The sequence below is a fragment of the Fibrisoma limi BUZ 3 genome (genome assembly GCF_000296815.2).
GTDB classification, from domain to species: Bacteria; Bacteroidota; Bacteroidia; order Cytophagales; family Spirosomataceae; genus Fibrisoma; species Fibrisoma limi.
In genome coordinates, this window is record NZ_CAIT01000009.1 from 1,441,788 (window position 1) to 1,557,130 (window position 115,343).

Annotated in this window: 108 protein-coding genes, 3 tRNA genes and 1 pseudogene (2 of these 112 cut by a window edge); 47 read left to right on the forward strand and 65 right to left on the reverse strand. The window is 49.5% G+C overall.

Annotation, left to right across the window (positions count from 1 at the left end; all coding sequences use genetic code 11):
- The 4 genes from BN8_RS25670 to BN8_RS25685 all read left to right on the forward strand — a co-directional run.
- On the forward strand, positions 1-1,285 hold the 3' portion of the coding sequence (locus BN8_RS25670; RefSeq protein ID WP_009284866.1) for an ATP-dependent helicase. Its footprint begins 1,019 nt before the window's first position; the window shows 1,285 of its 2,304 coding nt (coding positions 1,020-2,304); its start codon lies off the left edge, out of view; it ends in the stop codon at positions 1,283-1,285.
- A gap of 131 nt (positions 1,286-1,416) precedes the next feature.
- On the forward strand, positions 1,417-3,054 hold the full coding sequence (locus BN8_RS25675) for a sodium/sugar symporter (RefSeq protein ID WP_009284867.1): 1,638 nt from the start codon (positions 1,417-1,419) through the stop codon (positions 3,052-3,054).
- Positions 3,055-3,142: 88 nt separating this feature from the next.
- Positions 3,143-4,009 carry an inositol oxygenase family protein gene (locus BN8_RS25680; protein ID WP_009284868.1) on the forward strand — a complete coding sequence of 289 codons (867 nt, stop codon included), beginning with the start codon at positions 3,143-3,145 and terminating at the stop codon, positions 4,007-4,009.
- A gap of 101 nt (positions 4,010-4,110) precedes the next feature.
- Complete coding sequence (locus BN8_RS25685; RefSeq protein WP_009284869.1) at positions 4,111-5,511, forward strand: high affinity choline transporter 1; 1,401 nt, start codon at positions 4,111-4,113, stop codon at positions 5,509-5,511.
- On the opposite strand, the gene BN8_RS25690 is transcribed toward BN8_RS25685, so the two are convergent.
- The 7 genes from BN8_RS25690 to ybeY all read right to left on the reverse strand — a co-directional run bounded on the left by BN8_RS25690 (position 5,462) and on the right by ybeY (position 11,250).
- A complete protein-coding gene (locus BN8_RS25690) occupies positions 5,462-5,914 on the reverse strand; it encodes an NUDIX hydrolase (protein ID WP_009284870.1) in 453 nt (150 codons plus the stop codon). The two genes, BN8_RS25685 and BN8_RS25690, sit on opposite strands and share 50 nt — an antisense overlap.
- Positions 5,915-5,995: 81 nt before the next feature.
- Entirely contained in the window at positions 5,996-6,502 is a 507-nt protein-coding gene (locus BN8_RS25695; protein ID WP_009284871.1) for a Dps family protein, read from the reverse strand.
- A gap of 153 nt (positions 6,503-6,655) precedes the next feature.
- Positions 6,656-7,852, reverse strand: a complete 1,197-nt coding sequence (lhgD, locus tag BN8_RS25700; RefSeq protein WP_009284872.1) for an L-2-hydroxyglutarate dehydrogenase — start codon at positions 7,850-7,852, stop codon at positions 6,656-6,658.
- Positions 7,853-7,939: 87 nt separating this feature from the next.
- Complete coding sequence (locus tag BN8_RS25705) at positions 7,940-9,211, reverse strand: hypothetical protein (RefSeq protein WP_009284873.1); 1,272 nt, start codon at positions 9,209-9,211, stop codon at positions 7,940-7,942.
- A 121-nt stretch (positions 9,212-9,332) separates the two neighbouring features.
- Positions 9,333-10,280 (reverse strand): CPBP family intramembrane glutamic endopeptidase, encoded by a 948-nt coding sequence (locus tag BN8_RS25710; protein ID WP_009284874.1) that lies wholly within the window; start codon positions 10,278-10,280, stop codon positions 9,333-9,335.
- Positions 10,281-10,452: 172 nt separating this feature from the next.
- Positions 10,453-10,782, reverse strand: a complete 330-nt coding sequence (locus BN8_RS25715) for a YegP family protein (RefSeq protein ID WP_009284875.1) — start codon at positions 10,780-10,782, stop codon at positions 10,453-10,455.
- Between the two features lie 54 nt (positions 10,783-10,836).
- Entirely contained in the window at positions 10,837-11,250 is a 414-nt protein-coding gene (ybeY, locus tag BN8_RS25720; RefSeq protein WP_009284876.1) for an rRNA maturation RNase YbeY, read from the reverse strand.
- A gap of 125 nt (positions 11,251-11,375) precedes the next feature.
- Here ybeY and BN8_RS25725 point away from each other — a divergent pair, with 125 nt between their 5' ends.
- The 4 genes from BN8_RS25725 (at position 11,376) to bioA (ending at position 15,703) form a co-directional block, all read left to right on the forward strand.
- Positions 11,376-12,401 carry a quinone oxidoreductase family protein gene (locus BN8_RS25725; RefSeq protein WP_009284877.1) on the forward strand — a complete coding sequence of 342 codons (1,026 nt, stop codon included), beginning with the start codon at positions 11,376-11,378 and terminating at the stop codon, positions 12,399-12,401.
- A gap of 181 nt (positions 12,402-12,582) precedes the next feature.
- Complete coding sequence (locus BN8_RS25730; RefSeq protein WP_040006528.1) at positions 12,583-13,719, forward strand: aminotransferase class I/II-fold pyridoxal phosphate-dependent enzyme; 1,137 nt, start codon at positions 12,583-12,585, stop codon at positions 13,717-13,719.
- 81 nt (positions 13,720-13,800) lie between these two features.
- A complete protein-coding gene (gene bioD, locus BN8_RS25735) occupies positions 13,801-14,442 on the forward strand; it encodes a dethiobiotin synthase (protein ID WP_009284879.1) in 642 nt (213 codons plus the stop codon).
- A complete protein-coding gene (bioA, locus tag BN8_RS25740; protein WP_009284880.1) occupies positions 14,381-15,703 on the forward strand; it encodes an adenosylmethionine--8-amino-7-oxononanoate transaminase in 1,323 nt (440 codons plus the stop codon). Before bioD ends, bioA begins: the two co-directional genes overlap by 62 nt.
- Positions 15,704-15,772: 69 nt before the next feature.
- Here the strand turns inward: bioA and BN8_RS25745 are convergent, their stop codons facing one another.
- Positions 15,773-16,423: an AlbA family DNA-binding domain-containing protein gene (locus BN8_RS25745; RefSeq protein WP_009284881.1), complete on the reverse strand. Its 651-nt coding sequence runs from the start codon at positions 16,421-16,423 to the stop codon at positions 15,773-15,775.
- Positions 16,424-16,612: 189 nt separating this feature from the next.
- On the opposite strand from BN8_RS25745, the gene BN8_RS25750 reads away from it, so the two are divergent.
- Complete coding sequence (locus BN8_RS25750) at positions 16,613-17,095, forward strand: sterol desaturase family protein (protein ID WP_040006529.1); 483 nt, start codon at positions 16,613-16,615, stop codon at positions 17,093-17,095.
- 83 nt (positions 17,096-17,178) lie between these two features.
- Here BN8_RS25750 and BN8_RS25755 read toward each other — a convergent pair whose 3' ends face one another.
- Positions 17,179-17,400: a DUF2795 domain-containing protein gene (locus BN8_RS25755; protein ID WP_009284883.1), complete on the reverse strand. Its 222-nt coding sequence runs from the start codon at positions 17,398-17,400 to the stop codon at positions 17,179-17,181.
- Between the two features lie 275 nt (positions 17,401-17,675).
- On the opposite strand from BN8_RS25755, the gene BN8_RS25760 reads away from it, so the two are divergent.
- Complete coding sequence (locus BN8_RS25760; protein ID WP_009284884.1) at positions 17,676-18,404, forward strand: copper homeostasis protein CutC; 729 nt, start codon at positions 17,676-17,678, stop codon at positions 18,402-18,404.
- Positions 18,405-18,461: 57 nt separating this feature from the next.
- Here BN8_RS25760 and BN8_RS25765 read toward each other — a convergent pair whose 3' ends face one another.
- On the reverse strand, positions 18,462-20,057 hold the full coding sequence (locus BN8_RS25765; RefSeq protein WP_009284885.1) for a sodium/sugar symporter: 1,596 nt from the start codon (positions 20,055-20,057) through the stop codon (positions 18,462-18,464).
- Between the two features lie 89 nt (positions 20,058-20,146).
- Entirely contained in the window at positions 20,147-21,001 is an 855-nt protein-coding gene (purU, locus tag BN8_RS25770; RefSeq protein ID WP_009284886.1) for a formyltetrahydrofolate deformylase, read from the reverse strand.
- Between the two features lie 79 nt (positions 21,002-21,080).
- Between purU and BN8_RS25775 the strand changes: the two genes are divergently transcribed.
- Genes BN8_RS25775 through mog form a run of 3 tightly spaced genes read left to right on the forward strand, consistent with a single transcriptional unit; the run spans position 21,081 to position 24,456 of the window.
- On the forward strand, positions 21,081-22,046 hold the full coding sequence (locus BN8_RS25775; protein WP_040006531.1) for an isoaspartyl peptidase/L-asparaginase family protein: 966 nt from the start codon (positions 21,081-21,083) through the stop codon (positions 22,044-22,046).
- Positions 22,047-22,105: 59 nt separating this feature from the next.
- Positions 22,106-23,923 carry a glycosyltransferase gene (locus tag BN8_RS25780; protein ID WP_009284888.1) on the forward strand — a complete coding sequence of 606 codons (1,818 nt, stop codon included), beginning with the start codon at positions 22,106-22,108 and terminating at the stop codon, positions 23,921-23,923.
- Positions 23,923-24,456, forward strand: coding sequence for a molybdopterin adenylyltransferase (gene mog, locus BN8_RS25785; protein WP_009284889.1), 534 nt, complete (start codon positions 23,923-23,925; stop codon positions 24,454-24,456). Before BN8_RS25780 ends, mog begins: the two co-directional genes overlap by 1 nt.
- Here mog and BN8_RS25790 read toward each other — a convergent pair.
- Positions 24,453-25,667, reverse strand: a complete 1,215-nt coding sequence (locus tag BN8_RS25790; protein WP_009284890.1) for an anhydro-N-acetylmuramic acid kinase — start codon at positions 25,665-25,667, stop codon at positions 24,453-24,455. The genes mog and BN8_RS25790 overlap by 4 nt on opposite strands.
- A 95-nt stretch (positions 25,668-25,762) precedes the next feature.
- Between BN8_RS25790 and BN8_RS25795 the strand changes: the two genes are divergently transcribed.
- From BN8_RS25795 to BN8_RS25805, 3 genes are all read left to right on the forward strand, one after another.
- Positions 25,763-26,647, forward strand: a complete 885-nt coding sequence (locus tag BN8_RS25795; protein ID WP_009284891.1) for a fructosamine kinase family protein — start codon at positions 25,763-25,765, stop codon at positions 26,645-26,647.
- Positions 26,648-26,687: 40 nt separating this feature from the next.
- Complete coding sequence (locus tag BN8_RS25800) at positions 26,688-28,115, forward strand: DEAD/DEAH box helicase (RefSeq protein ID WP_040006532.1); 1,428 nt, start codon at positions 26,688-26,690, stop codon at positions 28,113-28,115.
- 70 nt (positions 28,116-28,185) lie between these two features.
- A complete protein-coding gene (locus tag BN8_RS25805) occupies positions 28,186-28,995 on the forward strand; it encodes a tetratricopeptide repeat protein (protein ID WP_009284893.1) in 810 nt (269 codons plus the stop codon).
- A 3-nt stretch (positions 28,996-28,998) separates the two neighbouring features.
- Here the strand turns inward: BN8_RS25805 and BN8_RS25810 are convergent, their stop codons facing one another.
- Positions 28,999-29,814, reverse strand: coding sequence for a toxin-antitoxin system YwqK family antitoxin (locus BN8_RS25810; RefSeq protein WP_040006876.1), 816 nt, complete (start codon positions 29,812-29,814; stop codon positions 28,999-29,001).
- A 322-nt stretch (positions 29,815-30,136) separates the two neighbouring features.
- On the opposite strand from BN8_RS25810, the gene fcl reads away from it, so the two are divergent.
- On the forward strand, positions 30,137-31,078 hold the full coding sequence (gene fcl, locus BN8_RS25815) for a GDP-L-fucose synthase (RefSeq protein WP_040006533.1): 942 nt from the start codon (positions 30,137-30,139) through the stop codon (positions 31,076-31,078).
- Between the two features lie 62 nt (positions 31,079-31,140).
- On the opposite strand, the gene BN8_RS25820 is transcribed toward fcl, so the two are convergent.
- Complete coding sequence (locus tag BN8_RS25820; protein ID WP_009284897.1) at positions 31,141-31,773, reverse strand: acetyltransferase; 633 nt, start codon at positions 31,771-31,773, stop codon at positions 31,141-31,143.
- 112 nt (positions 31,774-31,885) lie between these two features.
- Between BN8_RS25820 and BN8_RS25825 the strand changes: the two genes are divergently transcribed.
- Positions 31,886-32,719, forward strand: coding sequence for a UDP-2,3-diacylglucosamine diphosphatase (locus tag BN8_RS25825; RefSeq protein WP_009284898.1), 834 nt, complete (start codon positions 31,886-31,888; stop codon positions 32,717-32,719).
- 12 nt (positions 32,720-32,731) lie between these two features.
- Positions 32,732-33,877 carry a glycosyltransferase family protein gene (locus tag BN8_RS25830; RefSeq protein WP_009284899.1) on the forward strand — a complete coding sequence of 382 codons (1,146 nt, stop codon included), beginning with the start codon at positions 32,732-32,734 and terminating at the stop codon, positions 33,875-33,877.
- On the opposite strand, the gene BN8_RS25835 is transcribed toward BN8_RS25830, so the two are convergent.
- The 28 genes and pseudogenes from BN8_RS25835 to BN8_RS25970 form a co-directional block, all read right to left on the reverse strand.
- Positions 33,866-34,696 (reverse strand): NAD(P)-binding domain-containing protein, encoded by an 831-nt coding sequence (locus BN8_RS25835; protein WP_009284900.1) that lies wholly within the window; start codon positions 34,694-34,696, stop codon positions 33,866-33,868. The genes BN8_RS25830 and BN8_RS25835 overlap by 12 nt on opposite strands.
- Before the next feature lie 5 nt (positions 34,697-34,701).
- Positions 34,702-35,718 carry an outer membrane beta-barrel protein gene (locus BN8_RS25840; RefSeq protein WP_009284901.1) on the reverse strand — a complete coding sequence of 339 codons (1,017 nt, stop codon included), beginning with the start codon at positions 35,716-35,718 and terminating at the stop codon, positions 34,702-34,704.
- Positions 35,718-36,512 (reverse strand): hypothetical protein, encoded by a 795-nt coding sequence (locus tag BN8_RS25845; RefSeq protein ID WP_144051808.1) that lies wholly within the window; start codon positions 36,510-36,512, stop codon positions 35,718-35,720. Before BN8_RS25845 ends, BN8_RS25840 begins: the two co-directional genes overlap by 1 nt.
- Positions 36,513-36,540: 28 nt before the next feature.
- The gene (locus BN8_RS25850) at positions 36,541-37,131 is read right to left on the reverse strand and encodes an RNA polymerase sigma factor (RefSeq protein ID WP_009284903.1); all 591 of its coding nucleotides are present in this window, start codon (positions 37,129-37,131) and stop codon (positions 36,541-36,543) included.
- Positions 37,132-37,261: 130 nt separating this feature from the next.
- Positions 37,262-37,639: a DUF983 domain-containing protein gene (locus BN8_RS25855; protein WP_040006534.1), complete on the reverse strand. Its 378-nt coding sequence runs from the start codon at positions 37,637-37,639 to the stop codon at positions 37,262-37,264.
- The gene (locus BN8_RS33980) at positions 37,584-37,865 is read right to left on the reverse strand and encodes a CAMCR motif-containing small membrane protein (protein WP_009284904.1); all 282 of its coding nucleotides are present in this window, start codon (positions 37,863-37,865) and stop codon (positions 37,584-37,586) included. The genes BN8_RS25855 and BN8_RS33980 overlap by 56 nt, the downstream gene beginning before the upstream one ends.
- 10 nt (positions 37,866-37,875) lie before the next feature.
- Positions 37,876-38,418, reverse strand: coding sequence for a DUF420 domain-containing protein (locus BN8_RS25865; protein ID WP_009284905.1), 543 nt, complete (start codon positions 38,416-38,418; stop codon positions 37,876-37,878).
- Positions 38,419-38,429: 11 nt separating this feature from the next.
- Positions 38,430-39,140, reverse strand: coding sequence for an SCO family protein (locus BN8_RS25870; RefSeq protein WP_009284906.1), 711 nt, complete (start codon positions 39,138-39,140; stop codon positions 38,430-38,432).
- Positions 39,141-39,143: 3 nt separating this feature from the next.
- A complete protein-coding gene (locus tag BN8_RS25875) occupies positions 39,144-39,479 on the reverse strand; it encodes a cytochrome C oxidase subunit IV family protein (protein WP_009284907.1) in 336 nt (111 codons plus the stop codon).
- Positions 39,480-39,496: 17 nt separating this feature from the next.
- Positions 39,497-40,294: a cytochrome c oxidase subunit 3 gene (locus tag BN8_RS25880; protein ID WP_009284908.1), complete on the reverse strand. Its 798-nt coding sequence runs from the start codon at positions 40,292-40,294 to the stop codon at positions 39,497-39,499.
- Between the two features lie 15 nt (positions 40,295-40,309).
- Positions 40,310-40,900 carry a cytochrome c oxidase subunit 3 gene (locus BN8_RS25885; protein WP_009284909.1) on the reverse strand — a complete coding sequence of 197 codons (591 nt, stop codon included), beginning with the start codon at positions 40,898-40,900 and terminating at the stop codon, positions 40,310-40,312.
- 6 nt (positions 40,901-40,906) lie between these two features.
- Positions 40,907-41,785 carry a heme o synthase gene (cyoE, locus tag BN8_RS25890; protein ID WP_009284910.1) on the reverse strand — a complete coding sequence of 293 codons (879 nt, stop codon included), beginning with the start codon at positions 41,783-41,785 and terminating at the stop codon, positions 40,907-40,909.
- A gap of 1 nt (position 41,786) precedes the next feature.
- Entirely contained in the window at positions 41,787-42,806 is a 1,020-nt protein-coding gene (locus BN8_RS25895) for a COX15/CtaA family protein (RefSeq protein WP_009284911.1), read from the reverse strand.
- Complete coding sequence (locus BN8_RS25900; RefSeq protein ID WP_009284912.1) at positions 42,781-44,664, reverse strand: cytochrome c oxidase subunit I; 1,884 nt, start codon at positions 44,662-44,664, stop codon at positions 42,781-42,783. Before BN8_RS25900 ends, BN8_RS25895 begins: the two co-directional genes overlap by 26 nt.
- 22 nt (positions 44,665-44,686) lie before the next feature.
- Positions 44,687-45,808 (reverse strand): cytochrome c oxidase subunit II, encoded by a 1,122-nt coding sequence (locus BN8_RS25905; RefSeq protein WP_009284913.1) that lies wholly within the window; start codon positions 45,806-45,808, stop codon positions 44,687-44,689.
- A gap of 17 nt (positions 45,809-45,825) precedes the next feature.
- Positions 45,826-47,136, reverse strand: coding sequence for a hypothetical protein (locus BN8_RS25910; protein WP_009284914.1), 1,311 nt, complete (start codon positions 47,134-47,136; stop codon positions 45,826-45,828).
- Between the two features lie 99 nt (positions 47,137-47,235).
- A complete protein-coding gene (locus tag BN8_RS25915; RefSeq protein WP_009284915.1) occupies positions 47,236-47,841 on the reverse strand; it encodes a c-type cytochrome in 606 nt (201 codons plus the stop codon).
- 12 nt (positions 47,842-47,853) lie between these two features.
- Complete coding sequence (locus BN8_RS25920) at positions 47,854-48,387, reverse strand: DUF3341 domain-containing protein (protein ID WP_009284916.1); 534 nt, start codon at positions 48,385-48,387, stop codon at positions 47,854-47,856.
- Between the two features lie 75 nt (positions 48,388-48,462).
- The gene (nrfD, locus tag BN8_RS25925) at positions 48,463-49,890 is read right to left on the reverse strand and encodes an NrfD/PsrC family molybdoenzyme membrane anchor subunit (RefSeq protein WP_009284917.1); all 1,428 of its coding nucleotides are present in this window, start codon (positions 49,888-49,890) and stop codon (positions 48,463-48,465) included.
- 36 nt (positions 49,891-49,926) lie between these two features.
- Positions 49,927-53,031 (reverse strand): TAT-variant-translocated molybdopterin oxidoreductase, encoded by a 3,105-nt coding sequence (locus BN8_RS25930; protein WP_009284918.1) that lies wholly within the window; start codon positions 53,029-53,031, stop codon positions 49,927-49,929.
- 44 nt (positions 53,032-53,075) lie between these two features.
- Positions 53,076-54,383 carry a c-type cytochrome gene (locus BN8_RS25935; protein WP_229368322.1) on the reverse strand — a complete coding sequence of 436 codons (1,308 nt, stop codon included), beginning with the start codon at positions 54,381-54,383 and terminating at the stop codon, positions 53,076-53,078.
- A gap of 306 nt (positions 54,384-54,689) precedes the next feature.
- A tRNA-Cys gene (locus tag BN8_RS25940) sits at positions 54,690-54,760 on the reverse strand.
- A 195-nt stretch (positions 54,761-54,955) separates the two neighbouring features.
- A pseudogene (gene rpsA / locus BN8_RS25945) lies at positions 54,956-56,738 on the reverse strand (30S ribosomal protein S1).
- 292 nt (positions 56,739-57,030) lie between these two features.
- The gene (locus BN8_RS25950) at positions 57,031-57,546 is read right to left on the reverse strand and encodes an HNH endonuclease (RefSeq protein ID WP_009284922.1); all 516 of its coding nucleotides are present in this window, start codon (positions 57,544-57,546) and stop codon (positions 57,031-57,033) included.
- A gap of 103 nt (positions 57,547-57,649) precedes the next feature.
- Positions 57,650-58,111 carry an SsrA-binding protein SmpB gene (gene smpB / locus BN8_RS25955; RefSeq protein ID WP_009284923.1) on the reverse strand — a complete coding sequence of 154 codons (462 nt, stop codon included), beginning with the start codon at positions 58,109-58,111 and terminating at the stop codon, positions 57,650-57,652.
- A gap of 195 nt (positions 58,112-58,306) precedes the next feature.
- Positions 58,307-58,903: an OmpH/Skp family outer membrane protein gene (locus BN8_RS25960; RefSeq protein WP_009284924.1), complete on the reverse strand. Its 597-nt coding sequence runs from the start codon at positions 58,901-58,903 to the stop codon at positions 58,307-58,309.
- Positions 58,904-58,954: 51 nt separating this feature from the next.
- Positions 58,955-59,320: a hypothetical protein gene (locus tag BN8_RS25965; protein WP_009284925.1), complete on the reverse strand. Its 366-nt coding sequence runs from the start codon at positions 59,318-59,320 to the stop codon at positions 58,955-58,957.
- Between the two features lie 15 nt (positions 59,321-59,335).
- Positions 59,336-61,777: a penicillin acylase family protein gene (locus tag BN8_RS25970; RefSeq protein WP_009284926.1), complete on the reverse strand. Its 2,442-nt coding sequence runs from the start codon at positions 61,775-61,777 to the stop codon at positions 59,336-59,338.
- A gap of 246 nt (positions 61,778-62,023) precedes the next feature.
- Here BN8_RS25970 and BN8_RS25975 point away from each other — a divergent pair, with 246 nt between their 5' ends.
- Entirely contained in the window at positions 62,024-62,854 is an 831-nt protein-coding gene (locus BN8_RS25975) for a glycerophosphodiester phosphodiesterase family protein (RefSeq protein ID WP_040006877.1), read from the forward strand.
- A gap of 71 nt (positions 62,855-62,925) precedes the next feature.
- Positions 62,926-64,449, forward strand: a complete 1,524-nt coding sequence (locus tag BN8_RS25980; protein WP_009284928.1) for a GH3 auxin-responsive promoter family protein — start codon at positions 62,926-62,928, stop codon at positions 64,447-64,449.
- On the opposite strand, the gene BN8_RS25985 is transcribed toward BN8_RS25980, so the two are convergent.
- Positions 64,450-64,923 (reverse strand): flavin reductase family protein, encoded by a 474-nt coding sequence (locus tag BN8_RS25985; protein WP_040006535.1) that lies wholly within the window; start codon positions 64,921-64,923, stop codon positions 64,450-64,452.
- Between the two features lie 119 nt (positions 64,924-65,042).
- Here BN8_RS25985 and BN8_RS25990 point away from each other — a divergent pair, with 119 nt between their 5' ends.
- Positions 65,043-66,272 (forward strand): 4-hydroxy-3-methylbut-2-enyl diphosphate reductase, encoded by a 1,230-nt coding sequence (locus BN8_RS25990; RefSeq protein ID WP_009284930.1) that lies wholly within the window; start codon positions 65,043-65,045, stop codon positions 66,270-66,272.
- A gap of 30 nt (positions 66,273-66,302) precedes the next feature.
- On the opposite strand, the gene BN8_RS25995 is transcribed toward BN8_RS25990, so the two are convergent.
- Together BN8_RS25995 and BN8_RS32615 are read right to left on the reverse strand one after the other, a co-directional pair.
- A complete protein-coding gene (locus tag BN8_RS25995; protein WP_009284931.1) occupies positions 66,303-68,009 on the reverse strand; it encodes a glycoside hydrolase family 10-like protein in 1,707 nt (568 codons plus the stop codon).
- Positions 68,010-68,053: 44 nt separating this feature from the next.
- Positions 68,054-68,221 (reverse strand): DUF2256 domain-containing protein, encoded by a 168-nt coding sequence (locus tag BN8_RS32615; RefSeq protein WP_083882533.1) that lies wholly within the window; start codon positions 68,219-68,221, stop codon positions 68,054-68,056.
- Positions 68,222-68,289: 68 nt separating this feature from the next.
- Between BN8_RS32615 and BN8_RS26000 the strand changes: the two genes are divergently transcribed.
- Together BN8_RS26000 and BN8_RS26005 are read left to right on the forward strand one after the other, a co-directional pair.
- Entirely contained in the window at positions 68,290-68,577 is a 288-nt protein-coding gene (locus BN8_RS26000) for a TIGR03643 family protein (RefSeq protein ID WP_009284932.1), read from the forward strand.
- A 173-nt stretch (positions 68,578-68,750) separates the two neighbouring features.
- The gene (locus BN8_RS26005) at positions 68,751-69,218 is read left to right on the forward strand and encodes an Lrp/AsnC family transcriptional regulator (RefSeq protein ID WP_009284933.1); all 468 of its coding nucleotides are present in this window, start codon (positions 68,751-68,753) and stop codon (positions 69,216-69,218) included.
- An 88-nt stretch (positions 69,219-69,306) separates the two neighbouring features.
- Here BN8_RS26005 and BN8_RS26010 read toward each other — a convergent pair whose 3' ends face one another.
- Positions 69,307-70,527, reverse strand: a complete 1,221-nt coding sequence (locus BN8_RS26010; RefSeq protein ID WP_009284934.1) for a tetratricopeptide repeat protein — start codon at positions 70,525-70,527, stop codon at positions 69,307-69,309.
- Between the two features lie 204 nt (positions 70,528-70,731).
- Here BN8_RS26010 and hpt point away from each other — a divergent pair, with 204 nt between their 5' ends.
- Positions 70,732-71,259: a hypoxanthine phosphoribosyltransferase gene (gene hpt, locus BN8_RS26015; RefSeq protein ID WP_009284935.1), complete on the forward strand. Its 528-nt coding sequence runs from the start codon at positions 70,732-70,734 to the stop codon at positions 71,257-71,259.
- Between the two features lie 13 nt (positions 71,260-71,272).
- Here the strand turns inward: hpt and BN8_RS26020 are convergent, their stop codons facing one another.
- Positions 71,273-72,499 (reverse strand): NADH-quinone oxidoreductase subunit D, encoded by a 1,227-nt coding sequence (locus BN8_RS26020; protein WP_009284936.1) that lies wholly within the window; start codon positions 72,497-72,499, stop codon positions 71,273-71,275.
- 158 nt (positions 72,500-72,657) lie between these two features.
- Between BN8_RS26020 and rpmG the strand changes: the two genes are divergently transcribed.
- From rpmG to BN8_RS26065, 10 genes are all read left to right on the forward strand, one after another.
- Positions 72,658-72,840, forward strand: a complete 183-nt coding sequence (gene rpmG, locus BN8_RS26025; protein ID WP_009284937.1) for a 50S ribosomal protein L33 — start codon at positions 72,658-72,660, stop codon at positions 72,838-72,840.
- Between the two features lie 5 nt (positions 72,841-72,845).
- Complete coding sequence (locus BN8_RS32620) at positions 72,846-73,001, forward strand: DUF4295 domain-containing protein (RefSeq protein ID WP_009284938.1); 156 nt, start codon at positions 72,846-72,848, stop codon at positions 72,999-73,001.
- A gap of 169 nt (positions 73,002-73,170) precedes the next feature.
- Positions 73,171-74,127 (forward strand): signal recognition particle-docking protein FtsY, encoded by a 957-nt coding sequence (ftsY, locus tag BN8_RS26030; RefSeq protein ID WP_009284939.1) that lies wholly within the window; start codon positions 73,171-73,173, stop codon positions 74,125-74,127.
- A 264-nt stretch (positions 74,128-74,391) separates the two neighbouring features.
- A complete protein-coding gene (locus tag BN8_RS26035) occupies positions 74,392-74,598 on the forward strand; it encodes a YlcI/YnfO family protein (protein ID WP_009284941.1) in 207 nt (68 codons plus the stop codon).
- Positions 74,595-75,110, forward strand: coding sequence for a hypothetical protein (locus tag BN8_RS26040; protein ID WP_229368325.1), 516 nt, complete (start codon positions 74,595-74,597; stop codon positions 75,108-75,110). The genes BN8_RS26035 and BN8_RS26040 overlap by 4 nt, the downstream gene beginning before the upstream one ends.
- A 207-nt stretch (positions 75,111-75,317) precedes the next feature.
- On the forward strand, positions 75,318-76,628 hold the full coding sequence (gene rimO, locus BN8_RS26045; RefSeq protein ID WP_009284942.1) for a 30S ribosomal protein S12 methylthiotransferase RimO: 1,311 nt from the start codon (positions 75,318-75,320) through the stop codon (positions 76,626-76,628).
- A gap of 69 nt (positions 76,629-76,697) precedes the next feature.
- Positions 76,698-78,248 carry a bacillithiol biosynthesis cysteine-adding enzyme BshC gene (gene bshC, locus BN8_RS26050; RefSeq protein WP_009284943.1) on the forward strand — a complete coding sequence of 517 codons (1,551 nt, stop codon included), beginning with the start codon at positions 76,698-76,700 and terminating at the stop codon, positions 78,246-78,248.
- On the forward strand, positions 78,245-78,832 hold the full coding sequence (locus tag BN8_RS26055) for a 5-formyltetrahydrofolate cyclo-ligase (protein ID WP_009284944.1): 588 nt from the start codon (positions 78,245-78,247) through the stop codon (positions 78,830-78,832). The genes bshC and BN8_RS26055 overlap by 4 nt, the downstream gene beginning before the upstream one ends.
- Positions 78,833-78,935: 103 nt before the next feature.
- Positions 78,936-79,952: an aspartate-semialdehyde dehydrogenase gene (locus tag BN8_RS26060; protein ID WP_009284945.1), complete on the forward strand. Its 1,017-nt coding sequence runs from the start codon at positions 78,936-78,938 to the stop codon at positions 79,950-79,952.
- Positions 79,953-80,089: 137 nt separating this feature from the next.
- Positions 80,090-81,109 (forward strand): hypothetical protein, encoded by a 1,020-nt coding sequence (locus tag BN8_RS26065; protein WP_009284946.1) that lies wholly within the window; start codon positions 80,090-80,092, stop codon positions 81,107-81,109.
- A 712-nt stretch (positions 81,110-81,821) separates the two neighbouring features.
- On the opposite strand, the gene BN8_RS26070 is transcribed toward BN8_RS26065, so the two are convergent.
- The 5 genes from BN8_RS26070 to BN8_RS26090 form a co-directional block, all read right to left on the reverse strand.
- A tRNA-Leu gene (locus BN8_RS26070) sits at positions 81,822-81,905 on the reverse strand.
- A gap of 81 nt (positions 81,906-81,986) precedes the next feature.
- Positions 81,987-83,324, reverse strand: coding sequence for a dihydroorotase (locus BN8_RS26075; protein ID WP_009284947.1), 1,338 nt, complete (start codon positions 83,322-83,324; stop codon positions 81,987-81,989).
- Positions 83,325-83,456: 132 nt separating this feature from the next.
- On the reverse strand, positions 83,457-84,464 hold the full coding sequence (hemB, locus tag BN8_RS26080) for a porphobilinogen synthase (RefSeq protein WP_009284948.1): 1,008 nt from the start codon (positions 84,462-84,464) through the stop codon (positions 83,457-83,459).
- 67 nt (positions 84,465-84,531) lie between these two features.
- Positions 84,532-85,212 (reverse strand): response regulator transcription factor, encoded by a 681-nt coding sequence (locus BN8_RS26085; protein WP_009284949.1) that lies wholly within the window; start codon positions 85,210-85,212, stop codon positions 84,532-84,534.
- Between the two features lie 32 nt (positions 85,213-85,244).
- Positions 85,245-87,140, reverse strand: coding sequence for a sensor histidine kinase (locus tag BN8_RS26090; RefSeq protein ID WP_009284950.1), 1,896 nt, complete (start codon positions 87,138-87,140; stop codon positions 85,245-85,247).
- A gap of 177 nt (positions 87,141-87,317) precedes the next feature.
- On the opposite strand from BN8_RS26090, the gene BN8_RS26095 reads away from it, so the two are divergent.
- Together BN8_RS26095 and BN8_RS26100 are read left to right on the forward strand one after the other, a co-directional pair.
- Entirely contained in the window at positions 87,318-88,145 is an 828-nt protein-coding gene (locus tag BN8_RS26095) for a T9SS type A sorting domain-containing protein (RefSeq protein ID WP_009284951.1), read from the forward strand.
- A gap of 148 nt (positions 88,146-88,293) precedes the next feature.
- Positions 88,294-88,557, forward strand: a complete 264-nt coding sequence (locus BN8_RS26100) for a hypothetical protein (protein WP_009284952.1) — start codon at positions 88,294-88,296, stop codon at positions 88,555-88,557.
- 60 nt (positions 88,558-88,617) lie between these two features.
- On the opposite strand, the gene BN8_RS26105 is transcribed toward BN8_RS26100, so the two are convergent.
- On the reverse strand, positions 88,618-89,118 hold the full coding sequence (locus BN8_RS26105) for a rhodanese-like domain-containing protein (RefSeq protein WP_009284953.1): 501 nt from the start codon (positions 89,116-89,118) through the stop codon (positions 88,618-88,620).
- Positions 89,119-89,378: 260 nt separating this feature from the next.
- Here BN8_RS26105 and BN8_RS26110 point away from each other — a divergent pair, with 260 nt between their 5' ends.
- From BN8_RS26110 to BN8_RS26140, 7 genes are all read left to right on the forward strand, one after another.
- Positions 89,379-92,444, forward strand: a complete 3,066-nt coding sequence (locus tag BN8_RS26110) for a serine hydrolase domain-containing protein (RefSeq protein ID WP_009284954.1) — start codon at positions 89,379-89,381, stop codon at positions 92,442-92,444.
- A gap of 357 nt (positions 92,445-92,801) precedes the next feature.
- On the forward strand, positions 92,802-96,542 hold the full coding sequence (locus BN8_RS26115; protein WP_229368329.1) for an Ig-like domain-containing protein: 3,741 nt from the start codon (positions 92,802-92,804) through the stop codon (positions 96,540-96,542).
- A complete protein-coding gene (locus BN8_RS26120; protein ID WP_009284956.1) occupies positions 96,542-96,979 on the forward strand; it encodes a nucleoside deaminase in 438 nt (145 codons plus the stop codon). The genes BN8_RS26115 and BN8_RS26120 overlap by 1 nt, the downstream gene beginning before the upstream one ends.
- Positions 96,980-97,037: 58 nt before the next feature.
- Complete coding sequence (locus tag BN8_RS26125) at positions 97,038-97,652, forward strand: superoxide dismutase (protein ID WP_009284957.1); 615 nt, start codon at positions 97,038-97,040, stop codon at positions 97,650-97,652.
- A gap of 106 nt (positions 97,653-97,758) precedes the next feature.
- A tRNA-His gene (locus tag BN8_RS26130) sits at positions 97,759-97,832 on the forward strand.
- Positions 97,833-97,912: 80 nt separating this feature from the next.
- Positions 97,913-98,575, forward strand: coding sequence for a carotenoid biosynthesis protein (locus BN8_RS26135; RefSeq protein ID WP_009284958.1), 663 nt, complete (start codon positions 97,913-97,915; stop codon positions 98,573-98,575).
- Between the two features lie 204 nt (positions 98,576-98,779).
- Entirely contained in the window at positions 98,780-99,658 is an 879-nt protein-coding gene (locus BN8_RS26140; protein WP_009284959.1) for a MerR family transcriptional regulator, read from the forward strand.
- Positions 99,659-99,672: 14 nt separating this feature from the next.
- On the opposite strand, the gene BN8_RS26145 is transcribed toward BN8_RS26140, so the two are convergent.
- Positions 99,673-100,626, reverse strand: a complete 954-nt coding sequence (locus tag BN8_RS26145; protein ID WP_009284960.1) for a D-2-hydroxyacid dehydrogenase — start codon at positions 100,624-100,626, stop codon at positions 99,673-99,675.
- Positions 100,627-100,680: 54 nt separating this feature from the next.
- Positions 100,681-101,652 carry a YheT family hydrolase gene (locus BN8_RS26150; protein ID WP_009284961.1) on the reverse strand — a complete coding sequence of 324 codons (972 nt, stop codon included), beginning with the start codon at positions 101,650-101,652 and terminating at the stop codon, positions 100,681-100,683.
- 111 nt (positions 101,653-101,763) lie between these two features.
- Between BN8_RS26150 and BN8_RS26155 the strand changes: the two genes are divergently transcribed.
- Positions 101,764-102,207 carry a hypothetical protein gene (locus tag BN8_RS26155; protein WP_009284962.1) on the forward strand — a complete coding sequence of 148 codons (444 nt, stop codon included), beginning with the start codon at positions 101,764-101,766 and terminating at the stop codon, positions 102,205-102,207.
- Positions 102,208-102,214: 7 nt separating this feature from the next.
- Here the strand turns inward: BN8_RS26155 and BN8_RS26160 are convergent, their stop codons facing one another.
- The 9 genes from BN8_RS26160 to BN8_RS26200 form a co-directional block, all read right to left on the reverse strand.
- Positions 102,215-102,985, reverse strand: a complete 771-nt coding sequence (locus BN8_RS26160) for a glycosyltransferase family 2 protein (RefSeq protein WP_009284963.1) — start codon at positions 102,983-102,985, stop codon at positions 102,215-102,217.
- Positions 102,986-103,057: 72 nt separating this feature from the next.
- Positions 103,058-104,017 carry a glycosyltransferase family 2 protein gene (locus BN8_RS26165; RefSeq protein WP_009284964.1) on the reverse strand — a complete coding sequence of 320 codons (960 nt, stop codon included), beginning with the start codon at positions 104,015-104,017 and terminating at the stop codon, positions 103,058-103,060.
- Positions 104,018-104,122: 105 nt separating this feature from the next.
- Entirely contained in the window at positions 104,123-104,947 is an 825-nt protein-coding gene (locus BN8_RS26170) for a hypothetical protein (RefSeq protein ID WP_009284965.1), read from the reverse strand.
- 142 nt (positions 104,948-105,089) lie between these two features.
- The gene (locus tag BN8_RS26175; protein ID WP_009284966.1) at positions 105,090-106,022 is read right to left on the reverse strand and encodes a glycoside hydrolase family protein; all 933 of its coding nucleotides are present in this window, start codon (positions 106,020-106,022) and stop codon (positions 105,090-105,092) included.
- Between the two features lie 80 nt (positions 106,023-106,102).
- Positions 106,103-106,774: a class I SAM-dependent methyltransferase gene (locus tag BN8_RS26180; protein ID WP_009284967.1), complete on the reverse strand. Its 672-nt coding sequence runs from the start codon at positions 106,772-106,774 to the stop codon at positions 106,103-106,105.
- 18 nt (positions 106,775-106,792) lie between these two features.
- Positions 106,793-108,475 (reverse strand): hypothetical protein, encoded by a 1,683-nt coding sequence (locus tag BN8_RS26185; protein WP_040006881.1) that lies wholly within the window; start codon positions 108,473-108,475, stop codon positions 106,793-106,795.
- A gap of 59 nt (positions 108,476-108,534) precedes the next feature.
- On the reverse strand, positions 108,535-109,608 hold the full coding sequence (locus BN8_RS26190; RefSeq protein WP_009284969.1) for an NAD-dependent epimerase/dehydratase family protein: 1,074 nt from the start codon (positions 109,606-109,608) through the stop codon (positions 108,535-108,537).
- Between the two features lie 208 nt (positions 109,609-109,816).
- Positions 109,817-110,068, reverse strand: a complete 252-nt coding sequence (locus BN8_RS26195) for a hypothetical protein (protein WP_009284971.1) — start codon at positions 110,066-110,068, stop codon at positions 109,817-109,819.
- A 99-nt stretch (positions 110,069-110,167) separates the two neighbouring features.
- Entirely contained in the window at positions 110,168-111,904 is a 1,737-nt protein-coding gene (locus tag BN8_RS26200; RefSeq protein WP_009284972.1) for a M3 family oligoendopeptidase, read from the reverse strand.
- A gap of 151 nt (positions 111,905-112,055) precedes the next feature.
- On the opposite strand from BN8_RS26200, the gene BN8_RS26205 reads away from it, so the two are divergent.
- Together BN8_RS26205 and BN8_RS26210 are read left to right on the forward strand one after the other, a co-directional pair.
- The gene (locus tag BN8_RS26205) at positions 112,056-112,439 is read left to right on the forward strand and encodes a BlaI/MecI/CopY family transcriptional regulator (RefSeq protein WP_009284973.1); all 384 of its coding nucleotides are present in this window, start codon (positions 112,056-112,058) and stop codon (positions 112,437-112,439) included.
- 37 nt (positions 112,440-112,476) lie between these two features.
- A complete protein-coding gene (locus BN8_RS26210; protein ID WP_009284974.1) occupies positions 112,477-114,948 on the forward strand; it encodes a M56 family metallopeptidase in 2,472 nt (823 codons plus the stop codon).
- A gap of 58 nt (positions 114,949-115,006) precedes the next feature.
- Here BN8_RS26210 and BN8_RS26215 read toward each other — a convergent pair whose 3' ends face one another.
- Positions 115,007-115,343: the 3' end of a ferredoxin--NADP reductase gene (locus BN8_RS26215; protein ID WP_040006537.1), read on the reverse strand. Its footprint extends 746 nt past the window's final position; 337 of the gene's 1,083 nt are visible here — the last part of the coding sequence; its start codon lies beyond the right edge, outside the window — the gene reads right to left on this strand; the stop codon is at positions 115,007-115,009.

Below are 115,343 nucleotides of genomic sequence, written 5' to 3' on the forward strand. Positions count from 1 at the left end.
TTCGTCCATCTTCGAGGCCAAGATGAACGACTCGCTCATTAACAATGACTTCGCGATCCTGTATCGGACCAACGCCCAGTCGCGGGCTTTCGAGGAGGCTCTGCGGAAGGTGAGCATCAAGTACCGTATCATCGGCGGCCTGTCGTTCTACCAGCGCAAAGAAATCAAGGATTTGATTGCGTACCTGCGCTTTACGGTCAACCAGAACGACGAGGAAGCCTTCAAGCGGATCATTAACCTGCCTAAGCGAGGTATCGGCGACACCACGGTAGCCAAGATTGCGGTTCTGGCGGCCGAAAAACAGGAATCGATCTGGGGAATTGTTAGTGAGATTACCAAACACGTAGCGGGCCGGGCCGGTATCGCGATCGAGGGCTTCGCCGATTTGATCAAGAGCTTTATGCTTCTTCTGGACAAAAAAGATGCCTTTGAGGTAGCCTCTCACATTGCGAAGGCGTCCGGTCTGCTGAAGGAGTTATACGAGGACAAAACCGTAGAAGGGCTGGCGCGTTATGAGAACGTTCAGGAATTGCTGAACGCCATCAAGGAGTTCGTCGACAATCCCGAAAACGACGACAAGAGCCTGGGGGCATTCCTGCAAACGGTTTCGCTGCTGACCACCGCCGATGAAAAAGAAGACGACGGTGACAATGACAAAGTGACGATGATGACCATCCACGCGGCTAAGGGGCTGGAGTTCAAGTACGTCTACATCGTTGGTCTGGAAGAAGATCTGTTCCCCAGCCAGATGATGCTCGAAAGCCGCAACGACCTCGAAGAAGAACGGCGACTGTTCTACGTAGCCATCACCCGCGCCGAGAAACGCCTGACGATGTCCTACGCCGAAACGCGATACAACTACGGCCGACTGAAGGTTTGCGAACCGAGCCGGTTCCTGATGGAAATGGACCAGCGCTACCTGAAGATGTCGCGGATGCGGTCGATTTCGCAGGAGTCTCATGGCTACGAGCGTCCCGAACGGGAAGTTCGAGATCGTACCGAAACACCATCGGGCGGCTCCATGAGCTTCGTGCGGTCACTGGCCCAACGTACGGCGCAACGCCAGGCCCCGCAGCCGACGTCAACGCATACCCCGTCTGCCGACTTTGCGCCCAGCGATACGTCGAAGCTGGCTCCGGGTATGAAAGTTGAACACCTGAAGTTTGGCTTCGGCATCGTGAAGAGCATGGATGTTAATGGCACCGAGCGCAAGGCAACCATCCAGTTTGATACAGCCGGTGAGCGTACGTTGTTGTTGAGCTTTGCGAAGCTGAGGATTGTATAAGTGTAGCCTGGACGGCTACGTCCGGGTTACGTTAAGCCCGGGCCAGTTATGGCTCGGGCTTTTTTATGAACAGACACGGTAGATTGCAATAGTATCTTCTTTTTGTTCTGAAGATAAGTCCTGCCGTATCTATGAACCACCTTGCCTTTGCCGATTACGTTGTTTTTTTCATCTACTTCATTGTTGTTGTCAGCTACGGCTACTGGGTATATCGACGCCGGAAAACGGCAGAAACAAACACTAAAGATTTTTTCCTGGCCGAGGGTTCACTAACATGGTGGGCCATAGGAGCCTCACTGATTGCCTCCAATATTTCGGCCGAGCACTTTATTGGTATGGCCGGTTCAGGGTTTGCGATGGGACTGGCCATATCGTCCTATGAATGGATTGCAGCCGCTACGCTGGTCATCGTAGCCGTGTTTTTCATCCCCATCTACCTGAAGAATCAAATCTATACCATGCCGCAATTCCTGGCGCAGCGGTACAATGATACGGTCAGTACCATTCTGGCCATTTTCTGGCTGATTGTCTACGTACTGGTCAACCTAACCTCCATTCTTTACCTAGGAGCCATTGCCATCGAATCGCTGGCGGGCATTTCGTTCAATACGTGTACCATCGCGCTGGCCGTTTTCGCCATTTTCATTACGTTGGGCGGCATGAAAGTGATCGGCTATACCGACGTTATTCAGGTCATCGTGCTGGTGTGCGGTGGTCTGGTCGTTACGTATCTGGCGTTGCAACTGGTAGCGGATAAAATTGGCGGCAGTAGCGTTTGGGATGGCTTGCAGGCTCTCCATCAGCAGGCCGACAGTCATTTTCATATGTATCTTGAGAAAGGCCATCCGTACTACGACGATCTGCCGGGTATGTCGTTGGTGCTGGGGGGTATGTGGATCAACAACCTGTCGTACTGGGGCTGTAATCAATACATTGTTCAGCGGGCATTAGGGGCGGATCTGAAGACGGCCCGCAGCGGTATATTGTTTGCTGCTTTCCTGAAGCTGATGATTCCGCTTATTGTGGTCATTCCGGGTATTGCCGCTTTCGTGCTGTTCCAGAATGGGACGTTCCAGCAGGCCATGACTGACGTCAACGGCACCGTTAAGCCCGATCAGGCGTATCCGGTGCTGATGAATTTACTTCCAACCGGTATGAAAGGTTTGGCATTTGCGGCTTTGACAGCGGCCGTTGTGGCGTCGCTGGCGGGTAAGTGCAATTCCATCTCGACCATTTTCACCCTCGACATTTATAAGAAGTTTTTCGATAAGAACGCATCCGAACAGAAGCTGGTCAATGTAGGCCGAATCGCCGTCGTGGTTGCGTTTGCGATTGCCATTGTGGTCGCTCCACTCCTCCGTTCGTTCGATCAGGTTTATCAGTACATTCAGGAATACACCAATTTCATTACGCCCGGCGTCTTTGCTATTTTCCTACTGGGTTTATTCTGGAAGCGCACAACGACAAAAGCAGCCTTGGCGGTCGCCATTTTGACGATTCCGTTCTCTACGATACTGAAATTCTGGCCGGAAATTATGGCTGCTGTGGGTGTAGAAGCCGACCCGATTCCTTTTCTGCACCGGACGATGTGGGTATTCTGCATCGACGTAGCGATGATGGTGCTCATTACGTTGACCGACTCAGCCGGTCGCCGAACTGCCAAGGGCTTAGCGGTCGACCAGCAGATGTTCCGCGTCACGCCCTCGTTCGTTGCCGGGTCAATAGCGATCCTGGGCATTCTAACGGTCCTTTATACAGTCTTTTGGTAAGCCTTTGCGCCCCCTGCGTAAGCTCTGTACCCTTTGCGTTTAAAAACCAATTGATAATTAGTAAGTTTACAAACAAAAATTGACCCTCATGACAGCACATACCCCAACCGAGCATAGCCCGCTAGCCAGCCTTGAGCAGTGGGAAGACGATCTGCTGACCCGCTATCCGGAACCAGAGCACAAGGCGAAGGAAGAGTACCGTAACTACGACAATCCTGGTCGCGATACGGTGCGCGAGTTCTACCGGCTTAACCACAAGTACCAGACGTACGACTTCGTCATGGAAAAGGAGCGCGAGTTCCTGAAATTTAATAAGAAGGAAATGCCGGTTTGGGGTGCTATGGAGTTCCTCAATACGCTGGTAGATGACTCCGACCCCGACATTGAACTTGACCAGTTGCAGCACCTGCTCCAAACTGCCGAAGCCATTCGCGCCGACGGTCATCCCGACTGGTTTGTCTTAACGGGCTTCCTGCACGACATGGGTAAAGTGCTGTGTCTGTTCGGCGAACCGCAGTGGGCGGTTGTGGGCGATACGTTCCCGGTTGGTTGCGCACACTCAGACAAGATTGTTTACCCGGAGTTCTTCGCCGACAACCCCGATACGTACGACGAGCGTTACAACACGAAGTACGGCGTTTACGAACCAAACTGCGGGTTGAAGAACGTACACATGTCGTGGGGCCACGATGAATACCTGTACCAGATTACAAAAGACTACCTGCCCGAGCCGGCGTTGTACATGATCCGCTATCACTCGTTCTACGCCCAGCACCGCGAGCACGCGTACGAACACCTGATGGACGATCATGACCGGGCGATGTTCGAGTGGGTGAAGAAGTTTAATCCGTACGATCTGTACTCAAAGAGCCCGAAGCCGCCGGTCGTTAGCGAACTTAAGCCGTACTACGAAGACTTGATCGCGAAGTACCTGCCTGCAACGGTTCGGTTATAATTTTCTCTAAACGCAGAGGAACGGAGCAGGCGCAGAGGCCACAGAGTTATTTCTCTGCGATCTTTGCGCCTGCTCCGTTCCTCTGCGTTTACACAGCTATCATGCTTCTTCTATTCATCACCCTCTACCTGCTTTCCAACATTGCCATCGGTGCGTGGGCGGCCCGGCGCGTAACGACCTCGCAGGATTTCGTGCTGGCCGGCCGACGGTTGCCATTAGTACTAGCGGCATCCGTTACGTTCGCGACCTGGTTCGGCTCCGAAACGATCATGGGCGCTCCGGCTATGTTCGTGGAGGGGGGTGTTCCAGCCGTTATTGAAGAACCGTTCGGGTCGGCGCTGTGTCTGTTTCTAGTTGGGGCGTTCTTTGCCCGGCCGTTGTATCGACTGAACATCACCACGTTTTCGGACTACTTCAACCGACGTTTCGGGCGGTCGGCGGAGTTGTTGTCGGCTATCATTGTCATTCCATCCTACTTCAGTTGGATAGCGGCCCAGTTGATTGCCATTGGCATTGTTCTGAACGTCGTGACTGGCATAGAGCGGGAGTACTGCATTTTGTTCAGCGCCCTGATCGTGATGATCTACACCCTGCTAGGCGGAATGTGGTCAATTTCGATAACTGATTTTTTCCATAACCTCATCATCGTTATTGCCCTGGTTGTGCTGGCCGTAATGCTCTGGCAGGACGTTGGCAGCTGGAAAACGATTGAGCAGCGCACACCGCCCGGCTTCTTCCGGTTCCTGCCTCACAATACGTTCAAAGACTGGATTGAATACCTTGCCGCCTGGTTTACCATCGGCCTGGGATCGATTCCGCAGCAGGATATTTTTCAACGCGTGATGGCGGCTAAATCAGAAGATACGTCGGTGCGGGCGTCGTATCTGGCATCGGGACTTTACCTGACAATTGCCATGTTGCCACTGTTCATTGCCTTAAGCGCCAAAATCCTCCATCCCGATTTACCTGCCGACAACCAACTGCTTATCCCGAATATGGTGCTACGCCATGGTAACTTATTGCTTCAAATTCTGTTTTTTGGCGCTGTTACGTCAGCCATTCTAAGCGTATCGAGCGGGGCGATTCTGGCTCCGGCAACCGTCTTTGGCGAAAACATCGTCAAGTTTTTCAAACCTAACTTAACCGATCAGGCTTTACTACGTACTATTCGCTGGGCCGTTGTGGTCATTACGGTCATCTGCGTCTGGATGAGTACCGCCCGCGACATGAACATTTTTGACCTAGTCGGTGAGTCGTCGGCGTTTAGTCTGGTATCACTGTTTGTACCGCTGCTGGCAGGCATTTATTGGAAGCGAGCCAACCTTATCGGGTGCCTGGCGTCTATCGGGCTGGGCTTTGGCGTCTGGCTTATCTGCATCTGGCTGAAGACCGAATACCCACCGATGATGTACGGGCTTCTGGCCAGCGCTGTTGGTATGGTTGGCGGCAGCCTTATTCAAAATAAGCCTGTTCAATCCGCCCAACATAGCCTAAGTCAATAGCACTATCGAACCACTCCTGGATATGTCGGCCGACATTCGGGTATAGGTGTAGGTTATCTACTTCGTCGAGCGGTTTCCAAACCACTTCGATAGCTGATGTTTCGGCAGGATTAAGCGCTGGCTCACCTTGCAGGTTACTGGTGGCAAAGACAATATGCAGTACATCGTCACTACGTTGTGATAACAGCATCTCGCCGGCCAGTACCATCGCTCCAATATCGGCAGTTACACCCAATTCCTCCTGCAACTCGCGTGCGACAGTCTGCGGCAACGTTTCGTTCCGATCAGGATTTCCGCCCGGCAAGGCAAACACATCATGACCACCGTAGCGATAATGCATCAGTAAAATTTCTGTAACTACTCCGTTGGAACGCCAGATCAGGGCGCTGGGACGAACTTTCATACGTAACAAACATACGAAGGGCGGGCTTCTCTTCAGCTGTCTGACCGAAAAGGAACCCGCCCTCCAAGCTCTTTTTTTAGTTTAGGCAACCTCACGCGAGGCTTCAAACAGGAACCATATCCGCTGCTCAGCTTCGTCGATAAAGTTTTCCAGTAAGCTGGCCGTCGCTACGTCCTTGGCATCATCGGCCGCTTCGTGCGCGTTACGCATGTTCTGCGCCAACTTCTTGTTTTCTTCGACCAGATCAGCCAGCATATCGCGGGGCGCTACAAAGTCCTCATCATTGTCCTTGACACGCTGCAATTGCGCTACGTGAGCCACTGAGCGGATCGTGTTGCCACCAATTTTCCGGACCCGTTCAGCCAGCGGGTCAATCGTTGCAATGATCTGGTCGGCCTGCTCGTCGAGCAGTAGGTGGTAATCTCGAAAATGACGCCCCGAAACGTGCCAGTGGTAGTTTTTCGTCTTGATATACAAGGCAAACAAATCGGCGACTAGCCGATTCAGCGATTCGACAACCTTCTCCCGGCCTGATTCCTCTAAATCGGAAGGCGTGTTCAGTACGTCAACTTGATTGATAGTGTTCATGGTGCGTTATGTGATTTTGGTTAAAACTTGGTCTTAAGCAGAACTTGATTTTCGGATCAATGTTTTGATGTTTTAAACGCAAAGAGCGCAAGGTTTACGCAAGGGGCGCAAAGAACGTAAAGTTTTTCTTTGCGCCCCTTGCTGTGAAAAAAATCAGAACCGCGCCAGCACCTTTTCTGAAACCGTTTGCCCGATGGATAGCGACGACGTAGCGGCCGGCGAAGGAGCGTTACAAACGTTAATGGCCCGTTCGCTTTCCAGAATAGCAAAGTCGTCCAGCAAACCACCGGTACGGTCACAGGCTTGCGCCCGAACACCCGCGCCCCCATTTTCCAGATCGGTTTCCCGAATTTCAGGAATCAATGCCTGCAAAGCCTTGGTAAATGCTGACTTTGAGAACGAACGGTACATTTCGCCCAGACCCGTTTCCCAGTATTTGGCCGCAACTTTCTGAAAACCTGGCCAGGTGAGCGTCTCAAATAATTCTTTTATATCAATGTCCGACTTATGATAACCTTCCCGCTGAAACGCCAAAACAGCGTTAGGGCCGGCCTCCACGCCCCCGTGGATCATCCGGGTGAAATGAACGCCCAGGAAGGGAAAGTTGGGGTCAGGAACCGGATAAATCAGGTTCCGAACAAGGTAGTGTTTTTCGGGCCTGATCTTGTAATACTCCCCCCGAAACGGCACAATCCGCAGATCAACGCCACCGGGCTGCGTAAGCTGCGCAATCTTGTCAGAATACAATCCGGCGCAGTTGACCACCAGTTTGGTTTCATACCGTCCTTTATTCGTCACGACGATGGACAGGCTAGTACCAGGGGTTACCTGCTCGACCCGTTCGTTAAGGCGCAGTTCACCGCCCAATGCCTGAAATCGTTCGGCGTATTTTTCGCTGACCTGCTTATAATCGATGATACCGGTCTGCGGCACAAACATGCCCGCTACGCCATTGACATGCGGTTCAATCTCCCGCATTTCGGCCAACGTCAGTTTGCGCAATCCACCTAAGCCATTCAGCTGTCCTCGTTCGTACAGCGTGTCGAGCTGGCTAATTTCCTCCTGCTTTGTGGCGACGACAATTTTACCGCAAAGCTCGTAGGGAATACCTTCCTGATCACAGAAATCGAGGAGCATTCGGTAACCACGAATGCAGTTGGTGGCTTTCAGGCTGCCGGGCTTATAATACAATCCAGAATGAATAACTCCGCTATTATGGCCGGTCTGATGGCGGGCTACGGCCGGTTCTTTTTCGATCAGAACGACGCTCAGGCCGGGTCGTTGCTGCTTCAGTTGCAAAGCGGTGGCCAAACCTACAATACCTCCGCCGATAATAATTACGTCTGTCATGCCAAAACGGCTAGTTGCCAACCACAAAGGTACGGGTTTGTCGCCAACGACGTAGCGACGGGAAGCGCCCTCCTGTAGTGATCCGTACTATTTTAACTGCCCCTCAATCCAATCGAGCCCACGACTATAGAGCGCTTTGGCAAAGCGAACCCTATTATCAAAATCGGCGTCGTCGCTGTGGCCAGTCCGTAAGAACTGGCGAACCAGCCGGGCATTGTCGGAAGCCTGCGGATGAGGGTGGTGCGTTTCGGATTCGGTACGAAACTGGGCAAAAGCAGGCAGGTCAGCATCGAAGTGCTGATAGAACAGATGCCCTTTTGGTGTCCGTACGGCACAGAGCACTCCACTCGCCCGGCTTGTCGATGGTGACAGTGAGCCTTCCAAACCACGTTTGAGCACAATGGCCGCATCAAATCCCGCAATCAGCGCTAGTTCAGCCATTTTGAGCTGGTAGGTAATATGGAATACCGACGTTACCAGGATCTGAGCGTGGCAGGGATTGAGTACCTTTTCCAACGTAGCCAGAAACGGTCGTTTGATGATTGTCCGTCGCCGATCCACCCAACGGTTGAGCGCGGGCGACAATGCTTTCTGATCGAGCACCCAGCCAAAGGGCTCGAGGGGCGTATCAAGTTCGTGGTTGCTTTGCAAAAACTGACACCCCAGATGCATATACAGATCATGGGCGTTGAGTGTGAATTTCGGGCCACCCGATCGTCCCACAAGCGACACAGCACCATATCCCCGCTGCTGAAAAAATTTAGCCAGAATGGGTGTAATGAGGTATCCATTCTCAACCCCATCGAAGGGCTCAGCCAACTGGACCAGCGGCCGGTCGGCGCAACTAATGGGGCCAAATCCCGGCGAAAAGGTTGATTCGGCCGCTTCCATCAGCCCCTGGTACTCGTCATTCGTTTCGTGCCGAACGCGCATAATGCTGGCCGCCATACCCCGGAAGCTCTCGCAATTGCCCTCCCCAAACAGATAATCACCCAGTTGACGGGCTTCACTAACCTGGAGCAAATGCCCACGTACCAGTTTGGTGGCAATCGGCAGTAAACCAACCGGTAGCTCAGGGCATACTTTGTTGATGAAAAACGTAGGATGCGAAAACGCTCCTTTCCCGATAACGTCCTCCAGTGTACGTTCGTCCGGCGTCGGCCCTTTAGCCAGCAAAGCGCCCAGGAAAGCCCCTCGCTGCAACGGGTGTGTTGATGGATCGGACAGCGCCGACCGACATTCGGCCAGTAGATCAGGCGGCAACGGCTTACTACCGTATTTGCCAATTCCAATGTGTTTGATACCCCGGCCAAGCGGAGTGTCGGCTGGCGCGTCCAGTACCAGATCAAAGGTGGACATAGCGGAAAGCACAAATTGAAATGAACTCTCAAGTTAGAAAAACAATCCGTTATTGCCCGAAATACGCTACTTATTTAACGGTGTTTTTATTTAATAGCCAACTATTTACAACGAACCATCCCTACAACGCTGTTTGTAGAAAAGCCGCCAGTTCCATGCCCCACGCAATACCAATATGAATAAGTAATCCACCCCAGATGCTACGTGTGTACAAAGCCAGTACCCCCAGCAGATAGCCTCCGAACAGCGACGAAATAGTTTCGCCCAGCGGTTTTCCGAAATGAATGCTTGCGTAGCAAACCACCATAGGCAAAATAGCCCCTGGACCCAGAAACCGACTCATGCCAATAACCAGAAAGCCCCGAAAGACTAGTTCCGTAGGAATGAAATCCCAACCATAACACAATTCATAAACCAGGGCCGGAATCCATTCCGGTATGCCGAAGAACTCGTCGGCGTCGGTTCCGCGGTAGGTTGGATAGGACTCCAGAAAGTCAGGCTGAAAGGAGGCAATGGTAATGAGCGGAACCATCAGCGCCAGGAGCATGCCGTAAATGGCTAAGCCTTTGCGCTTCGGTACCATCCCGTAAAATCCACTCGGTTGCCGGTCGACAAATCGATAGAATAAATACAGCGGCAAGGCCACCGTTACGACCGAATGCAGGTTGCTGAGACATTTGTAGGCAAAAACGTATAGCTGCCCATCGAATAAGCGCTCACTCCAGGCAGCGTACCCGTAAAAGCCAGCGTAATACGAGTAAATCAGCAAACCGGTCAGGCTAAACGTCCAGAATTTCGGGTTACGCCATACATCCGGACGGTGGTTGAAATGGGTCCAGAGCCAGACCGCACCGTAGTACGATGTCGTGTATAAACCTGCATACATGAGCGGTCGCCAGGGGTTGGTCAGATCGCCGTCGATGTAGCTATCTTCAAGATCAACAGCGTAGTTAATCGCAATAAGCAACGTGATGTATAGCGCGGTCGCTACGTACAGATTAACTTTAAAATCAGCCTGAAACTGGGTACGCAGATCGCCCCATAAAGTACGGATGGGATTAAGGTACATAAATCATCTTGTCAACATTGTCGTCAGGTGGTTCAAATGTATCAGCCGCGGAGACTCACAACCACCCTTTTGTGGGTGAGCTGTCAATAATACCCGACGAATCTCCCGTGACGAACGTAAAAGCGTCAGTGTACACCTCCGTACACTGACGCTTTTACTTTACTGTGCGTGATTAAGCTTCTGTCACTACCTCCGCATCAGGAGCGTTTTTCTTAACCGATTCGATGCCGTTGTCCCGGCCACTTTCACTTTCGTACGTTTCGCTGGTTCCGATTACCTGACCATTACCCGCTTTGAGATTAAAACGAAATTTGCCGGACTCGGTGGTTCGGCGCTCATACCGGTCATCGTTGGGTGCATTTTTTTTGACCGATTCGATGCCGTTTTCGCAGCTGCTCATCGATGTATAACCCTCGCTAACCAGAATAACCTGGCCGTTGCCGGCTTTTAACTGAAACTGATACTCCCCATTCTTTCGGGTACTAATGACGAATTTGCCCATTACGGTAGCGTTTTTGTAGGATGAGATGGTGTTAATCCATATATGAAGCACTGATTACCAATTTTCTAACCACTCATCTTCCTTAGTCCGCATTCGCTGCACTTCCTCGTCAGTTTTATCCCCGTATCCGCAGAGATGCAGAAGACCGTGGGCCAGGACCCGGCGCATTTCCTGCTCAACAGGCAGGTTTAATTGCTTTGCATTATCGATCACACGCTCAACGCTGATGAAGATATCCCCCTCGATCTTGCTTTCTTCCTCCCGTTGGTCGAAGGTGATGATATCGGTGTAATAATCGTGCTGTAAATAGTCTCGGTTGACCTGAAGCACGTATTCATCGGAGCAGAAGATATAGTTTAAATCACCCACGGCATACCCTTCGTGTTCGGCCTGCCGTTTAAGCCATTCACGGGTAATTTGTTTCTGAGGGAGTTTGTAATCAATATCTTCGTTGAAAAACCGAATCATAATTTATTGGACGTTGGATTACTGAAGGTTATCGTTGGACATAAGACCCGCGATGGCAAACCTGCTAACTGTTTACAACAGCAAGTCTAACGTCTTATATCCAATATCTAACGTTCAGCAACAAAATGAAAGCCATTCAACTACCTGCCATTCATCAGCCCGTTCAATTAATTGACATACCAATTCCAACACCACAGCCGGGCGAGGTCCTGGTTCAGCTTAAAGCTGCGGCCCTGAACCACCGCGATGTCTTTATTCAGCAAGGTTTATATCCAGGCATCAAACTACCCGTTATTCTGGGTTCCGATGGCGCGGGCGTCGTTGCAGAAGTTGGCCAGGGCGTTGATCCAGTCTGGAAAGGTCGGGAAGTAATGCTTAACTGTTCGCATAACTGGGGAAGTAATCCTAAATTCTACGGTCCTGACTTCAAAATATTTGGCATGCCTGACAACGGTACCTTTGCCGAGTATACAACCATCAACGCCCGCTACCTGCATCACAAACCCAATCACCTGTCGTTTGAACAGGCAGCAGCTTTACCGCTGGTTGGCGTAACAGCGTGGCGAGCCTTAATGACGCGGGCGGGACTGCACACAGACGAGCGGCACGAAAAAGTACTGATTACGGGTATTGGTGGCGGTGCCGCCCTCCTCGCCCTTCAATTTGCTGTTGCCGCCGGTGCCGAAGTGTGGGTTACGTCCGGCTCTGACGAAAAATTGGAGAAAGCCAAAGCACTGGGGGCTAAGGGGGGAGTCAACTACCTTCAGCCCGATTGGCTCAAAACATTGATGACCGAGACGGGCGGAGGCCGAGCTGGCTACTTTGACGTAGTAATCGACAGCGCGGGCGGGCCAGGTTTCGCTAAACTCGTTGATGCAGCCGCACCGGGTGGTCGAATTGCCATCTTCGGCGGCACAACCGGCAACATCACCGACGTAGTGGTACCTAAAGTGTTCTTTAAACAACTTAATATATTCGGTACTACCATGGGCACGGAACACGAATTCGCCGACATGGTATCGTTTGTTAAACAACACCAGCTTGTGCCCGTAATTGATGAAACGTTTCCTCTGGAAGAAACTGAACAGGCATTACGCCGAATGGACGAAGGGAAGCAGTTCGGGAAGATTGTATTGACGATAGCAGGGTAACAATATGCCGAACGTTTTGTTGCGGTCTAAGCCAGCCCGTTAAATCACTTTTTATTGGAAAATTAACACCTTACCATAGTTATCCACAGAAACTGTGTGGATAACTATGGGTTTATTCACATTTCTGGCTCTCCTTCTTCATATAATCCTCCTTCTTGCTAAGACGTCGTACCTTTGTTGTATGTTATCTTTTTCTACCTCGGTAACTACCCTACTGCGTCATCGCTTGGCAGACCGACAGCAGGCCGGGCTACTTCGGCAGCTCCGTACGTCGGATAGTCTTGTCGATTTTTGCTCGAACGACTACCTCGGCTTTGCGCGTTCAACGGCCTTGAAAGAGGCTATCCAACAGGCGGACCTTACGTCTGTGCACGACCGGACCGGGGCAACAGGATCGCGCTTATTGGCGGGTCATACCGTTCTTGCAGATGCCCTTGAGGCCGAATTAGCCAGTTTTTATCACACCGAAGCTGCTCTGGTTTTCAACTCCGGATACGATGCCAACGTTGGCCTGCTCTCGTGCTTGCCACAACGGGGGGATACGTTACTGACCGACGAACTCATTCATGCCAGTATGATCGATGGTGCCCGGCTTAGTTACGCCACGCGCCACCGATTCAGCCACAACGACATGAATGACCTGGAAAATAAACTTCGTCAGGCCACCGGTCAGGTGTTCGTTGCTGTTGAATCCGTTTATTCGATGGACGGTGATCAGGCTCCCTTACACGAACTGGTTGACCTGTGCGACCGCTACGGGGCCGCCCTGATTGTGGACGAAGCGCACGCAACGGGTGTTTATGGTCGTAACGGAGAAGGTCTGGTCGTTGCGTTTGGTTTGCAGGAACGAGTTTTTGCGCGCGTGCATACGTTCGGAAAAGGGCTGGGGGTTCATGGCGCGGCCGTTGTTGGACCAGCCGTACTACGTGACTACCTGATCAATTTTGCGCGATCGTTCGTCTACACAACGGCCTTACCTCCGCACAGCTTACTGGCTATCCGTTGCGCGCATCAACACATGCAGAACGAGTCAACGGCGCAGCAGGAGGTTCATAAACGGGTTCGTTATTTTAAACAAAAGGCTGACGAACGCCTACCCGGTACTACGTGGACGGACAGTGCATCGCCCATTCAGTGCCTTATCGTTCCCGGTAATGATAACGCCCGGCAAGTTGCAGCCAAGGCGCAGCAGGGCGGCTTCGACGTACGGGCTATTCTCAGCCCAACCGTGCCTGTTGGGCAGGAGCGACTACGGGTCTGCATTCACGCATTTAATACCGAGGAAGAAATTGACCGATTGTTGCACATTATACAATAAGTAGGCGACCGATGGCTCTAATGCACGTATTGATTTGCCCAAATCTGATACGTCCATACCATTCGTCTTCCAAACAGCTATATGTTAACAGCAAACAAATTCATCATTGCGGGAATTGGCACTGAGATCGGCAAAACAGTTACCTCGGCGGTGCTGGTCGAAGCGCTACAGGCCGATTACTGGAAGCCTGTTCAATCCGGCGCGCTGGAAGATTCCGATACCGAAACCGTGAAGCGGCTTATTAGTAACAGAACGTCACAGTTTCATCCGGAAGCGTACCGATTGCGCGAGCCGCTATCGCCCCACGCAGCGGCAGCCATTGACGGTGTTGTGATCGAAATGAAGAACATTACGCTTCCGCAAACCGACAATGCCCTGGTCGTTGAATTAGCCGGTGGCCTCATGGTACCACTCAATGACCGTGAGTTGAACATAGATCTTGTCCAACAGTTGGGTTTACCGGTTGTTCTGGTATCCCGCAATTACCTGGGCAGCATCAACCACACACTACTGTCGGTTGAAGCCTGCCGCAATCGAGGCATTACCATCATGGGCATTATCTTCAATGGGCCAACAGTGCCGGCTACCGAAACTTTTATTCTGAATTACACCAATCTGCCCTGTCTCGGCCGAATCGGGCAGGAATCAGCCATTACTACCGATGTTATCCAACAGTACGCTCAACAGTTCTCTGCCATCGTCAATCAGCCCCTCGCTCGCTGAACGGGATAAAGCTGTCATCTGGCATCCATTCACGCAGATGCAGACGGCTCCCTTGCCCATCCCCATCGTTCGCGCTGAAGGTTCCGTGCTTTATGGCGCTGACGGCCGGACGTATCTGGACATGATTTCGTCGTGGTGGGTCAATCTGCATGGTCATGCTCATCCCTACATTGCCGAGCGGGTATCCCAGCAGTTACGCACCCTCGAACATGTCATCTTTGCGGGCTTCACGCACGAACCCGCCGTTGACCTGGCCGAACGCTTACTGTCCATCCTGCCGGCCAATCAGGCTAAGGTGTTCTACTCTGATAATGGGTCCACAGCCGTTGAAGTCGCCCTCAAAATGGCATTTCAGTACTGGCATAATCTCGGTCAGCCACGCCGGAAAGTTGTGGCTCTGGACGGCGCTTACCACGGCGATACGTTTGGGGCTATGGCTGTCGGAGGACGTAGCGCCTTTTCGGCTCCATTTGCGCCGTTTCTGTTCGATGTCGACTACATTCCCGCTCCCGTTCCTGGTCAGGAAGAAACCGTACTTCAACTGGCCGAAACGCTGTTTACAGCAGACGTAGCCGCGTTCATTGCTGAGCCGTTGGTACAAGGGTCGGGTGGCATGGTCATGTACGAACCAGACGTATTAGATAAGCTGTTTCAACTGGCCAGACGTAGTGGTTCGCTGATCATCGCCGACGAAGTGATGACTGGCTTTGGCCGAACCGGTCGCTTATTTGCATCCGATTACCTACAGGAAAAAGCGGATTTGATGTGTCTATCGAAAGGCTTGACTGGGGGAACGATGGCTTTAGGCGTAACAACTTGCACACAGACTATATACGACGCCTTTCTTTCGGATGATAAACTCAAGACGCTGTTTCACGGGCATTCCTTCACCGCCAATCCGTTAGCCTGTACCGCTGCATTAGCCAGCCTGGATTTGACGTTGTCCGAAGAAACAAAGCTTAACCTTAAGCGTATCGGTGATCAGCACACCGCTTTCAGCCAAACACTGGCCCAGTCAAGCGTTGTGGCCAACGTACGACAGCGGGGCACCCTGCTCGCCTTCAATCTGGTAACAGAAGGCGCTACGTCGTATTTCAACAACATTCGCGATGTAGCCTACAACTTTCTTCTGGAAAGGGGCATTCTGATGCGGCCTCTTGGAAACGTTCTGTACTTGATGCCGCCCTACTGCACAAGCGACGAACAACTTCAGTATGCTTACGAACAGGTAGAGGAACTGCTGAAAGAACTCAGCCAGTGACAAATAACTCGCCACAGACTACGCTGATTTACACCGATTGGAGGTATTGATCTGTGTAATCTGTGGCGATTAAATAGCTCGGCTGGTGTACTTGTCAACTACGTCGCTGGGGTGTATTTCCAATACGTTCGCCAGCACCAAAAGCACGAGTGTTCGGGAAGCGATCTTGCGCGATACCCCGGCAATGGAAGCAAATAGATCGACTGTGATGCTGTTATGTTCGCCGAGGTGCTGCATGAGTTTACGCTCCTTATCCCCGTACGTGAACCGAATGTCGCGGGAGGCCCGCTCTCCTTTCATAATTTCACGCACCTCTTTACTGGCCTGAACCGACTTATCGGCCACGCGCACGTATGCCTTTTTATTCTCGGGGTCAGCCAGATCGGGAATAATGTAGTGTGGCCTGTTTGGGCTGGGCGGCACCCGGATCACCAAAACCTCCCGCTCGTCGTAGAGCGGCACCCGTTCAATGGTGTAGCTGATTTTGGGAAAACAGTATTTGTCAATAGCCCGGACGAGCAGGTACTCGTCTTCGTCGGCGTACTTGAGGCCTGGAATTGTGCGGTCGTCGCCCACGCCGATGAGCATTATGCCGCCGTTTGTGTTAGCGAAAGCGACGACGCCCCGAATAATTTTTTCGGGATGGTTCGTTTTCAGTTTGAACTCTAAATTGCTGCCCTCGCCCCGTCTGACCAGGTCTTTGAGCGCTCGATAGTCCATAACCGATGTGTTCGAGTGATTGAGCACTGAATCGTGTTAAAGTTACGGCTTTCTACCAAATTTGCAACTCTCTTTACTACATCTCTATTTTGCGCTAAATTGTTGTGAATAAACCGCCAACTTTTAAGTATCGCAAACCGTTATCCAAGTCGAGACGTAACAAGTTATTGCTACTTAACTAACACAGAAATGCTGGTAAACGTTGCCTTGGTTTTGGGAACTTTTGTATTTATGGAGGGTGTAGCGTGGTTTACGCACAAGTATGTGATGCACGGCTTCTTGTGGAGCTGGCACCTCGACCATCATAACCACCACAAAGGTTTTTTCGAATGGAATGACCTGTTTGCCCTGGTTTTTAGCACAGTAGCCATCACACTGATCATTAGTGGAGTCGAAATTCCTGAATGGCGCTTTTTAGCCTGGATCGGAGCTGGGGTGACGTTATATGGTATATTTTATTTTCTCTTCCACGACGTCATCGTTCACCGGCGGGTGAAGATCAAATTCAAAGCGAAGAATCCGTATTTACAGCGCATTATCCGGGCTCACTACGTTCACCACCAGGTTCATACCAAAGAAGGAGCCGAAGCTTTCGGTTTTCTGTACGCCCCAAAAAAATACGATGTGCTGCCTCGTCGGTCGGCCAATAAATCCAGCTCAGCAGCCCTGTAAGCTGGTTTCACGAATTTATATTGGAAGAGTTTACTAAAAGGCGTCGTTTTACACATGCGACGCCTTTTTAGATCATGCCCTGATCAATATTCATCTTCGTTAAAGAAGAAATCGTCTTTAGTCGGATAATCCGGCCAGATTTCTTCAATGCTTTCATACGGCTGGCCGTCGTCTTCGAGTTCCTGTAAATTTTCTACTACTTCTAATGGGGCACCGGAGCGGATAGAGTAGTCAATCAACTCATCCTTGGTAGCGGGCCATGGAGCATCTTCGAGATAAGACGCCAGTTCAAGTGTCCAATACATAGTCAGTTTTGTATTTATTATCTTTTTTTAACAAGGGTGCAAAAGTAAAAAAAACTTTATATCCAAGACCTTTTCCCGAAAAATGTTTATAAAAGGGCAATAAGCAGGATTTAGGCCAATAACTACCAGAAAGCGGCTTTGTTTTCAGCAGACGAATTAATGAACGATTGATGCTCTTTTTTTACCAATAATAGTTTTTTTACCTCATTCCACTATACGTTTTCTACAGCAACGAGCACAAATTTGTAGCTGAACAAAATTTTTCCCGTTTACATATGACTGTTGAAGTTTGTGCTTATTCACTGGCTTCGTGTCTGGCGGCTCAACGCGCCGGTGCAAACCGCATTGAATTGTGCGGAGGCATGAGCGAGGGCGGCATCACTCCAAGTGCGGGCCTGATCCGGCAGGTTCGGCAATCTGTATCACTACCCATTTACGTCATGATCCGGCCACGGGGAGGTGACTTTCTGTACACCGACACGGAACTGGCCGTTATGCGTTCCGACATCGAAGCAGCGCGGCAACTGGGTGCCGATGGTATCGTGCTGGGTGTACTGCTGGCCGATGGCACCGTTGATGAAGCAAAAACCCGCGAACTTATAGAACTGGCTCATCCACTGCCCGTTACATTCCACCGGGCATTCGATATGACCGTCGACCCTTTTGAAGCGCTCGAAGCCATTATCCGAACCGGTGCCGAACGCATCCTCACATCGGGCCAGCAGCCGAAAGCTGAAGCAGGTTTACCGCTGCTTCGGCAACTAGTTCGCCAGGCTGCCGGACGAATCGAGATCATGGCAGGAGCCGGTGTATCGGTACGTAACGCCGGGCTGTTCCACGAAGCCGGCCTGACGGCCGTTCACCTGAGTGGCAGCCGGTCTCAACCCAGTCCGATGACGTTCCGGCAGCCGGCCGTATCGATGGCTTCGTCAGCACCATCCGAGTATGAACGTATCGAAGCCGACGAAACCGTGATTCGGTCCGTTGTGCAGACTTTCGTTTAAAGCAACGGGGCCCGCCGATACGTATCGGCGGGCCCCGCTAGTTGATTGTCTGGTCTTTTACCAGAAATAAGCGTATAACAAGGTTAATACCGCTACGATGATTACCGCCCCGGTCATAAACGTACGCGATGTCCTGAACATGGATGAGTCAATTTCAAGTCCTTTCTCACTTGGCGAAATCAGGCTGATCACAACCATTACGGCCACGCAGATTAGGAACACAATGCCCATCCGATCAATAAACGGAATGTTAGGATACAACTCCTGCATACCGAACGCCAGCAGAAAGCCTCCTACGATAGCGAAGAGTGCAGCCGCTGAATTTGTCCGCTTCCAGAAAAAGCCAAGAGCAAAAGCCGCAAAGACACCCGGCGAAACCAGGCCCGTCATTTCCTGAATAAACTGAAACCCGCCTTTCTTATCAATGCCCATGTACGGCGAAATCACGATGGCAATGACCATCGACACAACGACGGCTACCCGGCCAATCAACACCTGATTGCGCTCATCGGCATTGGTATTAAAGAATTTCTTGTAGATGTCCAGCGTAAAGATGGTCGAGATACTGTTTGCCTTTCCCGCCAGCGATGCCACTACGGCGGCCGTCAGCGCAGCGAACGAAAGCCCTTTCAAGCCCGTCGGGAGCAGGTTCAGCAATACGGGGTAAGCGTTATCCTGATTGAGTTCACCGTTTTTCAACATCTCCTGCTGGAACAGTCCCTGCTGGTACAACGTATAGGCAGCAATACCCGGCAGGATAACGATAATCGGCATCAGCAACTTCAGAAATGCCGCAAACAGCAATCCTTCGCGAGCGGTTTTCAGGTCGGCTCCCAGCGCCCGCTGTGTGATGTATTGGTTACAGCCCCAATAGTTCAGGTTAATGATCCACATCCCGCCAATCAGTACCGATAAGCCAGGCAGCGACATGTAGTGCGGATGGCCCTTCGGAAAAATCATGTGGAAGTGATCCGGTACTTTTTCAAGCATTAACGACAGGCCAGTACCGACACCATCCTGCCCGAATTGATTGGAAACCAAATTAACAGCCAGATACGTAGTAGCCAGACCACCCAGGACCAGGAAAAACACCTGAATTACGTCCGTGTAGCCAATTACCTTCATCCCCCCAACGGTAATCACAATCGCGAAGACCGCCAGCCCGATCATGCAAAGCGTAAAATCCAGCCCGGAGATCGTACTTACTGCCAGCGCTCCCAGGTAGAGAATCGACGTCAGGTTAACAACAATGTAGAGCAACAGCCAGAAAACGGCCATGATCGTACTAACCGTGTTGTTATACCGTTTCGTCAGAAACTGCGGCATCGTGAAGATGTGGTTCTTCAGGTAGATCGGCATAAAAAAGACAGCGACCACGATCAACGTAGCGGCTGCCATCCATTCGTACGTAGCAATGGCGAGCCCCATCGAGAATCCATTACCCGACGCTCCAATAAACTGCTCGGCCGAAATATTAGAGGCAATCAACGAGGCCCCAATGGCCCACCAGGTCAACGAGCCCTCAGCGAGAAAGAAATCGGTAGAAGAAGCTTCTTTGGTTTGTTTCCGTTTGTAAATCCAGTAGCCGTATGCCGCTACGATAATAAAATAGATAAAAAAGACGACGTAGTCGAGCGTTTGGAGTTTTTGCATGACAAAGGCAATACAGAGGGCTTGCTATGGCACTATTTTGACCCGAAATATACTATAATCCTGCTACAAAAAAGGGCGAAAACTTCTAATTACAGTACAATCGCCCGGTTGCCCTGAATGAATACACGGTCGTTGAACACCAGCTTCAGCGCCTGCGACAAAACAATTTTTTCAACGTCTTTCCCTTCAGTAGCCATGTCGGCGGCTGTATGGCGATGATCCACTTCCTTGACGTTCTGGGCAATGATCGGCCCTTCGTCAAGGTCATTGTTGACAAAATGGGCGGTAGCGCCAATGATCTTAACGCCCCGTTCGTAGGCCTGGCGATACGGGTTTGCCCCAATGAAGGCTGGTAAAAAAGAATGGTGAATATTAATGATTCGGTTCGGGAAGTGGTTGACAAAGTCGGGAGTCAGCACCCGCATGTATTTGGCCAGCACCAGGTATTCTGGCTGATAAATGGCCAGCGTACGTAAAATAGCTTCTTCGTGTTCGTCGCGTGTTCGGTGTTCGTGCGAAATGTAGTGAAACGGAATACCAAACTTACTGACCAGCGGCTGGAGTATGTTATAGTTACTGACAACCGCCAGAATGTCGGCGTCAAGTTCATCAAACGCGTAGCGAATCAGCAGTTCCGCCAGGCAATGGTGCTCTTTGGTCACCATAACCACAATGTTCTTCTTCTTTTTGGGATTTAGTCGTAACCGGATTCCGGCAGGTAAAACCGACTGAAGTTCGCTCAGTAGCTCCGGGCCGTTGATCGGGTCATTGGCACTCCCGGCCTCAAACTCGGTTCGCATGAAAAACTGCCCCGAGGGACTAACGTATTCATCATTATGTATGACATTGAGGTTATGCCGGAAAAGAACACCTGTTACGTGGTAGATTAATCCCTTGTTGTCGGGACCGTCCATAAGCAGGATGTGTTTGTCAGAGTCTGCCATGAGCCATTCGCAATAATTCCGCTAAAAGTAGTAAATGAAAGACGTTTATTCTTTTATTTTGGGCCATAAGCCTTCCTGTATGTTAAACAGACGCCGTTTTCTCTCGCTAGGGCCACTGGCTGGCCTGCTCCCTTCGCTAACCTTCGGAGCATCGACATCATCGATTACTACACAATCCGCTTCTGGTCCTCTGGTGATTGCAACCTGGAAGCAAATTAAGGCCAATGAGGCTGCTATTGCCGTGCTGTCGAAAGGAGGACGCGCATTGGATGCCGTCGAAGCGGGAGTTCGTATTCCAGAAGCCGATCCGAATGATACCAGTGTTGGGTACGGTGGTCTGCCCGACCGCGATGGGCGTGTTACGCTCGACGCCTGCATTATGGATGAAAAAGGTAACGCCGGCTCCGTTACCTACCTGGAACACATTATGCACCCAATTTCTGTGGCCCGTGCTGTCATGGAGAAAACGCCCCACGTTATGCTCAGTGGCGAGGGTGCTTTGGCGTTTGCGTTGTCACAAGGTTTTAAGAAGGAAAACCTACTGACAAAAAAATCAGAACAAAGCTGGCGCGAATGGCTCAAAACAGCTCAGTATAAGCCTGTCATCAACATTGAGCGGCACGACACCATTGGTATGCTGGCCATCGACAGTAAGGGGGACATTTCCGGGGCTTGTACCACCAGCGGATTAGCCTACAAAATGAATGGTCGTGTCGGCGACTCCCCGATAATTGGTGCCGGCTTGTTTGTCGATAACGAAATCGGAGGAGCCTGCGCGACCGGTCTGGGGGAGTTGGTGATGCGCACCTGCGGTTCTTTTCTGGTCGTTGAACTGATGCGTCAGGGGCGAACTCCGCAACAGGCGTGTGAAGAAGCCGCCCGCCGAATTACCAGCAAGCAGGAATACAAAGACGTTCAGGTTGGTTTTCTGGCCGTTAACAAGCAAGGCCAGCATGGTGCCTACAGTATTCAGCCGGGGTTCAATTACACACTTTATCAGGCTCAAGATAATAGAGTTTTGGAAGCTGCTTCTTTTTTGAAATAATTTGCAACCTCTTTTTACCTAAATCGTTCTTGTAATATTTACAAAACTACCCACAGAACTTGGAATCGGTATTCTCAACGTCGAAGCGGAAGTTGCTACTAGAGGTCGCCTGGGAGGTTTGCAACCAGGTTGGTGGTATTTATACGGTCATTCGGTCAAAAGTACCGGCCATGGTAGAAAAATGGGACGATGACTACGTTGCCCTTGGTCCTTATTTCCCTCAAAAGGCAGCGGTCGAATTTGAGCCCATCACAGAACCAGATGAGACTGAGATTGGCCAGACCGTCCGCCGAATGCGACAACTGGGTTTTCATATCGAGTACGGCTACTGGCTCGTAACGGGCCGCCCACGGGTGGTTCTGTTTGATGTAAACAGCATTAGCGGTGATCGGCTGAATCAACTTAAAGGGCAACTCTGGGAGCGCTACGAATTATCGACGATCAACGTAGAAGACTTGGTCAATCAGGTGATTGCGTTTGGCGAACTGGTCCGCGTGTTCATTACGCTGCTAGCCGAAGAACACGCCCGGCGGGTTGATCTGGTCGCTCATTTTCACGAATGGATGGCCAGTACGGGTCTGCCCGATCTGCGTCGGGAGAACGTAAAGGTGGCAACGGTGTTTACCACCCACGCTACGATGCTTGGGCGGTATCTGGCTCAGAACGAACTGGGATTTTATGGCAAGCTGCCCTTCTTCGACTGGAAACGCGAAGCTCAACATTACAACATTGAAGCGCAGGCGACCATTGAGCGGCTATCGGCATTGCAGTCGCATGTTTTTACGACGGTCAGCGACGTTACGGCCCGCGAATGTGAAGTGTTTCTTGGTCGCAATCCCGATCTTATTCTGCCAAATGGTCTGAACATTCAGCGGTTTGTGGCTACTCACGAGTTCCAGAACCTCCACGTTCGGTATAAGGAGAAAATCCATGAATTTGTGATGGGGCACTTCTTCCAGAGCTATTCGTTCGATCTGGAAAAAACGCTGTACTTCTTTACGTCGGGGCGGTTCGAATTCTCCAATAAAGGTTATGACCTGACACTCGAAGCCCTGGCTCGGCTGAACTGGCGGATGCGGGAAGCCAACATGGACACTACGGTTGTCATGTTTATGGTTACCCGGCAGCCCTACCATACCATCGACCCTGAGGTCCTGCACAGCCGCGCTTTACTCGATGAGATTCGGGAAACCAGCGAGGCTATTCAGAAACAGATAGGGGAAAAATTATTCCTGGCGGCTGCGTCCAGCAACGACATTGCGCTGCCCGACCTGAATGCGTTTGTCGACGAATATTGGCGGCTCCGACTCCGGCGTACGATCCAGAGCTGGAAAACAAAGCACCTGCCGCCGTTTGTAACTCATAATCTGGTTCAGGAAGACGATATGACGCGATTTATCCGTCAGGCTAATCTGGTCAATAATGAGTACGACCGCGTCAAAATTGTTTATCACCCTGATTTTATAGCGTCAACCAACCCCCTTTTCGGCCTCGATTACGGTCAGTTTGTGCGGGGGTGCCACCTGGGTATCTTCCCAAGTTACTACGAGCCCTGGGGCTATACGCCACTCGAATGCGTCGTTCGGGGTATTCCGACCGTTACGAGCGATCAGTCGGGTTTTGGCGACTTCATTATGCAGATCATGCGCGACTACGAGAATCGGGGTATTTACGTCGTAAACAGAAAAACGCAGAATTTCAACGAAGCCGCCGATCAGCTCGCCAACATCCTGTTCCGGTTTGTTCGGATGAGCCAGCGTGACCGGATTGCTCAGCGTAACCGGGTTGAAAGCATTGCCGAAGTGTTCGACTGGAATAACCTGCGGTCATACTACGATACGGCTCACGATCTGGCCCTAAAGCGGAAGAAGCCGTAATGGAGCAGGTTATTCGAATTGGTGTTATCAACGTATCGGATCGGGCCAGCGCGGGCATCTACGAAGATATTCCCGGCAAAGCGGTAATGAGCCTGCTCACATCCTGGCTGACCTGCGAATGGTCGCCGGTGTACCGCGTCATTCCCGACGAGCAGGATCAGCTTGAAGCCGCTATGATCGAGATGGCCGACACGGAGGGTTGCTGCCTGATCGTGACGACGGGCGGCACCGGCCCGGCCCGGCGCGACGTAACACCGGAAGCGACCGAAGCCGTCTGTCAGAAAATGCTGCCCGGCTTCGGCGAGTTGATGCGTCAGGAAAGCCTGCGCTACGTTCCAACGGCAATCCTGTCGCGGCAAACTGCCGGCATTAGAAACCAGAGCCTGATTCTGAACCTGCCCGGCAAACCAACCGCCATCGAGCAGTGTTTGTCGGCTGTGTTTCCGGCTATCCCGTACTGCATCGACCTCATCGGTGGCCCTTACCTGACCACTAACCCGGATGTCATGAAGGTGTTCCGGCCAAAATCCTAATACGGAAAGCTTATTTTTCCCATCGTAACGGTCGGCACGCCAGAACGTCCTTCACCAAACGAAGCCGTCCCCCCAACGAGGGTTTCATTCGCCAGTACGGCAAACAAAACAGCTTCCTTTGCATCTCCGTTGATGCCCAGTTCATCCGTACGGCCGAACGCACAGTCGGGTAGTTGGCGCTGAATCGCCTTTGTCAGAATGGGGTTATGCATCCCCCCACCACTCATATAAATCCGGGTTTGTTGGGTAGAACCAGTTTCGCTACCGGGCAACACACGCCGGATTGCTTCGGAGATTGTATCGGCGCTGAACTGAACCAGCGTTGCCATCAAGTCAGCATCCGTTATATCCGTAGTACCGGTCTGCTGCTGGGCTCTTTCTACATAGCTGATGTTGAACACTTCCGGGCCGGTAGTTTTCGGGAAAGGTGCCTCAAAAAAAGGCGATTGTTTCAAGGCATTCAACAGCTCAGTACTCACCCGCCCTTGGGCTGCCAAATTCCCGTTTTCATCGAACGGTTGATTTAAAAACCGGCGCGCATAGGCATCGAGCAGCGTATTACCTGGTCCTGTATCGGTCGTAAACACCAGGTTCGCGTCCTGGCTGGCGGGCAGGTAAGTAAAATTGGCAATACCGCCCATGTTCAGCAGGATACGGATCTCACCAGCTTTCGAGAAAACAAAATAGTCACCGTACACGGCCAGTGGAGCCCCCTCGCCCCCATGCGCGACGTGTTTTTGCCGAAAATCACTGAGGGTAATAATTCCAGTCGTAGCCGCTACATGATCGCCGTCGCCGATCTGGAGGGTAGCGTTCGGGAACTTATCCTGCCGGTGCTGGCTTTTGGGAGCATGGTAGACGGTCTGCCCGTGGCTGGCCACGATGTCAATATCAGCGGGCGTAAGGTTCCAGGTATGCAGGCAGTCGAGTACCATCTGGCCATGAAGTCGCCCAATGTACGCGTTGAGCAGACAGGCCACTTCAAAATCGATCTGACGTTTGGCAAAAATGCCTCGAATGTCCGTTTTTAGTTCGTCTTCGTATGGTACCGTAGTAAATTGCTCCAGCGTTACGGACGTATCCGGCCCACTACCCGATAATTGACACAAGGCTACATCCAGCCCATCGAGCGATGTTCCCGACATCAGACCGATAATTCGACGGGTTGGTTTTTGGGCAACATCGTAGAGTTTCTGGAGTTGTTGGTTCATAGAATGACAAAAGCTATCCGACAAAAGTATGGTATTTTGGTTTCCTCGGTTTTAAGCAATCGACGAAAGTCAGCCGGTCGGCAAAAAAGTAACGCATGGAGTTTTGGGGTGACGAACAATTCGCCTTTTTCGAGAGCATACTGTTTCTCGCCTTAGGCCAGCCAGTCGACGTACTGGAAACCCAGTTCCTGTCGGGGGGCGACATTAATATGGCCGCGCGGGTATTTTCGTCCGAGGGCGTATTTTTTGTAAAGTGGAATCAGACGCCTGCGTCGAACACCATGTTCGAGACTGAAGCGTGGGGGCTTGATCTCCTCCGGAGAACGGACGCACTGTTCATTCCACGCGTAATTGGGTACGGTCAGCAGCTCGACAAATCGTACCTGATTCTGGAGTATATTGAATCTGGTCAGCTCCAGAAAAACTATTGGGAGAACCTGGGTCAGTCGCTGGCGCTGTTGCATTCGCATACTCAGCCTAAATTTGGGCTGGCGTTTGATAACTACATTGGTTCACTGCCGCAATCGAATACACCCACCGCCAGCGGCTTCGATTTCTTTTTCGATCAACGGCTTCTGCCGCAGGCGGGTATGGCTCTGTACAAAGGACTACTGCCGAAAGAGATGTATGACGCGCTGCTTCGACTTCGTGAACGCCTGCCTGATCTCCTGCCCAGCGAACGCCCCGCGCTCCTGCATGGAGACCTGTGGTCAGGTAACGTATTAGTGACGGAAGATGGACAGCCAGCGCTGATCGATCCGGCTGTCTACTACGGCTTCAGAGAAGCGGAACTGGCTTTTACAAAACTGTTCGGCGGCTTTGACCAACGGTTTTATGACGCCTACGATGAGTCTTTTCCGCTCGAAGATGGGTTCGACGAGCGGATCTCGATCTATAATCTTTATCCGCTGCTTGTTCATACCAATCTGTTTGGATCGGGCTACGTCAGTGGAGTTGAACGGATACTTAAACAGTTTTAATGATCAGGCAGGCGATAAGCCGTCTGGTATCAAGCATTTTATGGACATTACTTCCTTCGAAGACTTTGCCTTAAATCGTCAGTTGCTCAATGCGATTGCTGATCTTGGCTATGATCAACCAACGCCAATTCAGCAGAAAACGATTCCACTGATTCTGGGCAACCACGACGTATTAGGCATCGCGCAGACCGGTACGGGTAAAACGGCCGCTTACGTTTTACCCCTGCTCATGAAGATTAAATATGCGCAGGGCGTTCGGCCACGGGCGCTGATCCTGGCCCCAACCCGCGAACTGGTCATGCAGATCAACGAGGCCATTGCTCAGTTGGCTAAGTATACCGACCTTCGGCATGTTGCTCTTTACGGCGGCCTCGGCCCGAAAACTCAGATTGAAACCTTGCAGAAAGGCGTCGACATCATCGTAGCCACTCCGGGGCGATTCATGGACCTGTATCGGCTGGGCGAGCTCCCCACAAAGGAAATCAAGACGATGGTGCTCGACGAAGCCGACAAGATGATGGATATGGGCTTCATGCCACAGATCCGGAGTATCCTGGAGGTGATACCCACCAAGCGGCAGAACCTGCTGTTTTCGGCCACCTTCGGTGAGCGGGTAGAGCGGCTATCGGGTGAGTTTCTGGAAGCACCTATCCGGGTAGAAGTGACACCTCAGGCTTCCACCGCCGACATGGTGAGCCAGGTGATCTACGAAGTCCCGAATTTTCGTACTAAAATAAATTTGCTTGGTTATCTTATTAATGATGAAGCGTTTCAGCGAGTGATCGTTTTTGCCAGGACGAAACAGACGGCCGAGAATATTTATAAATTTCTGTCCCGAAAGGTCGTAGAAGACGACCGCATTAAGGTTATTCATGCGAATAAAGGGCAGAATACGCGCATCAATGCCATGGAAGCCTTCAAGGAAGGAAATATTCGGGTGCTGGTGGCAACGGACGTAGCGGCTCGTGGCATTGATGTCGCCGAGGTCAGCCATGTCATAAACTTCGACGTTCCGCTGATTTACGAAGACTACGTACACCGGATCGGTCGCACAGGCCGAGCCAATAAAACAGGGCAGGCCATTACGTTCGTGACGATGTCGGAGGAATACCACGTTAAGAAGATCGAAAAAATCATTCGAATGTCGGTGCCTCACGAACCAATTCCGGCTGATGTAGAAATTACCGAAACACCTTTTGACGAACGCCAGGCGATGCTTCGAGAAATAGACGAGCAGCGTCGAAAAGAGGACCCAACATTTCAGGGTGCCTTTCACGAAAAAAAGGAGAAAAATCTGCCTGCCGGGAAAAGCCGGTCAAAGCCAGGAACAAAAGCTACTTCTTCCGCTAAAAAGCGCCCGCAAACCACTGGTAGCCAGTTTGGTAGTTCCAAGTCCCGGCCTGGCGGGCCGGCTGGTCGCCGAACGACTTCCGCAAAGCGATCAGGACCACGCGGAGGCCGTCGGTAATTCGCTGGTAATGTACTAACTTGGCCACCCATTCGTTTTACCGAAACAGTACCACGATTGTGTGATGCGTATGCTTGTTCGGAAAAATCTGTTACAATGGAGTTTGGTTGTGTTACCGCTGCTTTCAGCCGCTCAGCCAACTCAGCTAATTACGTCGGCTCGTCCTAATGCGGATCGGTCGGCGGATTCGGCAGGACGGAGTGCATCTGAACATCAATTTATTGACGGAAAAGCAACCGAATCAGCCGCCGACGCTACCGAAAGCCAGGAAGCCATTAACATACTCCCTCTTTTCGGCGAGCGGGCCAAAACAGCCGCTCAGGTTGACTACGAAGTGCACTTCCTTAATGATTGCGATCAAAACTTTACCAGCCGCGAGGAAGCCAGCAAGTTTTTTGCCGACCGGGGGTGGGATTATATTACAGATGGCCAGCTCGATACGGCCGCCTACCGCTTCAATTTAGCCTGGTTGCTGAACCACAACAACGTCGATGCCTATTGGGGCCTGGGAGTAGTTTGTTATCAGAAAGAGAAATTGCCCGATGCTATCCGAATGCTGAAACGTGGCCTTACGGTAGCCGATTCTAACGTCGTTCTGATGACTGACCTCGCTACTGTACAGATTAAGCACTACCAGGCTAAGCAGCAGAAAGACGATCTAAGCGAAGCCGAGCAACATCTGCTAAAAGCCGTTGCGATTAGCCCGCGCAGCGCCGATTCGTATCAGAAACTTTCGCTGGTTAACTACATGAAAGGCGACTACAACAAGGCCTGGGACTATCTGCATCAAGCCCGAAGCCTCGACCTGTCGGCTATTGACCTGACGTTTCTGAACGATCTGCTGGCTCGTCACCCCGATCCGAAGGGTGTTTTTAAATAAACCTCAATTGTCGGTCTCTTCCTCTTCTACGACTTTCTCCTTGGGTCGCTCGTAAATCACTTTTCCCTTTTCGTCCCACTCGGTGATGACGTACGGTTCGAACTCCGTATCCCATTGATCACGGGCATATTGCGTGAGCTTCCGGCGCCGGCGACCAACCTGATTGGTTGGGTAATACTCTGTCCAGCGGCCAACTTTTACCCCGTTTTCGTATTTTCCTTCTTCGGACAGCAACCCGTTTTCATGAAAGGCCATGTACGTACCCTGAACTTTACCGTATTCAATAGGTATGATTTCCTTTACATTCTTGTGGGCTGAATCGTGGTACGTAACACGGGAGTCAGCAGGAATTCCCCGATACCAGCGGGATTTGTCGATGAGCATAAACTTGGCGTCATACCGCTCCCAACGCCCATCTTTCATGCCGACGTAATAGAACCCTTCCTCGATCAGTTCACCGTTCTGAAAACGTTTATATGGTCCGTGCAGTAATAGACCTTCTCCCTGATCGCGGGGAACGGCATTGGTTACACGCCCGGATTTCTGATAGTAACGATACACATCCTTGACATAAGGCATCGGTTTCTGATCGTTATTACGTAGCACGTAGAACTCTTCTACAACGGTCCGGTCGCCACTACCAAACTTCGTATAGGCTTTCACCATCGGCAGGCCTTCGTACTCCGTTTTTAATAGTTTTTTCTTCGATTTTTTCTCGCTACGTTTTTTTTTGAATTCCTTTAGTTTTAACCCCAGATCCTGGACACTCCCTAACGCCGAGCCGTCGCCACTGGATTTTTCGAGACCAAGCGACTGCATAGACGGCAAACCAAGCGTAGTTAAGGATGATGGAACGGACGAAAACGGTGGTGCCGGCGCTCCCGAGGGCTCTAAAACTGGTTTCGATGCCGTTGTCAACGAAGCTGGCTGCGTTGTCTGGCCAAAAACTTTTGTTACCAATACTACAGATAACAAAACCGGTATTGCCTTGATTTTAAATACGGATACAAACATAAAAAAGGGCAAACGATTGATGCCTGAAGTTTGTTAGCTTTGCAACGCTTTACTAAGCGGTATTATTTTGTACTACTTGTCTGTCGGACAACGCCGTTCGGCATTATAACATACCTTTTACACAGCCGTGGAAAAACAGGCCCGTATTTATGTCGCCGGACACCGGGGTATGGTGGGTTCGGCCATTGTCCGTAAACTTCAAGCCGAAGGTTATTCCAATATCATCATCCGTACTTCGTCGGAACTGGACCTGCGCAATCAGGCGGCCGTAGCCGACTTTTTCGCCGACGAACAACCTGAGTACGTATTTCTGGCTGCGGCCAAGGTTGGCGGCATTCTGGCCAACAACATCTACCGTGCCGAATTCTTGTACGACAATCTGATGATTGAATCCAATATCATTCACTCGTCATACAAATCGGGCGTTAAGAAGTTGCTGTTCCTTGGCTCATCGTGCATTTATCCCAAGCTGGCCCCCCAGCCATTAAAGGAGGAATACTTGCTCAGCGGTTACCTTGAACCGACCAATGAACCATACGCCATAGCCAAAATTACGGGAATAAAACTTTGCGAAGCGTATCGCAGTCAATACGGTTGTAATTTTATTTCGGCAATGCCTACGAATCTGTACGGTCCCAACGACAATTATGACCTGCAGGGATCGCACGTACTGCCGGCCCTGATCCGTAAGTTTCACGAGGCTAAATTGAACGGTCAGTCAAGCGTAGAAGTGTGGGGCACCGGGGCTCCCCGACGTGAGTTTTTGCATGCCGACGATCTCGCCGATGCCTGCTTCTTCCTGATGCAGCATTACAACGACGATCTGTTTGTAAACGTCGGTACGGGCGAAGACGTTACCATCCGCGAGCTGGCTGAATTGGTTAAAGAAACGGTCGGTTATGAAGGTGATCTGTACTGGAATACTGAAAAACCCGATGGCACCCCGCGTAAGCTGATGGACGTGTCACGCCTGCACACCTTGGGCTGGAAGCACAAGACCGCCCTCAGACAAGGTCTCGAAATGACGTACCAGGACTTTCTGGCGAACGAGGTCTTATACGTTGAATAGTATTTGCTGCCGATTACACGGATTACCACGCTGTGAAACCCGCGTAATCGGCAACCATGTCCTTAGATAGGTCTGGCTGGGTTACCAAATACGGTTGCGTTGGCCGCAACGCTCTCCACAACAACCGACCCTGCTCCTATCCGGGCATTCTTGCCGATTGTTACACCGGCTACGATCGTTACGCCCGTCCCGATAAAAGCTCCTTCTTCAATTGTAACTCCACTATTGATAAGGCTTCCTGCGCCCACAAGGACGTAATCGCCGAGCTTTGCCTGGCTTTCCACTATAACTCCTGACTGAATGATGCAGTGCTGGCCAATTTCGGAGAAGGGATTGATAACAACCCGGGCCGCAATCAGATTTCCGTGACCGAGGCCAGCGGTGGCCGAAACAACAGCCGTATCGTGGATGGCATTAACGGGCTGCACCTTACGGCGCTCGTTCAGCATTTTGACCAGTTGTTTTCGAACCCGAGTGTCACTGATTGCAATAAACGCTTCACATTTCTGCCCGATAAGTTTCAGGAAGCCGTCATCGTCGGTTTCGCCAAGCACCGAGACATCTCCAAACTCCTTTCCGTGCAGTTCCTTATTATCATCCAAAAAACCATACACCACAACCTGATTGCGCTGAAATATGTCCAAGGCTGTCACGCCCAGACTCCCGGCACCAAAAATGAGCACTGGATTTTCCATTGTACTTTGATTATTAAGTCAGTATGAACACTTATGCGTTTAGATCGCTATAGTTCGCAATTTGGTAACAATGTGATAAACACTACTTCATTTATGGACTATAAATTCGTTCATGAAATCAAGTACGCAATTTCGCACTATTGTACTTTCCGACATTCACCTCGGAACGGCTGGATCGAAAGCAAAAGAAGCCACCGAGTTTCTGCGTAACTACTCCTGCCAGAAACTAATTCTCAACGGCGACATCATTGACGGCTGGCAACTCAAACAATACGGCACCTGGAAGAAAAAGCACACCGCTTTTTTTAAAACCGTTTTAAAGCAAATAGTTCGTTACAACACCAAGGTAATATACCTGCGCGGTAACCACGATGACTTTCTGGATCAGGTGATGCCCCTGAAAGTTGGTAAGAACTTTTCCATACGTAAAGATTATATTCTCAACTCCGGTAATCGCAAACTGTACGTCACCCACGGTGATGTGTTTGATTCGATTACGTCGCAGATGAAGTGGCTGGCCTATTTAGGCGATCTGGGGTATACATTCCTGCTCTGGGTTAACAAGTTTTACAATCAGTATCGGACCTGGCGGGGACTGCCCTACTATTCGCTTTCGCAGCAGATCAAAAAGCGTATCAAGCAGGCGGTCAGCTACATTTCCGACTTCGAACAGAAACTGACCGAACTGGCCCGCGCCCGCGGCTGTGATGGTATCATTTGCGGTCATATTCACCAACCTGCCATTCACGAGTTCGACGGGATTGTGTACATGAATTCCGGCGACTGGGTTGAATCCCTGAGTGCATTGGTTGAAGACCACGACGGCAACTGGAGCCTTCTGTACTACACCTCCGATCTGGCCGAAGAGAACGAGACTGAGGAGGTACGACCTAAAAAGAAGACGAAGCACATCGGCGAACCTGAGTTTGCGCTTCGTGTTGCTTAATTCCTTCCAATTATGCGTGTACTTTTTTTAGTGCAGGGCGAAGGCCGGGGTCATCTGACGCAGGCTTTATCGCTGGCGCAAATTCTGAATACGGCCGGTCATGACGTGATTGGCGCTCTGGTAGGTGTAACCGAAGAGCGGCCCGTTCCTGCGTTTTTCAGCGAACAGTTTAAAGCGCCTATTACGCCCATATTTAGTCCTGGGCTGGTTTACAATGCAGGTACAAACGAGCTGGAGCCTTTTAAAACAACGGTTCAGGCAATACGGTATGCCAGGCCCTTCTGGAAGAGCATTCGGCAGGTCCATACATTCATCGAATCGCACCGCCCCGATGTTGTCGTAAATTTTTACGAGATGCTGGGAGGCTTAACTTATGCGCTGCTACGTCCGTCGGTGCCGATGGTTTGTATTGCCCACCAGTATCTCTCGTTCCACCCTGATTTTCCGTTCCCGCGTCGGCGGTGGTTCGATCGTCTCGTTTTCAAAGTCAACTCCCGGCTGACGGCTCTCGGTGCCACTGAGCTACTAGCCCTATCGTTCGATAAGCAAGCGAACGTACCTACTCAGCGGCTGCGCGTAGTCCCGCCCCTGCTTCGCCAGGAGGTTACCCAACGCAAACCTGTTACGGAGCCCTTCCTGCTTGCTTACGTCACGCAGGCCGGCCTAAAGGTTGAACTGGAGAAAGCCCATCAAAAGCACCCTGATGTTCGAATTGAAGGCTTTCATGGAGGAGTTAAACACCCCGACGAGCCCGTCGATGCGACCTTGACGTATCACGCTATTAACGGAAAGCGCTTCCTCGACTTTATGGAACGCTGCACGGCAATTGTCACGACGGCCGGTTTTGAATCCGTTTGTGAAGCGCTTTACCTGGGTAAGCCTGCACTGATGATTCCACAGCCAAACCATTACGAACAGGCCTGCAATGCACTGGATGGCCAGCGGGCGGGCGTAGGAATCGCGGCTGATCGCTTTGAACTGGATCAACTCCTAGCCTACCTACCAACGCACAATCCGGCCGTCAGCGAGCGTTTTCGGGCCTGGCATGCACAGGGATACTATATGTTCCTGGGAGCACTCCATCGGGTTGTAATGAAGAATACGACATCCACTGGTGGCTTCTTCTGGCCACGGCTTACCCGACTTCTACGTTCCTGAACTATACAGAAAATCTAATGGGTCAGGAAAGGCGAATTCATAGCCTATAGTCTGAATTAGCCTCTCTACGGCGATAACTTTGTATGGAAGAGGTTCTGGCGGTTCAACGAATGTGGGTAGCTCATAATTAAAATCTGAGCAGCTTTTTCGGTATATAGACTCCCGCGTCGGATGAAGTGGTGCCACGGAATTGAAAACTCCTGTCTGACCTTGCTCGATCAGCATCGCCAAAATGCCGACGGCATCGTCGCGGTGGAGATAGTTAACCGGAATAGAGCCCGTATCGACGGTCTTACCGGCAACGTATTTCCCCGGAATACGATCGTAGCCCATTAAGCCACCACACCGCACAACTGTGACCGTCCGTTTCGGGGATAAAGCCTGAATTGTTTGTTCGGCCTGTACCAACGCTGGGGCGGCTGACTGGTCCGGCCCGGTAACATCTTCTTCTCGAACCTCCCGACTTAATTCGGGATATACCGACGTTGAACTAACATATAAAACTTGCTGTACCGACGATTCTTTTAAGGCATTGTACAGGTGTAGTACTTGCTGCGGGTGAAAATTTTCACCCATTTTCCCTGCTTTTGGCGGTATATTAATCACAACCGTATCCGCTTCCAGTAGATAACTTAAGTCTCCCTCTGGATGTGGCTGCAACAGTAACTGATGCGCATCAATTCCCTTCTGACGTAGCTTCAGCAGCTTTGTCTCGGACGTTGTACTGCCTTTGACATGGTGCCCCTGCGTCAGCAATTTTTGAGCGAGCGGTGCGCCCAACCACCCGCAGCCAATAACAGCTATTGTTCTTATTTCCACACGATCTACAACGTTACCCCAAAACTGAGCGACCGGACATCCGGCCCTCTTCCATCTCTGAACACCGGGTTCAGGTCGTATTTAACGAACAGATTGGCCCGTAAAATTCCCAGATGCCCGATCAGACCGTAGCGAAGATCGTTCAGATAGAAGTTGCTGTGCTCGCGCTCTTTCTCGTTAGATGTAAATTTAATTTTGGTGTAGCTATCCAGCCGATATCCAACAAATCCCCCTACGCCCAGATGAAACGCTTTCCGATTGGAGCCGGTGTAAAACGTTATTCGCGGCACTACGGGTAAGTTAATTGAGCAGACCGTCAGCTTCGTTTTTTTTATAGGTTCGACAATGGGCACGAAATCCACTCTGTCTAGTCCTCTTCGAACAACTACATCCTCTTCAAACATGTAATTATTCCAGGCCAGCTCAACCCCGTAGTACACGCTCAACTTAGCAACTTTACCACGGACCAACGTCGGATGCTGACCTATGCTGAAGCTAATGTATCGGGAACCCAACGGCAGCAGCCCGTACTGGTCTGAAGGATATGCTGCCAGTTGCGACTCGGTAAGTAAGGTGTTTAGCCCAACATTTACGTCAGTCTGGATATTGAAACCACTTCGTCGGTTACGATACCGCAGTTGTGTACGTCGGTAGTCATCATCTTCGTTGTCAGTACTGTCGGCATTTGAACGTCCTCCCTTTATGACGACATTAACATCTCCTTTCCGCTTCGTTATCACCAGAACAGTGTCTTTCAGGTATTTTTCTCCTTCAACTTCGCCTACCGATACGGCTGTTTTACCGTCTGGCAACGTATCGAGTTGCATACCCATCTCCCGAACAATTTTATTCAGGTCATATGCGGAAAGTGCTTTGATACCGGCCTTGTCGGGGGCGTAGATGACCAGCCGGGTCCGGTTGGCGAACCGCACCACCAACGAGTCACCTAGCGTAGTTGCCTGTGACCGTACGGATGTAAATACACCCAGGGCCAAAATAGCTATTTGCAATACACGCTTCATTACTTGTCTGATTTATCTTTTTCAAAACTCTGTTTAATGCCCCGGTAGGCCCAACCCAGTAGCGTCCCCTGCTCATTATCTCTTTTGGCAACTGCAACTTCACCTTGTTTGACGCGCTGTAGTTGGTCTAGCAGCTTCTTTACCCCTTTCCGTTTTGTTTCTTCAGGATTCATTACTACTACCTTTTCTTCGGTTTCCTGAGCAGCTTGTCGTGCCGCAATGAGCGCATCCGGCTCAGCAATCGTTACAACCAATACCCGGTCGGCTGTCGGAGCTGGTTTTGCCGCGGCCACTACCGGTTCACTACTTACAGTCGTCGGTTGTTCCACCGGCGCTTTTACCGGCTCGCTCTTCGCGATAATTGGCTCTTCGCTACGTTGTACTTTTTCCAGATTGTCATTTGGGCTTGACGTCACTGACGCTTTGCTTTTATTAAAATTAGCGGAGCGGCCAGGTTTACGAACGTCAGCCAGTTGCTCAACGGGCCGCTCAGTTTGTGCGTTAGTCTGAGTAGAAGGCAAATTCTGTTCAGGCTGTTCGCTTTTTTCAGACTCCTGTTTTTTTGTGGATTGAACCGGCTTCTGAGTGCTTACTGCTACTTGCTGATGTTGGACCTGCATATTGGTTTCGGCAGGCCAGTATAACCAGCCAAACAGCGCGACCAGGATGAGGCAGGCGGCCGCGGCTGCATACCTGTATAGTACAGGATTACGCCAGATCACTACACGTTGTTTTTTCTGGCCCAGCCGTTCCTGCAATGCCTCCCAAGCATCGTTGCCGGGTGTCAACGACATATTACCCAGCTTTCGGGCAAATAGATCGTCAATAGGCGGCTTTTCGGTATGTTTTCTCATTGGTAAAATCTTTTTCCAATTTTTTCAGATTCGTTTGCAGTAGGATTCTTGCCCGGCTTAGCTGCGACTTTGATGTTCCTTCCGAAATTCCCAGCATGTCGGCGATCTCTGCGTGTGAATACCCTTCTATGGCATACAGGTTAAACACTGTACGGTAGCCGTCGGGGAGCTGGTTCACCATGCGTAGCAGGTCATTTTCATTTACAGCCGTATCGGCCCATTCATAGTCGGGTTCATCGGTCATTTCATCTACTGCAACTTCCTGCCGCCACTGGCGATTCCGGCGCAGGAACATAAGCGACTCAGTAACCATGATTCGGCGTATCCAGCCTTCAAAACTGCCATCTTCCCGAAACTGCTCTATCTTCTCAAATACCTTCATAAACCCATCAATCATCACTTCTTCTGCATCCGCGCGGTTCGAACAATACCGAGTACAGACAGCCAGCATTTTTCCGGCGTACCGCTCATACACAACCTTATGCGCGCGGCTTTCACCCCGCTTCAACGCTGATACCAGCTGCGCTTCAGTTGTGAAAAAAGGTATAATTCGGAGCATGTCTGTTTAGGTTTCAGCGGTAAGATGCATATCGACTGAAGGTAGGTTGCATCAGTTATAAAAAAAAAGTGCAGATTTTGACCTAACTTCTAGATAGTCAAAATCTGCACTTGAAGAATTTGTTGGCCAGCTACAAATCAGGCTGATATTTTATACCTGAAACATAATGCAGCCAGATAACTCTTGAAACCCTAAAGTTTATTGGGGCAATGATAATCATCACGGGAGCGATCACGGCTACATATAGCCAACCATCGGGATCATTGGCCAGATAGAACAATATAAAACCAATGACCAGTGCCACACCACCCGATATGGCATAGCTCACGAACATAGCGCCGTAAAAATACCCTGGCTCAACTTCGTAACGTAGTCCGCAGTGTGGACAAAATTCATACATTTTGTCAAAGCCAGTCAGTGAATAAAATGGCTTTTCAAAAATCTTTCCTTGCCTACATCTGGGACATAGCCCGTTTAACGCGGCTTGCAATTTTGAGACGTTGCCCATACTCTTTCTTACTGTTGCGGTACCACAGATAACCAATTGCGGCTACCAGCAGATACGGCACCGAAAGAAGATACAGGATACCAATATTTAACTCTGAAGCAACGACGCTCCGACCATTGCTGACGGTACTTTCAACCGTTCCCCGGCACATTGCGCACTGAGCCATTAACTCAGGCGACACGGCCAGTAAAACGATGAGTAATATCCACACTTTCCAACTTTTCATCGCTTTTAATTTAATGAACGTAATACGGCTTAATCAGTAGATAAACGATTACACCCGTAATGCTGACATACAGCCAGATTGGATACGCGTATTTCACTGTTTGTTTGTGCTTTGCGATCTGACCGCTCAGGGCAAAGTAAACAGCCCTCAGTACAAACCAAACAACTACGATTGACAAACCGATATGTGAAATAAGCAAAAAGTAATATACCGGTCTTATCCAGCCCTCTCCTCCGAACGGAGTCGATTCATTCGACAAATGGTAGAGTACATAACTAACCAGGAAGAACGAACCGAGACCAAAAGCCGTTAGCATTGTCCGCTTATGCGCCAATACGTTCCCCTGCCGAATAAAGTACAACCCTACTATCAGTAATACAGATGTTGCGGTATTTACAATACCATTGATATGCGGCAGGTACGTTGTCCAATATCCTAAGTCTATCTTCTGACGTATACCTAGTAATATGGCGACGGCCAATGGTATGGCCAGCGAAAGAATATTAATGAGCCGGTTCGCTTTCTGTTCCTGAACAGGTTGTAGCGTTTCCATGATTGGTGAGTTTATTGTTTGCTGTAAATGTCTAACAGCACCCTGATTTCAAGCACCAGCCGGTCAACGTCTTTCTTATCAGTTCCGTCGTAAAAACCCCGGACTATGCCTTCTTTATCTACTAATACCAACTTTTCGCTATGGATAAAAGTTTCGTCCGGATTACCATTCTTGACTCCAGCGTCAACCGCTGGTAGATAGTAGCCCCGCATAGCTAAATTATAGATATCTACCTTATTACCAGTCAGAAAGTACCACTTCCCTGGAATAGCGTCGTACTTCTGAGCGTATGCTTTTAGTTGCTCTGGCTTGTCATGTTCCGGGTCGACAGTATGCGACAGAAATACAACATTTGGATTATCCCGGAAAATATCCTGAACCCGTGTAAGCTGCGATGAGATCCTTGGACAAACTGTTCCGCAACGGGTGAAGAAAAAGGAAGCAACGTAAATCTTGTCCTTCACGACCGAATTGTCTATCACTTTTCCATTTTGATCAATTAATCGAAATGGCGGAATGTGATTATACAGTGTATCTGTTTGCTCAGTGCCATCAGGGCCAATCACCTTACCCATCAGCGGTTCTCCTGATGTTGAATCAATTTTGGGCAAATACCGTGGTAAAACGTAGTGGTTTTGGGTACCAAACCGAAGAAATAGATACAGCAAAGCCGGGACCAGCAGCGTAGCCACTAGAATCCCGGCTTTCCATTTAGTATTCATATGTTACCTCAATTGGAAAATGGAGCCACCCTCCACCAACAAGGCAATTAGAAGCCATGCAACAAAAATTGTTGGTACGAGAATAGCCCAGATCAGGCTTTTAACTTCATGCTTGAGGTGCATAAATTCACCGACAATATAGAAGGCTTTGACAATTGTCATGCCTACAAAGATGGCAACCTTTAATGTACCCGCCGGAAACAAGAATGCGGTAACAAATTCAAGGGCGGTAATACCAGCTAGCACCCAGAATGTGCGCCAGATTACGGCCGTTTGCGGGGGCGCTACTTCTGTGCCTCCGTGATTATGACCGTCTGTGTTATGTGCGTAATTAGCCATATCAGAAAAGGTGGTTATTAAACCAGGTAAAAGAAGGTAAAGACAAATACCCAAACAAGGTCAACAAAGTGCCAGTAGAGACCTACTTTTTCAACCATTTCATAATGACCACGGCGATCATACAGACCGGTTGCTGCCCGGTAGAAGATCAGGATGTTTAACACTACACCACTAAATACGTGTGTTCCGTGGAAACCTGTAATGAAGAAGAACAGATCAGCGAACGCTGGAGGCCCGTATTGGTTCTCAACCAGATTAGCGCCAAAGATCGTACGTTCTACCCACTGCCCAGCGACTAACTCTCTGATAACCGTTCCCTGTTCCGTACCGTGGATAAAGTGAGACCATTCCCACGCCTGACTTCCCAGGAAGGTTAGCCCACCGAGAATCGTCCACAACATGTACTTTTCTACATCAGCCCGATCCATCCGGTGACCAGCTTCAACTGCCAGTACCATTGTTACGCTACTGAAAATGAGGATAAAGGTCATGATACCAACGAATACCAGCGGTGCATCAACTCCGTGCAGGAATGGCACAGCGTTATATACTTTCTCTGGTACAGGCCAGTATATGTTCGAAAACTTGAACACTTCCCCGTAGATTGCTGGATCCCAGGCCGGATAGCTGAATCGAATCAGACCGTACGTCACCAGCAGGGCCGAGAACGTGAAGGTATCGGAAATCAGGAAGAACCACATCATCAGCTTGCCATAACTGGCATTCATTGGCTCGACACCACCCATCCAGGTTTTCTTGTCGAATGCCTGCGCTGAATCAGAAGGTACAGTCTCGGTCGTCACAGTAGCCGCCATGCGTCTAAGTAATTATCAATGAAAGTAGACTAAAAAGATAAACAAATACAACCACAAAATGTCCAGAAAATGCCAGTAAGAGGCTGCAATCTGGATTTGCTCAAGGCTTTTGGCGTGGATTCGCAGGCGAAAAGCAGCCACCAACGCAAATACCAGAACAAACAAACCGGTAATGAGGTGAAAAGCATGCAAACCTGTGAAAACGTACATGAACGAACCGGCCGGATTGCCAACAAAGAAAACTTTTTGGTTAACAAGCTCAACCCAGCCCTGGAACTGCATGTACAGAAATACCATTCCAAGTGCAAAAGTAACAGTTATTGCGGTCTTAAGACTGGCAAAATTGTCTTTTTTTGCGGATAAATACGCCCAGTGCATCGTTAGGCTGCTAACGACTAATACAATTGAACTGTAGGTAAATATTGGAGGGATTGTATATTCCAGCCAGTTTCCTTCAGCCCGCCTTACAAGATACGCACTCGTCATGGCTGCAAACAACATGATGATGCTGACTATAAACAGCCACAAAATGAATTTTCGTGGGTTCATGGAGAGGGTTTCTTCCGGCTCCTCCACGATAGTAATATGATTTGCTACGTCACTCATGATTTGTTAAACCTTATCCAGTAAGTAAACAATCTGTACAACCGGCAGATAAAGCAATGATCCAAACATCATTTGTAAGGCTGCCCTGTCTGTACAGGTCTTCATTAAGTGAAACGTTTGCGCCAGGAACAAGATTCCGCCCACCATTGCTACTAAAGCTGAATTGATACCGGTTATGCCCAGCATATACGGCAGCCAACCAACAGGTATCAAAAACAGCGTATAGATCATAATCCGGAACGCCGTCTGGGTATCTTTTTCCTTACCTGGCATCATTTGAATGCCTGCTTTCTTATACTCGTCAAAAGCAAGCCAACCGATTGCCCAGAAATGTGGGAACTGCCAGAAAAATTGAATGGCAAATAATATACCCGGTTCTAACCCGTAATGGTTTGTCGCTGCTACCCAACCAATCATAGGTGGAAAAGCACCTGGCAAAGCGCCTACAAATACCGCTATTTGGCCTTTTCGTTTAAGCGGTGTATATACAAAACCGTATAGTAGTAATGATAAAACAGCCAGTGCTGCGGCTCTCACATTAAAACACACGACAAACAGGTAACAGGCAATACTAAACAAAATAAAGGCAAAGACTGCTGCTTCGTTAATGCTTAACCGTCCAGTTGGCAATGGCCGACCTGCGGTTCGTTTCATAACCTTGTCTGAGTCTTTCTCAATAATTTGGTTAATTATATTGGCTGCTCCTGTTATAGCGATTGAAGCAATAATCAGAACTACAATTTTCAACCAATCAATTTGATTTGCTGCCAATCCGTAGCCAAATACCCCAGAAAATACTACGGCTAACGTTAGCTTAATTTTCAGCAACTCAAAGTATGCTTTAGCCTTGTCGCTTATTACGTCTAAGGACAGTAATTTCTCCATCTTAAACTGGTATAAAACGATGCTGCTTTTCAGCCCGTTTAGATAAAATAAATTTAGGGTTTAACAACAGCCATCCAATAAATTGCCCCCCAATCATAATCACCGCCAGTAATAAATGAATAGGTTGGGCAAAAGCTGGTACTGAAAAGTAACCCATTATCGCACCTGTTGCTATTTCGGCAATTACCAAAGCAATCAGCCCTTTGAATAGTTGATCTAAAACTTTCACTTCCCGCACTTTGTGGAGTTGAAACACAACCGCGATATGAAATCCTAAAATCACTATCGAAAACGAACGATGGATATAGAAACGCCAATCGAGGTTTTCAATCCATTGCTCTCGTTGGCTGTAGCCAAGCCGCTTAACAACCTCATCCAATGCATCTCTAACCTGCGTACCCAGCAGTACTTGCCCAAGTGTCAATACTACCGTAACGATCAGTAACCAATTTATTCTGTTCGATTTGACGCCCGTTGACTGTACATCCAGACGAGCCGCGCTTGAACGGATCAGTACAAAAATCAGCGCAAAAACGACCAGAATGGCCAGTAACAAATGTAGTGTAATCATGTACTGAGCAAGCTCAGTAGCTACAACCCTGGATCCTAGCCAACCGTTTGCGCCGATTAGCAAAAAAGCAGCGACGCTACCCCAAAATACAGGTTTGTCTTTACGAAGATAAGGAATCGATGCCAGCAGCGTGGCGAAAACGAGTAGGCCAGAAAAAACACCTAACAGCCTGTTAACGTATTCAATCCAAGTTTTTACAGCATTGAATACGACTTCGCCCTTTAATTTAGCTCCGTATATCTCCTGATAGTTGGGCGGTAGTTGAGATATATCGGTTGGAGGAACCCAACGACCGAAACATTTCGGCCAGTCAGGACAGCCCATCCCGGAGCCGGTTCCTCTGACAATTCCACCTGCCAATATTAGCAGATAGACAACTATAACTGTCAGAAGCGCCAGACTCCGGAATCGCTGTTCATGTTTATTAGTGAGGTTGCTTAAATTGGTCATTTAAGTTTTGAGCCTCGATCTCTTTCTCCAACGGAATCAGCTCATTCTCATGCGGAAGATTTGACTCCGGAGTTTGCGAGTAAGGTACGTTTTGCGGGATGAAATCATCCTTCGCACCCGGTTTGCTATAGTCATACGGCCAGCGATATACTGCCGGAATTTCTCCCGGCCAGTTACCATGTCCTGGATTGATTGGCGCTGTCCACTCAAGTGTATTTGACTTCCACGGGTTTTGAGGAGCCTTTCTTCCTTTGAAAATGCTGTACACAAAATTCCAGACAAATATCCACTGGGCCGCGAACGTGAAAATTGCCGCTACGCTAATAAAGCTATTCATATCACTGAAGATATGCTTTGTGAAATCATAGCTTGTGAAAGCATAGTAACGACGCGGGAATCCAGCGATACCTATGTAGTGCATTGGGAAAAACACCAGATAAATGCCAATGAAAGTAAGCCAGAAGTGAATATATCCAAGCTTATCGTTCATCATGCGACCGAACATTTTGGGGAACCAGTGGTAAACACCAGCCAGCAGGCCAAATGCTGATGCCGCACCCATTACAAGGTGGAAGTGAGCAACAACGAAATAGGTATCATGCAATTGAATGTCAAGCGCAGAGTTACCCAGAATCAGACCTGTAAGCCCCCCTGAAATAAAGAAGGACACCAGACCAATCGAGAACAGCATCGCTGGAGTAAAGCGAATGTTACCTCGCCACAACGTAGTGATGTAGTTAAACGCTTTAACAGCAGATGGCACCGCAATGATCAGCGTCAGGAACATAAAGATCGATCCCAGGAATGGGTTCATACCTGTTACGAACATATGGTGCGCCCATACGATAAAGGCCAGGAATGCGATACCCATCATAGAGGCAATCATAGCACGGTAACCGAAGATTGGCTTACGTGCATTTGTTGCAATGATTTCCGACGTCATACCCAGTGCTGGCAGCAGTACGATGTATACCTCCGGGTGTCCCAGGAACCAGAACAGGTGCTGGAACAGAATAGGGCTACCTCCTACATTCGGCAGTGCTTCACCGCCAATGAAGATTTCTGACAGATAGAAACTTGTACCAAAGCTCCGGTCAAAGATCAACAGTAAGGCAGCTGACAATAATACTGGGAATGAAATCAAGCCAAGAACAGCCGTCAGGAAAAATGCCCACACTGTTAAAGGAAGTTTGCTAAATGACATTCCTCGTGTACGCAGATTAATTACTGTAGTGATGTAGTTAATACCACCCAGCAATTGCGATACAATGAAGAGGGCCATACTGACAAGCCAATACGTCATTCCCGCTTCTGAGCCCTTATGCGCCTGCGGCAATGCACTTAAAGGCGGGTAAACAACCCAACCACCAGCAGCGGGTCCTGTTTCAAAAAACAGTGATACAAACATGACAACACTGGCTAAAAAGAAGAACCAATAAGAAAGCATGTTCAAGAAGCCAGATGCCATATCACGGGCACCGACCTGCAGCGGAATTAAGAAATTACTGAATGTACCGCTCAAGCCGGCCGTAAGCACGAAGAATACCATGATAGTTCCGTGCATAGTCACTAGCGCCAGATAAAAATCAGGATCTAGCTTACCGGTCTCATCGATCCAGCTACCTAAAATTGGGCGCAGGAAGCTAAGCTTCATATCAGGGAAGCCTAACTGAAGACGGAACATTACCGACAAGCTGATACCGACAACAGACCAGAAAATTCCAGAAATCAGGTACTGTTTCGCAATTGTCTTGTGATCTTCCGAAAAAATGTATTTACGCCAAAAACTGTGCGGCTCGTGGTGCTCGTGCTCTTCCACATGAGCTAAAGTCGCTGTGTTTTGTGCTACGGTCGCCATAGTGTTTTTTGTTGTTTGTTAATTAGCGTAACGATGTGGTGGCTACTGATACTCCTCCTCCCTGCTGTGTTGAAGCCGTTGTGCTATCAGATGGAGTTGCAGTTTCAACTGCAGGCAAGTACTTAGCAGCTTTTGCTTTTAAGTTTTCAGGAATACGTGACGCATATTCAGGATATGAGGTCAGGAGTGGCTTTTGTTCAGCGCACCATTTCTTCCATGATTCTTCGTCTTCAACTATTAAACGAATACGCATAGAGAAGTGCCCCCGTCCACAAACTTCTGTACAGGCAATTTCATAACCAAAATCCTGGTTACCCAACTCGTTGCGCATTTGATCCGTTGTTTTGTCAGCAATGAACCAGAACCGCGTTGGCATGCCGGGAACAGCGTCCATTTTGACCCGCATGTGTGGAATAAACACGCTGTGCAATACATCACGTGCACGGATTTTCAACAGTACGGGCTTGTTAACCGGAATATGCAACTCCGTTGTTGACGTAAAGTCATCGAATGAAGCAGGATCAGAGAAATCAATACCTGTATCATTGTTATTATCAATAAGCTTGTAGTTATAGGCTCCCAGCTTATTGTCGTCAACGCCCGGATAGCGAGCAATCCAGTTAAATTGTTTTCCTACCAGTTCAACTACCTGTGCATCGGCTGGAGCTTCAGACATGATGTCCCGCCAGGCACGCCATCCTGTAAAAACTAGCAACGCCATCACAATCGCGGGAATGACCGTCCAAATCAGCTCTAGCTTGTGGTTTTCTGGATAATACGATGCTTTGCGACCTGGGCGATACTGATATCGGAATGAGAAAACAAACAACAGCGCATTCGTAATAAAAAATGCTACCGTAATGATTCCCATTGACAGCCAGAATAAGAAATCAGTTCGGCGACCGTGCGGAGAAGATGCTTCTGGCAGGAAGTAGTTGGATGCATGGGCAAACGACCATACTACGCCAACCAGTCCAAATACCAGAAAAATCAGAAATAATGCTCCGTTGATACGGTTACTTAATCCAATACGTTCCTCATCGACAGGCCCGTTAACGTTCTTTACGACAGCGGCCATCCGGGACACGACCAATGCCGCCAATCCCAGAAAGATTACCGATAATAAAGCGATGATATAAACCATTTTGTTACGGAGTTAAACTAGATGTCGTGATGTAAAGCCTCTTCTAACATTGGGTGATTCTTTGGAATCAGATTTGCCTTTGTTAGTTGAGTTGATAACGTCCATATAAACCCACAGGCAAAAATCAGAATCATGCCAAATTCAATTGGGCCAAAACCTCCGTGCTCACCAACCGTACCCGGCATAATGTTCGTGTAGAAATCGAAGTAGTGCCCAACGATGATCCCCCATGCAGCAATCTTCAGAAATATATATGTTCGTTTTGCATCCCTTGTCATAAGAACAAGGAATGGAAAAGCAAAGTTTAGAAGAAGATTAATAAAAAATGGAGCCAAATAGATACCACCAAACCCGCTAAAACGCTCTCTATAATAGATGGTTTCTTCAGGTAAGTTAGCATAATAAATCAGCATAAATTGGGCAAACCATACATAGGTCCAGAAGATACTGAACGCAAACATAAATTTACCCAAATCGTGTAAGTGGCTCTCATTGACAATCTTCAGATAACCACGCTCCTTCAAGGTAACAACTGTTAACGTAATAACAGCAAGACCCGTTACGTGCCAGCTAGCCAGGGTGTACCAACCAAACATGGTGCTAAACCAATGGGAGTCGATTGACATCACAAAGTCCCAGGCCGACGTAGAAGATGTTACGGCAAAAACAACGAGAAATGCAGTCCCGAACTTGATGCTTTTCTCATAGTAGTCGGTTCCACCGTATAGGTCTTCTTGTAGGGAGTAATTACGCAACATACGCCACAAAACGTACCACAGCGTAAAATACAGGACAACACGAATTACGTAGAATGGGGTATTCAGGAAGCCGTGTTTCCCTGCAATAATCGGATCGTATTCTTTGCTCTGCGGATCATACAGGCCTTCATGCGTCCAGTGGAACAGATCATGACCTGCAATGAAGAAAACTGCAAGGACCACAACACCCATAAATGGCAGATAGGCAGGCATAGCTTCTGGAATCCGTTTGAATGCCGATGACCAGCCCGCCTGTGCCAGATAATTATAGGAAATAAAGAACATGCCAATCACTGAAACGCCAGTGAAATAAATTGCATTCAACCAGACGTTAGCCCATAAGCGTGTAGTCCATTTGAAAGCATGGTGCGCCCCCTCGTCACCTGTGCTGGCGCCAACTCCATGAGTTACTTCATGGGTTTCATGTGCACCAGCGCCGGATGCCAATAGAAAAGAACCGAGCGCTACTAAAGCTACGCCAGCACCAATGCCAATTAACAGTCGACGCTTTGCTGCCGGCGTAAATTCATATTGTTCATCCAGTGACGGTATTGCGTGAGCAGATGCCATTTAGTTATGTATTGAATTTAGACGTTTGACCTTTGATGCCGATCCGCGAACTCAAGCTTTTAAGAAAGCGCAGATGTATGGAATCAACTGTCTAAAAGGTTATCCTTGCTGTAATTTGTGAACGTATTGAACAATTTTCCACCGCTCTTCTGGAGTCATCTGCGAGCCATGTGGCCACATACGCCCTTTCCCGTGCGTAATTACATGGAAAATGTGTCCGTCATTCATGCTTTTATATGCATCAGCTGAGTAACTGGGTACCCCCTTGTACTCTTTACCGACCAGACCATCTCCCTTACCCCCTTCACCGTGGCAGTGAATACAATAGCGGCCGTAAAGAATCTTCCCTTCCTCCAGAGTCCGTTCGGTTTGAGGGATTGGATTAGTCAATACACGTTCGGCTAATGCAATACTGTCCTTAGGTATATTGTAAATCATCAGATCCGTCGTTGTCGTATCGCCTTCACCAAACCTTGTATGATAGTTTGGACGGGATACTGTACCACGAGCCGGATCACGCATATTTAATCCCGTTGGATTAACTTCGTTAGGACGGACCTGCTTGTATGGCTCATAAGAAACCGGATCATACATCTGAGGAGCAAATTCCAGCCCGGTATCATCATGATCGCGTTTGCAGGCGGTTCCGCCAGCCAACAACCCGATGAGCACTATCGCTGTTATGCCCGTATGCTTGGTGATCATTGTTAATCTTGATTAAAACTGTTTGACGTTTACTTCGGCTGCTCCCGAGCTTCTTAAAATCTGCTCAATATCTCCTTCAGCAAGCTTGTTTTTGCTCAAGTCGATAGCCATTGCAAACTTGTTATCGGTGGTTCTCAGATCAAACATTAACGGCTTTACTGCTGGCCCGAGTCCGTTGGAAACCAGGAATGTGCCCACCATGCCGAGTGCACAAAATAGTACCGTCAATTCAAAAATGACCGGTATATAAACCGGAAATGAATATGAGTCTTTACCGCCTACGATCATTGGCCAGTCAAACGCTTCCGTATAGGCAGTTAACAACAACGCCGTAGTCGTTCCGCTCAAAGCAAATAGGAAAGCGGCAATACCCAGTCGCGTACGAGGATGACCTAAGGCAACATCAAGTCCGTGAATGGGAAAAGGTGTGTAAACTTCATGTATTCGTACACCTGCCTGTTTTACATCTTTAACGGCTTTCAGTACTACGTCGTCATCATCATAAATGCCGACCAGGAACTTACCGTTACCGTTCACATCTGCCATATTCAGTGTTTATCACTTAGGGTTTGAAACAGACAGCCTGTTGCGAAATGACAGACTGTCCGCTTTGAACTGGTTTTATTCTACGTTTTTATTAAATGCCGGATTCGTTACCCGCTCACCTTTAGCCACACCTGATACTGACTTGGGCAGTTTTTCAGAAGATGACTTAATGATAGCTTTTACTTCGGCCATGTTCACTACCGGCAGGAACTTAGAGAACAGCAGGAACAATGTGAAGAAGAGCCCGAATGAGAAGATATAGTCGCTGATGTCAAACAAGGTTGGGTGGAACATGGCCCAGCTCGACGGCAGGTAATCGCGGTGCAATGAGGTTACGATGATCACAAACCGCTCAAACCACATACCAATGTTTACAACAACCGACAATGTGAAGGTCCATACTACACTCCGACGAATTGTCCGCGACCAGAAAAGCTGAGGAGAAATTACATTACAGGTCATCATCGCCCAGTAAGCCCACCAGTAAGGACCGGTAGCCCGGTTGATGAAAGCGTAGCTTTCAAACTCAACTTGTGAATACCAGGCAATAAAGAACTCCGTCAGATAAGCAACACCTACAATCGAACCCGTCAGTGTAATGACTTTGTTCATTGACTCGATGTGTTCAACCGTGATGTAATCTTCCAGTTTAAAGACGACCCGAATAATAAGCATCAGGTTTTGCACCATAGCAAACCCTGAGAAGATAGCACCTGCAACGAAGTAAGGCGGGAAGATGGTTGTGTGCCAACCCGGAATTACCGACGTAGCAAAGTCAAAGCTTACAATCGTGTGTACCGATAATACAAGAGGAGTTGATAGACCAGCCAGAATCAAGCTCATGTACTCATACCGAGCCCACGTTTTAGCCGAACCGTTCCAGCCCATCGATAAAGCTCCGTAGATATAACGAGATACTTTACTACGTGCACGGTCGCGGATGGTTGCCAGATCAGGAATCAGACCCATGTACCAGAACACAAGCGATACTGTAAAGTACGTACTGATTGCAAATACGTCCCATACCAGTGGCGACTTGAAGTTTACCCACAAAGAGCCCCAGGTATTCGGAAGCGGTAACGCCCAGTAAGCCAGCCACGGACGACCCATGTGCATCAGAATGAAGCTGGCTGCGCAAATAACGGCGAAAATCGTCATTGCCTCAGCAGCCCGGTTAACGGCCGTCCGCCACTTTTGACGGAACAGCAGCAGGATGGCTGAAATAAGCGTACCAGCGTGACCAATACCTACCCACCATACGAAGTTGGTAATATCCCAGGCCCAGCCAATGGTTTTATTTAATCCCCAGACGCCCAGTCCTTCCCACCAGGTCCAGAACACGCAGGCTGTTCCGTAGAGTAGCACAATCACCGAGATGGTAAAAGCAATCGTCCACTCACGAGTAGGACGGCCTTCTACCTGTCTGCTGACATCCTCCGTCACGTCGGCATAGGTCTTGCCTCCTGTGACTAACGGAGTTCTTACGGCTGATGTAACATGCATGGAATTTTCGAATTAAGTCGTTTAATCAAATTTACTCTACACCTGCGATTCCTGACGAGTTTCCTGCTGAGGCACCTGGTCCTTGTTACGGATCTTGGTCAGGTACGAAATCTGCGGTCTTACGTTGATTTCTTCCAGTACATGGAAGGCCCGGCCAGTTGTCTCTTTCTCCAGGATTTGTGAGATTGTACTTTCGGGATTGTTCATATCCCCAAAGATGATGGCATTTGTTGGGCAAGCTTGTGCACAGGCAGACTGAATTTCGTTCGGTAGTGGCCGACGACGCTCTTTCTTAGCCGTCAGTTTTCCTTCCTGAATACGCTGTACACAGAACGAACATTTCTCGATAACCCCTCGTGAACGAACCGTTACATCCGGGTTCAATACCATTTTACCGAGATCATTGTTGAAATGATAATCGAAATTATCATTGTCAAAATATTTCCACCAGTTGAAACGACGAACCTTATATGGGCAGTTGTTTGCGCAGTAACGCGTACCAATACAACGGTTATACGTCATCTGGTTCAAGCCCTCTGTGCTGTGCGTTGTCGCTAGTACTGGACAAACCGTTTCACAAGGCGCATTGCTGCAGTGCTGGCAAAGCATTGGCTGGAACGTCACTTCAGGGTTAGCCGAAGCTATTTCCAATCCTTTTACATCTTCAGCTTCGGCATCACTGCTGTAGTACCGGTCGATCCGAATCCAGTGCATTTCACGACGATTGATGACTTCCTCGCGACCGACTACCTGAATATTATTTTCAGAAATACAACCCACTACGCAGGCATTACAGCCAATACATGAGTTCAGGTCGATAACCATACCCCATGAATGATTTGGCTTACCATAACCATGCCATAGGGTGATATTCGTCGGGTCAGTTGGACCTTCTGAAGTTTCAACTTTTGGCGTATAGCGGCCTGCCATTGGGTTTTTCTGGTAGTCAGCGAGTTTAGCCTCCTGAACAACCGCCCGACGACCCATTACGGTATCATGCGTCTGCGTCTGTGCAATCTCGTGTGAGCCTCCGGCTTTTTCTAGCTTGGCATTAAATGCAGCGTACGTTACGTAACCATTAACAACGCTTACGAATGGGTACACATTCTTACCAACGTTGTTCGCTGACTTACCGGCCTTTTCCCGGCCATAGCCAATGGCAATAGAAACAGTGTTATCAGCCTGACCGGGTTGAATCAAAACGGGAAGTTCAACCGATTTGTCATTGACCGTTACCGTCACCAAGTCATTCTGCTGTACGCCTAAATCATTAGCCGTTTTCTGAGAAACAGCCGCATAGTTATCCCAGCAGGCCTTCGAAACCGGATCAGGTACTTCCTGAAGCCATGGGTTATTAGCCATCGAACCGGTACCGATATTGACGCTCTCATAAAGAGCTAACTCCATACCTTCCGTTGGCTTATACCGTTGAGCAATGCCAGCTGCGGCCTGCCCTACATTGCCTGCGAAAGTTGCACTACCAGCAGCCGCAGCACGTCCTTTGTTTGGTTCAAATACACCATCATTCAGTGCTTTGATCCAGAACGCGTCAAACGAGTTGAAACCTGTTGCCTGCGGGTAATAGTTCGTACGCCAGTAGTTCTTTAGATACGTCTGATAATCATTTGGACGGCCTGCCCAGGTCAGTAGACTAGACTCAAACTGGCGTGTCTTGAAGATGTACGTAATAGCCGGCTGCATAAGGCTATAGAACCCTTGTCTGGGCTCGGCATCCCCCCAGCACTCCATAAAGTGAGGAGCCGGTGTAATGTATTTACAAAGCGATGCTGTTTCGTCGGCACGGTCTGCAAACGACAGTGACAGAGCCACCCGCGGTAGTGCCTGAGCTAGCTCAGCGCCACGCGGATGATCATACACAGGGTTAGCGGCAAAGAACATGACAGCGCCAACGCGGCCTCCCTTTACATCATCAATGAATGCGTTAAACTGCTGGTCGTTACCCTGACGGTAATTGACAGGCGTGTTTAAATCGATGGTCGTACCGTAACTACCCAGAAGGCTGTTCAGCGCATTAACAACCACCTGAATATTTGGATCATTAGAACCAGCTACAACCAAGGCGCGACCACGGGCGCGGACCAGATCATTAGCTGCTTTATCCAAGTTTTCAACGTTTACTGATGGAACGCTGATCGGCGTACCACCCAGTTTCGCAGCCACCCGATTATACAGTGCAGCGACTACCAGGCCTTCCTGTGAAGGTTTGATTGCAGTCCGGTAGTCAGCGTTTGCTCCCGTCATTGACATGCCCGTCTCGAACTGATAATGACGGGACATATCTTTTTTACCATTGCCGATTGCCCCTACTTTCCGCGTCAAGGCATAAGGCTTTGCGTGTTCCAGCGGAGCAATCCAGGTACCCAGAAAATCAGCGTTAATGCTGACAATCGTTTGAGCCCGGCTAAAATCGTACGATGGAATTACCGCTCTACTAAACGACAACTGGTTAGCCTGAATAATACCTGAGGCCGAATTTGCATCATACATAATGTGGCGGGCTGTCGGATAACGAGCCACAAAATCTGCGATAACGGCTTTGGTAGTAGGGCTAAGAATTGTTGACGAAACGATACGGATAGCACCACCACGCGACGCAACTGAATTCAATTGGTTGATAATCTCCCGGTCAACAGTAGCCCAATCGATCGCAGCATCGCCACGGCGAGGGCCATTCAGTTTGTCTATATCATATAATGACAAAACAGACGCTTGCGCCCGGGCAGTAGTTCCGCCAAACGTAACTGACGAAGACGGGTTACCTTCAACCTTAATTGGCCGACCCTCACGAGTTTCTACCAATATGCTGGCATAATCTCCTCTATCTACGTATGTAGAAGCGTAGTAGTCAGAGATAGTAGGAAAAGTCCGCTCAGGTTTATTTAAGTAAGTGGTAGCCTTACGCACTGGTGCTTCGCAAGCCGCTAATGAAACAGCGGCCACACTAAAGCCCATTGCTTTTAAAAAATCACGGCGTTGGGTATTTCCTCCAAACAACCCATCCGGATCGCTAGCAGAATTTGCATCAGGATTTGCGAACTCACTGTTTGCATTCTTTACAAATGCTGGATCGTTGCGCAACTCCTCGACACCCTTCCAATACCGTTTGTTTGTATTTTCCATGCGTGCTGTGATACGATATGATTACCCTTTTTGCGAGCCTGATTTTAATAGTGGCACTTCGAACATTCCAAACCACCAATATTAGCCACTTTGAGCGGCTCTTTGCTTTCCTTACGGTGAAGGGCAACCAACTTATCGTAGTAAGCGTTGTCTTTTGTGTTCACCTCAGTTTTACGGTGGCAGTCAATACACCATCCCATTGTCAGGGAAGACCGTTGCTCAACTACTTCCATCTTTTCAATTTGTCCATGACACGTCTGGCACTGGACATTACCAACATTGACGTGCTGAGCGTGATTGAAGTAAGCGAAGTCAGGTAAGTTGTGTACGCGAACCCACTCAATCGGGCGATTTTGCTCAATGGCAGCGTATATCTTCTGAATTTCGGGTGATTCTTTCTTTATCACACCGTGACAGTTCATACAGATATTAGCCGAAGGAATGTGAGCTGATTTACCTTTATTTACGCCCGTATGGCAGTAGTTACAGTCAATTTTATATTGACCAGCATGCAGTTTGTGCGAGTAAGCAATGGGTTGCTTTGGTGCGTAACCCTGCTGAATACCGATACTGTAGAGGCCATCAACGGACTCTTTGGTTACGACGAAGATAAATAGCCAGATTACGATTGAACGGAGAGTCGAATTATTAACCGCGTTGGTTAAACCTTCGCGTAGGCGTTGCGTAAAAGGCACTGTTGTTGGAGCTCCTTCTCCTGTAGCGGCCGGAGAAACGGCACGAGAGAGGATCGTTACGATCACCAATAACACTCCCAATACAAGCAGCATCACTACAAGTAAGGCCACCAATACGAACGTAAAGAGTTCAGAAGGGCCGCCCGCCGATCCGTCGCCGTTTTCAGCGGAAGCGCCACCACCTCCACGCGCCTGTGCCTGACCAGCTCCACCTACTGTAGCTTCCTGAGGGGCACTGGCCTGATCGATATAGGCTAAAATACCTTTGATGTCGTCGTCCGTCAGGTTCGGGAAGTTCGACATCTGAATTTTGTTGAATTTGTTGAACACCTGAACGGCGTACGGATCCCCACTGGCAATGACTGCCGATGAGTTACGGATCCATTTGATCAGCCAGTCTTCACCTGGTGTCCGCTGGCGAACCCCTTTCAAACCTGGACCAACCACCACTTCATCAGTCACGGCGTGACACTGCGCACAGTTGTTAGTGAACAGCGCTTTCCCCTTTTCAGCGTCGCCACCACTGGCGGCCGCCGGAGTAGCTGCGGCAGGACCGCCACCCGCAGCCGCAACCGAATCCTGCGCGTCGGCCTGGCCCCCTAACAGCAACGCCACAGACAAGGAAAGCGCCCCGCAAAGCTTCGATAAGCGACTCATTTTAAAAGATATATTAATTGAGTTTTTTAACATATTCACTAATGCCTTTTTACCGGCTCACAAAAGTACGACACGATTGCTGGATAGGCAAAAATTGAGGTTTAGATATTTTTAATCCTCAATTTTATTTATATACATTCTAAGTAAGTGCATTACACCCTCGTTTTAAGCACATTTCGACTTCATAACCATTTGTTGAATGCGATGTTCAGGCAAAAAAATTGCCATCTGATCTATTTCCCAGAAAAAAGGTAGATCAGATGGCAATACATGTATGCAACCTATTTGTTGCTTTTATAAAATCCGAGGTTCCGAGCGGATTCGAACCGCTGTACGAGGTTTTGCAGACCTCTGCCTAGCCACTCGGCCACGGAACCTTATCTCCCAAACGCATGAAAGCTCTTGAATTTGGGACTGCAAACATACAATTTTATTACGTAGATACGAATAGGCATACCTAAAATTTATACTGGTACGTGTGCCTCTATCTGTATCACATTATATATATGAAAAAACAAAACACCCCACTCTATGCAAAGTGGGGTGTTTTGTTAAACGTAATCGGCAGAACGTTAGTTGCGACCTTCCATTTGCTCTTTTAGCGCGGCTAACGCATCCAGATCACCGAGGGTAGCACCACGTTCAGGCTGGCTTTGCGCCGGCTTGGCAGATGATCCTGCTTTCGGTTTTTGTTCCTTTGCAGGCTCGTTCTTCTCTTGCCACGTCTTTGTGTGCGACAGCATGATCCGTTTTTCTTCCTTCGAGAATTCGGTTACTTTGAAGTCGAGGGTTTCGCCTACTTCAGCCAGCGTACCGTCTTCCTTCGCCAGATTCTTCAACGATGAGAAGCCTTCAATGCCATACGGCAGTTCCAGCGTCGCCATCTTGTCGGTCTTGCTCAGAATTGTGCAGCGGTGAATTGTTCCAACGGCGAACACCGTTTCGAACGTATCCCACGGGTTTTCTTCCAACTGCTTATGGCCAAGTGCCAGACGACGGTTCTCTACGTCCAGTTCCAGTACCACTACTTCCAGTTCTTCACCTACCTTAATGAAGTCTGACGGATGCTTGATCTTCTTGGTCCATGACAGGTCAGATACGTGAACCAGCCCATCGATACCTTCCTCTAGTTCAAGGAACAGACCGAAGTTGGTCAGGTTACGTACAACACCCTTATGACGCGCCCTGAACCGCGTACTTAGTCCGCAGTTCAGGGCGCGTCCAGGGATCTTCCGTCAGTTGCTTAATGCCCAATGACATCTTGCGATCATTACGATCCAGCGTCAGGACAACAGCTTCTACTTCATCACCCACTTTCAGGAACTCCTGCGGGTTACGCAGGTGCTGTGACCATGACATCTCTGAGACGTGGATCAGGCCTTCAACGCCAGGCATGATTTCGAGGAACGCACCGTAGTCGGCTACGTTGACGATTTTGCCTTTCACGCGTGATCCCACCTGGATGTCTTCCGACAGGGCATCCCAAGGATGAGCCTGCAGTTGTTTCATACCCAGTGAAATCCGCTTCTTGTCTTCGTCGAAGTCAAGAACAACTACGTTCACTTTCTGATCGAGGTGCAGTACTTCTGACGGGTGGTTGATACGACCCCACGAAATGTCCGTGATGTGCAGCAGACCATCTACACCGCCAAGATCGATAAACACACCAAAGTTGGTCATGTTCTTGATCACACCTTCCAGTACCTGGCCTTTCTCAAGGTTGTTCAGGATCTGGGCGCGTTGAGCTTCGAGGTCTTTCTCGATCAGGACTTTGTGCGAAACAACTACGTTGTCGTTTGCATAGTTGATCTTAACGACCTTTACTTCCATTTTCTTGCCGACAAAAATGTCGAAGTCGCGAATCGGCTTCACGTCGATTTGCGAGCCTGGCAAGAAGGCTTCAATACCGTAAATATCTACAATCAGACCACCCTTCGTCCGGCGCTTAACAAAGCCATCAATAACGAGGTCTTCGTCCAGAGCCTTCTGGATTTTCTGCCATGCCGTAATCACTTTCGCTTTTTTGCGCGAGAGTACCAGCTGGCCGTTCGGGTCTTCCTGATTTTCTACGTAAACTTCAATCTCATCACCCATTTTCAGGTCCGGCATGTCACGGAATTCTGATACCGGTACCAACCCGTCCGATTTGAAACCGATGTTCAGGATAACCTCGCGGTCTGTGATCCCAACCACCGTACCCGTCACCACTTCCTTCTCGTTAACCTGCGACAGGGTGTTGTCGTAGAGTTGCTCCATCCGGCTGCGCTCGTCAGCCGAATACCCGCTACCAAATCCTTTGTTGTCTGCCCGGTCCCAGTCAAAATCCGGCAGTTCGCGTTTCTGCGTTTTGCTCATAAAAAAATGTTTCCTGACCCGCTCGGTACATCAGCCCGTGGGTCAATGGCGGGCTGACTTTTGAGGTTTGTGAAATTTTGTTTTTAAAAAGGATTGCAAAGGTAAGCAATCTTTTAGCCAAAAAAGTTTCTATCTACTGAAAAATGGCAGATTATCAGGAGAAAAAGCGAAAACTTAGCGGGATTATAAAGCCCAACAGATGGGCAACTATACGAGAACCTTAAAAAAGGGGAAAGGAGAACTACTAAAACAGCAATTCTCCTTTCCCCTTGATTCTACTACGTTACTCTGTTTAATCGAAAACTTTCTCGCGCTTGCTTAAAAACGGCATCCAGCTTTGCTCAAGGGAGCCGGAAAAATCGCGTAAAAAAACCAGAAACGTAGGTTTGAACGGTTTCTGGCGTAGTTTCATGTTTGCTTCCTCGGGAGTAAAGTCGCCTTTACGCGAATTACACCTTTTGCAGGCGGTGATCAGATTGTCCCAACTGGTCTTGCCTCCCCTTGATTTTGGCAGTACGTGGTCGAGTGTAAGATCTTCGGGGGTTCCACAGTACTGGCATCGATGGCTGTCCCGTTTGAAGATGTTTTGCCGGGTGAGCATAACGCCTTTGTACGGCAGGCTGACGTAGCGGTGCAGGCGGATGACCGACGGCATTGGAAACTCGTCGTTGACAGTACGGAGCGTGAATTGCTCGGATTCGGCGACCAGTTCGGCTTTGTTCAGATAAACCAGCAAAAATGCTTTGGGAACGGAACAGATGCTAAGCGCACTATAATCTTGATTTAAGACTAATACTTTCCTGCCCATATATCGGTTAGTCTCCTCTGTTTTGTAGCAAGTTACAGAGTTTTCCACACGGGCGCAAGAAATGAAATAAATATTAACAAATTGATTTAACTAATCGAATTCGTTAATACCGCTCCCGCTGCATCTCGCGTTCGACGTCTCGCTCTTTTATGCTTTCCCGCTTATCGTAGAGTTTTTTTCCTTTTGCTAGTGCAATTTCTAGTTTGGCAAATCCCCGATCGTTGGTAAAAAGTCGTACGGGCACGATTGTTAGACCCTGATCCTTTAATTTTTCATTCAACCGGCGAATTTCGCGCTTGGTCAGCAGCAGCTTGCGATCACGGAGGGGCTCGTGGTTGTAGTACGTCCCCTCGGTATAGAGTGAGATATTCATCTGCCGAATGAACAGTTCATCGCCCAGGAAAAGACAATAAGCATCCTGGAGGTTTACCTTACCCTGCCGGACAGATTTTATTTCGGTGCCCGTTAAAGCAATACCCGCCGTGAAGGTCTCCAGAAATGAATATTCGAAGGAAGCCCGACGGTTACGTATATCAACTTGTTTAGAAATAGCAGCAGAAGCCATAAATTTTGGTCAAAGAGAGCAAATGTAGCCAAGTACGACCAAAAACACAGGAAGTTGACAGGAGGTTTATAAAGTGGTGCAATTCGCATAAAGAGAAAGGTCCAACGGTTCAAGTTTGTACACGGACCGAGATGCTTGACAGTCGGCCATCGAAACCTGAAACGCTGAACCTTAAACTTAAAACTTCAGATTGACTTACTTCTTCGGCTGTTGCTTGGCCTGGTATTCTTTGTTCAGCCCATCCAGAATTTTTTTGGTCGCATCAGCCGACGGATCAGCAAACAGGATACCACCTCCTTTGGTGTACCCAAGAACAAACTCGTACTTATTCTGCGCATTTACCTTTTTGAGGTAGTCATAAATCTGGTCGTATAGTTCCTGGTTTTTCTTCTGCTCTTCTACGGCCAGGTTCTGAGCCGCCCGCTCACGATACGCCAACAGGTCCTGCTGCTCCTTTTGCAGAGACGCTTCCGTTGCACGGCCCTGCTCCATAGTCATTGTCTGCGCCCGTTGTTGGAAGAAAGCTACTTTATTCTGGAGGTTACGACCTTTTGTAGCCAGATCGTTTTCCAGTTGGAAACGCTTGCTTTCCAGTACTTTTTGAGTGTCTTTGAAATAATCGTATTTAGTCAGGAGAGAGTCAACGTTCACATATACGATTTCCTTGCCTTTTGCTTCGGCAGGCGCAGCAACCGGTTGGATTTCCGCTGGCCGATCCTTGAAATGAAGGTAGTACAATACGGCTACAGCGATTGCCAAAACTACGTTCAGCACTAATGAGGCATTCTTCACGAGAGAATAATTAGTTAGTTACAGTTTATCCTACAAAGGTATAGGATTTAGTTATTCGGCAGGGTGTATGCGACCCTGATTTTGAACTGCCTGGCGAACGTAATAGCCAGAAAGTCCGGCTAATCCGCCGACCAACCCGCCTATTAGAACCGTTACGGCAATTAGCAGCACTGGCTGATCTGCTTTAAATAATAACTGGCTCATACGCGCTGTCATGATTCCGTCCGTGCGGAATTGAACAACCAGTGCGTAAATAAGCCAAACGAGAGCAACGCCAAAAAAACCGGCACCGAAGGCAGCTAAAGCACTTGGTCGGGTAATCAGGCATACCAGAAATGCGACCAGAGCCAGACTCCACCAAGGGAGCACGAATTGAGCAAGCAGGCTAAGCAGGGCGATAAGCAGAAATTGTATCATCGTATTCGTAATGCCTTACTTAAGGACTATTTTTTTTACCAATCGCTTGTTGGTATCCGTTGGCGATTGCAGATAAAGCAATTCATAAAGCTCACCCTTTGCCCATTTTTCAATCATATTCTGGTAGAGTGGGCTACCGGGGTTCCCAGACTGGCCTCCAGGATACAGACCATATGCTTTCGGCTGCGGCCCCAGCGCAACAACCATCCGCCACGATGGCCCCCAACGTTCGCTGGTGGCGTTAACGATGCCGCTCCCTCCTCCTACGTTCAGGTTCAATACACTAAAGGCATCCAGGCCTGGAATCAGGTGTCGAATATCAGTGCCTTTGTGCGGCCCCCACGCCCAGGCACGTCCGATTGCGCCATGTTGTTTAGCCAGCGTATCGCAGGCAGCCCGGAAACTTTGCGTTACTACGTCGGTAAGCGTTTCAGGATTGGGCGTTCGTACATTGTCAAACCAGCGGGCATTCGGTTCGCGCTGCATCAGCGTCAGCGTACGGTCGAACGACGGCATACGCAAGGGTACAGAATCGTTACCGCCGAACTCATCGTCCCAAACGGTCTGCATGAGTCGGTTCATCCATTCGTTAAATATAGTTGGCCCAACTTCGGTGGTATCGTTGTTCAAGCGCCACATTCTTAAAATAGTCAGGGCTTTTTGCTGATCGCTGTTCAAGCCGTTGACTTTTACCAACGGCAAGCAGATGGGCAAGGCATCGGCAGCTTTCAGATTATAATTGTCATTCTGCAACTGGCGAAGACTGTCGACCGTAGTATGCTGCATAGCCGATAGTCGCTGATTGATACGTCGTCCCCGCTCTGATGGAGCAAATTCCCAGTTGATGTAGTACGGATAACTCGGATCGGTCGACGACTGATTTGCCGAGCTGACAAATCCACGGGGCGGATTTTTTACCCGTGGGTTCTGATCGGGGGGGATACGGCCGTGCCAGTCGTTAGCCGGGTTAGTACCATCAAGTATAAATTTACCCTGGTTTTTGTATTTCAGTGGAAAGTACCCATTTGGCGAAATGGCAATGTCATTCTGATTACTGGCGAACACAAAGTTCTGTGCCGGAGCCGCATACAGTGCCAGCGCTTTGGTATAGTCGTCGTACGTTTTGGCCCGATTCAGGTGATAAAAACACATCAGATCATTAGCGGGCTCATGAGCCACCCAGCGTGCTGCGTGCCCAACTGGTATGTTTTCGCGGAATGGTTTGGTGTTTGGGGAATAAACAACAGGTCCGTGATGTGTGTACAGCACCGTGTCCTGCACAACGGGCTTGCCCTTCACTTTGATTATTTCAATCCGTTGCCGTACAGGTTTCCACTGACCGTCGTGCCAATAGTCCCGTCGACTTTCATCCTTAAACCGAATTGTATAAAAATCGAGCACATCGGCCCCTACGTTCGTTACACCCCAGGCAACGTCTTTGTTAAAACCAATGACTACGCCGGGAGCGCCAGGCAGCGACGCACCATACACGTTCATGGTAGGCGTAACAAGCTGAATCTGGTACCAGATCGACGGCAAACTCAGGCCAAGATGTGGATCGTTCGCAAGGATCGGGTGGCCGGTAGCCGATTTCTGAGCGCCAACGGCCCAGTTGTTACTGCCGATCTCCCGGTTCGGCCTTGGAATAGTTACGTCAAAACGGGTAGCTGCCTGAGTTAATAACCGACTGCTGTCGGCTGGTGGCTTCGGTAGGGGCAATGCAGCGAAATCCCATTTTGTACCGGGTGGAATGATAGGGTCTTCGCGAGTTGGGTAATTAGGAAATAGGTCAGCGGTGACAGCCGGTCCAAACTTGCGGAGAATGTTGGTCATCTCCAGGTCATCGGCACCACTGGCGAGCGTACTGGTCATCTGCTTGAGCAGGTAGGCGCACTTGATCGGTGCCCACGGCTCGGGTGCATAGCCAAGCAGTTTGTATTCGATGGGATAATCGGCAGGGGCTAGCTGATTGATCCAGGCGTTTATTCCGGCCGTGTAGGCTTCAACAACCTGTCGGGACGTCGGGTCGGCCATCATCATCTGCACTGCCTTCTCAGCCCCGTATCCCAACCCTAAACGCCGGTTGTATCGGTCGAAGTCAAGCGCACGTTCACCTACGACTTCGGCCAGCCGGCCCGCTGCCGCATGGGTTTGAAATTCCATCTGCCACAGTCGGTCACGGGCCGTCAGATACCCCTGAGCGAAATACGCATCATAATCGTTCTGGGCGAATACGTGCGGGATGCCGAGATCATCGAACAGGACCGTAATCGAAGCACGAGTTCCGTCTATATCAAGCTCTTCATCACGAGAAGTAGCCGGCTCAGCGTTTTGCCAGAATCCAACAAACGGGCTCAACAATGGGCCGAATGCTGGAATACTACCCCAGGGACGATTCAACGCCCAGACTATTAATAAGGTTACGGTAAGTGACAGAGCAGCTTTAAAATACTTCATTCGACAGAGTCAGAACAGCTACGGGTTAAGATTGTAAAAAAGCAAATTGTAATTCGTAAATAAAAATTATATGTTTCGTCCTATGTCTGCTCATCAAAGAACGGCTTCGCACAAACGTAATAGTGCCCAATCAATCCTTTCCCTACTTTTGGGATAAACTCCGCTTAATAGCCAATGTACTACGTTTCTGCCCTAGTTTTATTACTTACTTTCGCTCAGGTTCAATTCAATCATTCTGTTGCTCCCATGCCGTTTGATATACAGGGGCACCGCGGGTGCCGGGGTTTGATGCCGGAAAATACGGTTCCTGCTTTTCTGAAAGCTCTTGACCTCGGCGTTACGACGGTCGAACTGGACGTAGTGATTAGTAAAGACCGCCAGGTTGTGGTTTCCCACGAGCCTTACTTCAACGCGGCTTTCAGCATCGCGCCCGATGGAAAGCCAGTCGAGAAAAAAGATCAGAAAAGTCTTAATCTGTATCAGATGAACTACGCCGATATCAAACGGTACGATGTGGGCTCAAACGGGAATCCGGCCTACCCGGAGCAGCAGAAGCTGAAAACCCATAAGCCGTTGCTGAGTGATGTGATTGAACAGGTGGAAGCGTATCGGAAGCAAAAACAACTTCCCGCTTTTTCGTACAACATCGAACTAAAAAGTGAAGCATCTGAATATAACGTAAGTCAGCCTGAGCCGGCCCCTTTTGCAGACCTGGTACAGGCTGTGCTGGCCAAGCGAATAAGCCCCGAGCGAATTGTGATTCAAAGCTTTGATTTTGCTGTTCTGCGTCACTACAAAAAACAGATCGATGCCGGTACGTATCCTAAAGTACGGCTGGCGGCTTTGGTACAAAACCTTCGCAGTCCGGAACATAATATTGACGAATTAGGCTTTACTCCTGATATTTACAGCCCTTACTTCAAGCTGCTTAGCCAGGATAAGATTGCCAAACTCCACGAACGGGGCCTGCGGGTCATTCCCTGGACCGTCAACGAAATCGACGACATGAAGCGGTTAAAAAGCTGGGGCGTTGATGGGCTGATCACGGATTATCCCGACCGAGCAAAAAGTTTGTAAAACATCCGGTATTATCGTAAGTTTCTTTAACAGTACGACACCAACGTCCGGCAACGTCCGTAAATAGAAGTATGACTTTGCTTAACACCACGCTTAAATGGCTCCTCGAACGACGCTTACCGCGCATTGAGGCCATGAAGAAGCACCCGGGCGAGGTGCAACAGAGGGTGTTTAATCAGCTTATTGGACGGGGGCGTCGTACTGAATGGGGACGCCGATACCACTACAAGTCCATCCGAACAGTCGAGGATTTTCAGAGACAGGTACCTGTTTCGTCGTACGAAGATTTATTCCCCTACATTGAACGGGTAATGAAAGGCGAGAACAATGTACTTTGGCCATCGCCCGTACGTTGGTTCTCCAAATCATCGGGTACAACCAACGCCCGCAGCAAGTTCATTCCCGTTACGTCTGAATCGCTTGACGAAGCTCATTTCAAGGGCGGTAAAGATCTGATGGCACTCTACATCGCCAACAACCCCGACAGCCGCACGTTTGAAGGAAAAGGGCTATCGATTGGTGGCAGTCTCCACGAAAATCCGTTTAGCTCCAACGGTGTTGTCGGCGACGTATCGGCGGTTGTTATGAAAAACCTGCCGAGCTGGGCACAATACATTCGAACTCCATCGCTTGACGTTGCCCTCATGAGTGAATGGGAAGCCAAGATGGAACGGATGGCCGAGGTGACTGCGCAGGAGAACGTAACGAGCATTCTTGGCGTACCGACTTGGGCGCTTGTGTTGCTGGACAAAATTCTGGCCCGCACCGGCAAATCCAACATCCTGGAGGTCTGGCCTAATTTCGAAGTGTTCATTCACGGGGCGGTTAACTTCCAACCCTATCGAGATCTGTTCAGGCAACAGGTATTTCCCTCGGCCAGCGTCCGCTACCTCGAAGTCTATAACGCATCAGAAGGATTCTTTGCTATTCAGGACGATCTATCGCGCATCGGTGAAATGCTGCTCATGCTCGACTACGGGATCTTCTACGAGTTTGTGCCGATGGAAGAAGCTAACAACCCCTTCCCTAAAGCCCTGACGATTGAAGAGGTTGAGTTGAACAAGAACTACGCACTCGTGGTCTCAACCAACGGCGGCTTGTGGCGCTATCAGGTAGGCGATACGGTTCGGTTTACCTCACTCTATCCGCACCGCCTGAAGGTTAGCGGCCGAACCAAACACTTTATCAACGCCTTTGGGGAGGAGGTAATCGTCGAAAACGCCGAAATTGCCGTAACTCGGGCCAGTGAAGCCACCGGTGCCATTATTGCCGATTATACTGCCGGGCCGGTTTACATGGGCAACGGCACCAATGGCCGACACGAATGGATTATTGAATTTTCGCAGGAGCCTGACAACCAGCAGCGCTTTAATCAACTACTCGACGAAACGCTCCGGGAGGTCAATTCTGATTACGATGCCAAACGCTACAACGACATGGTGCTGAAACGGCCGATCGTTCATGTAGTACCACGCGGCACGTTCTACGGCTGGATGAAGCATAAAGGCAAACTGGGTGGTCAGCACAAAGTACCCCGACTGGCTAATTCCCGCGAGTACCTGGATGATATCCTGGGACACCTGCTTGAACTGTAATCAGCCTCTCACCAATTTTCTTTCCTTTAGAAACTGATACGTCATCACTGTTTTATCATCGTTCAGCACATGCTGTTTCAGTACCTCGCAGATAAACAATTCGTGATCGCCAGCGTCGGTGCTATGGAGCACGCTGCACTGAACGTATCCGATTGCTTCGGTCAGGTATGGACAATTGCGTTCGTCCAACGCATACGGCAGCCGCCTGAACTTATCGTGGTCTCGTCCCGATTGCTGCCCCAGCTTTCTGATCAGACTGGTCTGTTCCGTTGATAACAGGTTGATGTTAAGTAAGCCACTTTCCCGAACCAGTTCGATGGTGTAATCCACTTTGTAAAGGGCAACCGCCACCACCTTCCCTCCCATAGCGGTTTGCGTGAGCCACGTAACGATATTAGCATTCCGCCGGTCGCCGGCCACTGTCGTTATCGCGTGTACATCGTAATTTTTATATTTCAGCAATCGTTTAGGCATGTGTACTGACTGGTTGTTCTGTGAAGTTGAACAAAGCCAAAAATGACTTTGTTGACTAGATAGACGTACCTTTGTGTGTTGATAGTCATACATCAACACACTGACTGACGGCCGGCTCCATGAAATCATTCAACATTCCAGAATACTACCGTAGCAGCATCATTACGCCCCTCAAGGAATTTCGGCGGAAACGCGACAAGCTGAAGCGTGATTTTACACCAACATTGCTGGATTTCGGCCCGATTCGGTTTTACATCGCCCGCCATTTTGGGTTCTGCTACGGCGTAGAGAACGCGGTTGAAATCGCTTACAAAGCCATTGCTGAGAACCCCGGCAAACGAATCTTTCTATTGAGCGAAATGATTCATAATCCCGATGTCAATGCCGATTTACAAAGCCGGGGGGTTCGGTTTTTGATGGATACGTCGGGTCGTCAGCTTACGCCCTGGTCCGAGCTGACGCCTGAGGATGTGGTTATCATTCCGGCGTTTGGTACAACGCTCGAAACGCAGCAGCAATTAGCCGCCATTGGACTGGATATTGAGAAGTATGATACTACCTGCCCGTTTGTCGAGAAGGTCTGGAACAAAGCCAGTCAGATTGGCCAGAAGCATTATTCGGTAGTTGTGCATGGAAAACCATCTCACGAAGAGACCCGCGCTACGTTTTCGCACAGTAAAGAAAGCGCTCCCACTGTAGTGGTTAAAAATATGGCTCAGGCTCAGCGACTGGCCAAGTACATTACGGGTGAACTGCCCCGCGAGCAGTTTTTTGACGAATTTGCCGGACAATATTCTGATGGGTTTGACCCGGACCGTGATCTGCAACGCATTGGTGTTGTGAACCAGACTACAATGCTGGCGTCTGATACGCAGGGCATCGCCGACTACCTGAAACAGGTAATGATTCAGAAGCATAACCTGACGCCAGATCAGGTTGACGAACGGTTCGCCAATACCCGGGATACGCTCTGTTACGCCACTAACGATAACCAGGACGCTACGTATGCCCTGCTAACCTATCCTGCTGACTTTGCGGTAGTAGCTGGTGGCTATAATAGTTCAAACACATCGCATATAGTCGAACTGTGTGAGGAAAAGCTCCCTACGTATTTTATCGAATCGGAACAGAAGATCTTATCCAACACCCTGATTCGCCATTTCGACCTACATGGCAAGCAAGAAGTCGTTACAGAAAACTACCTTCCGGCCAACCGACCGGTTACGGTTCTGCTTACCTGCGGAGCCTCCTGCCCTGACGCTGTCGTAGAAGGCATCCTGGTGAAGCTGGTCAGCTTCTTTCCCGACGCCCATTCGGTAGATGAGGTGATGAACGAGTATCAGGCATGAGCCAATCTCGAACTGATTCACCAATAGCCACTACCTGACTTTGATCGTTATCTGCTGACTCTCGTTATGTAGCCTATCAAAAGCCGTGATCGCGTACACGTATTTTTTGGATGGGTCGGCGGTTTTGTCTACGTAGCGTGTACACAGTTCCCCCTGACACACCGCCAGAATATGCCGCGGATCATCAAGGTGAATCCTGGGCTTTTTGCCTTCAAATCGGTAGATGACATAGTAATGTGCCCCGTTTCCATCGGTGGCCGGTTCGGGTTGCTGCCAGAACAATTCAATACCATCCGACGTATCGGCAGCTTTCAAATCCCGGGGTGGCAGGGGCGGGATACTGTCGAGCCACGGCATGGAAGGTACCAGCGCCGGGTAACGGTAAAAACTTTGACGTAATGAATCCCGAATCGCCAACGGATTCGTTTTAAGCGATTTAGCGCTAAAGTAGATGCTGCCGGCTACAGCTCGTTGCTGCCGATTGTAGCGAAGTTGTTCCGGAAACTCTGAAGCATTATACCAGCCTGGATCACGCTCAGAGCCACGTCCGACACGATAGGCACCATGACCGATGTATAAATGCCGATTGCCGCAGTTTCGTGTCCACCATTCGACCAGTGTCCGATACGGCACACGACCAAACTGCGTACTGAAATAAACCTGTGGTGCAATGTAATCTACCCAGCCTTCGCGAGCCCACTTGCGGGTATCAGCGTATAGCTCATAATAGGCCTGGCCGCCGTTGGTAGCAGATCCATCAGGATCGCTGCTCTGATTTTTCCAGATGCCGAACGGACTGATGCCAAACTTGACGTATGGCTTGTTGGCGCGAATAGAATCCCTCAGTTCCAGAACTAATCGATTGACATTATCGCGTCGCCAGTCGTCTTTTTTCATGCCGTTGTAATTAGCCTGGTACGTGCTGTCGTCGCGCAGCACCTGACCGGCAATGGCATACGGGTAGAAATAATCGTCGAAGTGAATACCGTCGACATCATAGTTTCGCACTACGTTTGCCACTACGCCGGCGATATAAGTCCGCACTTCTGGCAAACCAAGATTAAATAGCTTACGACCACCGTACTCGAGTATCCAACCCGGCTTTCGGAAAACGATGTTGCTCGGCGCAACGCTGGCTGTTTTGCTGAACGTAGCCCGGTCGAGATTGAACCAGGCATGAAACTCCATGCCCCGGCTGTGGGCTTGCTCGATCATGTATTCGAGCGGATCGTAAAAAGGCTCTGGCGCTAACCCCTGTTGCCCCATCAGCCATTCCGACCAGGGTTCAGAACTCTTGGCATAAAACGCATCGGCGGCTGCCCGAATCTGCACAACTACCGCATTGAGGCCCATTTGTTGTTGCTGATCAAAGAGCGCTACAATTTCCTGCTGCTGGTCGGCCGGCAAGAGCCCCTTCTTACTGGGCCAGTCAATATTGTCTACTGTTGCAATCCAGACAGCCCGGAATTCACGCTTTGGTGGCAGCGGTGCCAGCGCCGTCAATTCTTCGGTTTCTACGGTGTCGACCGGAGCCGGAACGACAACCGGTGGCCGCGTCGGGACTGGTTTGGCGGCAACGGCAGTGGTCGGTACCGGCTTAGTCGGATTAGGTTTTGCGGCAGTAGGTTTAGGACGGCTAACCGGTGGCTTCTTCGTGACTACCGGTTTAGGACGACGGCAGCCATTCCAGAAAAACACAGCCAGAAGCAGAGTAAGACAGGCAACGAAACGGTACATGTAGGAATGGAATAATTCTCAAAAATAACGACAGTTCACCATAACTATGCGGACTGACTCGTTGATTTTTGGTATTTGGCCGCGGCCCGGCACCGGTCGCTACAGTAAATGACATTATCCCAGTCACGTTCCCACTTTTTTCGCCAGGCAAACGGACGCCCACAAACAGGACACGTTTTAGCAGGCAAATCCGATTTTTTCCGCATTTTCATGCAGTGAGTAACCGGCTGTTCGTTATCAAAGTTCGAACCATGGCCTGCCGAAGCAGGTTACCAGTAGCATGAAAAACTCAGGAAACGAGTTAAGCCCGGCCGATATCGATCGAATCATTGAAATGGCGTGGGAAGACCGAACACCCTTCGATGCCATTGAAGCTCAGTTTGGACTAGCTGAGCCGGAGGTCATTGCTTTGATGCGTAGAGAACTCAAACCTACCTCTTGGCGGTTGTGGCGAGCCCGCGTCCAGGGCCGCGCTGCCAAACACCGGGCGTTGTCGGCCGTTGATGATCACCGGTTTAAGTCATCTCGCCAACGGAACATAACACTCAACAAGGTAACTAAACGTTAACGTCTGTATTTGGCCAACAACCTATTCAGCTTAATTTTGTGCCGTTAAAAAAAGGAATGGACACGATTTTATTTTGTTTTTAGCAAAAAACCAATATCTTTTTAGACTATTTTTCGCTCAAAAGATAGTAGCTTTGTGCCATTCTGCAACATTATTTCAACATCATTTCGTTTATGAGCCACAAGTTAGATCAGATAGATCGCAAGGTTTTAGAGATTCTGCAATCCAACGCCAAGATAACCAACGCCCAGCTTTCTAAAGAGATAGGCCTTTCGCCAGCCCCCACCCTGGAACGTGTTAAAAAGCTTGAAACGTCAGGCATCATACAGAGCTATCATGCACAGCTTAACCGCGAGAAGGTTGGTTTGGGCGTAACTACGTTCGTGATGGTTACGCTGGTTGGTCACAAGAAAGACACTACCATGGCGTTTGTCGAGAAAGCGAACACCATTCCGGAAATCATCGAGTGCCATCACATCACTGGATCAGGTGACTTTTTACTGAAGGTCATTTCCAAAGACATTTCGTCGTATCAGGCGCTGATGCTTGATGTGATTAATGAAATCGGCGAAGTAGCCAGCACACAAACGATGGTCATTATGTCGACATTCAAGGAAAGCAAAGTACTGCCAATTCCTTGAGTAAGGCGAAAAAGAAGAGGGGACGAAAAGAGCAGAGGAAGTCATAAACTTCTTTTCTCCTTTCGTCCCCTCTCTTTTGCTGTTAATATTATTCCCTCCGCTTCCTGCGTTCCTCACGCCGGGACTTCTTAGAGTCATCCAGCGCTTTTTTAGCTTCTTTGTACTGACTCGATTTGCGATCAGCTTTATCCATCACTTCTTTAAAGTACGTTCGGGCCAGGTCAACGTTCTTTTCCTCGGTTGCAATTTTCCCTAAATTCAAGACTGACGACAGGTAGTAGCCAGCATCCGTCGAATTAGTCTGTTTGGCGTAATCAATAGCTTTCTGATAATTTTCCCGGGCTACCGACAGATTCTTGTAATATAAGTGGTTAATATAAGCCAGTATATAAGCGGCTGTACGTCCACTAACAGCCTCATAACCAGACTGCCCCCGTTCAATTTTTGTCAGAATATCCTTCGACGTTGACTCTGCTTCGGCCAGCCGTCCGCGAACGAAAGCTGAGCGGGCGTAATACCGCTCAAAGAAGGGGTTATCCGGAAACTGCTCGGTCATGTATTTAGCCAGATCGTACGCTTTGTCGTACTGATTCTCCATGCTGTAAATCTGCAACAGGAAATACCGGGCTTCAATTCGGGTATAAAACGCGGAGTTGGCGGTGGTCTCCAGTTGTTTGATTCCCTGCGTCTTATTCCCTTTAGGAAAAAACATCAAAATCGGCTTCAACAACGGATAGTTTTCCGGAATCCATTGAGAGTAGTAATTGTACATTCCGTCGCCAAACAAAAGCTCCGGGCTGAATTCGGTGTTATTCTTACACTTTTCAAAGTACTTGAGCGCATTTTTTCCCGCAACGGTTGCTTTAGCCCACTTCTTCCGTTCAGAGTATAGGCGCCCCTTGAAGGCATAGGCAGCCGCCAGGAAAAAGGAAGGCTCCACCTTATTCTCGCTTATATCATACAACCGCTCGGCCAACGTAATGGTCGTATCCATATAGGCCAGGCAACGATCATCATAGTCTGTTACATCCGTATTGGGCACGATCTTCCACCATTCGGACAGCCCCATCAGGAAGTAGGGCATCGGGTGGCTCGGGTACCTAACACGAAGCCAGCGAAATTCCTTATCGGCTTCGTAAAATTTATAATTGTACATTTGATTGATTGCCTCAGCGGCTTCAATCTGTACACCAGGGTGTTTCAACAGCCCATCGTACTTCTTATCAAACGCCGACGGGTCATACAATGCCTGAGCCTGAGCCCAAAAGGCCAGCCCCGTCAGCCACACCGTCAACACGAGTTTTTTCATCGATTGGTTACAGCCTTTTCTGTCTGTTGCTTAACAACTCTTATACAAAAATTTATTTCAATTGCCTCTGGCCTACAACCTTTATGGCTATTGTTATACATAGAACGTAATCAACGAAAAGTCCGTTTGCTTCCGCTTATTTTTCGGTTATCTTTTGCCTACTGACCCGCCCGCCGTATCTTTGATCACTCCTCAGGGCAAAAAATGTTAACGATAAACGATAAGACGTTCGTACCATTCATTACCGCTGATACCATCCAGGCACGCGTTCTCGAACTGGCCGGACAAATCAACCAGGACTACGCCACCCGGCAACCGTTAATCGTAGTCGTGTTAAACGGGGCCTTCATTTTTGCGGCTGATCTCCTTAAAAACCTGACTATTTCCTGCGAGATTACCTTCATCCGCGTAGCCTCCTATCAACAAACCTCGTCGACAGGTCAACTCCGTCAGATCCTGGGTTTGTCGCAGTCAGTAGCCAACCGTGACCTGATCATTGTTGAAGATATTGTTGATACGGGGTTTACCATCAGTGAAATCCGTGACCAGCTCAGTGCCGACGGACCTACCTCCGTTGCCATTGCTACGTTGCTCTTTAAGCCGACAGCCCTTCAGAGACCGCTCCAGCTTGACTACGTAGGCTTTGAAATCGAGAATCGCTTCGTGCTGGGCTATGGACTGGACTACGACGGCTTAGGGCGCAACACAAGGGACATTCTGGTACTGGCCTGATCGGCACATTCACCTACCGATCCACTTCACCCATCACTACGTCGATTGAACCAATAATGGCCACCAGATCGGCCAGCATGGCTCCCCGGCTAATCTCACTGATGACCGACAGGTTGTGGTAGCAGCATGACCGACATTTGGCCCGAACCGGCACGTCGGACCTGCCATCCGTCCGAAAGAAAAATCCCAGTTCACCTTTAGCGCTTTCAGCACGGGCGTAGAAATCCATCGCCTTCGGGCGAATTTTCTTGGGTACGAGTGCCTGCGGGTCATAATCACGGGTGCGTTTGTAGGTACCGGTCAGTTGATCGAGGCATTGCTCAATAATTCGCAACGACTCCCGGCATTCCAGCACCCGGACATTATTGCGGTCCCAGCAGTCGCCTACCGTACCGACCTGCCCAGTTCCAATGGGAATGTCAAAATCCAGTTCAGGATAGACCGAATACCCGTCGACCCGGCGCAGATCGTAGCGCAGACCAGAGCCACGTAATACCGGGCCTGTACACCCGTAGTTGATCGCAACCGGCAGAGGCAACACCCCGACGTTGGCCGTTCGCTTCACAAAAATCTCGTTGTCGATGACGAGCTGCTGAAGTTCGTTCAACTTTGGTTTAAGGTACTGTGTAAACTCCCGGCAGCGCTCCTCAAAACCAACTGGCAGGTCATAAAAGAGCCCACCAATCCACATGTAATTATAGAGCATCCGGGCACCACTTACCCACTCCAGCAGCCGTTGAATATGCTCCCGATCGCGCATGAGCCACAGAAACGGCGTATAGGCTCCAATGTCCAGTGCATACGTACCAATCGCGACAAAGTGAGCGGCAATACGGTTAAGTTCAGCCACCAGAACACGGATGTATTCGGTTCGCTTGGGTAGTTCGCCCTGAATGCCCAGCATCCGCTCGACGCCCATTACCCAGGCGTGTTCGCTGGTCATGGCTGAGAGGTAATCCAGCCGGTCAACAAACGGTATGGTCTGGTTAAAGGGCAGCGACTGCGCGTGTTTCTCAAAACAGCGGTGCAGATAGCCCAGATGCGGAACTACATCAACGATAATTTCGCCGTCGGTTACGACTTCAAATCGGAGTACGCCGTGTGTTGACGGGTGCTGTGGCCCCATGTTCAGAATCATCTGCCCTTCATCAAGTAAATCAGGCAGGTGAACATTCGGCTCCGACGCCCGGAAGTGGCCGGGCGCATATTCATATTCTATGGTTTGTGTTGAGGCTGTCATGTGTCCTGCAAAGGTCGAAAGCCAATAGTTATACACCAAAAACTTCCTGCTTATGGAACCTTAACCAACTACAAATCATTACATTTTACAGAAAGTTTTTGTCCAATTAAATCGATTTTCGTACTTTTGCGATCCTATCGGGAAAACGACGTACAGAAATGGCAAAGAAAGGTAATAGAGTACAGGTAATTCTGGAGTGCACTGAGCAGAAAGATAGCGGTGTACCTGGTATGTCGCGGTACATCACTACAAAGAACCGCAAAAACACGCCGAGCCGCATCGAGCGTAAGAAATATAACCCGTTCCTGAAACGTGTAACTGTTCATAAAGAAATTAAGTAAGCGTCATGGCAAAGAAGGTAGTTGCAACCCTGAAAACGAAGGATAACGGTAAGGCTTTTGCTAAAGTCATTAAGGCCGTTAAGTCGCCGAAAACCGGCGCTTACACCTTCAAGGAAGAAATGGTTCCGGTTGACGAAGTACAGGCTGCGCTGAAGGGATAATCCTTTCGCTCGGTGTTCCGTCAGCTTCCCGTACGTACACAAGACATTCAAAGTCCCCACAAGGGACTTTTTTTGTTGTAGTTTTGTTTGCAAGCAGTCCGTAGGTCGTGCCGCTGGAGCCGCTGCCTGAAAGGTCGCGGGCCGATCTACGAACTAAATACCTACAGCTATGGCATTATTTGGCTTCTTTTCCAAGGAGAAAAAAGAATCGCTCGACAAGGGGCTGGAAAAAACAAAAGATAGTTTCTTTTCAAAACTGGGCCGGGCGGTCGTTGGTAAATCAAAAGTTGATGAGGAAGTTCTCGACGAACTTGAAGGCGTTCTGATATCATCGGATGTCGGCGTTGAAACTACCGTCAAGATTATTCAACGCATTGAGGAGCGGGTAGCACGTGATAGATACCTCGGTACGGACGAGCTCGACCGGATTTTGCGCGAAGAGATTGCGGCACTGCTCTCTGACAACAGAACTGTTGACGTCGGCGACGACTTTAATCTGCCGGCCGGTAAAAAACCGTACGTGATCATGGTGGTAGGGGTCAATGGCGTAGGCAAAACAACGACCATTGGCAAACTCGCGGCCCAGTTTCATAAGCGGGGGAAGCAGGTGGTGCTGGGAGCCGGCGACACATTCCGGGCGGCAGCCGTCGATCAGCTTAAGTTATGGGGTAACCGCGTGGGCGTACCCGTCATTGAGCACGGCATGAACACCGACCCCTCGGCTGTTGCGTTTGATGCCGTAAAAAAAGCGGTCGATATGGAAGCTGACGTAGTGATTATCGACACTGCCGGTCGGCTCCACACGAAGGTGAACCTGATGAACGAGTTGACTAAAATCAAGCGGGTGATGCAGAAGGTGATCCCGGACGCCCCCCACGAAGTGCTGCTTGTTCTTGATGGTTCAACTGGTCAGAACGCGTTCATTCAGGCAACGGAGTTTACGAAAGCCACTGAAGTGTCGGCACTGGCCATTACCAAGCTGGATGGAACGGCAAAAGGTGGCGTGGTGATCGGTATCTCGGATCAGTTCAGGATTCCGGTTAAGTACATTGGCGTCGGGGAGAAAATTGACGATCTGCAAACGTTTAATAAGATGGAGTTCGTTGATTCGTTCTTTAAAAAGTGACTTGAATGGCTTATCAACTTACCTTTTCGGATAAAGCCCTTAAAAGTCTGAAGAAGATTCCGAAAGTTGATACTGAACGCATTATCAACGCTCTTGAAGAATTAGCCTAGGATCCAGATAAGAAAACAAATGTTAAACGGTTGACCAATCACCCCGATGCCGTTTTCAGACTATGAGTAGGTAATTACCGTTTTTATACGACAAACATGAAGTGGTGCGCATTATCGCAGTTATTGACATTGGACACCGAAAAGACATTTACGCATGACACTCAATGCTCAAATTATTCAGGGTGAAGGCAAGCCAAAATTTGCGGTAATTGCTTACGAGGAGTATGAAGCAATCCAGCAGAGTCTTGCTTCTTTTGATAACCTCGAAGATTTCCTCGATTATATACATGCTCTTCGTATTAAAGAGGAGACGACCTCGTGGCATTCGCTGGACGAAGTGAAAAAAGAATTAGGCTTATGATGAAGCAGCCTCCTCTACGGTACGCTCAAGCCATCCGTCTAGTATTCTTCCTGGTTACAGGGTTGGCAATGCTTTCGGCACAAAACTCCTTTGCGCAGAAGTCTTCCGATAAGAAAACCGCTTCAACTACTGTCAAACAAGGCATCTGCGGTACTGTTATCGAGAAGAAGGGTAATTTCATGCCCAGCCCTGGCCAACAAACTCCAAGCGGCCAGCCGGTAGTCCGGGAAGTGGTTATTTTTCCGGTATTGAATAACACGAAGGTTAAGTCCACGCCCGAAGGCTTTATCGAATCCACTAATGGAGTGAAGCCAGTAAAGACGGTAAAGTCCAACAAAAAGGGCCGGTTTTGTGTCAGTTTACCCGCTGGCCAGTATTCGGTTCTGATACGCGAACCTAAAGGGTTATATGCCAACATCTACGACGGCCAGAACAATATCAACCCAATAACGGTAGAGAAAAACCGCTTGTCCCAAACTTCTCTGGAGATTACGCATCAGGCTGCATTTTAGCAGTTAATGACAGCTATGATAATTTTCGGTTTTGTATCCATGCCTTTCGCCTGGTTGATTGTTCGGCGACTGCACTGCTCTGACAAATCGAAAGAGTAATTCTGTATGGTATTAAATTACCGGATTAGTATGAATCCCGGCCCATTCGTACCGAACTTTGCGGCCTAAACTGCCGTTGACTAATCACGGCATTGTACAATTACAGTTTTGAAAACGAAAGGCTTACGTACCAATAAAATTAATATCGTCACACTGGGTTGCTCCAAGAATCTGGTTGATTCGGAGGTGCTGTATACGCAGCTTAAGGGCAACGGTTATAACGTGACACATGAAGCGAAGAAAGACGACGCTAACATTGTCGTTATCAATACCTGCGGTTTTATTGACAACGCAAAGGAAGAATCCGTCAATACGATTCTGCGCTACGTCGACGCCAAAGAAGCGGGCGTAGTGGATAAAGTATACGTGACGGGCTGCCTGTCGCATCGCTACAAAGACGAGCTGGAAGTCGAAATTCCGACGGTAGATGCCTGGTTCGGAACAAACGAACTGCCCCGGCTGCTCAAGACACTCAAAGCCGACTATAAACACGAGCTCGTTGGCGAACGGTTGCTGACAACTCCGGCCCATTTCGCCTACCTGAAAATTGCCGAAGGCTGTGACCGACCCTGCTCATTTTGTGCAATTCCGTTAATGCGGGGTAACCACGTATCCCGATCTATTGACGAGCTGGTAATCGAAGCCAGGTCGCTGGCCCGGCGCGGCACCAAAGAACTGATTCTAATTGCCCAGGATCTGACCTACTACGGGCTGGATCTGTATAAAAAACGGAATCTGAGCGAATTGATGGCCCGGCTAAGTGATGTAGAAGGAATCGATTGGATACGATTGCAGTACGCTTACCCATCGGGTTTTCCGTTGGATGTGCTGGAGGTAATGCAGGAGCGGCCGAACATCTGCAAATACCTCGATATGCCGTTGCAGACTGGATCGACTGAACTGCTTAAAATCATGCGCCGGGGCATCACGCGGGAAAAAACGGAAGCCCTGCTCGAAACCATTCGGGCGAAGGTGCCTGATATTACCCTCCGTACGACGCTGATCGTTGGGCACCCCGGCGAAACCGAGGCCATGTTTGAGGAAACGTATGATTTTGTAGAACGTATGCAGTTCGACCGGTTAGGTGTGTTTACTTACTCGCACGAAGAAAACACGCACTCGTTCACCCTGCCCGACGACATTCCTGCTGACGTAAAACAAGAACGTGCTGATGCGCTCATGGATCTGCAACAGGGTATCTCGTATGAATTGAACCAGAAAAAAGTAGGGCAGACGTATAAAACGCTGTTCGACCGGAAAGAAGGTGGTTATTTCATTGGCCGGACAGAAGCTGACTCGCCTGAGGTTGACAATGAGGTACTGGTTCCGGCCACGCAGTACGTCCGGGTTGGTGATTTTGCCCACATCCGCATTACAGAAGCCCACGAATTTGATTTGTACGGCGAAGTTATAGCCTGATACGTATTGCCCGCAGGAGACGAACCTTGCGGGTTTTTCAGTTGTTTTGCCGAGTAAACCCCACTCCGTATGGATTGTCAGTACTTACCGCTGTCAAAAACAGGTCAATTTTCTTCCCTTTTCCTTGATTACATCGCCCGAAAAGACAGTTTACAGCCGTTCTACAGCCGTTTTCCTGATCTGGCTTCATTTGAGCAACAAATAAAAAATCGCTCATTTGATCAGCAACGGCGCCAGGTTCTGGTGGATGTGCTTGAGCGGCAGTATCAGCATATTGACAACAAGCCTGACCTGTCACGGTTGCTACAACCCAATACATTCGTTGTGACGACGGGGCATCAACTGAATATTTTCACGGGGCCAGTGTTTGTCATTTACAAACTCATCACAACCATAAATCTTGCGAAGCAATTAAAGGAAGCGTACCCCGACTACGACTTCGTGCCGGTCTACTGGATGGCCAGCGAAGATCATGACTTTGCGGAGATCAATCATTTTACACTTTTCGGTAAAAATTACGCCTGGCAAACGGAGCAAAGAGGAGCCGTAGGGCGGATGAATCCAACGGAACTAAAGTCGCTGTTCGCGCAGATTCCCGAAAAGTTATCCTTATTTGAGCAGGCCTACCTTAACCATAGCACACTGGCAGATGCCGTTCGGTACTACGTGCATGAGCTGTTCGGCGAAAAAGGACTGATCAGCCTCGACGCCGACGACGCCAACCTAAAGAAAGTTTTTGCGCCTATCATGCGTGACGAACTGGTGCGGCAGAAATCCAGCGAATTGGTACAAACGCAGACGCAATACCTGGAGAATTTGGGTTATAAAACAATTATTACCCCGCGCGACATTAACCTGTTTTACCTGAACGATCAACTGCGCGAACGCCTGGAACGCCTGGACGACGGGCGCTTTCGGGTAGTTCACACCAAACAGTATTTCACCGAAGAAGACCTGCTGAGGCTTCTTGATGAGCATCCCGAGCACTTTAGCCCGAATGTAGTCCTTCGACCGCTGTATCAGGAAACAATTCTGCCGAACCTGGCTTACATCGGTGGCCCTTCCGAGATTCCGTACTGGCTACAGTTAAAAGGCGTGTTCGATCACTACCAAACGCCGTTTCCTATCCTGATGCCGCGCAACTTTGCGATGTATGTACCGGCCGTCAGTGCCAAACGTATTCATAAGCTCGGACTGACGCCCGAAGACCTGTTCGCCGATGAAGTTTCTTTAAAGCGTCAGTTCGTCGAGCAACATACGGCTCATGCCCTCCGTTTTGACAAGGAAAACGTGCAGGTAAATAAGGCGCTGGATGGTATTCTACACAAAGCGACGGTTGTTGACCCAACGCTGGAACGGGCTGTACTGGCCGAGACTAAGCGGTTCGCCAATGCAGTAGCACGATTGGAAAAAAAGATGCGCCGGGCCGAGGAACGTAATCAGGAAACGGGCATCCGGCAGTTGCTGGCCGTAAAGCATGAGCTGTTTCCCAATGGCGGGATGCAGGAGCGGACCGAAAACTTTCTGACCTTCCAGCTCAACGACAAAGCGTTTCTGCAAAAGCTGCTCAATGTCTTTAACCCGTTTGATTTCCGCATGCAGCTTTGTCTGGAGTCATGACTAAGACAGCTTTACGTAAACGATTTCTGGCCGAGCGTAAAGCGTTGTGTACTGAAACCGTAGCTGAACGAAGCCGAGTCATTGCCGAACGTTTTTTTGACTTCGCCTATGGGCAAATTAATTCGTCCGCCAGTTCAACAGTTCATACGTTTCTCCCGATCCAGCGGCAAAACGAGGTCGATACGTGGCTGATTATCTATCGCTTATGGCAGAACTTTCCGCAGGTTCGGGTAATAACAGCCGTGACTAATACAACCTCGAACCTGCTTACCCATTATCAGCTTACTCCCCAAACCGAACTGCGCGAAAACCGCTGGGGGATTCCCGAACCGGTTTCAGTTACCCAGCCGATTAATCCTTCGGAGTTTGATATTGTGCTGGTCCCGCTGCTTGCCTTTGACCTGATTGGCCATCGAGTTGGCTACGGTAAGGGCTATTATGACCGGTTCCTGAGCGAATGCCGACCCGACTGCCTTAAACTGGGTTTATCGTTATTTGAACCTATCGAGTTGATACCGGACATTGAGTCGACTGATATTCCTCTGGACTTCTGTCTTACAGCCGAACAAGTCTATACGTTTTAAAATACCAGTCTGTTATTATCTCATTTTCAGAATTCCACCTTAATAAACCCAAACTTTTGCCGTACCTTTGCCGTCAATTTCACAATAAATTGCTTTAAATAATATGAAAATCGCAGTCGTAGGGGCTACCGGCCTGGTCGGTGGCGAAATCCTGAAAGTGTTGGAAGAGCGTAACTTCCCCGTGACCGAACTTATTCCCGTTGCTTCCGAACGTTCGGTCGGTAAACAGGTAGAGTTCAAGGGTAAACAGTTCACGGTTGTCAGCTTTGAGGATGCCATCGCAGCCAAACCTGCCATTGCGATCTTTTCGGCGGGTGGCAGCACGTCGCTGTCCTTGGCCCCCAAGTTTGCTGAAGCAGGCATTACGGTGATCGACAACTCATCGGCCTGGCGCATGGACCCAACCAAGAAACTGGTCGTGCCCGAAATCAATGCTAATACGTTGACAGCCGACGACAAAATCATCGCCAATCCAAACTGCTCAACCATCCAAATGGTGGTGGCTCTGAAGCCGCTGCACGATCGTTATAAAGCGAAACGGATTGTTGTATCGACGTATCAGTCCGTGACGGGAACCGGCAAAGCGGCCGTGGATCAATTGTTCGCAGAACGCGAAGGCAAACAGAATGCCGAGAAGGTGTATCCTCACCCCATTGACCTAAACGTTTTGCCACACATCGATGTCTTCCTCGACAACGGATATACTAAAGAGGAGATGAAGATGGTCAACGAAACCAAAAAGATCATGGGCGATGACTCAATCCGTGTCACAGCCACAACTGTTCGAATTCCGACCATCGGTGGGCATTCGGAGGCTGTCAACGTCGAATTTGAGAACGAATTCGAGCTGCCTGACGTAGTCGAGCTACTGAATAATGCCGAGGGGGTAATTGTGCAGGACGATCCACAAAACAAAGTTTATCCGATGCCGCTAACGGCTCATGGACAAGACGAGGTGTTTGTTGGCCGTATCCGGCGCGACGAAACTCAGCCAAAAACGTTGAATTTCTGGTGTGTAGCCGATAACCTTCGCAAAGGAGCCGCTACCAATGCCGTGCAAATCGCCGAGTACCTAGTGAAGCACGAGCTGGTTGAGGTTACAGAAAACTCAGCCGTGTAATAAGGTAACCATAAAGTCAATTTTAAAAAACGCCCGTTCCATTGAACGGGCGTTTTTTGTTTAGATTAGGAATAAGTAATCAATACGAATAAGAGAGTATAGTTTACCTCCCCCAGAGTTTTACTCAACCTCATACCATGAGAGCACTTCTCTTTCTATTTAGCCTTAGCCTGTTTGTGGCTTGTCAGCCTAATTCCGACAATACGTTTAGCATTGCCCCGGGCCCTGACCTCGCTCCCAGCACGAGCCTTAGTCCCGGAACTGAAGTGCTGGACGTCAGCGCTCCCGCGTCAAGTACTTTGATTAAAGCGATGGTAGTGCAGTCGACCTACAAAGATGCTACGACGGAAGGCTATCGCTATGAATACAAATACAGCTACGACGCCAAAAATCGATTGACTAAACTGGAGTTTGGCGGTTACGTTCATAAAGATATCAGCGACCCAACGCCTTCGTATGCTAACCTGCAACGTCGGATAGCAACCCTAGATTATAACGATTCTGGAGAATTATCGGCTCTGCACATGCTTGATTACGGCCGGGATGGAAATGTTCAATTGTCGCTGACCTTTCCGGTTCGCAAAGAGAACGGTGACCTGGTTGTTTATGGATTACCCCAATGGTATCCTAATCCATTTGCCGATCAGCCTATTCTGCGAATTACCCCCGCCGGTCGGCTCATGCAGCTTCCTACGCCATGGAATGCATACCCAAATGTCCAGTTTTCGCTCAACACATTTAATTACGACCCGGAAGGTAACCTGAAAGACGTTACGTTTTCTTATGTGGAGCCATCCTACATAAATGCAAAACAGGAGAAAAAACAGGCATCCCTCTTACAACAGATTACACATACTCAGCAAGTGCGTAATCCATTTGGCATCAATCCGGCGTATGCAGCCGCCCATTTTCTGGTACGAGGAGGATTTGAGTTCACAGTAATTAGCTGGCTGGATATAGGAAAGAAATTACCCCTTAGCAGTACGTTAACGTTTTATAGTCGTGAAGAAAACGGTCCAGGTTATGCCAAAGGCAACAACGTGCAATCTAGCTATGATTACATCTTTAACGCCAATAAACTGCCTATTCGCCTGAAGCGAGTGCAGCGTTCAAATGGCTCAACTGATTACATTGACAATTTCACATTTACGTACTGAGGTGCTGCTTACATTTCCAATAGTCTCAAGGTTTATTCAGACTTACTGCGACTAGCTGAACACATAGTAAAAGCAGGTTTACAGCCAATACGTATAACCGCTGGCTCAGTGATGCATTTATTATGAACCTTGCTCCCTTTACTTTTGCGCCTTAGTTACAAGTTACGGTGGATATGGAATGGCTCGGCGCAATGCGTCAGGCCATTTTTGTTAACCATACAGCACGTCAAATACGGCTGGCACTGGCCAATAAATGTTTTTTCGATGTCTATTTCTTTATCTGCTCGCATTTCAAGACTGTTGATAGCAAACTCCTCACAAGAGCCGACGTCATATAAGCGGGACAGTTGAGCTTTCTTATTTACTCTATCTACCGAAAAGCTCCCCCCCCAACGACTCAGCCTTTACCCCTTGTACCTGCACGGTGGCATCTTATGCGAGGTAGTTGGATACGGATGAAATTGAAGCGTTGTACAAATGGTTTCCAAGCCAGGATTAGTCTTAAGACCGTTATTTTAGCTGAGTTGTTGTCAAGATAAATGATAGCAACTAGCATATGAAGTCTCTCCATACTTGAGGATATCGCAATAAAACTCCTCTACCCAACATGAAACGTAACGTTGTCACTGGCCGTAACGCTCCTCAGCCTGGCCTTAAGTACCAAAAGCAAAGGCCGTAACCAGCGTTTGAACTGATTACGGCCTTTATGTTGTGCCGAAGGCGAGACTCGAACTCGCATGCCCGTAAAGGCACACGCCCCTGAAACGTGCGTGTCTACCAATTTCACCACTTCGGCAGCTCGTTTCCCCTTTGTTTGGGACTGCAAAGATATACGTTCGGGCCTACTTCTTGCAAGCAAATTTGAAAATTTTTCTGCTTACCGATTAAAAAGAACCCGTTTGCCCGCCCGGTCTGTTAAAAACTCACCATTTTCATAAACCAGTTCGCCCGATACAATGGTATGGGTTATTCTTGATCCAAATGTGTAACCTTCCAGTGGTGACCAACCACATTGGTACAAGATGTTTTGTTTGGAAACAGGTGTCGATTGGTCCATGTCAACTAATACTAAATCAGCCCAATACCCTTCACGAATGTAACCTCTTCGATCAATCTGAAAGCAGTCGGCGGGGGCGTGGCACATCTTTCGGACAACTGTTTCGAGAGAGATCTTGTCCTGCTTAACAAACTCCAGCATCATCAGCAGCGGGTGTTGCACCAGCGGTAGCCCCGACGGTGCCTGCCAGTACGATTGTTGTTTCTCAGCTCGGGTGTGTGGGGCGTGGTCAGTTGCAATGATGTCCAGCCGGTCATCGAGCAGGGCCGCCAGCAGTTGCTCTTTGTGATGAGGAGCCTTGATAGCCGGATTGCATTTTATCTGATTATCCAGCCGGTCGTAGTCCCGACTGTCGAACCAGAGATGATGCACACACACTTCAGCCGTGATACGTTTTTCGCGCAGTGGAATGTCGTTACGAAAAAGTGATAACTCATCCGCAGTTGATATATGAAGAATGTGTAGACGAGTGTTGTGCCGGAGAGCCAGTTCAACTGCCAGGGAAGAAGATTTCAAGCAGGCCTCCTCCGAGCGAATCAATGGATGCAAAGCCGCGGTTGCCGACTCGCCGTATTCCTGTCGGTATTGTTCTGTGTTGGCACGTATGGTCGCTTCATCCTCGCAATGAGTAGCAATAAGCATGGGGCTCTGTCGGAATAGGTCGTCCAGTATCCGCTCATTATCTACCAGCATATTACCGGTTGATGAACCCATAAACACTTTAATACCGCAAACCGTCTTTGGGTCAGTTCGTAATACCTCATCGAGGTTGTGGTTAGAGACACCCATGAAGAATGAATAATTTGCCAGCGACGTACGGGCAGCAATTTCATACTTATCGGCCAACAGATTTTGTGTCAGCGCGTTGGGCACTGTATTGGGCATTTCCATGAACGTAGTGACGCCCCCAGCTACGCCCGCCCGCGATTCAGATCGAATGGTTGCCTTATGGGTTAGGCCAGGTTCACGAAAGTGCACCTGATCATCAATAACGCCAGGAAGTAAAAAACTACCATTTGCATCAATAACCCGATCGACATATTGTTCCGTCAAGTCACTGCTGATACGCTCAATGAAACCACCTTTTATGAGAAGATCTGTCTCAGTAATTGAACCTTCATTAACTGTTCGTGCATTACGAATTAATAAACTGCTCATAAGATAAAATCACAATTAATCTTTTCCCGTAGTCTAACATAGTATAACAGGAAGATGCTTTTAGTCAACAAAAAGCCATGCCTTCCGAAAGATAGTGGAAAGCATGGCTTCGTGATGCTAATTATACCGCAATTAAACTGATTTCAGAAGTTGAGCGGCTTCTTTGGCAAAATAGGTTAGGATAACGTTCGCACCGGCCCGTTTGATCGCCATAAGTGACTCCATCATCGCTCGTTCGCCGTCGAGCCAGCCGTTGCGGGCAGCCGCTTTAATCATAGCATATTCACCACTTACGTTATAGGCGGCAATCGGCAGATCGAAGTTATCTTTTAATAACTTGATTACGTCCAGATACGCCAGTGCGGGCTTGACCATCAAAAAGTCGGCTCCTTCAGCGTAATCCAGCTCTGCTTCAATCAGGGCTTCTCGGCTATTGGCGGGGTTCATCTGATACGTTTTCTTATCGCCAAAACGGGGGGCAGAATCCAGCGCATCGCGGAATGGCCCATAAAAAGCGCTGGCATATTTCGCCGAATACGCCATGATCGCTACGTCGTGGAAACCACCGGCGTCGAGTACCTGGCGGATATAACCCACGCGGCCATCCATCATGTCCGACGGGCCGACGATATCGGCACCAGCTTTTGCCTGCGCCAATGCCATATTGCCCAGTACTTCGAGCGTTGGGTCATTCAGAATTTTTCCGTTTTCAACGATCCCATCGTGCCCATCAGAACTATAAGGGTCCATTGCTACGTCAGTCATAACCACTACGTCCGGGAAACGATCTTTAATCGCCTTCACTGCCCGCAGATACAAACCGTCGGGATTATAACTCTCCGTAGCGTATTTATCTTTCTTTGACTCGGGTAGGTTGGGGAAGAGCGCGAACGTAGTCAGGCCAAGGCCCACGCATTCGGCAACTTCTTCTAAAAGCAGATCAAGTGAGTACCGATGGATTCCTGGCATGGAAACCACTTCACTGCGAACACCTTCGCCTTCCAGCACAAAAAGCGGCAAAATGAAGTCAGTTACGGCGAGTCGAGTCTCCTGCACCATATTACGAATGGCAGCTGACTGACGATTCCGACGCGGACGTCGGGTAAGTTGTAATTGGGTTATACGCTGTACGTTTGACATGCCTCACTCAAATAGATTGCTTAGTGAACAAACTTACGAAGCCATCTATTCCGACAGCACCCATTTTTTACACAATTAATTTGAAACCCTCACCGTGGACGTTCACCAGTTGAACGGCTTCATCTTCCTTGAGGTACTTCCGCAGTTTCGTCACATACACGTCCATACTCCGGGCGTTGAAGTACGAATCGTCGCCCCACACCATCTTGAGGGCAAAACTGCGGCTGACCGGCTGATTAAGGTTTTGCGCCAGCAGCTTAAGTAGCTCAGACTCTTTACTGGTCAGTTTCTGCGATGAGCCGTTGTGCATCAGCAACTGGTGCGGATAATCAAACTGAAACGACCCGATCTGATACACCGACGGCTCAGGCAAATCAGGTGTACGCTGGTAGCGCCGGAGAATGGCCTGAATTCGTAGCAACAATTCCTCCATGCTGAATGGCTTCGTCACGTAGTCGTCGGCACCAACCTTAAACCCCTGGATGGTATCTTCCTGCATCGATTTGGCCGTCAGGAAAATAATTGGGATATCACGCCCTGCCATCCGGACTTCTTTCGCCAGCGTAAAGCCGTCTTTTTTAGGCATCATGACGTCGAAAATGCACAGGTCATACGAGTTCGCCATGAACATCTGAAGTCCCTGATTACCGTCGGTTGCCCGGTCGGTTGGGTATCCTTTCATCGTCAGGTACTCCTGTACTAACTGTCCCAGATTGGGGTCATCTTCGACTACCAGAATGTTTGCCATTTTCTACAATAAATCGTTCAAACAACCGCGGTTTATTCGCCAGCCGGCTGCGTATATGGAATAATAATCTCAAATGAACTGCCTTTACCCGGCTGACTATCGACCTGAATACGCCCGTGGTGTTCATCTACCATCTTTTTAACGTAGCTTAACCCCAAACCGAACCCTTTCACGTCGTGTCGATTACCCGTCGGCACCCGGTAGAACTTCTCAAAGATACGGTTCAACTGGTCTTTGGTCATTCCCAGCCCCTGGTCGGCCACGGTAATGCTGACGCCTTCTGGTAAGCTGCGGGTTTTGAGTGTGATATGAGGCTGGTTCGGCGAATACTTAATCGCGTTGTCGACCAGATTATACAGGATGTTGGTCAAATGTACCTCGTCGGCTTCAACAACCTCGTTATCCGCTTCAAAATCGAGATCAAGTTCGCCTTCACGCTGTTCAATCTGAATACCAATGTTATTGAGCACTTTCTCGATAACGTCGTGAACATTAACCGATGATAGCTTCAGTTTGATTTCTCCACGGTCAAGCAGTGCCATTTGCAGTACCTTCTCGACGTGTGACCCTAACCGGCGGGTTTCGTCACGAATAATACCCATGTACCGGGTCAGGCGGGTAGTTGGGTTGGCTGTCGGATCAGATATAGGTGTATCCGCATAGCCCAGTTGCTCTTGCGCCATTTCAACTGCCAGCGAAATGGTTGAAATAGGTGTTTTGAACTCGTGGGTCATGTTGTTGATAAAGTCGTTCTTAATATCGGCCAGTTTTTTCTGCCGGACAATCGTACTAAGGGCGATGTAAAAACAGGCCAGAATAATCAGGATCAACACCGCCGATGCTGCAAACGTGAATCCCAGCCGGTTCAGGATAAACTGCTTTTGAGTTGGGAAATAGATATACAGGTAATTTCCTGTTTCGAGCAGGTTATTAGGAAATAAGGCCGCTTTATACCCACTGGCATTAAACTCTTCCGGCTCCATGCCGAGCGACGTAAACAGAAATGAAGGCTTCGATTTGATCTGGACGCCATAGGCAAATGGGATACCGATCCCCCGCTCCTGTAACGCCTGTCGCAAAAGGGTATCAAGAGCCAGACGGTTAACGCGGTCCTCGATCGGCCGATCCGACAATAGCAACCCTTTCAAAACATCCTTGATCATCTGCGACTGCTCTTCGGTACGGTGGGTAAGGCCGGCTGTGGCCTTAGTTTCGTTCGGGCTTTTCTGTGCAATAGCAGTATCCGGCCGATTTTGCTGCTGTCGACGCTTCAGCCGAGCCGCCTGCTCCTTTTTGGCAACTTTCCGCAATGAGTCCTGCCGCTTGGCAGATTGCCTCAACTGCGCATCAATATTCGTCAACTCACTACTCATGACGTGATCTACCCAGCGTTCGAACTGACGTTGCTGCTCCAGTTGGGCCTGCCAGTCGCCGGCCGCCATCAACTCTTCCTGCTGGCGAAAGAACTCTTCGACCACAACCATCTGCTCGGCGGACAAAGGACGCGTCGTTGAATGCAGTACGTCGGATTGAACAATGGCTCCCATCGGCTCAGCCCCACGCAGAGCCGTCGGGTTGTTGTCACCAGAACTGGGCATAGCAATCTTATCCCTCGCCACAACCTGATCCGGCTTTGATTTACGCCGTTTGGGTGCAGACGACTCAGGTGGCTCCTGATCCGATTTCTTGGCAATAGCCATCAGTCGATTCTGCTGATCGTGGGCCTGAATACGCTTCTGAGCCAGGTTTAGTATCTCCTGACGTTCCAGCGTACGAACCACCTCCTGCAAGGCATCGGTAACTTTATAATCAAATTGCTCTTTCTGGAGTCGCAGCGCACTACCGATCCAATACGACTGCAGGCCAATCAGTCCCAGCAGTCCTACCGCCATCAGCGCCACAATCCAGCGTATGCGTTGTTTCGACATTTTTTTAAGCGCTCATGCAACCTTTGCCCTTTTCCAGCATCTATTGAGAAAACGGTTTAGGCGGCAGGTAAAATTACGAACCGAACCAGCTACCGTCGGGTATTTAACAAACTTTAACAGCCGGGCTGTCAGCGTTTTTCTGAGATTCGCACGGCATCTTTTGTCATCAATAACCCTATGAAAACAACATCTGTTTTTGTATGCCGGTTCGTCCCGGTTTTGTTATTGGCCACTTGTCTGAGCATTACGAGCCAGGCTCAGCAAAAGCCTATTACTAAGGCTGATAAAGCTGACAAAGAAGAATTCAGCGTCCGCATCATTGAGCGCGACGGTAATGAGGTACGCGAAATAGAACGGACGTATCGTGCCGACGGCATGTCTGACGCTGACCGCGACAGAGTAGTTATGAAACTGGTGGATTCGCTTAAAACGGCCCGTAAGGATGGTCGTCGGCGTCAGTTGACCATCATAGTCGAGGATACCGATGGCGACCGCGTCGTTACGCGCCGACGTAAAACCTCGCCCGATGCGTATGTCCTTCGGCCGAATCGTCCCGGTGAACGTAACTACCGCTTTTATTATACGCCGGATATGCGAGAATGGGGCTTTGGCTTCCGCAATAACATGGATTCACTGGCTGACCGCCTGAATCGCATGGAGTTTCGTTTTCCGCGGGACTGGGACCGGCAACTGGCCCGGCCGTTCGAAGAATGGTCGCGGGGCTTTAATCGGGACGTAAAGCCATCTACGATTCGGAGCCTGGATGTTTACCCAAATAACCCGGACCGCGACCAATTGAACATTCGGTTCACGGCACCTGCCAAAGGCGATATTACTATCGCCGTAACTAATGCTAAAGGAAAAGAAGTAGCCCGCCGGGAGATCAAAGACTTCTCGGGTGAGTTCGTAGGTCAGATTGATCTGGGTAAAAAAACGTCGGGTACGTACTTTGTTACGGTTACCCAGAACGAGGATGGTGCCGTTAAACGAGTTGTACTTGATTAAATAAGCGTTGGAATTCCCACTCAGAAAGGCCGGGAGAGCCTTTATCCGGCCTTTTTTTAAGAATTTTAACAAAAAACAAGGTACTATGTATTGCAAGATACCAAATAAAACCTATATCTTTGTGGTATCAATGTAAAACTGATGTGTCATGAAAAAGCTACTGATCGCTGGAATGATGGTATTGGCCGTTTGTGGTGAAGGATACAGCATGGGGCACCCGCGTAATATTTTCGCTGCGCACAAGCGGTTGAAGGCGAAGAAAGCGCATACAACGGCATCAATCAAATCCTCCGCCTGCCGGAACCAGGCGACGGTATCAGCTCAGCATGACACAAACCTGGGTACTCAGATTGTATCTGCCATCAGTAAATCAGCCGTACGGCTGATTTACAGCACCGTTGTTGCTCAGTAAGTCATTTGGGCTCCTAACGGTTGCTGCTTTCTTATTTGCGTCGGCTGAATGAGCACTACCTCAATCATAGACTTTCTCCCCTTTTTTCAGCCAGATTCCCCACAAGCGCGAATACGCGTGCACTCGCTGAGTAGGTTTCCCCGCTTTGTCAACAACAGGATTGCCCTGATTCACCCACTCAAACAGGCTTCCGTACAGATTGTGCACGCGTTGATACCCGGTGGCAAGCAATTTCTCACCTATCCGTTCACTACGGTATCCTACCGAACAATACAGCACTACGTTCGCTTCTTTCGGTACATCACTGACGCGCTTTAGATCAAAGTCGTCGTAACCAACCCACCTAGCGTTGGGCAAATGGCTTACGTCATACTCGGTCCTCGCACGGGTATCCAGCAGCACTACATTCGGCATTCGCTTCAATTCGGCCACACTTACCAGTGGTACTGTTTTCTTATACATTGTCTCCAGCATTGCTTTAAAAGCGCCGTTATCGGTTTGTGCGAAGGTAACTGGTACTATTGCCAGCAGGGTTCCGATTAAAATCCAATATCGCTTCATAAGAGTGATCCGATTTGTACTTAACTAACTTTTACCTTTCTTTTTACTAAATAAGTAATCCTACGCCTACCTTTAGCCAAACCCTAAATTGCATTATTAAGTTAATAGTGTCCTTGGGTAAATTTTATTACTACATTTTTTCGTTAAAAAATTAGACAATTCAACTATTGGCTATCATTTACAGTATTCATTGGCTACTTTTATGATTTCCGGTAATTCATTTAGGTAGCTGACTTGTACTTTTTACTTACTGAGTACTCATGCGGAACAAGATTGTCCGGCCGATACTCGTTGTCGGTCTACTGTCCGTCAGTTTATTAACTGCGTTTGGTGTAACAAATCCGGTTCGTGTCATCTGGCATCGACTGTCTGTGACATCTGAACGAATCAAATCTATTCGGCCTACAACTGCTCCGGCTTACCGCGTTCGTGCGTATGCAAAGCCGGTAGAAGTGTTCACCTTGCCCGATAGTGGACAGCGCTGGGTCGATAGTGTATTTAACACGCTGACTCCCGAGCAGAAAGTCGGGCAGTTTTTTATGGTAGCTGCATTCTCTAATCGGAATGCCAACCACAATCAGTACATCGAGCACCTGATTCAACATAATCATATTGGGGGGTTAATCTTCTTTCAGGGCGGTCCGTATCGGCAGGCGATGTTGACAAACCGCTATCAGTCTTTATCTAAAGTACCTCTGCTGATTGGTATCGATGGCGAATGGGGGCTGGGTATGCGCCTGGATAGTGCCATGGATTTTCCTAAGCAAATGGCCCTGGGAGCCATTCGCGACAATGAATTGATCTTCCGCATGGGGGCCGAAATTGGACGCCAGTGCCAGCGACTGGGTATCCATATCAATTTTGCTCCGGTCTCTGATATCAATAGCAACCCAGCCAATCCAGTTATTGGTGTCCGATCGTTTGGTGAGTCAAAAGAAAACGTAGCGCTGAAGGCTTCAGCGTATATGCGCGGTTTGCAGGGCATGCACATCATTGCTACGGCGAAGCATTTTCCTGGTCACGGCGACTCTAATGCGGACTCGCACCACACACTACCGACCATAAGCCGGTCGTCGGAGCAACTTCGCGATATTGACCTGTACCCGTTCCGGAAACTCATTGCTGACAGCTTGATGGGCGTCGTAACGGGTCACCTATACGTACCAGTCGTTGACAATACGCCCGCCCTGGCGGCAACCCTGTCCGAAAAGGTTGTAACTGAATTACTTAAAAAAGAGCTGGGTTTTCGGGGGCTTGTATTCACCGATGCTCTGAACATGGGAGGTGTAAGCCGGTCGCACAAAAACGTTGACGTGAACCTACAGGCGCTGATCGCTGGTAACGATATTCTACTGTATCCAGAAAACGTAAAGGAAGCAACGCAACGTATTCTGACGGCGGTTCAGCTTGGCGTTATCTCCCAGGAACTGATTGACGAGAAAGTCCGCAAAATTCTTCAGGCTAAATATTGGGCTGGCCTGAATAAGTACAAACCAATTGATCTCAACGGCTTATCGGCTGATTTGAATTCGCCGGAAGCCAAATTGCTGAAACAGGAGCTTTGCGAACAGGCCGTTACGGTCGTAAGCAACCAGCAGAATCTACTGCCTTTGTCACGACTGGATACCCTCCGGCTGGCGTCAGTAGCCATCGGGGCGGACGCAGGAAATTCCTTCCAGAACACATTAACACAGTATGCTCCGTTCCGGCACATTGCCTCTCCGGACAAACCAGCTACAGAGGCAGAACTGAACGACATTCTGACCCAGGTAGGCGATGCCAATACGGTTGTGGTCAGCTTCCACCGCATGAGTGAGTCGCCGTACCGAAAATATGGCATCACCAAAACCTCGCTTGACCTGATCACCAAGCTGAAGCAGCGAGGGGCAAAGGTAATTGTAACAGCCTTCGGCTCGCCCTACAGCCTAAATCAGTTTAACGGCGCTGATGCCCTGGTGTGTGCCTATCAGGACTTTGACGAAATGCAGCGTGTAGTGCCCCAGGTGCTATTCGGTGGGCTGGGCGCTCGTGGTATTCTACCCATTTCGACTGGTAACCTGAAGACTGGTCTGGGCGAGACGTTGTCGCCTGAAGGTCGCCTGTCGATTGGTACGCCCGAAAGCGTAGGCATGAAATCGGCCGTGTTATCGAAAATTGATGGGCTGGCTAAAAATGCCATTAAAGATCGCGTCGTACCCGGTTGCCAGATTTTGGTGGCGCGCAAAGGTAAAATTGTGTTCAGCCAGAATTTTGGCAATCTGACCTACGCGGCCGGTTCCGAAAAGGTAACAGACGAGACTCTGTATGATCTGGCATCGCTCACAAAAGTGCTTAGTACACTCCAGACCGTAATGGTGCTGTATGATCGGAAGCAGATTGACTTATCGCAGAAAGCATCGGCTTATCTGCCCGAGCTTCGAGGTACGAACAAACAGAACATTACGATTCAGGATCTGCTCTGGCACCAGTCGGGTATGGTTTCGTTTTACCCGACAACCTGGGATCGAACCCGAACGGTAGGTGGTGGCCTAAAGGCTGAATATTACAGTGCCGTTCACGATAGCCTGCACACGCTTCAGATTGCCCCTACCCTATGGGCCGTCCCTACGCTGAAAGATTCAGTTTGGAAATGGGTAGTACAATCGCCCATGTCGCGTAAGACCGACGAATCAGGTAAGCCTGCGTATGTATACAGCGATCTGAACTTCCTGACGCTGCAAAAAATTGTGGAGCGGGTGACCAAACAGCCGCTGGACAAGTTCGTTACCGAAACACTTTATAAACCCCTGGGGTTGCACTCGCTGGGTTTTACTCCGCTTCAACGACTGACCAATCCGCGCTGTGCGCCTACAGAACAAGATACGTACTACCGTAATCAGCTATTGGTAGGAACGGTTCATGACCAGATGGCCGCCGTGCAGGGTGGCGTTTCGGGGCATGCCGGCTTATTTGGTAACGCCCACGACATCGCCACACTTTTACAGATGAATCTTCAAAAGGGAGTTTATGGTGATCAGCGTTTACTCCAGCCAATGACGGTACCTTATTTTACCCAGACGCTCAGCTCTCGCAGCCATCGGGCCCTGGGCTGGGATAAACCGAATCCGGAGACCCATAGCAGTGTTTACCTGGCCGAGCAGGCATCGCCACGGTCATTCGGCCATACGGGTTTTACCGGCAATGTCGTTTGGGTAGATCCGGATCAGGAGCTGATCTTCGTATTTCTTTCCAATCGCATTCATCCAACGGCGGGCAATAATTCGATCAACACAACTAAGCTACGCCGTCGGATACACGAGTTGATTTACAGCTCTATACAGCAATAAGCTGTTTTTACTATCTCCTGCCAGCAACCGTTTTTTTCTAATGCCACCTAATTCGATAGGTGGCATTCTTATTGCTATGTGGTAGCAAGAGCCGTGCCTAAACCTTTGAGTAGACTTAGTTGTGGCAAAAGAATTAACTTTAGGCCAGTATATTTATTATTCGAACGTATGAATGGTCGAATCCTTTACTCTTATCTTTTTTTGTGGCTATTCGGTGTTGCAGCGCTAAGCGAGAGTGCAGCACAATCTATAGTTACAGGCGCACTAGCTGACAACTCACTCTGTCAGGGCACTAGTCTGACCGTACCGTTTTCAACTACGGGCGCGTTCACTGCGGGAAATATTTTTTCCGCGCAATTGTCCGATCCCACCGGTACGTTCCCAGCGAACCCTACGGTGATTGGAACGGCTATAGGAAGCCCATCCAGCGGAACGACAGTAGCCAACAACACTATTTCAGCTAAGATCCCAGCCAATGCAGCTCCGGGTATCAGCTACCGAATCCGGGTTATTTCAAGCCTGCCGTCCCGAACCAGCACCAATACGCAACCCCTGATCATCAATGCTGTCCCGGGGCAGCCACTGACCAGCACCCCTTCTCCGTACTGCGAAGGCGCAACGGCCAACCCCTTGTCGGCCACAGCCTCAGCCGGTGGCGTTCTGAACTGGTACGGTACCAACGCAGCAGGCGGAACAGCCTCACTTGTAGCGCCAACGCCCAATACAAATACGATCGGTACGACTAATTACTACGTGAGCCAGACCGTTTCGGGTTGCGAAAGCAGCCGGGCATCTATTCCGGTTACGGTTAGAGATGCTCCTTCGGCGCCGGGAACCAGCCCCATCAGCTATTGTCAGAACGAAACGGCCAGCCCTCTTTCGGCCTCACCCGTATCGGGGGCAACCCTCAATTGGTATGGTACGAATGCGACCGGGGGGACAGCCTCGCCGGTAGCCCCGACCCCTCCCACCAACACAACGGGTTCATCTACGTATTACGTCAGTCAAACGCTCAATGGATGCGAAAGCCCGCGAGCCAGCCTGCTCGTCTCGACCAACGCTGTACCGCCCGCTCCTACCGCTACGTCACCAGCCCCTTATTGTGAAGATGCGCCAGCAACTCCGCTTACTGCCAGTGGTCAGCAATTAAGATGGTATGGCACGAGCGCAACCGGTGGCACAGGGTCTGCATCGCCTTCAGTCCCAAACACTGATGTTGTCGGTACGACCAATTACTACGTTACACAAACGGTAAATGGATGCGAAAGCCCACGAAGAGCTATTCCGGTAGAAGTTAAGCCGAAACCCGGCGCACCCGCAACGGCTACCGTGGCACCGTACTGCCAGAATCAGACCGCCAGCCCTTTATCAGCAACGGCAACAACCGGAGGAACCCTGAACTGGTATGGCACGAGCGCAACCGGCGGGACAGCATCTTCCGTAGCGCCGACCCCTGGCACAACTACCGCCGGAACTGTTGCTTATTACGTTAGTCAGACGGTGAATGGTTGTGAAAGCCCACGGGCCGCAATCCAAGTAACCGTCAGGTCAAGACCAGCCGCTCCCGGAACGAGTCCGGTAGGCTTATGCCAGGATCGATCAGCCACTCCGCTGACTGCCACTCCGTCTGCTGGAGGAACCCTAAACTGGTACGGCACTAATGCAACAGGGGGAACGGCTTCTACCACAGCGCCAACCCCACCAACAAGTGCAACAGGCGCGAATACGTATTATGTCAGCCAGACGGTAAACGGCTGTGAAGGACCGCGGGGCAGTATAGGGGTTACGGTAAATGCCATACCATCGGCTCCAACGGCCGTAACACCTACACCTTATTGCGAAGGTACTACAGCTCAACCCCTTTCGGCAACAGGGCAAAGCCTGAAATGGTACGGAACCAATGGCACAAACGGCAATGGTTCACCGACACCATCAACACCCAATACCAATCTCGTTGGAACGACAAATTATTACGTTAGCCAGACGGTCAGTGGCTGCGAAAGCGAACGGAAAGCAATCCCGGTCCTGGTAAAAGATACACCTGATCGGCCGTCGGTTAGCGCCACTGATTTTTGCCAGAATACAACGGCCCCTGTACTAACGGCAACGGCTCAAACCAGCGCTACCCTGAACTGGTATGGTACCAGCGCTACGGGCGGCACCCCTTCAGCGACTGCCCCAACCCCACAGAACACCAATGTTGGCACCACGGCCTACTACGTAAGCCAGACCCTGGATGGTTGCGAAGGCCCACGAGCCGCTCTGAACGTCCGCGTGAAAGCTACGCCCGGTGTACCGGGTGTCAGCCCGATAAGCTTTTGTAACAACGGTCCATCGCAGCCGCTAACAGCCTCGGGTAGCAACATCAAGTGGTATGATGCAGGCGACAGCCCGCTGGGTAACACACCTACGCCAAATACGGGTACAGTAGGCACACAGGTATACAAAGCATCGCAGACATCTAATGAAGGCTGCGAAAGCCCAAAGGCGCCCCTAACCGTAACGATTAATGCGTTACCGGCTGCACCGGGCGTCAGCAACGTATCTTATTGCCAGATTCAAACTGACCAGCCTGCTCAGACTGTACTCCCCTTGCAAGCCAGCGGTCAAAACCTGAAATGGTACACGGCCGAGGGCAGCCCTATCGCCAACACCCCGACGCCTTCTGTTACGCAGGCCGGCACATTTACCTACCAGGTGAGCCAGACTGTCAACAACTGCGAAGGCGGTAAGGCAAATCTGCAGGTAACGGTCAATACGACAGCTGCGCCGACTGTAGCCAAAACCCTGATCACGTATTGTCGTGATGATCAGGCAACCCCCTTGGAAGCTACAGCCGCAACCGGTGCCAGTTTACGCTGGATTGACCCATACAATGTCGTTACGAACGAAGCGCCCACCCCCTACACGCTCAATGCGACCAAGCCTGGTGGCGAAACATTCTTTGTGTATCAGATCAATAACGCAACGGGCTGCTACAGCCCTCGAGTCCCAATCAAACTGATTGTTAATACGGTACCAACGTTGTCGCTTCAGGGCTCAACCCAGGTAAATCTGGGACTTACGGCTCCACTGCAACTTCAGTTTACGGGTACTCCTCCGTTTAGCTACACGTTGAGCGAAGGCTATTCAGGTGTTGCTAACCGAAATGACACAACCGTCAACGTACTCCCCCGACGCAATACGACCTATCAGGTTGTGAGCGTTGCTAATAGCTGCGGTGTTGGACTACCAGGCAACCCGGCTACGGCGATCGTATCGGTAATTGCCCCGGCTGTAACCACCACGAGTCTGGCCGTGACGACGCTTTGCGCAGGTTCCACTTTCCAGGTGCCGTTCACTACGTCCGGCTCATTCACCTCGGGCAATCAGTTTAAGGTTGAAATTGCCAGTACTACTGATACGTCGACTTACACCGAAGTTTCGGCGTTTGCCGGAAGCAGCCCCATCACGGCCACCCTACCGCGTACGTTGGCGGGGGGACAGTACATCGTGCGGGTCAAAGCCTCGAACCCATCCGTTCCCGTACTCGGCACCCGAAGCCCGACCCTCCTAAATGTTCGACCACAGCCAACCGCAACCTTAACAGGCACGCAAAGCATTTACGAAGGATCACCGGCCAACCTGACCGTTACATTTGATGGCGATGGCCCATGGACAATCGCTTATGCAGATAGCGCCCGTACCGTTAACCTCCCTCCGGTCAACAGTAACCCGTATCTGCTGGAAGTACGACCAACCCGCACCACAACATACCGTATTACGTCGGTCAGCAACAACTGCGGCTCGGGCCCTGTTTCGGGTACGGCTACCGTTACCGTACAGCCACTGCTGGCGGTTGAAGACGACCCGCTGGAGTCTCTGGTCAAGGTCTATCCCGTTCCCACAGGTACAACACTGACTGTAATGGTTGATCTGGCATTAAACCGACAACCAGCAGTACTCACGCTGACGGACCTCCGCGGTCGGAGCGTTCTTCAACAAACGACCCGAACCCGGCAAACCGACCTTGACCTGACCAGCCAGCCGACTGGCGCGTACCTGCTACGCATACAGGTGGGAGATCGACAGACAGTCCGAAAAATTTTGAAGCAGTAATGCTTACCGACGAGTATTTCATGGAAATCGCCCTCAGTCTGGCCGAAGAAGCGGCTGCCGAGGGCGAGATTCCGGTCGGGGCGCTTGTGGTGTGTCGTAATCGCATTATCGGAAAAGCCCGTAATCAGACTGAGCAACTCAACGACGTAACGGCCCATGCTGAAATGCTGGCCATCACGGCCGCCACACAGCACCTTGGTGGTAAATACCTGACCGATTGTACACTATACGTAACGCTTGAGCCCTGTGTGATGTGTGCTGGTGCTTTGTTCTGGTCCCAGATTAGTCGCCTTGTTATTGGTGCCGACGATCCCAAACGAGGTTACAGTCGCCTTTCTGCCCCAGTACTTCACCCTAAAACCCGCGTAGAAACGGGTGTGCTGGCCGAAGAAAGTCGGGCACTGCTTACGAAGTTTTTTCGGCAGTTAAGAACATAAACGGAAACAGGGTTGTTAACCCAACCGAACAAACTTCCATTTTAACTATCTTAGTCCAATGGCTTTTGTATTAGAACCGCTACCCTACCCGAGCGACTCGCTCGAACCGCACATTGACAAGCAGACCATGGAGATTCACCACGATAAGCACCACAATGCATACGTGACGAACCTCAACAATGCTGTTGCTGGTACTGAATTGGAAAATAAATCCATTGAGGATTTGCTGGCAAACGTCAGCACGGCCCCGGTGGCAGTGCGTAATAACGGAGGTGGTCATTATAATCATACGCTGTTCTGGAACACCTTGTCGGGCAAAGGCGGTGGGCAACCTACTGGCGAACTGGCTGAGGCAATCAATCAGAAATTTGGTTCGTTTGACGCTTTTAAGGAAGAGTTTACCAAAGCCGCTACTACTCGGTTCGGTTCCGGCTGGGCCTGGCTGATTGTGAAAGATGGTGGCGAACTGGCCGTAGTATCAACGCCTAATCAGGACAACCCGCTGATGGATGTAGCCGATCAAAAAGGCTTCCCAATCATCGGTCTTGACGTTTGGGAACATGCTTACTACCTGAAGTATCAGAACCGTCGCCCCGACTACATTGCTGCTTACTGGAATGTAGTTGACTGGAATGCTGCTGAAAAGCGCTTTCAGCAAGGCAAACAGCAATAATTGAGTGATGATGAATTATTAAGGAGAATGATTAAGTTTTTTTGACAGAAGTCTTAAAAGCCATTCGAAATTAATAATTCATCATTATCTTTGCAGTCCCAAAACGGTGGTTGTAGCTCAGTCGGTTAGAGCGTCGGATTGTGGTTCCGAAGGTCGTGGGTTCGAGACCCATCATCCACCCTTCATAAAGCCCTGGCGAAACCAGGGCTTTTTCATAGGCAACGGGCCAACTTTCTGGCTAAACGGGTAGTTTGTACTGCATGCCGACGAGTCTCTCCATTTCTGATCGACAACACGCAAAGGTGCTTACCATCCTGGTCTTAGCGTATCTGGCAGGTGTTATCGGACTACAGATCCCTCACCTGGCCACCTATTTTCGACCACTCAGCCCTGTAACCCTTGTCGCGTCGCTGGCTGTTCTGCTGGCCTACCATAAAGACTGGAATCCCGCCTTTTACTTTTACATTATTCTGGCGTTTGCAACTGGCTATTTTATTGAAGTGCTGGGCGTCCAAACCGGCTTAATATTTGGCCAATATGCGTATGGCTCCGGTTTAGGCTTTAAACTTTGGTCTGTTCCGCCCGTTATAGGCATCAACTGGCTTACGTTATCCTACTGCTGCGGGTCGATCTGTGACCGGCTGCGTATTCCAAAACTTTTAAAAATAGTTCTGGCAGCTACGTTGATGGTAGGGTTGGACTTCTTCATTGAGCCAGTAGCCATACAACTCGATTTCTGGACCTGGTTTGGCCAGCCTGTTCCATTCCGCAATTACGTTGGCTGGTGGTTGGTATCCTTTGCGTTGCTCAGTGTTTGGTTTGCACTTCCCTTCCGAAAAGACAACCGAATGGCCGGTTGGATGCTTTTACTACAATTTTTCTTCTTTTTATTTCATGGTTTAATTTTCCGATTGAACGGTTAGGAAAACAAAACGCCCGAGTTTCTTGTTTAAGAATTATCCGATTTAATTAAACAAACGTGGTATATTTTTAATAGACCTTAGTTGTTTAAGTGATTCTATACTTGTAGATTGGTCACTATTTTTCGTACCGCTTGTTGGTTCAGTCATTGGGACTGATGTGTACGTGTTCTTCGGATAACATAAACATTGAAACAACTTTGTTCTATGAGTAATTACTCAATAAAAGACTTAGAACAGCTATCGGGCATAAAAGCTCATACGTTGCGGATCTGGGAACAGCGTTACAACATCATTACGCCCAAGCGGACGGATACCAACATTCGTACCTATGACGATCAGGATCTGAAGCTGGTGTTGAATATTTCACTGCTGAAAGATCACGGATATAAAATTTCCGAAATTTCGAAATTGTCAGTTGAGGAGATGTATCGGGAGGTCATCAAAATTTCTGACAAACAACTAAATTATCCGGATCAAATTCACGCGCTTACCATTTCGATGATCGATCTGGATGAAGAGCGCTTTGAGAAGATTGTCAGCACGAATATTCTCCAGTTCGGTTTCGAAAACACGATGATTCATATCGTTTATCCGTTCTTGAGTAGGATCGGCACGTTATGGGTGACGGGATCTATTGGACCAGCACAGGAGCACTTCATCACAAACCTGATCAGGCAGAAGATTATTGTGGCCATCGATGGGCAGGTTAGTAAACAGCGGCCTAACGGCAAGAAGTACATGCTGTTTTTGCCAGAAGGCGAATTGCACGAAATCAGCCTTCTTTTTGCCAACTATATCATTCGGGCTCGCTACAACAAAGTAATCTACCTGGGGCAGAGCCTGCCATTTAATGAACTGGTATTTGCGTACAATGTCCATAAGCCGGATTATATCTTCACGGCCATAACGTCGGTTCCGTCTAACAACGAGGTACAGCCGTACGTCGACCGTATGGCCAAGAGTTTTCCCGAGTCACACCTGCTATTTACAGGTTACCAAATTGTCGGACAGGACATCAGCATGCCCCACAATGCCACCATTATCAATCAGATTGAGGACCTGATCCGTATCGCCAGCACGTAGTGAGTTGACTTGTTTCAGCTAACTACGTTGATGGGGTTGCCATTCATAAAGGCGCTCAGATTTTCAACAACCCGTTCTAGCAAACGTTGCCGGGCTTCGTAGGTTGCCCAGGCCACATGAGGAGTAATCAGACAGTTCTTGGCAGTCAGCAACGGATTATCCGCTTCAGGCGGTTCCAATGATAACACGTCGATTCCAGCGCCGGCAATTAGCCCTTCATTCAACGCGCTGGACACCTCAGCTTCGTTGAGCAGACTCCCCCGGCTGGTATTGATCAGATAAGCACTCGGCTTCATTTTACTCATCAGCGCGTAGTTCACAAAGCCGATTGTCTCAGGAGTAGCTGGGCAGTGAAGAGAAACAACATCGCTTTCCGAAAATACCGTTTCTACATCAACAAATCTGATACCATCTACCGACTCCTTCGGTGGGTGGCGTCGGTTTACCAGTACGTTCATGCCGAACGCACGACCAATTTCAGCTACTTTCCGGCCAATATCACCGTAGCCAATCAAACCCAGCGTTTTTCCCGACAACTCTACCAACGGAGTGCGCCAGTAACAGAAATCCGGTGATTTGACCCAGTCACCGGCATGAACGCTTTCATTATGCAGCCCTACGTGATTGGTCAGCTCCAACAACAGCGCGAAGGTTTGCTGTGCTACCGAATCGGTACTGTACCCTTTCACATTCGAAACAACAATACCCTGCTCCCGTGCGGCTGCAACGTCGATAATATCATAACCAGTGGCAGTCACGCCAATGTATTTGAGCCTGGGTAGTTGCTGGAGTAGACTGCGGTTAAGACGAATTTTGTTAACCAGTATGGCTTCTGCTCCACTAACTCGTTCGAGTAGTTCGTCGGTTGGGGTATGATCGTAAAAAACTACGTCGCCCAATGCCTGTAGAGGTGCCCAGCTAAGATCGCCGGGGTTTAGCGTGTATGCGTCCGGATAAACTATTGTCATAAGCTATAATGAAGAGCACTGCGGCCGTGATTTTACTCCTTTAACAACCAGAACTTATGGTACTGGTTGGGTCATCGCGAACTGAAGCGCCCGGCGTTCAGCGTAGGTATGCGGGTCGCGGGCCACAACAAACCCAACATGACCGCCGGTCCGGGGTGTCTCCAGGTGAATCAGCGGATGTGTTTCGGCCAGCCATTCAGGCGAACATTCCGGCGATAACAATGGATCATTCTGGGCATTAAGTACTAGCGTCGGTACGGTAATGTTGGGCATGAAATGTACGGCTGATGCCTGCGTATAAAAATCTTCAGCGTCCCGGTAGCCGTTGACTGGAGCCGAGAAAAAGTCGTCGAAGTCCTGCCACCGTCTGACCAATTGCAACTTGGTCATATCGATGGTGCCAGGGAAGCGATCCGATTTCTGCTGTAGTTTCAGCACGAGCTTCTTCATAAACCGGTTGCGGTAGAACCGGTTTGATGGATTATCGAGCAGGCGGGCACTGGCACCCAGATCAGTGGGTGATGAAATCGCAATACCACATTGAACGACGTCGGGCAGATGACGTCCGTGAACACCCAGGTACTTCAACGTAATGTTTCCGCCCATACTATAGCCAACCAGTACAATTCGTTCGTAGGATCGGGTACGTAGTGCATGATTGATCACCTCGCCAATATCGCCGATCTCGCCATGGTTATAAAGCCGAAACGCCCGGTTCATTTCGCCACTACACGAACGACAATTCCAGGCTAATACGTCGAAACCGTTTTGATAAAACAATTTAGCCGTTCCCCGAATGTATTGTCGGTTGCTATCGCCTTCGAGGCCGTGAGTTAACACGACCAGTTGTCGCTGCCCCCGTTCAAGCCAGTCAAGATCCAGAAAATCACCGTCGTTTAATTCAAGCCGTTCGCGTTCATAGACCACTCCTGTAACCTTTCGCACAACACTTGGGAAAATCGTCTGGAGATGGCCGTTGTACAAAAACGGGGGCGGACCAGGGTACGCAGATTTTATAACAGGCATAATATAAACAACGGCTAATTTTGAACGTTGTCTATGGTTGACATGGGTAGGGAGGTAACAGGACTACCAAACAAAATGTCCCCTACGACCATAGCTTTGTTCTGATACGTTATGCAGGCTGCCAAGTATTTCTCGGTTATTATTGCCAGTACCATAAAATTCATCGGCGGTCCGCTCGCTGGCTTTGCACTGGGGTTATCCTGGCTGGAGACGGCCATCTGCACGATTGCCGGGATGATGCTCAGCGTACTGGCCATTACATTTGCGGGAGCCGCGCTGGAAGCTTTGAGGCAACGATATCGCAAACAGCGTCCGAAACGATTTTCGCGCCGGACACGCCTGGCTGTCCGCGTCTGGAAAACATCAGGCCTGGCAGGCATTGCTTTGCTTACTCCTCTTGTACTTACCCCAATCGGCGGGACTGTTCTAGCAGTATCGTTTAAGGTACACAAGCGCCAGATTCTGCTTTATATGCTCATCAGCGCCACCTTTTGGGCTATCATTCAAACGCTGGCCATCTATCAAATTCCGGGATTGAAAGGCTTTTTTAGTTAAGATTACCTTACCGACTAACTGACTGACTAACGGGCGTTGACGATTTTTTCCGAAAATCGCCCCGCGAAAAATACTTCTCGATCAGGCAATACATGAGGATAAAAAAGTAGCGGCTTCCCATCTCCTTAATCTTCAGTTTTGACTCACCATACTTCCGATTCGTCCAACTGTTCGGCACGACCGCGTAGCTGTAACCACGAACGATAGCTTTCAGCGGCAATTCGACGGTCAGGTTGAAGTGGGGCGACAGAAACGGCTTCAGGCCTTCCATTGTTTCCCGTTTATAGAGCTTGAATGCATTCGTGGTATCGTTGTATTTAATTCCAATAACCATGCGAATGATCAAGTTGGCCAATCTATTCACATACTTTTTAACCTGTGGATAGTCAATTACTTTACCACCTTTAACCCAACGCGAACCAAATACGGCGTCGACGTTGGTTTCCAGCATTTTGTTGTAAAACTTCACCAGGTCCTCTGGATCATCGGACATATCGGCCATGAACACGGCTACGCAATCGCCCGAAAAACGCTCCAGGCCATACCGTACGGCGTATCCGAAGCCATTCGGTCCAGGATTTGTATAATAAACCAGCGTCGGAATTTCGGTTTCGGCCAGTTGCTGCAGCACGCGTAAGGTCCCGTCTTTCGAGTTATCGTTCGTCACGCAGATCTCGTGCGGAATGCCGTGTTTGGCCAGCGTCTGGTAGAGCGTGCGCAAAGTAGGTGGCAGAGACTCCTCTTCGTTATAAGCCGGTATGACGACGCTTAATTTCATAGATAATCTACTAATGAACGAGTTTGACTGATAAAGTTAATTGATTTTCGGCGAGACGAAAACCGCTAACTGTCATTGTTGATACGGCAGCAGACGTATCTTACTGTATAACTTGCTGATTGGGGCGGGTAATACGTAATCGCGGATAACCACTTTTGTTTTATCCCATTGCGGCCGACCCATGTGTAGATACTTCAGGGCATAGTAAGCACGCCGAAAATAACTCTTCTTGTATTGCTTTGCGTCCAGCATCATCCGGTAATACCGGGCAATATTCTTGCGAAGCACCCGATCATATTTAAAGTCAAGCTCGCGGTTAATATCGCGATACATCTGAATCCGGTTGCGCAGAAAGGTTTCATCGTAATAATTGTCGGCGTAGCTGGCTCCTCCCCGGTTTTTGCGATACACCGACATGACGTCGGGAATGTAACCGATCTTGCCCAATTTCGCCTTAAGGATCAGGCGGGGGATGTCGCCACTCGACGACTCCCGAAACCAGGCCGGATACTCTTTGATGTTGTTCCGGTACATGGTACTTGACGTAGCCATGAACCAGATCTCGTCTTCTCCAATCAGGTCGTCAACCGTATAAAATGGCTTCATATCGTCGCCATTCACCAAATGGGACGGTGTGCCATCTTCGTAGGTTATCAGCGCATTATGGAACACCGTCGAACAATCCGGATGAGCATCCAGAAAGTCAGCCTGCTTCTGCAACTTGAGCGAGTCGGTCCAATAATCATCACCATCCATCAGCGCATAGTACTCACCTTTTGCCAGCTTGAGCGTCTCGAGGAAATTGATCCCGCCGTTTTTGCCCATGTTGCGCGGATGCAACACCCCAATGACCTTATCAGGATACTGCCGTTCGTACTCCTGGATAATTTCCCGCGTACCATCACTCGAAAAATCGTCGCCAACCAGAATTTCAATAGGAAACGTTGTTTGCTGCGCAAGCGCACTGTCAATGGCTTTACGAATAAACTTCTGCTGGTTGTACGTAATGATCAGAACGCTGACTTTAATCATGTATAAAACGGAAACCCGGCTGAAGCTCGAACCGGGTTCTCAGTTGGTTACAAAGATAAAAACGAATAGACGAGTGAACGTCACTCGTCTATCCTTATTTCTCGATTATACGGTAGCTTCTGATGTAGCTTTTTTTGCAGTCTGAATCTGCTCTTTCCAGCCTTGCGGCTCTTTGTGTTCGGCCGGCGTTCCCCATGGGTTATAGAACGGCAGGATTGCTACCCAGCGACCACGAGGATCATCCCAACTGAAACGGTCGGCAAAGCTTGACGGACTCACCCAGTGCGGCAGATCATAGCGGAACAGCAGCAGATCGCCCATATCCTGAAAACCCTCCGTTTCAATGATCGTATCGTTTATCACGTAGCCGGTACCACCGGAGTGATAATCGCGACCGTACTGGTTCAGAGCCAGGATCTGTCCAACTTTCTGCGGATTCAATGGATGCCAGTGCCGGCCGAAGAAACTGCCGCCCATCGGATAGTGCGTAACCTGTGGGTGTAAATAGGCATCCCCTTCTTTAAATCCGAATTCTTCCTGGTTGCCCGTCAGCGCGTTCCAGAACTTACGCATTGGGTCGAAAACGGTAAGCAGATCTCTCTTATACTCCTCCTCCAGGTTAGTCAGATCGTCGAACGTATGATCGTGAAAAAGCTGCGGAGCCTGCTGAATTTTGGCGATATGCAGACGACGCTTGTGCTGGTTATTTACAAACGTATCAGGGCCTTCGGCAAGCGGAGTTTTTTCGGCCCAGGCACGCGTGGCGTCAACGGCTTTCTGAAGTGTTTCTTCGGGAATATTCGTTTTGACGATGACGATATTAGGTTCATTGACCAGACGCATTACTTCCTCGTACGGAATCTCAGTTACGATTTCGCCGTTTTTAAACTCGGCGTTAACCTGTAATAGGTACTTCGACAGTTCTTTCATAGTCTATCACTGCAGATTTAGTGCAAAAGTAGAACAGTAACTTTTTAATATACAAACGCTGGAAGCTGATGTATGTCAGTCTCCTCAATGACCTTGCTCCTTATTCCGTAAAGAACTAAAAAAGCTGGTGTAAGAACGATTTTTAGCCGCTAATTGGTTGCGTTGCATAGCCGAATCCCGATGCCCCAAAGCCGTTTCCATTGTAAAACATTATCCACTGGTCCTGGTGCGGGAAAATATGGCAATAGTCCATCATTAATGAATCCCAGCCATCAGCCGACCGTTCGATCCCGGCAAGGTTATCTTTCCGATCCCAGTTGATACCGTCTTTCGACTCCGCGTAGCCAATCCGATAACTCCGTTGCACGTCGGTACGGTAGTTAGTTGCGTTGCGAAAGGAGAAATACATCTTGTATACATCGCCGTCTTTATACACCGTTGGGCGACCTATGGCGTCCGTAAACTCGTCATAACCGACGCATACCTGTCCAGTCCGTTCCCACTGGATTCCGTCTGCCGACTCGGCGTACTTAACATCGTAGAACGGTTCCGGATGACCATTGATTACTTCAATCTTGGTGCAGGAGAGGTACCACATCCGCCAGCGGTCACCTTCGCGCATAACGCACGGCTGCGCCACCCATACCTGATCATAGATAGAACGGTCGAGCAGTGGCCCCGTGTATTTCCGCTCGAACGTAAGCCCCCCATCACGACTAATCGCCAGCCCGATTCCAAGGCGATAACTGGCCGTTTCGCTGCGATTCCAGCCAGTGTAGTATAACCAGATTTCATCGCCTACCGGTAAAAACCACGATGGCATTGCTCCGGTTTCGTCGAACATCCCCACGGCTCCATTTGTCAGGCAAGGTTTATCGTGAATGTACACGACCTCAGACAGGTCCTCCGGATTCAGTTCGACAAATGATGTTGCCGACTGGCTTTTCTCGTCGCGAGTAGCAAAATAAACACGCAGCTTATCTTCGATCGGAAAACCAAAAGGAACCTGAGCGTGCGTCCGGCTGAACGGTTTTGAACCGTCTGGTTTGTAAATCAGTCCTTGTTTAGTCCACATGATATAAAGAGGAGAGGGAGGAAAGGGAGGGAGAAAAGGAGTTACCGTCTCCTTGTTCCTTTCCTCCTCTTTCTCTCTCCTCAATTAATTTTTGTTTTTTCGAAGGGTACTTTCTCCGCAATAAATAAAAACTGTTTACCCAGCACCCACCATACAAACGGCATGCGCATGTAGAGATTTACTAAGAACGGGTGAACGGGTAACCCACCTCTGAATGACAGCGGCAGGAAACGCGCATACGACTTGTTTATCTTAAAGCCAGCCCCATAAAGATGCTCGGCTACACCTAGTTCTGACAATACAACCGTATGGTCGGCAAAGTCGAAGTATTCTCGATAACAGTATTTGAAATTAGGGCCAATGACACCTAATTTTCCGCCCGGCTTCAGGCATCGGTGCATCCGTTCCAGAAAAAAGGCGACCTCTTCCTGACTGCGCAGGTGCTCGAGGAAGTTGGAAATAAAAACAGCGTCAAAATAATTTTCGGGCAGTTCTACTTTCAATACGTCGCCAATCACCAGTTTTACTTCGGGGGCCGCAAACTTGCGAACTTCATCGACAATATCGACTGTCCACCGCTCTTCGCTAGGCACAGCGTTAATAAACTCGCACATCCCACCAGCCGAGTCCAAAATCCGGACCGGACGGCCCAGTTGCTCGTAGAAATAGTCGGCGATAATTTTCCAGATCACTTTCTTTTTTTCGTGCGAAACCAGCTGGAATCTGTATTTGTAAATACGGTCGTAATTCATTAAGCGATAATTCTAGGGTTAATTTTCACTGAAAGCCAGCGTATCACGTCTTGTAGTTTCAACCCGATCAGTCCGAACATAGATACGGGTATCATTTACTAGCCCGACGTACCGGTAATGGGCATTTACAAAATTCTTTAGCGGCTTTATCATTTCATATCCATGCGTCCGGCGGTCGGTCATCCACAGATTCTGACTGCCAACCGCATCCACAAATACCGGAGGAAATGAACGGATGAAGTTCGATAAGTATCGACGCTGGTAAATATCCTGTAGGGGATGCTCAAAGGCACTTCGTATGGTGTGATTCTCAGCAACGCCCTGTGGCATCTGCGTTTGTACGTAATAATCGCATCGCCATCCCCAAACGACCAATTTCTCACCGGGTTTAGCATAGGTCAGCACCGCTTTGGAAACCGGCGATGGCTGCACAGCCCAGCCATGCTGCTGGTCAGATGGATAGGCATTGATGGCAATACCCCGCCGATGGTTCAAACCGGCCTGTATCCCGAAAACCAGCAGGAAAACCGCCATTATGCCCACAGTAGCCCATCGATTCCGGCCTTCGTTAATGCCTAACCGTTGCCAACCGAAGCCTAGCACAAAAAACAGAGGACCGGTCAGCAAGTACAAATAATGTACATATTCGGAACCCGTTCTGGTAATGGCATACAACGTAGCGGCCAGCAGAACGCCAATAAAGCCGTTAACTTTCAGCGTGTCTGTTTGTGCTTTATTTCCTTGCCGCAAACTGTAGATCAAACCCACGAGCCAGATACCTAGCGTTAGCTTAACAAGCCAGTCAAATTCGCTGCCTTTCTTAAAAAAGTCGGGCAAGCGAAGCAGATTTTGCACAGGATCGGAATTATTGGCATACTTAAAATTCCCGATGATGTAGAACGTCACAAAGTCGTCGTAAACACCATTCAACTTAGCTAAGCCAACAACCAATAACGGGAAAAACACGCTTCCAACAACCAACGCGCCGATTTGCACTACTTTAGCTGATGTTGACTGTTCCGGGCGCATTAAAATATCGATTCCGACAAACAAGCCCACTATGCCGGCCAACGGAACGGCTTGCAGCTTACCAAAAGGCACCATGCCCAGCAACAATCCAATTAAAGCAATGTGCCAAAGCGATGGTTTTCGACGAGCCAACAACAAGGCATACAGATAGTAAGAGCCACTCAGCAGGGCTAATGGCACCAGCTCGCTATTGTAATGCAAAAAATCACCGTTTTGTGTAAGACCAAACGTAAACACAAAAGGTAAGAAAGCTACCCGAGCCGCCATAGAGCCAAACCAGCGTTTGGTAGTCTGAAACAGAAACCAGAAACTCAGGGCAACAAGGCCAAAAGCCGTCAGGTGCGCTGTAATATAATCAAACGGTAACCCAATCAGACCTGGTAGGATTAAGAAGTAACTGTCAAGGGGGCCTCCGGTCGTGCCATCAACTGATCTGAAATAAACGGGGTCCTGCCGCAGGGTCATAGCCTGCGTGATCATCTGGCTTTCGTCTGGGTTGATTTCGTAATTGTAGACAATACTGGGTAACCTGAGTAAGAACAGCAATACCGTTACGGCTACCAGAAAGGTTCGCTCGCTGATTTTGCCGTTAGTGGCCAACCACAAACTCCCCCAACACAGTACATAAACGGGCAACCAGTACAGAATTGGGTACGTGTCAAAACTTGGCATGGGTGCAAAATTAAAAATGTCAGCCGTGAAGGCTGACATTTTCAACGGTTTACAATGCGTTATTTAACAACAGCCAGCCGAGCGGCCATGCTATCATGAATCTGCACCATCGTCTCTTTCAGATCAAACGTCCAATGCCAGTCCGGATAGTGCTGCTTAAACTTGCTCAGGTCGCTGATGTACCAGATGTGGTCACCAATCCGGTTTGTTTCAGAATAGGTGTAGTTCATCTTGTTGCCTGAAATCTCTTCACACAAGGTAATAGCCTCCAGCATCGAGCAGTTCGCATAGCGTCCACCGCCGGCGTTGTATACCTCGCCCGGGCGTGGATTCTGGTAGAAGTGCCAGAACATATTCACCAGGTCCCAGCTGTGGATGTTGTCACGAACCTGCTTGCCTTTGTAGCCAAAGATAGTGTACTGGTTGCCTGTGATGGCACACTTCATCAGATACGATAAAAAGCCATGTAGCTGAGCCCCCGAGTGGTTAGGGCCCGTCAGGCAGCCACCCCGGAACACGCCGGTTTTCATACCAAAATAACGACCATACTCCTGCACCATGATATCGGCTGCTACCTTCGACGCCCCAAAGATGGAGTGCTTGGTGTGGTCCAGGCTCATGTGCTCATCGATGCCGTTTTCAAAGTAGGGATGATTCTGGTCAATCTCCCAGCGAGTTTCGGTCTCGACCAGCGGCAGGAAGTTGGGGTTATCGCCATAGACCTTGTTGGTGGAGGTGAAAATAAAGACAGCCTCCGGGCAGTGCTGGCGGGTCATCTCCAGCAGATTCAGCGTACCGACGGCATTTACCCCAAAGTCGGTGAAGGGTTCACGGGCGGCCCAGTCGTGGCTGGGCTGAGCAGCCGTATGCAGAATTAGTTTGATATCAGCACCGTATTCACGGAAAATGGGTTCCAGTTGTGGGACTTCGCGGATATCAGCCGTGTAATGTTTATAAGTGGCGTAGGTATCGGCCAGTCGGTTGCGGTTCCACTCGGTAGAGCCGTCGGCACCAAAGAAGTACTGACGCATGTTGTTATCGATACCGATGATAGCGTCAAACTTATCAGCGAAAAAAGCAACGGCTTCGCTGCCAATCAAACCGGCTGATCCTGTAACCAGTGCAATATTCATAACCTGTGTGCAGTTTATTAAAGCTTCGTTACCTAAAAAGTCCAATTATTGACTAAATGAGCGGCCAAAGTAACGCAAAAAAATCATATTTACAGAACCGCTTCCTAAAAATGAAAAGTTACAAAAAAGCGATGCACCAGCCTGAATAGCTTGTACATCGCTTTTCGCAAGATTCATCAATGATAACAGCACAATAGTTGTAAAACTATTACGCCCCTTCGCCAATTGTACCTGCCCCGAACAGTTTTTCGCGAATTTTTTGCGTACGGTCTTCCAGTGATGGGTTTGGCGTGTACTTGTATTTTGACTGAACAGCGGCTGAATCTTCGTGAGGACCGTACACATACGGATCATTACGCCGATAGTCCGACTGCCGAATGGTATTATATTTCTGGTAATCACAAGACGCCAGCGACAGCACCGCGACGACCAGTAATCCTTTACTTAATGCGCTTTTCATAGCAAGCTGGTTACGAATTGATTCGGCAAAATTAGTAAACAGTTGTCAGTCAATCGTCATTCGTGCGTAGTTTTTTACACCCTGTCGATATATAACCAACTACGACTTTTTCAGCTGCTCAATTTCCTCCCACACAAAGCCGATTAGCTCCTGGATGTGCTGCCTTGAAAAATCGAATGGAACCTGAGCCGCATCATAAATAGCCCGAATGGGCGCTTTGTAGCCCAGACTCAAAGCATCCTTGTAGCCCTGTAGCCCTGTAGCCGGATCTTTCCGATAATTACGCCAGATACCAATGGCACCTAACTGAGCAATGCCATATTCAATGTAATAGAAGGGCACCTCATATAAGTGCAACTGCCGTTGCCAGACATAGGCATTGAATGACTCCAACCCGGACCAATCCGTTACGTTGTCACTGAACTGATCGTAAATCTGAAGCCAGTTTTGTTCCCGCTCAGTTATCGAGTGTGTAGGGTTCTCATAAATCCAATGCTGGAACTTGTCAATCGTAGCTACCCATGGCAACGTTTCGATAATCGATTCAAGATGCTGAAGCTTTGCCCGGCGCAGCTCCTCGGGATTATCAAAGAATACATCCCAATGGTCCATAGACAGCAGCTCCATACTCATGGAGGCTAGTTCAGCCACTTCCATAGGCGGGTTTCGGAAAGCTTTTAGCGGCAACTCCCGCGTCAGGAATGAATGCACAGCATGGCCACCTTCATGCACCATCGTAACCAGATCGCGCAGGCTCGACGTAGCATTCATAAAAATGAACGGGACACCGATTTCTTCGAGTGGGTAATTATAGCCGCCGGGAGCCTTACCCTTCCGCGACTCGAGATCCAGATGGCCCATAGCCCGCATAATGCGCAGATAGTTGCCGAGTTGAACATCAAGCCGGTCAAAGCAGGCAATGGTTTTTTCCAGTAGTTCATTACTCGTCGTAAACGGTTTCAAAGGCGGATGTCCATCGGGATCTACCTTTGAATCCCACGGGCGGAGCGGATCGACACTTAGTTTCTGTTTACGCTCATTGGCCAGCGTATCCAGTAGAGGCACTACGGCCGCTGCTACTGACTCGTGGAAGTTAAAGCAATCATCGGGGGTGTAATCGAATCGTCCGAGAGCGGCAAACGCATAATCGCGGAAATTGGCAAAACCGGCATTCACAGCCACCTGATGACGTAGCGTACGCAGGCGGTCAAAGAGTTCATCGAGCGACTCATGATCTTCATAACGTCGTTCCCAGATTTTACGCCACGCTTCCTCCCGTACGGCCCGGTCGGTTGATTGCAATAGATCGCTGGCTTGCTGCAGGGTGACTTCTTTTCCGTCAATAACCACCGTCATGGCTCCGGCAATGGCCCCGTATTTCCGCTCTTCCGTTTGCATTTCGGTCTGTAGCGGAATGTTTTCTTCCCGAAAAATTTCGATAGCTTTCTTCATACTCCGCACCATTACGTCGTAGCCGGCGTCGGTAAGCTGGCTCAGGAACGGGCTATTGACAGCTTTCAGGTCAAGGTCGTTGCCATACGCCGTCATCTGCGGCTGAATGTCGGCAATGAAAAAATTCAGTTTGCTAATCAGGTCTTCGTTTGACGTATCGCAGGTCATTCGAATGTATCGCCAGGCAAAATTTTCGGACAGATACGATTCCAGTTCACTACGATCCAGTAGCCATTGGTGCAGGTCGTCGGCGTTCTCAATCGGTCTGTTCAGCAGATTGTCGTAAAACGGTCTGACGTCTTCCCAGCTTTTCAACTCCATCTCTTCTCCAATGAAGGGACGAGATGGGCGGGTGGGTATTTCCAGTGTTGTATCCTGAATCATTTGTTGCGTAGGCGTCGGCCTGTTTCGTAAAAGCTGCAAAAAAACATACTGATTGATGCCTTACAATAATCCGCTGTAAAAGTTTTTTGTTCAAACGCTTGTATTTACGAAAGGCTTCGTATATGTTTACTACGAAATCATTCGTACATACATGGTAAAACCAACCGACTCTGAATTGGAAATTCTGCACGTACTGTGGCTAAACGGTCCCAGCACGGTCCGGCAGATTCATGAGGAGCTAAGCCGAAATCGCGACATCGGCTACACGACCGCTCTGAAACTGATGCAGATCATGTACGAGAAAGGCCTGCTGACGCGCACAGAAGACGCCCGATCGCACGTGTATACAGCCGCCGTCAGTGAAGAAGACACGCAACGGAGTCTGGTCGATCGCTTTGTCGAAACTACGTTCCGCGGTTCAGCCTCGAAGCTGGTTATGCAGGTACTAGGCCAACATAAGGCATCGCGTGAAGAGTTGGACGAGATCAAAAATCTGCTGAAACAGATTGATCAGAATACAACTGACGAAAAATGACTATAACGAGTAATAAGGCGTGTAATTCATTCAGCATATGCAATTTTCACACTTTCTGTCCGGTCCCGTAGCCCACGCACTTGGCTGGACACTCCTTCACGCGCTTTGGCAGGGATTTGCCATTGTTTTACCCACGGCCATTATTCTTCATGTTTTACGTCGGCGGTCGAGCAACCTTCGCTATACTATCGGCGTGGCGACCCTTTTTGCCCAGTTACTCATTTCAGCCCTGACATTCGGCTGGTATTACGAACCGCTGCCGACGGCTACGGCCGTTAACTCACCCGCCCTGATACCCGCTTTGCCTATTTACTGGCAATCAGCCAATACTCCGTTGCCGTGGTACCAGTCAGTTTTGTTGTTTCTGGAAAGCCACCTTACTCAGTTTGTTATGGTATACCTGATGGGCGTAGCTGTTTTTGGCCTGCGACTGACGGGCGGCTGGCTGTATCTGCAACAACTCCGCCGGGCCGCCACCCGTCCGGCTACGGCCCAATTGGTTGCCCTAACAGAGCGTCTTCGCGAGCGCCTGGCTATTCGGTCGGTTATCCAGACCAGGGAGTCGGCACAAATCACCGTACCGATGGTTGTAGGCGTATTGAAACCAGTTCTCCTTCTTCCGATCGGATTGACCACAGGCCTGACCATACAGGAGGTTGAGGCCGTTCTGGCGCACGAACTGGCGCACGTCAAGCGACACGATTACGCCGTCAACCTGCTACAGTCAGTCGTTGAAGTCCTGTACTTTTTTCATCCGGCCTTGTGGTGGCTATCGGCGCGTGTGCGTGAAGAACGCGAACATTGCTGCGATGACCTCGCTGTTCAGGCCTGTGGTAATAGTCGCGTGCTGGCCCAGGCACTGGCCCACGTCGAAGAATTACGGCTGGTTCAGGCACCTGCGCTCGCGGTTGCGTTTGCCTCAAAGCGCCAGCAGTTGCTGCACCGGGTTCGGCGGGTGCTGGGCGTACCAACCCGTCCTCTTGTGTCAAACGGCAGTCTGGCTGGTCTCACCCTGGCGACAATACTGCTCATGAGCGCGTCGGTGTATGCTGTTCAGCAGAACGTACAACAGGAAAAACGGCACGAGCGCTCAACCCAAAACAAGCCAAAGGGCAAAACAGAATTTGGTCTGCTCGACAACAACAGCATTGAATACGTAATCTGGCATGGAAAACGGTTGCCAGCCCGACGAATCAGCCACTTAAAGGCTCAGTTAGTGCAGCTCAAAGAAGGTAACCTTCAACTGAGTCAGATAACCAACGAGACCGATCGCGATATCCTTGAGCACATACTTGAAGCCAGCAACGAAAATAAGGCGTTGGTCCGAGTGGATACATTGGTACCTGTCTGGGCTGAATTGGACTACAACACGATCATGAGCAGCGCTTTTGAAGCCGCCAACGCAGCCGGTTCATTCCCCGCCGACGAAGCCACTATGGCAACCGTACTGACTAAAATCGGCAAGCTGGATTATAATCGTATTATCAGTGGCGCACTCAGTGGGGTTAAACTACCCAACGTAAGTGTACTGGATTCATTGCCCGATAACTATTTAAGCGATCAACGTCGGCATCTTGACAGCCTGGGCCGAATGATGGAACAAAAGCAAGCGCAGATGGAAGCCTTGCATCAGCAGATGGAAAAGGCTGAATTCCAGGCGGAAGAAATGCAACGCCGGATGTCGCTACTGGATATGCAGAAAAATAAAGCGATGCAGCAGCGGCTGGAATTGATCGAAAAACAGCGCGAGCAATTGGAGCGCGAACAACAGAAATCAGACGAAGAGCTTGAAAAGCGCTTTAAAGAGTTCGAGCAAAAAATAAAGGACAGCGAGAGCAACGTAGAGCGTTACAACAAGCTGATCGAAGACGCACAGAAACAGTTGCGGGAAGCCGAGAAGCCATTGGCGGAGCTACAGCGTAAGATGGAAAGGTTGGAACAGGAGGCATCGATGAGTGAGCTGGGGTACAACGACAACTTAAATCTTGAGTTAAACCGTACCCTTAACCATGATTTGAACCGCAATCTGGATGGCAGAGCACGGAGAGCCACAACGATACCGAGAGTTCGTCGGCCTGGCTCAGTACGTGGGGCTTTATCGCCAGCAGCCCCACTGGTACCAGGTACTGCCACCGCCCCCGGGCCTACCCCCAGCGTAGCACCAGTAATTGTACCGGGCGTACCCGCCCCGGCTCTGGCTCCCACTCCATCCATACCCGGCGCAACCACCAAACCCCCAAGAACGCCCAAAGCCGTCAAACCCGCTAAAACACCTAAACCGGCCAAAGCGTCGAGCGCTGTTTATCCAGCAACGGAAACCAGCGTATCGCTGGCTGAGCTAGACAGACTGATTGACCAGCACTCGGGTATTGAACAGGCTACGTTTATCTTCAAAGAAAATTCGCAGCAGCGGGTTCGGGTAAAATCGGCTACGTTTGTTAAACACAACGCTTCGACAGCTACGGCCACTGCACCCGTAATTAATGAAGTGGAGACTACTAAAAAATAGCCGACGTTGCTCAAACCAACCAAAACGGGCCCAACATTGATGTTGGGCCCGTTTTGGTTTACTCAATTTCTATAATCACGTCATTCGTCAGGGGGTGTGCTACGCAGGTTAGTACGTAGCCCGCTTTCAGTTCGGCGTCGGTCAGGCCGTCTTCTTCATCCAGCTTCACCTTACCCGACGTACAGCGGCCCAGACAAGCCGTACACATCCCCGCCTGGCAGGAATAGGGCAGATCAATGTCGAGTTCCAGTGCCGCTTCCAGGATGGTCTGATGCGGAGCAACGGTAAATTTATACTCACTGCCTTCATAAAGTACGGTGATCTCCGGGTTACCATCTTCATCATCGATAGCGCCACCAGCCCCGGCCTCTTCCACAACTTCGCCGACCGGTACG

Bases quoted from the DNA above. Each gene is read 5' to 3' on its own strand.
- BN8_RS25675 (WP_009284867.1), top strand. From the start codon at position 1,417: ATGAACCACCTTGCCTTTGCCGATTACGTTGTTTTTTTCATCTACTTC.
- BN8_RS25680 (WP_009284868.1), top strand. From the start codon at position 3,143: ATGACAGCACATACCCCAACCGAGCATAGCCCGCTAGCCAGCCTTGAG.
- BN8_RS25685 (WP_009284869.1), top strand. From the start codon at position 4,111: ATGCTTCTTCTATTCATCACCCTCTACCTGCTTTCCAACATTGCCATC.
- BN8_RS25690 (WP_009284870.1), bottom strand. From the start codon at position 5,914: ATGAAAGTTCGTCCCAGCGCCCTGATCTGGCGTTCCAACGGAGTAGTT.
- BN8_RS25695 (WP_009284871.1), bottom strand. From the start codon at position 6,502: ATGAACACTATCAATCAAGTTGACGTACTGAACACGCCTTCCGATTTA.
- lhgD (WP_009284872.1), bottom strand. From the start codon at position 7,852: ATGACAGACGTAATTATTATCGGCGGAGGTATTGTAGGTTTGGCCACC.
- BN8_RS25705 (WP_009284873.1), bottom strand. From the start codon at position 9,211: ATGTCCACCTTTGATCTGGTACTGGACGCGCCAGCCGACACTCCGCTT.
- BN8_RS25710 (WP_009284874.1), bottom strand. From the start codon at position 10,280: ATGTACCTTAATCCCATCCGTACTTTATGGGGCGATCTGCGTACCCAG.
- BN8_RS25715 (WP_009284875.1), bottom strand. From the start codon at position 10,782: ATGGGCAAATTCGTCATTAGTACCCGAAAGAATGGGGAGTATCAGTTT.
- ybeY (WP_009284876.1), bottom strand. From the start codon at position 11,250: ATGATTCGGTTTTTCAACGAAGATATTGATTACAAACTCCCTCAGAAA.
- BN8_RS25725 (WP_009284877.1), top strand. From the start codon at position 11,376: ATGAAAGCCATTCAACTACCTGCCATTCATCAGCCCGTTCAATTAATT.
- BN8_RS25730 (WP_040006528.1), top strand. From the start codon at position 12,583: ATGTTATCTTTTTCTACCTCGGTAACTACCCTACTGCGTCATCGCTTG.
- bioD (WP_009284879.1), top strand. From the start codon at position 13,801: ATGTTAACAGCAAACAAATTCATCATTGCGGGAATTGGCACTGAGATC.
- bioA (WP_009284880.1), top strand. From the start codon at position 14,381: ATGTTATCCAACAGTACGCTCAACAGTTCTCTGCCATCGTCAATCAGC.
- BN8_RS25745 (WP_009284881.1), bottom strand. From the start codon at position 16,423: ATGGACTATCGAGCGCTCAAAGACCTGGTCAGACGGGGCGAGGGCAGC.
- BN8_RS25750 (WP_040006529.1), top strand. From the start codon at position 16,613: ATGCTGGTAAACGTTGCCTTGGTTTTGGGAACTTTTGTATTTATGGAG.
- BN8_RS25755 (WP_009284883.1), bottom strand. From the start codon at position 17,400: ATGTATTGGACACTTGAACTGGCGTCTTATCTCGAAGATGCTCCATGG.
- BN8_RS25760 (WP_009284884.1), top strand. From the start codon at position 17,676: ATGACTGTTGAAGTTTGTGCTTATTCACTGGCTTCGTGTCTGGCGGCT.
- BN8_RS25765 (WP_009284885.1), bottom strand. From the start codon at position 20,057: ATGCAAAAACTCCAAACGCTCGACTACGTCGTCTTTTTTATCTATTTT.
- purU (WP_009284886.1), bottom strand. From the start codon at position 21,001: ATGGCAGACTCTGACAAACACATCCTGCTTATGGACGGTCCCGACAAC.
- BN8_RS25775 (WP_040006531.1), top strand. From the start codon at position 21,081: ATGTTAAACAGACGCCGTTTTCTCTCGCTAGGGCCACTGGCTGGCCTG.
- mog (WP_009284889.1), top strand. From the start codon at position 23,923: ATGGAGCAGGTTATTCGAATTGGTGTTATCAACGTATCGGATCGGGCC.
- BN8_RS25790 (WP_009284890.1), bottom strand. From the start codon at position 25,667: ATGAACCAACAACTCCAGAAACTCTACGATGTTGCCCAAAAACCAACC.
- BN8_RS25795 (WP_009284891.1), top strand. From the start codon at position 25,763: ATGGAGTTTTGGGGTGACGAACAATTCGCCTTTTTCGAGAGCATACTG.
- BN8_RS25800 (WP_040006532.1), top strand. From the start codon at position 26,688: ATGGACATTACTTCCTTCGAAGACTTTGCCTTAAATCGTCAGTTGCTC.
- BN8_RS25805 (WP_009284893.1), top strand. From the start codon at position 28,186: ATGCTTGTTCGGAAAAATCTGTTACAATGGAGTTTGGTTGTGTTACCG.
- BN8_RS25810 (WP_040006876.1), bottom strand. From the start codon at position 29,814: ATGCAGTCGCTTGGTCTCGAAAAATCCAGTGGCGACGGCTCGGCGTTA.
- BN8_RS25820 (WP_009284897.1), bottom strand. From the start codon at position 31,773: ATGGAAAATCCAGTGCTCATTTTTGGTGCCGGGAGTCTGGGCGTGACA.
- BN8_RS25825 (WP_009284898.1), top strand. From the start codon at position 31,886: ATGAAATCAAGTACGCAATTTCGCACTATTGTACTTTCCGACATTCAC.
- BN8_RS25830 (WP_009284899.1), top strand. From the start codon at position 32,732: ATGCGTGTACTTTTTTTAGTGCAGGGCGAAGGCCGGGGTCATCTGACG.
- BN8_RS25840 (WP_009284901.1), bottom strand. From the start codon at position 35,718: ATGAAGCGTGTATTGCAAATAGCTATTTTGGCCCTGGGTGTATTTACA.
- BN8_RS25845 (WP_144051808.1), bottom strand. From the start codon at position 36,512: ATGTCGTTGACACCCGGCAACGATGCTTGGGAGGCATTGCAGGAACGG.
- BN8_RS25850 (WP_009284903.1), bottom strand. From the start codon at position 37,131: ATGCTCCGAATTATACCTTTTTTCACAACTGAAGCGCAGCTGGTATCA.
- BN8_RS25855 (WP_040006534.1), bottom strand. From the start codon at position 37,639: ATGGGCAACGTCTCAAAATTGCAAGCCGCGTTAAACGGGCTATGTCCC.
- BN8_RS33980 (WP_009284904.1), bottom strand. From the start codon at position 37,865: ATGAAAAGTTGGAAAGTGTGGATATTACTCATCGTTTTACTGGCCGTG.
- BN8_RS25865 (WP_009284905.1), bottom strand. From the start codon at position 38,418: ATGGAAACGCTACAACCTGTTCAGGAACAGAAAGCGAACCGGCTCATT.
- BN8_RS25870 (WP_009284906.1), bottom strand. From the start codon at position 39,140: ATGAATACTAAATGGAAAGCCGGGATTCTAGTGGCTACGCTGCTGGTC.
- BN8_RS25875 (WP_009284907.1), bottom strand. From the start codon at position 39,479: ATGGCTAATTACGCACATAACACAGACGGTCATAATCACGGAGGCACA.
- BN8_RS25880 (WP_009284908.1), bottom strand. From the start codon at position 40,294: ATGGCGGCTACTGTGACGACCGAGACTGTACCTTCTGATTCAGCGCAG.
- BN8_RS25885 (WP_009284909.1), bottom strand. From the start codon at position 40,900: ATGAGTGACGTAGCAAATCATATTACTATCGTGGAGGAGCCGGAAGAA.
- cyoE (WP_009284910.1), bottom strand. From the start codon at position 41,785: ATGGAGAAATTACTGTCCTTAGACGTAATAAGCGACAAGGCTAAAGCA.
- BN8_RS25895 (WP_009284911.1), bottom strand. From the start codon at position 42,806: ATGACCAATTTAAGCAACCTCACTAATAAACATGAACAGCGATTCCGG.
- BN8_RS25900 (WP_009284912.1), bottom strand. From the start codon at position 44,664: ATGGCGACCGTAGCACAAAACACAGCGACTTTAGCTCATGTGGAAGAG.
- BN8_RS25905 (WP_009284913.1), bottom strand. From the start codon at position 45,808: ATGGTTTATATCATCGCTTTATTATCGGTAATCTTTCTGGGATTGGCG.
- BN8_RS25910 (WP_009284914.1), bottom strand. From the start codon at position 47,136: ATGGCATCTGCTCACGCAATACCGTCACTGGATGAACAATATGAATTT.
- BN8_RS25915 (WP_009284915.1), bottom strand. From the start codon at position 47,841: ATGATCACCAAGCATACGGGCATAACAGCGATAGTGCTCATCGGGTTG.
- BN8_RS25920 (WP_009284916.1), bottom strand. From the start codon at position 48,387: ATGGCAGATGTGAACGGTAACGGTAAGTTCCTGGTCGGCATTTATGAT.
- nrfD (WP_009284917.1), bottom strand. From the start codon at position 49,890: ATGCATGTTACATCAGCCGTAAGAACTCCGTTAGTCACAGGAGGCAAG.
- BN8_RS25930 (WP_009284918.1), bottom strand. From the start codon at position 53,031: ATGGAAAATACAAACAAACGGTATTGGAAGGGTGTCGAGGAGTTGCGC.
- BN8_RS25935 (WP_229368322.1), bottom strand. From the start codon at position 54,383: ATGAGTCGCTTATCGAAGCTTTGCGGGGCGCTTTCCTTGTCTGTGGCG.
- BN8_RS25950 (WP_009284922.1), bottom strand. From the start codon at position 57,546: ATGGGCAGGAAAGTATTAGTCTTAAATCAAGATTATAGTGCGCTTAGC.
- smpB (WP_009284923.1), bottom strand. From the start codon at position 58,111: ATGGCTTCTGCTGCTATTTCTAAACAAGTTGATATACGTAACCGTCGG.
- BN8_RS25965 (WP_009284925.1), bottom strand. From the start codon at position 59,320: ATGATACAATTTCTGCTTATCGCCCTGCTTAGCCTGCTTGCTCAATTC.
- BN8_RS25970 (WP_009284926.1), bottom strand. From the start codon at position 61,777: ATGAAGTATTTTAAAGCTGCTCTGTCACTTACCGTAACCTTATTAATA.
- BN8_RS25975 (WP_040006877.1), top strand. From the start codon at position 62,024: ATGCCGTTTGATATACAGGGGCACCGCGGGTGCCGGGGTTTGATGCCG.
- BN8_RS25980 (WP_009284928.1), top strand. From the start codon at position 62,926: ATGACTTTGCTTAACACCACGCTTAAATGGCTCCTCGAACGACGCTTA.
- BN8_RS25985 (WP_040006535.1), bottom strand. From the start codon at position 64,923: ATGCCTAAACGATTGCTGAAATATAAAAATTACGATGTACACGCGATA.
- BN8_RS25990 (WP_009284930.1), top strand. From the start codon at position 65,043: ATGAAATCATTCAACATTCCAGAATACTACCGTAGCAGCATCATTACG.
- BN8_RS25995 (WP_009284931.1), bottom strand. From the start codon at position 68,009: ATGTACCGTTTCGTTGCCTGTCTTACTCTGCTTCTGGCTGTGTTTTTC.
- BN8_RS32615 (WP_083882533.1), bottom strand. From the start codon at position 68,221: ATGAAAATGCGGAAAAAATCGGATTTGCCTGCTAAAACGTGTCCTGTT.
- BN8_RS26000 (WP_009284932.1), top strand. From the start codon at position 68,290: ATGAAAAACTCAGGAAACGAGTTAAGCCCGGCCGATATCGATCGAATC.
- BN8_RS26005 (WP_009284933.1), top strand. From the start codon at position 68,751: ATGAGCCACAAGTTAGATCAGATAGATCGCAAGGTTTTAGAGATTCTG.
- BN8_RS26010 (WP_009284934.1), bottom strand. From the start codon at position 70,527: ATGAAAAAACTCGTGTTGACGGTGTGGCTGACGGGGCTGGCCTTTTGG.
- hpt (WP_009284935.1), top strand. From the start codon at position 70,732: ATGTTAACGATAAACGATAAGACGTTCGTACCATTCATTACCGCTGAT.
- BN8_RS26020 (WP_009284936.1), bottom strand. From the start codon at position 72,499: ATGACAGCCTCAACACAAACCATAGAATATGAATATGCGCCCGGCCAC.
- rpmG (WP_009284937.1), top strand. From the start codon at position 72,658: ATGGCAAAGAAAGGTAATAGAGTACAGGTAATTCTGGAGTGCACTGAG.
- BN8_RS32620 (WP_009284938.1), top strand. From the start codon at position 72,846: ATGGCAAAGAAGGTAGTTGCAACCCTGAAAACGAAGGATAACGGTAAG.
- ftsY (WP_009284939.1), top strand. From the start codon at position 73,171: ATGGCATTATTTGGCTTCTTTTCCAAGGAGAAAAAAGAATCGCTCGAC.
- BN8_RS26035 (WP_009284941.1), top strand. From the start codon at position 74,392: ATGACACTCAATGCTCAAATTATTCAGGGTGAAGGCAAGCCAAAATTT.
- BN8_RS26040 (WP_229368325.1), top strand. From the start codon at position 74,595: ATGATGAAGCAGCCTCCTCTACGGTACGCTCAAGCCATCCGTCTAGTA.
- bshC (WP_009284943.1), top strand. From the start codon at position 76,698: ATGGATTGTCAGTACTTACCGCTGTCAAAAACAGGTCAATTTTCTTCC.
- BN8_RS26055 (WP_009284944.1), top strand. From the start codon at position 78,245: ATGACTAAGACAGCTTTACGTAAACGATTTCTGGCCGAGCGTAAAGCG.
- BN8_RS26060 (WP_009284945.1), top strand. From the start codon at position 78,936: ATGAAAATCGCAGTCGTAGGGGCTACCGGCCTGGTCGGTGGCGAAATC.
- BN8_RS26065 (WP_009284946.1), top strand. From the start codon at position 80,090: ATGAGAGCACTTCTCTTTCTATTTAGCCTTAGCCTGTTTGTGGCTTGT.
- BN8_RS26075 (WP_009284947.1), bottom strand. From the start codon at position 83,324: ATGAGCAGTTTATTAATTCGTAATGCACGAACAGTTAATGAAGGTTCA.
- hemB (WP_009284948.1), bottom strand. From the start codon at position 84,464: ATGTCAAACGTACAGCGTATAACCCAATTACAACTTACCCGACGTCCG.
- BN8_RS26085 (WP_009284949.1), bottom strand. From the start codon at position 85,212: ATGGCAAACATTCTGGTAGTCGAAGATGACCCCAATCTGGGACAGTTA.
- BN8_RS26090 (WP_009284950.1), bottom strand. From the start codon at position 87,140: ATGTCGAAACAACGCATACGCTGGATTGTGGCGCTGATGGCGGTAGGA.
- BN8_RS26095 (WP_009284951.1), top strand. From the start codon at position 87,318: ATGAAAACAACATCTGTTTTTGTATGCCGGTTCGTCCCGGTTTTGTTA.
- BN8_RS26100 (WP_009284952.1), top strand. From the start codon at position 88,294: ATGAAAAAGCTACTGATCGCTGGAATGATGGTATTGGCCGTTTGTGGT.
- BN8_RS26105 (WP_009284953.1), bottom strand. From the start codon at position 89,118: ATGAAGCGATATTGGATTTTAATCGGAACCCTGCTGGCAATAGTACCA.
- BN8_RS26110 (WP_009284954.1), top strand. From the start codon at position 89,379: ATGCGGAACAAGATTGTCCGGCCGATACTCGTTGTCGGTCTACTGTCC.
- BN8_RS26120 (WP_009284956.1), top strand. From the start codon at position 96,542: ATGCTTACCGACGAGTATTTCATGGAAATCGCCCTCAGTCTGGCCGAA.
- BN8_RS26125 (WP_009284957.1), top strand. From the start codon at position 97,038: ATGGCTTTTGTATTAGAACCGCTACCCTACCCGAGCGACTCGCTCGAA.
- BN8_RS26135 (WP_009284958.1), top strand. From the start codon at position 97,913: ATGCCGACGAGTCTCTCCATTTCTGATCGACAACACGCAAAGGTGCTT.
- BN8_RS26140 (WP_009284959.1), top strand. From the start codon at position 98,780: ATGAGTAATTACTCAATAAAAGACTTAGAACAGCTATCGGGCATAAAA.
- BN8_RS26145 (WP_009284960.1), bottom strand. From the start codon at position 100,626: ATGACAATAGTTTATCCGGACGCATACACGCTAAACCCCGGCGATCTT.
- BN8_RS26150 (WP_009284961.1), bottom strand. From the start codon at position 101,652: ATGCCTGTTATAAAATCTGCGTACCCTGGTCCGCCCCCGTTTTTGTAC.
- BN8_RS26155 (WP_009284962.1), top strand. From the start codon at position 101,764: ATGCAGGCTGCCAAGTATTTCTCGGTTATTATTGCCAGTACCATAAAA.
- BN8_RS26160 (WP_009284963.1), bottom strand. From the start codon at position 102,985: ATGAAATTAAGCGTCGTCATACCGGCTTATAACGAAGAGGAGTCTCTG.
- BN8_RS26165 (WP_009284964.1), bottom strand. From the start codon at position 104,017: ATGATTAAAGTCAGCGTTCTGATCATTACGTACAACCAGCAGAAGTTT.
- BN8_RS26170 (WP_009284965.1), bottom strand. From the start codon at position 104,947: ATGAAAGAACTGTCGAAGTACCTATTACAGGTTAACGCCGAGTTTAAA.
- BN8_RS26175 (WP_009284966.1), bottom strand. From the start codon at position 106,022: ATGTGGACTAAACAAGGACTGATTTACAAACCAGACGGTTCAAAACCG.
- BN8_RS26180 (WP_009284967.1), bottom strand. From the start codon at position 106,774: ATGAATTACGACCGTATTTACAAATACAGATTCCAGCTGGTTTCGCAC.
- BN8_RS26185 (WP_040006881.1), bottom strand. From the start codon at position 108,475: ATGCCAAGTTTTGACACGTACCCAATTCTGTACTGGTTGCCCGTTTAT.
- BN8_RS26190 (WP_009284969.1), bottom strand. From the start codon at position 109,608: ATGAATATTGCACTGGTTACAGGATCAGCCGGTTTGATTGGCAGCGAA.
- BN8_RS26195 (WP_009284971.1), bottom strand. From the start codon at position 110,068: ATGAAAAGCGCATTAAGTAAAGGATTACTGGTCGTCGCGGTGCTGTCG.
- BN8_RS26200 (WP_009284972.1), bottom strand. From the start codon at position 111,904: ATGATTCAGGATACAACACTGGAAATACCCACCCGCCCATCTCGTCCC.
- BN8_RS26205 (WP_009284973.1), top strand. From the start codon at position 112,056: ATGGTAAAACCAACCGACTCTGAATTGGAAATTCTGCACGTACTGTGG.
- BN8_RS26210 (WP_009284974.1), top strand. From the start codon at position 112,477: ATGCAATTTTCACACTTTCTGTCCGGTCCCGTAGCCCACGCACTTGGC.